Genomic DNA, 112,914 nt, shown 5'->3' with positions numbered 1-112,914 from the left:
GCCGGCCTCTTCGAGCAGCTCGGTGACGAGCGGTCCGGTGTTGTCCTCGTGCTCGCCGTGGGCGACCCGGTCGTCCACGATCACCACGAGGGCCCGGCCCAGCCGCTGTGCGCTCCGTTCCATGCCGACACCGTATCCGGTGACGGCACCCGCCCGCCGCCGTGGGCGGGTGATTCCTGACGATTCGGTGACGTGGTCCGGCGGGAACGGGCGTGGTCCGGTCCGCGCGCCCTAGCGTCGGCGGTGTGCGAGTACTGATCACCGGTGGAGCCGGGTTCATCGGGTCCCACGTCGCGGACCAACTGGCCGACGAGGGCGACGAGGTCGTGGTGCTGGACACCCTCCTGCCCACTGCCCACGGCACGGCGACACCGCCGAAGTACACGGGCCGCCACCGGTTCGTGCGCGGCGACGTCACGGACCCGGACGAGGTCGCCGAGCTGCTCCAGGGCGTCGACGCGGTTTGCCACCAAGCGGCCGTCGTAGGGCACGGCGTCGATCCGTCGGACGCGCCGTCGTACGCGCTGAACAACGACTACGGCACAGCTGTGCTACTGGCCGGGATGCACGCGGCCGGGGTCCGCAAGCTCGCGCTCGCGTCGTCGATGGTGGTCTACGGCGAGGGCCGCTACTCGTGCCCGCGCCACGGGATCGTGCCGCCTTCGCCACGGCGGCAGTCCGATGTGGACGCCGGACGGTTCGAGCCCACGTGCGGCGACTGTGGCGTGGAGCTGCATTGGCAACTTGTGCCCGAAGGTGCACCGCTTCTACCCAGAAGTACTTACGCCGCAACGAAACTGGCGCAGGAGCACCTCGCCGGCGCGTGGGCGCGGCAGACGGGCGGCACGGTGTGGGCGCTGCGCTACCACAACGTGTACGGCCCGCGCATGCCGCAGAACACGCCGTATGCCGGTGTGGCCTCGTTGTTCCGTTCGTCGCTCGAGCGCGGTGAGGCGCCGACCGTGCTGGAGGACGGGCGGCAGCAGCGGGATTTCGTCCACGTGCACGACGTCGCGCGCATCAACGCCCTGGCGCTGCACGCCGAAGGGCCGAGCGGCAACATCACGCCGCTCAACGTCTGCTCGGGTGACCCGCACACGGTGGGCGACCTCGCAAGGGAGTTGGCGCGCGCGTACGGCGGACCGGAGCCGCGGATCGTCGGCGGCGCGCGGCCCGCGGACGTCCGACATGTGGTCGCCGACCCCGCTCTGGCCAGGAAATTGCTGGGGTTCACGGCGGAAACCACGTTCGAGGAGGGCATCACCTCGTTCGCCACGGCGGAGTTGCGCGCCCCAGTCGGCGCCTGAGGCTCCGCTTGAGACGAAGGTCACTTCCCGGAGTTATTTCCGGGAAGCGTGATCTTGGTCGTGTGCATGCGGTCCATCGAGGTGGGGAACATCGAGATCCATGCGCTGGCCGACGGCCGGCGCCGGCGGCCGGCGCCGTTCTTCCCGGGACTCGACGCCGGAAGACATCCCGACGCGTTCGCTGAAGACGGCACCGTCCACGTGCCCACGGGTGCGTTCCTCCTCCGCGGCAACGGCCGGACGATCCTCGTCGATGCGGGCCTCGGCCCGCGCGAGATCGAGTTCCGGAAGGCCTGCGGCCCGACGACGGCGACATGGGCGCGGGTGGCGGCCTGCCCATCGCTCTCGCCGAGGCCGGGTGCTCACCGGCCGACGTCGACACGGTTCTGCTGACGCACCTGCACTCCGATCACGTCGGCTGGCCGGCGCCGCAGGGGAAGCCGTACTTCCCGAACGCCACGGTGCTCTACGGCGCGCAGGACTGGGCCGCACTCGTGGAGCCGGTCGGACGCCACGACTGGACGCGGATCGGGCTGGAAACCGTGCGCAGCCACGGACACCTGCGTGCACTGAACGGCGACGTGGAGATCGCGCCGGGCGTCATCGAGCGGCACGCGCCCGGGCACACACCGGGTCACTACGTCGTGGACATCACCGCGGACGACCGTCGTGTCGTGCTGCTCGGCGACGTGCTCCACACGCCGGCGCAGCTGGTCGACTCGAACATCCGGTTCATCAGCGACAGCGATCCGTCGCTCGCGATGCTGACCCGGCAGCAGTGGCTGCGCCAGGTCGCGGGCACCGACACGATCGTCGCGCCCGCGCACTTCCCGGGGATGCAGTTCTTCCGCGTGACCGCGGAACGGGCGGCGGAGCCGGTGGAGGCCGTCACCGCCGGCTGACCGGTCCGTCCACTGTGGTCGCCCGGTCAGACGCCCGCGGCGACCTTGGCCAGCGGCAGCCGGACCTCGAAGCGGCAGCCTGGGCCGTGGTTGTGCACGCCGATGTGACCGCGGTGGGCTTCGACGAGGCCCTTGGCGATCGCCAGGCCGAGGCCACCGCCGGAGGTCGTGCCGCTGCGGTCGGGGGTGCGGGCCTGGGTGCCGCGGAAGGCGACGTCGAAGACGCGGCCGATCTCGTCGTCCGGGATGCCGCCGCAGGAGTCGTCGACGGCGAGGATGGCCTGGTCGCCGTCGATGTCGAGCTGCACGGCGACCGTGCCGTCGGGCGGGGTGTGGCGGATGGCGTTGGAGACGAGGTTGCGCACGATTCGGGCGAGCTCCGGGTCGCTGCCGGACACGACCGGCCACGCGTCAGCGTTCTCCAGCACGCGCACGCGTTTGCGCTCGGCCACGGGTGACTGCGCGGCGACCGCGTCGCTCACGACGTCGCGCAACGGCACGGCGGACATCGTGAGTTCCAGCGCGCCCGCGGTGATGCGGGAGAGCTCGAACAGGTCGCCCACCATGCCCGAGAGCCGGGTGGTCTCACCGCCGATGCGCTGAGCGTAGTCGGCGACCTCGTGGCGCTCGGAAACCACGCCGTCGGCCAGCGCCTCGGCCATGGCCTGGATACCGGCAAGCGGACTGCGCAGGTCGTGACTGATCCAGGCGACGAGCTCGCGCCGGGACGCTTCGGCGGCGCGTTCGCGTTCGCGCGCCTCGCGTTCCCACACGCTGCGGCGCGCGATCACGCGGCCGAGCACGATCGCGGCGGGCACGGTGACGAGGGCGACGAGCAGGCAGACCAGCAGCTCCGTCATCAGGGCCTCGGTGAACATGAAGCCACTGATGCCGAGCACGCCGACGAGCAGGGCGACCACGGGGATGAGCACGAGCACCGTCATCGTGGTGGCCAGCGAGCCGTGGCGGAGCTTGTAGAGCACCAGCCCGCCGACCGCGGCCACCGGCAGCGCGAACAGCAGCGCGAACGGCAGGATGTGCAGGACGTGGCTGAACATCTCCAGGGCGGATTCACCGGCGTTGATCATGACTGCTCCCGGTCGTAGCGGTAGCCGACGCCCCAGACGGTGGCGACCCGCGTCGGCTTGGCCGGGTCGCGTTCGATCTTTTCGCGCAGCCGTCGCACGTGGACGGTCACCGTGGACTGGTCGCCGAAATCCCAGCCCCACACCTTCTCGAGCAGGTCGGCGCGGGAGAAGGCCACGCCCGGATGGCCGAGGAAGAACGCGAGCAGGTCGAACTCGCGCGTGGTCAGCGGCAGCTCCGCACCGGCGAGGGTGGCCTGGCGGGCGGTCATCTGCAGACGCAGGTCGCCGTCGACGAGCTCAGGCGCGGGTGGGGCGGCACGCGGCATGCGGGCGCGGCGCAGCACCGAGGCCACCCGCAACGCCAGCTCCTTGGGGCTGAACGGTTTGGTGACGTAGTCGTCGGCACCCAGCTGGAGGCCGGCGATGCGGTTCTCCTCCTCGCCGAGGGCGGTGAGCATCACGATGGGCACGTGACTCACCTGGCGCAGGCGCCGGCAGACCTCGAGGCCGTTGATGCCCGGCATCATCACGTCGAGCACCACGAGGTCGGGGTCGCGTTCGGCGAACAGCGCGAGGCCCGCGGCGCCGTCGCCCGCGACGTCGACCGTGAAGCCGGCGACCTCGAGGTAGCGGCGGACGACGTCGCGCACCGTCTCGTCGTCGTCGACCACGAGCACGCGTCCGGCCTGGTCCTCCATGCCTCACCTCACCAGCTCGTCAGAAGAAGATGGTTGACCGCCAATGCGGTCACCGCCTGCCCGGCCAGCCACCAGCGGCGGCCGGGTGCGGGCAACAAGGCCGTCATCGGCAGTAGCCACGCGCCGAACGGTAGCCAGATGCGTTCCACCTCCGCCTTCGACAGGCCGGACACGTCGGCGAACACGATCGTGACCACGGCGGCGATGCCGAGCAGCAGGACCGGATCGCGCAGCAGGCAGCGACGCGACTCGGGCAGGAACGCCCCGGTGACCCCGCGGCGAGCAGCGGCGACCACCGCCGGGCCGGCAGCGACGGCGACGGCGGCCAGGTCGGCCCACACCCAGTACGAGTATGGCCGAAGCATGGCGATGCCCTGGTAGTAGCGCTCGACGACGAGGTGATAGCCGTCGAGCCACCAGAAGCCGGCCAGCGCGAAGGCGGCCACCACGACCAGCGCGCCGACCACCGCGAGGGCGGCGGCGCGCCACTGGCGGCCGAGCACGGCGACGGCGATCGCAACGAGGCCGAGCAGCACGAGGCCGTAGGAGAGGAAGGCGCCGTAGCCGAGGAGCACGCCCGCCGCCAGCGCGGTGGGCACGGCGTAGCGGCGGCCGTGGGTGAAGCCGACCGCGGCCAGGGCGAGCAGTGCGATGCCGGTGGCCATGACGCCGGCGAAGAGGCCGTCGGCGGAGACGCCCAGCCACACCGCACCCGGGGAGAGCACGGCGAAGGGCAGCACGGCGCGGGCGGCGCTCCGGCGGCCGAGCAGCGACACCGTGGCCGGCACGGCGACGGCCACGAGGGCGGCGACCAGGACCACGGCGGTGGAGGCCCAGGCGCCGCCGCGCAGGCCCAGGTGGTCGAGCCAGACGAACACCAACGTCGCGCCCGGCGGGTGGCCGGAGACGTGCGTGGTCCACGAGTTCGGCTGGAAGTCGAGGATGCGGGAGCTGAACTCGCGCAGGAAACGCGGGATGTCCGTGATGCCGGGCACCTCGTGGAGGTACTCCTGCGGGGTGGTCAGGCGGCCGGTGAAGCCGCGCGACCAGCCGTCGATCATCGCGAGGGAGAAGATCCAGGCGAGTGACGTCGCGTACCCGGCGGCGAGGGCCCGTCGCCAGGACAGCCGGGACGCGACCGCGGGGCCCCACAGGACCACGGCGGCCGCGACCAACACGGCGAACACCGAGCCCGGGCCCACGTGGGGCAGCCAGTGGGCGAAGATCGGCGCGGCGGGCGCGTAGATCACCACGCCGGAGTTCGGACGGTTGAAGTAGGCCCCGACGGCGGCCAAGGCGGCGACCAGCGCGAGGGCGGCGCCGACCGCGATCAGGTCGCCACGCGCGCCGGCGCGGCGGGGCTCGGGTGGTGGCGCGGGCGGCTCGGCGAGCCGGGCAGCCGAAGTCGACTCGCTCATCGACCGCACGATAACCCCGGTCGAGGCCTCTCACGGGCCCGGAAGAGGCAGCCGTGAGAACTCGGTAAGAACTGGGTACGCGTCATGATTCGGTAAGCACCGCAAGGCTTCCCGACCGTCCACTACGGACCTAGCGTACGCCCGGTGAGCGATCTTCAGGTAGACGTCGTGCTCCCGTGCCTCGACGAGGCGGGCGCGCTGCCCGCTGTGCTGGCCGCGCTGCCGGCGGGATTCCGCGCGATCGTGGTGGACAACGGCTCGTCGGACGGCTCGCCCGACGTGGCGGCCGCGCTCGGCGCGAAGGTGGTGGACGAGCCTCGCCGCGGGTACGGCGCGGCCGTGCACACGGGGCTCGAGGCCGCGACGGCGGAGATCGTGTGCTTCGCCGACGCCGACGGCTCCCTCGACCTCGGTGACCTGCCGCGCCTGGTGGCCGCGGTGGAAGGCGGCGCGGATCTCGCCGTGGGGCGCCGGGTGCCGACGCACGCGGGTGTGTGGCCGTGGCACGCGCGGGCGGGCAACGCCGTGCTGTCCCTGTTGCTGCGCAGCCGGGGGCTTCCCGTGCGGGACATCGCGCCGCTGCGCGCGGCGCGGCGGGACGCGTTGCTGGCGCTGGGCGTCACCGATCGCGCCTTCGGTTACCCATTGGAGCTGCTGATCCGTGCGCAACGCGCGGGCTGGCGGGTGCGGGAGTTCGACGTGACCTACGGGGAGCGCGCGAAGGGCACGAAGTCGAAGGTGTCCGGGTCGGTGCGGGGCACGCTGCGCGCGGTCCGCGACTTCGGGCGGGTGCTGGCCCGATGACCTCCCGGTTCTGCGTGCTGGTGGTCGCCAAGGCGCCCGTGCCCGGCTTCGCGAAGACCCGCCTGTGCCCGCCGGCGACAGCGCGGCAGGCCGCGGAGATCGCCGCGGCGGCGTTGCTGGACACGCTCGACGCCGTGTGCGCGACTCCGGGTGCGCTGCCCGTGGTCGCGATGACCGGTGACCTGGGCTCGGCCGCGCGCGGGAGCGAGATCGGCCGGTCGCTGCGGCGGGCGACGGTGATCGCCCAGCGCGGCTGGGACTTCGGGGCGCGGCTGGCCAACGCGCACGCCGACACGGCGTCGGTGCACGCCGGGCTGCCGGTGCTGCAGATCGGGATGGACACCCCGCAGGTGACGCCGGAGCTGCTGAGCGCGTCGATCGAGCCCGTGCTGCGCGGCGTGCACGACGCGGTGCTGGGGCCGGCGGAAGACGGCGGCTGGTGGGGGCTCGGGCTCAGGGACCCGCACCACGCGCAGGTGCTGGCGGGCGTGCCGATGTCGCAAGCGGACACGGGCGTTCGCACGATTCGGGCGCTGGCGGCGGTCGGCCTGTCGGCCGGCCCGCTGCCGGGACTGTCCGATGTGGACACGATGGGTGACGCCGTGCGCGTGGCCGCGGAGGCGCCGAGCGGGCGGTTCGCGGCGGCCGTGCGCGCGGTCGAGGGACGGGAAGTGGCGTGAGGAAACTGAGTACCGGCACGGAGTTCGACCGCGGGCTGCTGGGGCAGCACTGCTGGCTGGAGCTCGCCAACGGCGACCGGGTCGACCTGCCCGTCGACCGCTGGACCGACGGCTGTGACCTGGGCGACACCGTGCTGCTCGACGCGTGCGACGGCCCGACGCTCGACATCGGCTGCGGCCCGGGCCGGCTCACGGCGGCGTTGGCGAAGCGCGGTGTGGTGGCGCTGGGTGTGGACACCTCGCCCACGGCTGTGCGGCTGACGCAGGAGCGGGGCGCGGTGGCGTTGCGGCGGGACGTCTTCATGCCGCTGCCCGGGGAGGGGCGCTGGCAGCACGCGTTGCTGGCCGACGGGAACATCGGCATCGGGGGCGACCCGGTCGTGCTGCTGGACCGGATGCGGGAGCTGATCGCGCCCGACGGGGACGTGCTGGTGGAGCTGGAGCCGCTGGGGCAGGGTGTGCGGCGGGAGGCCGTGCGGCTGCTGCCGGGTTCGGCGGGGCCGTGGTTCGGCTGGGCGTGGGTCGGGGCCGACGCGATCGCGGCTGTGGCCATGCGCGCGGGGTTCCGCGTGGACTGGACCACGAGCCGGGACCACCGTTGGTTCGCGAGGCTGGAGCAGGCATGACCGACGAGCAGCACATCGACGACACTCGGCCGGACGGCGACTGGGCCGAGAGCTCCGTGGACACCGAAGAGCCCGAGGCACCACGGGAACACCGGCTCGGTGCGGCGTGGAAGCGCTTCGACGCGCGCGTGTCCGAGGCGCAGGTCCGGTTCGGTGAGCGGGCCGCGCAGGCGCGAGCGGGTGCCGTGCGCGCGAAAGTCCGGGCGGAGCAGGCGAAAGCACGGGTCGACGAGCGGATCGAGAAACTGCCGATCCCGCGTGAGGAGCAGTTCAAGGGCGGGGCGCACGGCGAGCGCGTGACGGCGCGGATCGGCTCGCTGCTGGGGCTGGCGTTCCTCATCTGCTTCGTCACGGGCCTGCTCAGCCACCTGATCCAGCACCCGCCGGGGTGGTTCTTCTGGCCGAGCCGTCCGGTGTGGCTGTACCGCCTGACGCAGGGAGCGCACGTGATCTCGGGCATCGCGGCGATCCCGTTGCTGCTGGCGAAGCTGTGGAGCGTCTTCCCGAAGCTGTTCGAGCGGCCGTTGGTGAAGTCGTTGCCGCACGCGCTCGAGCGGGTGTCGATCCTGGTGCTGTCGGGGTCGGCGTTCTTCGAGCTGAGCTCGGGGTTGCTGAACGTCGCGCAGAACTACCCGTGGAACTTCTACTTCCCGGAAGTGCACTACGCGGTGGCGTGGGTGGCGATCGGGTCGGTGGTGGTGCACGTGGCGGTGAAACTGCCGATCGTGCGGCGGGCCCTGACCCGCGAGACGGTGCCGGCAGAACAGCCCGAGACGGCGCCGCAAGCTCAGCCCGAAGAACAACCGGCGACGAAGGCCGCGAAGAAGCCGGTCTACGGGTTCACCCGACGCGGTTTCCTGAGGACCACGTGGATCGCGACGGGGGTGGCGGTGCTGTCGACCGCGGGCGCGACGGTGCCGTGGCTGAAGGACGTCTCCGGCCTGTCGTGGAAGACCGACAAGGGCCTGCAGAAGCTGCCGGTGAACCGCACGGCCGTCGCGGCGCGCGTGACGCGGACGGCGGTCGACCCGAACTGGCGGCTGTCGGTGGTGACGCGGGGCCGGACCAAGCAGTTCACGCTGGCCGACCTGCGGGCGCTGCCGCAGGTGAGCGCTGAGCTGCCGATCGCGTGCGTCGAGGGCTGGAGCCAGATGGCGAGCTGGCGTGGGATCTCCTTCCCGACGCTGCTGCGCGCGGTCGGGGCCGAGCCGGGCGCGGAGGTGCGCGTGTCGTCGCTCGACAAGACCGGCCTGTACGGCGCCAGCACGCTCCCGGGTGTGCACACGGCAGACGACCTGACCCTGCTGGCGCTGGAGCTCAACGGCGAGGTGCTCGACGTCGACCACGGCTACCCGTGCCGGGTGATCGCGCCGAGCCGTCCCGGCGTGCTCCAGACGAAGTGGGTCGAAAAGCTGGAGGTGCTGTGAAGGTCATCCGGATCCTGCTCGCGCTGGCGGGCCTGGCGGCGCTGGGCTTCGGCGCGTCGCTGTTCGTCGACTACGCCGCGCCCGCGTGGCCGGAGAGCTTCAAGACCGTGCTGTGGATTGGCGGCGGGCCGATCGTCAACGACGCCGTGTTCGCGCCGGTGGCGGGTGTGCTCGGTCTGCTGCTCTCGCGCGTGCTGCCCGTGGCGTGGCGCGCGCCGGTTCAGGTGGGGGCGGTGCTGACGGCCGTGCTCGGGTTCATCGCGTTCCCGTTGCTGTGGCGCACCTACGGCGTCATCCCCAAACCGGGCCTGCACGACGGCAACACGTGGGCGGGGCTGCTGCTAACGCTGGCGGTGGTGTGGGCCGTCGTGATCCTCACCGGGTTGGCCCGCATGGTGCTCGCTCGCCGGAAGCCGCGCCGTCCCGCGCCGAAGAGCGTCGCCGCTCAGTAAGCCGGGCAACGGCCCGAAGACCTCCCCGTACCGCCTCCGACTCGGTACGGAGAGGTCTCCGTGCGGGTTGTGGGATGCCCACGAGTTTCGCGGCCTAAACATCAATTCCCCACGAATTTTCCTTGACAGGCAAAGAGCCTGGTCACAGTGCCGAAGACGATCGGCCACGCCTGGTGCGGGGCGAGCCGAGTGCCCTTTGCGGCTCACCGACGACCGGGCAGCGCACGAGCCGCCGCTGTCGCCGAGAGCCCTGGCAACGCAGACGGCCACGCGCGACCGGCATCGAGTGTCCGGTCGCGCGTGGCCTTCAAGGGTCCGGCCCCTTGCCCAGGGGGTCGAGCCGTGGTTGGTCTCGGCCGCGCACGGCGGCCGAGCGATCAGTTCGCCGGTACGGGCTGGCCGCCGAGGGTCACCTGCACGGTGCGGCCGTCGGAGAGGGTGAACGTCGCCTTCTCGTCGGGGGCGCGGGTGCGGATGGCCGCGATGAGCGTGTCGGCGCTGTCGATGGTGCGGTCGTCGATCTTCGTGACGATGTCGCCCGACTTGAGGCCGGCCTTCTCGGCGGGGCTGCCCGGTGTGATGTCACCGAGTTGGGCGCCGCCCTGCGGGGCGTCGGCGACCTTGGCGCCGATGAACGTCTGCGTGGCGTGGCCGGTCTTGATGATGTCGTTGGCCGTACGGCGCGCCTGGTCGATCGGGATGGCGAAACCGATGCCGACGTTGCCGCCCTGAGCCTCGCCACCCTGGCCGCCCTGCCCGCTGTTGGGGCTGTAAATGGCGGAGTTGATGCCGATGACCTGGCCGTTCATGTTCGCGAGCGGGCCACCGGAGTTGCCCGGGTTGATCGCGGCGTCGGTCTGGATGGCGTCCATGACCGTGGTCTGGTCGGTCTCGTCGCCGCCGGCCTGCACCGGCCGGTGCAGGGAGCTGACGATGCCGGAGGTGACCGTGCCGCTGAGCTCGAACGGCGAGCCGATGGCGACCACCGGCTGGCCCACGCGCAGGTCGTCGGACCGGCCGAGCTCGACCGGGGTCAGCCCGTTGACGTTGTTGACCTTCACCACGGCGATGTCGGTCGTCGGGTCGCGCCCGACGACGCTCGCGGCGGCCTTCTTCCCGTCCTGGAAAACGGCCTGGATCTGGCCGCCGTTGGCGGCGACCTCGACCACGTGGTTGTTGGTGAGGATGTAGCCGTCGGTGCTGAGCACGAACCCGGAGCCCTCACCCGCGGCCGTGCGGCCGGAGACCTGTAGCTCGACGACGCTCGGTGACAGCTTCTGCGCCACGGACTCGACGGAGCCGGACGGCGCGTTGCCCGTCTGCTGCGCGGGCTTCGGCTGGTCGAGCGCGTTGACCGACGGACCGGACGAGCCGCCCGTGAGGTAGCCGACGGTGCCGCCCGCCACGCCGCCGATGACGAGCGCGATCGCGGCGACGCCCGCCAGGAGCTTGCCCGGGCCGGACTTCTTGGGCGCAGGGGCCGAGGGGACGCTGTAGGTACCCGGAGCGGCGTACTGCTGCTGCGTCGTCCCGCCGGTGGGCGGGTACGGGTTGTGGTAGCCCATCGGACCGGTCTGCGCGCCCTGCGCGGACCACGGGTTCGCCGTGCCGTACCCGGGGTTCTGCTGCTGCGCCTGCTCGCCGTACGTGGGCTGCTCACCGGAGGCGGACCCGGGCGCGGGTGACGCGCCGGGGGCGGTGGGCTGACTCCAGGCCGCCTGACCCTCGGTGCCCGGCTGGGCACCCGGGTTCTGGCGACCCGCCGCGGAGTCGTGCGCGTGGGGGTCGTTCTCGGTCATGTCCTCACCTAAGCGGCCGGGCCTGAGAGGTTCCTGAGCCGAACCTGTGTTTCGGAGATGAGTATGCCGCGCCCGGTACTCAGCCCGCGGCGCGAAGGCGCTCCGCGATCTGCTCGGGCGTCGCGTCGTTGATCCACACCGCCATGCCGGACTCGGAACCCGCGAGGTACTTGAGCTTGTCCTTGGCCCGCAACACGGAGAACAGCTCGAGGTGCAGCCACGCCAGGTCGCGGTCGCGGCGCACGGGTGCCTGGTGCCAGGCGGCGATGTAGGGCAACGGACGGTCGTACAGCGCGTCGCAGCGGCGCAGCACGTCGAGGTAGACGCGGGCGAAGTCGTCGCGCTCGGCGCCGGTGAGCGCGGGGATGTCGGGCACCTGGCGGTGCGGCACGACCTGGATGTGCACCGGCCAGCGCGCGGCCGGCGGCACGAACGCCGTCCAGTGCTCGCCTTCCACGAGCACGCGCGCGCCGGACTTCCGCTCGGCCGCCAGCACGTCGCCCATCACCGCGCGGCCGTGTTCCTCGCGGTACGCGCGCGCGACGTCGAGCATGCGCTCGGTTTTGGGCGTGACGAAGGGGTAGCCGTAGATCTGTCCGTGGGGGTGCGAGAGCGTCACGCCGATCTCTTCGCCGCGGTTTTCGAACGGGTAGACCTGCTCCACGCCCGGAGTCTCGCCCAGTGCGAGCGTGCGGTCGGCCCACGCGTCCACGACGAGGCGCACCCGTTCGGGGCTCAGCTGGGAGAACGAGCCGCCGTGATCGCTGGAGAAGCACACGACCTCGCAGCGCGCGCGGCCCGGCGCCGTCGGCACGAGGCCGAGCTCGTCCACAGTGGACGGACCGCCGTGCGCGTTCTGCGAGAACGACGGGAACCGGTTCTCGAACACGACCACGTCGTAGTCGGGCTCCGGAATCTCGGTGGGCCGCCCCGGCGTCGTCGGGTCGAGCGGGCACAGGTCGGCCGGCGGCTTGTACGTGCGCGTCTGCCGGTGCGCGGCCATGGCGACCCACTCGCGGGTCAGCGGGTCCAGGCGGATCTCCGACGCGGCGGCCACCGGCGGGAGATCGCGGGTGTCCTCGGCGGTGCGCTCGTGCTCGCCGTCGTGGTCGAAGTAGATGATCTCCCGGCCGTCCGCCAGGTGTCGCAAGGTGCGTTTCACGCGTCTTCTGCCTCGAGGTTCTCCGCCGTTTCGGCGATCATCAGTTCTCCGACCCGCTCGGTGAGGCTCTCCCTCGCCGAGTCGGGAAGTCCGTCGTCGGTCACCACCACGTGGGCCTCTTCGAGATCGGCGATCGTGGAGATGCCGACGGTGCCCCACTTCGTGTGGTCGGCGAGCACCACCAGTCGCCGGCCGGCCTCCACGAGCGCGCGGTCCGTCTCGCTCTCGGTGAGGTTCGGCGTGGTGAAACCAGCGCCCTCGGCCATGCCGTGCACGCCGAGGAAAACGAGGTCCAGGTGCAGGGAGCGCAGGCTGTGCACGGCTACCGGGCCGACGAGCGCGTCGGACGGCGTGCGCACGCCGCCGGTGAGCACGACCGTGCGGTCGGGCTGCGTGGACGCGCGCAGCACGTCGGCGACCTGGATGGAGTTGGTGACGATGGTGAGCCCCGGGATGGGGTCGAGCGCGCGGGCCAGCGTCCACGTGGTGGTGCCCGCGGACAGGCCGATCGCGGTGCCGGGCTTGACCAGGCCGGCGGCAAGGTCGGCGATGGCCTCCTTCTGCGCGCGCTGGCGCACGGACTTCGCCTCGAAGCCGGGCTCGTCGGTGCTCTTGCCGACCACCGAGGTCGCGCCGCCGTAGACCTTCTCGACCAGGCCACGGCCGGCGAGCACGTCGAGGTCGCGGCGCACCGTCATGTCGGACACGCCGAGGCGCGCCACGAGGTCACTGACCCGGACCGCACCGGTCCGGCGTGCCTCCTCGAGGATCACCGCCTGTCGCTGACGTGCGAGCACCCACCACTCCTCAAGCACGAACCATCAACCACACAAAATCCTACACGATCAAACATGCGGTGTGCGGAACGTGCCGTCCGGGACGTCACCCGGACGGGCGAGGATCAGCCGGGAGCGCCCGGCAGCCGGATCGTGAGGAGCGCACCACCTTCCGGGGCGTGCATGGCGTAGACCGCGCCGCCGTGGCGTTCGGCGGCCTGCTTCACGATCGACAGGCCGAGTCCGGAACCCGGCAGCGTTCGGGCTTCCGAGGAGCGGTAGAAGCGGTCGAACACCTTGGGCAGGTCCTCCTCGGCGATGCCCGGGCCGGAGTCGGCGACCTCGACCACAGCCGTGCCGTCGCCGAGGGGCCGCAATGTCACCCGCACGCGCGAACCGGACGGCGAGAATTTGACGGCGTTGTCCAGCAGGTTGAGCACGGCCCGTTCAAGGGAGCTGTTGTCCCCGGTCAGGACCCACGGCTGCAGGTCCACTTCGAACTCGATGTCCCCGGCACGGCGGCGGGCGCGGTCGAGCGCACGCTCGACGACCTCGACCAGTTCCACGCGTTCGGTCTGCTCACGCGGCTCGTCCTGGCGGGCGAGCTCCACGAGGTCGCCGATGAGCTGGGTGAGCTCGTCGAGCTGCCCGCGGATGTCGGCCTCGATGTCGGCGCGGTCCTCCTCCGGCAGCGAGCGGGCGCCTGGCCGGCTGGCCGAGAGCAGCAGCTCCAGGTTGGTGCGCAAGGAAGTCAGCGGGGTGCGCAGCTCGTGGCCGGCGTCGGCGACGAGCTGGCGCTGCCGTTCCTGGGAGTCGGCGACCGTACCGAGCATCGTGTTGAAGCTCTGGGTGAGGCGGGCGAGCTCGTCGTCACCGCTCACGGGGATCGGCCGCAGGTCGCCAGTGGCGGCGACGCGCTCGGCGGCCGACGTCAGCCGGTCGACCGGCCGCAGCCCGGTGCGCGCGACGGCCGTGCCGGCACCCGCGGCGACCACGATCCCGGCGCCGCCCACGAGGAAGAGGACGACCGCCAGCTCGTTGAGCGTGCGCTTCGTCGGCTCCATCGACTGCGCGAGCACCATGGCCTCGCCGTGCCCGGACGGCAGTGCGACCACGCGCGTGTCCGTGGCCACGTCGGTGCGCAGCGACTGCGGCGACTCCCCCGTGGCGACCGCCAGCTCCGACGGACCGTACGGCGGCGGCGAGCCGGCCTGCGGGTAGATGAGCTTGTTGCTGTACGCGTTGAGCTGGCCGATCTGCAGGTCGGCGCTCGCCAGGAACGCGCCGGGCACCTGTTCGAGCTGCGTCTGCACCGGTGGCGAGTTCACGGCCGCCTGGGCGCGGGCGAGCAGGTTGTCGTCGAGCTGCTGGTACAGGTTGCTCGACACGATCATGTACGCGCCCAGCGACACGAGAGCCACGGCACCGGCCACGCAGGCGGCGGCCAGCAGCGTCACCCGGCCGCGCAGTGAAAAGCGGCGCGTGCCCCAGCGGTCGCCGCGCGGGTCGGTGACGTCGACGGTCGGAACAGCGGTGCTCATGGGGGCGTCGGTCACGGTGGGGTTTCGCGCAGGACGTAGCCCACTCCCCGCACCGTGTGGATCAACCTCGGTTCGTTGCCGGCTTCCGTCTTGCGACGCAAATAGCCGACGTAGACCTCCAGCGCGTTGCCCGACGTCGGGAAGTCGTAACCCCATACTTCCTCCAGAATCCTTCCGCGGGTCAGCACGTGCTTGGGGTACGAGAGGAACAACTCGAGCAGCGCGAACTCGGTACGGGTGAGGCTGATCTCTCGGCCGCCGCGGCGGACCTCGCGAGTGCCCGGGTCCAGCGTGAGGTCGGCGAACGACAGCACCTCACTCGTCTCGCCCTGCTGGTTGTCCGGCACGGCGCGGCGCAGCAGCGCGCGCAGGCGGGCGAGCAGCTCTTCCAGGGCGAACGGTTTGGGCAGGTAGTCGTCGGCGCCGGCGTCGAGGCCGGAGACCCGGTCGGAGACGGTGTCGCGCGCGGTCAGGACAAGGATGGGCAGGTCGTCGCCGGTGCTGCGCAGGCGGCGCGCCACCTCGAGCCCGTCGAGGCGCGGCATCATCACGTCCAGCACCATCGCGTCCGGCCGGTTGGCGATGATCGTCTCCAGAGCCTGCGCACCGTCGCTGGCGAGCTCGACGGTGTACCCGTTGAACTCCAGGGACCGCCTGAGCGACTCACGGACGGCTCGATCGTCGTCCACCACAAGGATGCGCATGACGTCAGTCTTACGCAGAGTGCTGAGACCCGCCTAAGAACACACGCAGAACTCACAAAGAGTCGGTATCACCAGGCCGGGCCACGGGCGCGTTCCAGTGCCGCCACAGAGCCACCAGCCGAATCGTTACCACCACGGCCGCCGCGACGACCGTGACCGCGCTCGACGGCAGTGGCAGAGCGTGACCGATCGCGACGAGCACGGCCCCGGCGAGTGCGGCGACGGCGTAGATCTCCTTGCGGAGGACGAGCGGAATTTCGCGCAGCAGCAGGTCACGCAGTGCGCCACCGCCGATGCCGCTGGTCATGCCGATCAGGCACGCGGCGTAGGCGGTTGCGCCGGCGTTGAGCGCGATCGTCGTGCCGGCCGTCGCGAAGACGCCCAGGCCCAGCGCGTCGGCGAGCAGCACGGCGCGCCGCAGCCGCGCGACCTGGGGGTGGAACGCGAACACGACCAGCGCCGTCGCCGCACAGACGGCGAGGTACGGCCAGTTCCGCAACGTCGTCGGCGGGTGGATGCCGAGCAGGACGTCGCGGATGATGCCACCGCCCAGCGCCGTGGTGAGGCCGACGACGATCACGCCGAACACGTCGAGGCGCGCCCGGACCGCGGCCAGCGCCCCGGACGCCGCGAACGCCACCAGCCCGAGCAGCTCGAGCGCGGTGAGGACCATCCGCTATTGGTCGAGCAGCCCGCCGCGGTAGGCCAGCAGCGCGGCCTGCACGCGGTTGGCGGCGCCGATCTTGGAGAGCACCGCGGACACGTAGCCCTTGACCGTGGCCTCCGACAGGTGCAGCCGCCCGCCGATCTCCGCGTTCGACAGCCCCTGCCCGATCAGCGCGACGACCTCACGCTCGCGTTCGGACAGGCTCGCGAGGAGCTTGCGGGCCGGCTGCGCGGCCCGCTGCTCGTCGCGATGGGACTGGACCATGCGCGCCGCGACGCCCGGATCCAGCACGGCACCGCCTTTGGCCAGATCACGGATGGCGCGCAGGAGAGCCGAGGGGTCGATGTCCTTCAGCAGGAAGCCGTTGGCTCCGAGCCGCAGCGCAAGGCTGACGTACTCGTCGATGTCGAACGTCGTCAGCATCGCGACCATCGGCGGGTCCGGCAGCGCGAGGATGGCCCGCAGCGCGCGGATCCCGTCGTCGGGCGCCCGCATCTTGATGTCGAGCAACGCCACGTCGGGGTGGTAGCGCCGCGCCACCTCCACCGCGGATCTGCCGTCGCTCGCCTCGCCCACGATCTCGATGTCCGCGGCCCCGGACATCATGGCGCGCAGGCCCGAACGAACCAGTTCCTCGTCGTCCGCGAACATGAGCTTGATCAACGAAGCCCTCCGGCAGCCGGTGGTCGAAGCGGCTTCCCGCTTCCCGTTAACGAAGATTACCTACTGTTGTTCAAGGTTTCGAAACCAGACACGACCAGGTGACGCCACTGGTCTGGCCGGGTCCCTGATCGTGCTGGTCCTCGCTTGCCGGGGCCCCCCACACGGGTGGGCCCGGTCGTCGGTTGACCCGCGGCCGCGAGCTTCAGGGGTGAGTGTCCAGACCGGACGGATGCGGCGGAAAAGCAAGTACTCCTCCTGCCACTTCCAACCTATAGCGCACCCCCGCTCTTGTGGCAAGACCCCGGTCGTCCTTCACAATCGTGCGCCTCGGCCGGAATTCTCCGGCCATGGAAAACGGGGGACGAAGAGTGGGTGGAACCGAGCTCGTGCTGGATTTCCGGGACATCGACCGGAGCCAGGTCGACCTAGTCGGGGGCAAGGGCGCGCACCTGGGGGAGCTTTCGCGCATCGAGGGCGTGCTGGTGCCGCCCGGGTATTGCGTGACGACACGTGCTTTTCGGCGGGTGCTGGCGGAGGTGCCGGCGTTCGAGAGCGCGCTGGACCGCCTGGCACGGCTGGATCCCGGCGACCGGGACCCGATCGCCGAGCTGAGCGCACGGATCCGTGAGGTCGTTTCGGCGGCGGCCGTTCCGGACGACGTGGCGGCAGCGCTGATCGCGCCGGTGGAGCCGGGCGCCGCGTACGCCGTGCGTTCCAGCGCGACGGCCGAAGACCTGCCGACGGCCTCGTTCGCCGGCCAGCAGGACACGTACCTCAACGTCGTCGGGCCGGCGGCGATCCTCGAGCGCATCCGGCTCTGCTGGGCCTCGCTGTTCACCGACCGGGCCGTGACCTACCGCCTGCGCAACGGTTTCGACCACCGCAGGGTGCACATGGCCGTGGTGGTTCAGCGGATGGTGCTGTCGGAGGCGTCCGGGATCCTGTTCACGGCCGACCCCGTCACGTCGAACCGGAAGGTCACGACCATCGACGCCGGGTTCGGCCTCGGCGAGGCGCTCGTTTCCGGGCTGGTGAACGCCGACACCTACCGGGTGCGCGAGGGGGAAATCGTCGAGAAGACGGTGTCGGCCAAGAAGCTCGCCATCCACGCGGTGCCGGGCGGCGGCACCCGGGAGGACGCGATCGCGCCGCGAGAGCAGGAGCGCCCGGCGCTGACCGACGAGCAGGTGCTGCGACTGGCGGGACTGGGCCGCCGGATCGAGGCGCACTTCGGCCGGCCCCAGGACATCGAGTGGTGCTTGGCCGACGGCGAGTTCCAGATCGTGCAGAGCCGGCCGATCACCACGCTGTTCCCGATCCCACCCGCCGCCGACGAGGGCAACCACGTCTACCTCTCGGTCGGGCACCAGCAGATGATGACCGACGCGATGCGGCCGCTCGGCCTGTCCGTGTGGCAGCTGACCACACCGCGGCCCATGGCGGAAGCGGGCAGCCGGCTGTTCGTCGACGTCACCCCGGGCCTCGCGACGAAGGCCGGGCGCGCCGGGTACCTGGAGCTGATGGGGGCGTCGGACCCGCTGATGCGCGACGCGCTGCAGACCGTGCTCGACCGCGGTTTCCTGCCGGAGCCGACGGAGGGCGGCGCCGCCCCGCTGCCGTTCGGCGTCGCACCCGAGCCGATCGAGACGGACCCGGCGATCGTCCACGGGCTGGTCGAGGAGAGCAAGGCGTCGCTGGCCGCGCTCGAGCGTGACATCCGGGAGAAACGCGGTGCGGAGTTGTTCGACTTCATCCTCGCGGATCTGCAGGAACTGCGGCGGCTGTTGTTCAATCCGCGCAGCCACCAGGCGATCATGGCCGGAATGGACGCGGCGACGTGGCTGAACAAGCAGCTGCGCGAATGGCTGGGCGAGGAGAACGCCGCCGACACGCTTTCGCAGTCCGCGCCCGACAACGTCTCGTCGGAAATGGGCCTCGCGCTGCTGGACGTCGCCGACGTCCTTCGCCCGCACGCGGAAGTGGTGGCGTTCCTCCGGACCGTGCGGGGCGAGGGCTTCCTCGACGAACTTCCCGCGCTGCCGGGCGGAAGTGAAGCACGGGAGAAGATCCAGGCGTATCTCGACACGTACGGCATGCGGTGCGTCGGCGAAATCGACATCACGAGGCCGCGGTGGAGCGAACGTCCCAGCACGCTGCTGCCCGTGCTGCTCGGCAACGTCGACAACTTCGAACCCGGCGCCGCCCGCCGGCGCTTCGACCAGGGGCTGCGGGAAGCCGGGCAGAAAGAACAGGAACTGCTGGAGCGTTTGCGGATTCTGCCCGGCGGCGCGCGAAAAGCCGAAGAGACGAAGGCCATGATCGACCGGCTGCGCACGTTTGTCGGCTACCGCGAATACCCCAAGTACGGGATGATCAGCCGCTATTTCCAGTACAAGAAGGCGCTGCTGGCCGAGGCCGAGCGGCTCGTGGCGGCCGGCGTCCTCGAGTCGGCGGAGGACAGCTTTTCGCTGCGGTTCCAGGAACTGCACGAGGCCGCCCGCACCGGCACCGCCGACGGCGACCTCATCCGCAGGCGCAAGGAACAGTTCGCGGCGGACCAGGCACTCACCCCGCAACGGGTGCTGACCTCCGAGGGCGAGACCGTCTCCGGGAGCTACCGCCGTTCGGATGCGCCGGCCGGCGCACTTCCCGGTCTGCCGGTGTCCACCGGAACCGTCGAGGGCCGCGCCCGCGTCGTCCTGGACCTCGCCGAGGCCGACCTCGAGGCGGGCGACATCCTCGTGACCGCCTACACCGACCCCAGCTGGTCACCGGCGTTCGTGACGATCGCCGGCCTGGTCACGCAGGTGGGCGGCCTGATGACCCACGGCGCCGTGGTTGCCCGCGAATACGGCCTGCCCGCCGTCGTCGGCGTCAACCAGGCCACGCGGCTGATCCGCGACGGTCAGCGGGTCCGCGTGAACGGCACCCACGGCTACGTCGAATTCCTCGACTGACGCCCGGCCGTCGGGGATGCCCCGATCCCCGACGGCACTACGGCTTGGTCAGCGGTTCTGCACGTTGTCGCTGAACTGCTGCTGGCAGCTCTGGATCTGCGACTGGTCAGTGCCGGCCTTCTGCAAGCAGTCCTGCAGGTCGCCGAGCTGGCTCCCGAACGTCGCGAAGATCGAGCCGACCAGGATGGCGAGCAGCACCCCGATGACCAGGCCGATGCTGCCGGTCACGATGCCGGAGATAGAGGCACCCTTGTTGGTCGCCTGGCCACGATTGACGCGCTTCACGCCGAGGATGCCGAAGACCAGTGCGAGGACGCCCAGGATGATGCCGCCCCACACCGTCCAGCACAGGACGAGGGCGATGATGCCCAGCACGAGGGCCGTAACGCCGAACCCGTTGCGCGGCGCGCCCACGGGCTGCTGCTGCCCGTAACCGGCACTGACCGGCGGAGCGGCGAACGGGGCGCTCTGGCCGGCCGGGTACTGCTGGTACTGCTCAGGGTTGTCGGGCGTGCTCACGTACTTCACCTTTCCACGGATCGGAACCGGAACTTTACGGCCCGGCGCACGCCTTATCGGGTGGATTGCCTGATCGTTACCAATCATGTCGAGGTGGGTTGAAATGATCTTCAAAACGCCGCGCACAGGAGCCCTCGCGCGGGTGAGGCCGCCGGTTGGGCAGGTAGGTGCTTGTCAGGGTGTCCGGGACCGGTAAGCTGCTGGTTGGCTACACATGCCCTCGTAGCTCAGGGGATAGAGCACCGCTCTCCTAAAGCGGGTGTCGCAGGTTCGAATCCTGCCGGGGGCACCCCACGAGTCCAGCGAACATCGCCCATCTACCAGTGGAAACACTGGTGATGGGCGATCTCGCGTTATGCGGCCATATCCGTCCTGATACACCTGGATGCGGCCATCCGTCAGACCGCTGTCAGCGGTGCCCGAGCGCGCGCTGGATCTTCTGGAGAGCTTCTTGGCGGCGGCAGTCGACCACGGTGGCGTAGATCCGCGGCAACACCTCCACTGACTGACCAGCCACTCCGCGACCTGGCTGGGGTCAACGCCGGACGCGAGCCACGTCGACACGCACGCATCGCGGAGGTCGTACGGGCGGCGGGCCAGCGGCGATCGTGCCAGTGGTCCAGTGAACGTCGCCGTACGAGCGACCGTCCACACGCGCCGCCACGTGACGAGCGGCACCGGTCCACCGCGCACACCGTGGAAGAAAGAGCCGTCTTCGGCCACCCCGAGGTCCTCGACATGGTCGAAAAGGACCGCGGTCAGTTCTGGCGGGCGGGCCACGAAAGGCCCGTCTCCGGCTTCGCGGTGCTTGAGCTGGAGACGATCCGTGGGTTTTGCCGGTGTCTGTCCACTGTGCACCCGCGTGTTGGCGTGGCTTCCTCCACGTACAGCTCGCCCCAGTCGTAGACCTTCTCACCGGTCTCTTTGGCGGTCGTCGGGCTTGGCAGTGTGCAGAGGTCCCGGTTGAGGTTCACGGCTTCTTCCGGACGCAGCCCTGAGAAGTAGCAGTTCGCCCGCGGCCCGGGCTACACCTGGTCCACCACGCCGTTCGACGTCGACGAGGTCGAACTGAAAGGGTTCCGCGCGAAGCAAGACCTGCCGGATAACGTGCAGGTCAGCGGGCCGTTCTACTGCGCACAGCGCTGGGCGAGTGGGGCTGACGGGTCAGCGCCGGTCCAGCCCGTGCAGGCATCCCTGATCTAGCCCGCACACGGGGGCCGTTGCAACACGACACACGACACGCCTACCAGCCCTGGACAGCGCAAAGCCTTCGCAGTAGTTCAAGTGAGCTACTGCGACGGCGCTATTGCAATACAGCGGTCAATGTCAACGTTCCCTGGTGGTGCAATGGCCACGTCTATTCGATGAGGCTTTACAAGTCGTATCAGCACTTGTGCAACTGCAGTGAAGTGCACACCGACACAAACTACGCCAGCATCTGCGGCCGCTGCAGCTTCACCTGGGAAACGGTTGAGCTGACCGATGGTCAATGGAGCGGAGAATCGGCCCCATATTTTTCGCCACGAGTCTTATGGAATTTCAGATCGTCTGGCAAAATGCCCACACCGACGGTGACCAGGTAGGCATCGCTCAGCTCATCAGCGAGCGCCAGCCAGGTTCCCGCGAAGTGCAGAACCGCCGCCTGCACGCGGACGCCGTCCACCGTCCACGTCGAGCGTGGCCAGCTGGACAGGGCGGCGACGCGCTCGGCCAGTTGCGCCTGAACCGCCCTGCCGAGAGTGACGCGATCCGTACCGGGCTCGGTCGGCTCGACAGCGTTCATCAGGTGGCCGAGTGCCATACCGGGCGCACGCCAGTCCAACGGCGCCATACCTGACGCGAACGCGCCGCGTGGCAGTGTGCCCACCAGCGCCGCCTGGTCCCCGGAGTCGGTCCGATGTCCGAGCCACACCGGCGTCGTGGGCGAGTTCTCGATCGCCGCGACCCACTGTTTGTGCGGGCCCGGGAAGTCTAGATCGTACACGTCTACGGCGGGTGCGGCCTGGTCGTTTGCGTTCATCCGTTCGGCTACCACGGCAAAAGATCCCCTCGTGGGCCTGCCCGTAGTAGATCACATTCACGCCCTGAACAGGACGAACAGCGCAAACTGACCGCCGGCCGGCCGGGTCAGCGAGTTGATGACCGCCGCCGAGTCGGTCGCCGTGGCGAACGACGCCGGAACCGCGGCTGCATCTCGTCGGGGTTTCTGGCGCCGGTAGCTCCACGACTCGACACTTGCCGTCGCGATGCCAGTGACAGCGGCGTTGAGGGATTCCAGGACTTCTTCCACCAAACGGATTTAATAGCCACTGGAGGAATGGCGCCTGCAAGTCTCAGTGGAACAAGTTCAGCTTTATATTCCGAAATGCCCAGACACGAATATCTGGCTTATCGTCAAGAGTCCCGTGGTCTGCAATTTCGATGGCGATCCGCTGTGCCGCTTCCACACCGCACAACCCGATGATTCACCTGGCACACCTCTGTCGGGCGACTGATCAGTTCCACTTTCACCCCGGACGGGCGCGGCTCGCGGGCAGTAGGATGCAGCGGTGAACAGTCGCGAAGCGCCTCGTCAGCGGTTCTTCCGAGAAGAGCAGCGGGGTGGTGGCTACACACCACTGAGTCCCAGTGCGGCACGCGCCGGCATGCCACCAGATGGTCCTGCCCGTCGGGCCCGTGTGGCTGGGTACGTCATTATCCTGCCGCCAGGCAGGCGTAGGCCGTGGACCGCAGCTTGGTCCGAGCAGCCCGATGGTGAATTTCTGGACATGTTCGATGCCGCCACGCTCGACGAGGCGTTGGCATGGTCGTTCGGTCAAACAGCTGAGGTGTTCATTCGGCAAGCGACGGGTGAACTCGTCCGCGCAGAACGACCTGACGCTACCGAACAGTAAGAAGGAGCGCGCGGCGAGACGCGGACGTCACCCAGGCCAACATCCGCAGCACTCGTCGACGAGCCCTCACCCGTGCGAACCTCACCCGCGCCGACCTCACCGAGGCGAACTTCACCGAGGCGAACTTCACCGACGCAATCCTGCCCGAGTGCTTCGCGGTCGAGCGCAGGGCCGAGGCCAGCCAAGAGCGGGTGTCGCAGGTTCGGATCCTGCCGGGGCAGTCCTCCCGGGCGCACGGCGTGCGTAAGCCGAACCACCCGGGATACTCTGCCCGGGTGCTCAGCTTGGACGACTTCAACCTCGAAGGGATCGCAACAGCACTGCAGGACCAGTCCGCTGACGATCACCGCCACCTGATCAACCCGCACACGGGCGAGATCGAATTCTGGACATCGGACGGTGGGATCGACGGCGACCAACCGATCGGCCTCGACGAACTGGACCTGATCGCCATCGGTCCTTTGCCGTCGCGTGTCTGGTATGAGGACATGGCATATTTCGCGGAACGCATCAGTGACGAGCGGGCCGGGCAACGGCTGGCACGAGCCATTCATGGAAAAGGCGCCTTCCGTCGGTTCAAGAACAAATTGTACGCGGAGTATCCGGGACTCCTCTCCCGTTGGCACGAGTTCAGCGACATTCGCGGGCAACGCCGTGCTGTGGAGTGGCTGGCCGACAATGCACTCGTCACCCGTGACACCGCCGACCGGTTCATCGCCGAGCACCCCGATCCGGACCTGCCATGAGCAGGTTCACCGAATCTGCGACCGACGAAGGACCCGTGAGGCTGCGATGCACACCTACTTCGAGCCGGAGGACGTCGAGGCGTTCGAAGCGGCCAAAGACCTGCTGATCCGTCGGTCCACGGGCTGGGCCGAACGCCAGGGACAACGGGTCGATCCGCTCACACTGTCCGCGGCGCTGGATTTCCGGCACCACAGCATCGACGGACGATGGGGCTACTGGACCACCGGCCTGGTCGAGGAATTCCTGCTGTCACATCTACCGCGAACTCTCTCGGCCACCGCGCACGAGGCAGCCGGTATGCCGGAGGACCTGCGCGTGTTCGTCCGGTACTTGCACGCAACCGGGCTGGCCGATGCCACCGGCAGCACGCTGACCGAGCTCGACGCGGCGATCACGAAGGCCGCTGCCGAATTCGCGGCGGCGATGACCGACGAACGCAACTTCGGTTTGGCCAAGTTCTGGGTGATGGCCGCGATCAACCATGGGGTCGATCCCGCCGACCACGTCGCCATGAACCGGTTCGCCGAACAAGCCCGCGCCGGCGAGATCGGCTACGACGACGACGTGCTCACCCACATCGCCGCGCGGCACGCCGAGGATGGCGGTGGCCGGCCCGAACGCGCGGTCGCGCAGCTCCCGGTGTCGCTTCCGGCGGAGACCGAGCTCGCGGCGGTGGCCGGGCAGGCCCCGGTCGTCGCCCGGTTGCGTGCGCTCGTCGACTGGATTGGTGACGGACGAGCGCTGACCACGACCGGCAACATCAAGCTCGCTGATGCCCGGGAACTGGTGCGGCTGCTGGACACGGGCGACACCATCGACCCGCAGATCGGCGACCAGGTATTTCGTACCCAAAGCAGCGCCGAGCTGCCCGCTCTCACCACGCTGGTCGAGCTGGCCAAGAAAATCCGGCTCGTCCGAGTCGTCAAGAACCGGTTGGTACGTATCGCGAAAAGCGCGCCGCTGCTGCGCGACAGCCTCGCGCTGTGGACGGACGGGTTCGACGCCCTGCCCGAGCTAGGGCTTCTCCCGCGACCAGGAGCGCGGGAGGCCGGTCACACCGTGTTGCTGGACGAAATGATCGATCTCGTACTGCCCGACATCCTCCACACCATCTACGGGCTGCCCGAGCCCGTGCCGGTGGTCCGGCTTGCGGAGACCGTTTGGTTGGCGTGCACCGAAGTCGCCTACCTCGACGAGCTGGATCCCGACGCCACGGCCGTGTGGCGCGAGGGGGTCGGCGAGGATGTGCGGCGATTGTTCGCCGAGCTGGCCGAATTCGGGGCACTGGAGCTGACCGTCGCCGAGCCCGACCCGTTGTTCCAGAGGGACCTGGACGCACCCGAGATGTTCCCTCCGGACACCGCGGCGAGGCTGCGCGCCGCGCTCAGTTCGGGCCCCGTTGAACTGGTCTCGCTCACACCACTGGCCACGCGCGCGGTTCGCGGCCGCATGGTCAAAGCGGGTCGCTACGCGCCACTGGTCGGTGAGCTGTCGGACGCCGGCCCCACCCCGCTGCTGGGCATGATCGTCGACCACTACACCCCGGAGGCGGCCGAGGCTGAAATCGCCGCATGGCTGGAGAACCACGGAGGCCAGCCCGATGGCCTGCCACAGCTGCTGGAAGGAGTTCGGGCCTGCCCGTTCCGCGCCCGCGCCGCCATGATGCTCGACGTACTGGCCCGCACCATGCCCGACCGGCCCGCGTTCTTGCGTGGACTGCGTGCGGACCAGCAGCTGGGTCCGATCGTGGCGCAGCTACTGCTCGAGGACGGCGAGGTCTCCATGGACGAGCTCGGCCCCGACGAAGGGTTGCGCGCCATGGCCGAGCAGTTCATCCACCTCCTGGAAGTCGCCGGTCCCGACGCCGTCGTCGACGCGCTCGCCGAGATGTCGGCGGACGAGGCCCGCGAGCTGATGGTGGCGCTGCTGGCCTCCGGTCATCCCGACCACGTCGGCCTGGACGAACTCCGCCAGCTGTTCACCACGCGCCGGCCCGGCCGCGCCACCGTGCATCCGTTGGCGGGTGTGTCCCGCTCGAGGCGCGGACCTGGCAAAGGCCGAAAGCGCCGCAGCTGAGTGCCACTCGGAAGTCAGCAGCAGAACAATTCCGATGCGACGAATATCTCGGGAGGGAGGATCGGGTGCACCACCAAGAACCGCGCCACTGACTGCGAACAGGTGGAAAGGTGCAGGGCAGCGGCGACACTACTCCGCTCGGCGGCGAACCACTTCGACTCGTCGGCATCGACTTCACGTGGGTGACCTTGGCCTCCTCCTTGGACGGTACGACGCAACGTCGAGGTGATGGTGCACGCGAGCCGCCAGTGGCGCCGGACCACGTCGATGCATGCCATCGAGGTCGGCGGGCAGCCCCGCTCGTGTGGCACCGACCGGGCCGCGTCCACACCGTCGACACTGTGCAGCTCACAGACGGCCTGAGCACCGTCCACCGCATGGTCGTCGACCCGCGCGAACTTGATCGCGTCTGAGGTGTCACACCTCGATGGGCTATCTCGTCTCCCCGCTGAGAACGCAAGCGAGAAGAGGAGGGCATGCTCGGGATCAGGTCCGGTCGACCGATCCTTCCAGTAAAGCTGTCACGCAAGCCGTCGCTGTCGAGGCCGAGAGGCCTGAGAGATCGCAACCATGGTCATTTCGCCTGGTTCGTAGTGCGTGCTCCACCGCTGAGACCTCTGATCCGGAGTTCGGGAACCCGCGAAGTCCCGGCGAAGGCACAAGGGACATTCAGCCCAGAGAGGATAAAAATGCCTGTTATCACCAACATGCGGCAGAAGGATCTGCTGGAAGTTGTGCCGCCGTCCATCGCGCCGGGTTCCTCCGCGATGATCCGCATACTCGAGCTGCCGCCGGGGGACCCTGGGATCGCTCCCCATCGTCACTCGGGCCCCGTTTTCGGCTACATGCTCGAGGGCGAGATGCTGTTCGAGCTCGAGGGTGAGGCGCCGTATCCGGTCAAAGCGGGAGAAGCCTTCTGGGAACCGGGGGGTGACGTCATCCACTACACGATCGCCAACCTGCTCACCGACCAGACGACCCGCCTCGTCGTGGTCGCGATGATGACCCCTGGGGTCCCGATGCTCACCATGGTCAGTGATGAGGAACTCGCGGCCAAGGCCGGCGAGCGGATTCCTGCACCGAAGCGGTAGTCACCCGACCCTGACCGGTCGGCAGGCGCCGCCCGGGCTCGGCCAGCGCGGGTCGAGCCGGGGTGGCTTCCGACTGTTCCCACTACGGCTTCCCTGTTGCCTGAACCGGTCGTCGAGTGCTGACCAAGCGGCTGATCCGGGCAAGACGCAATCGCTCATCCTTCGCCGCGCGGCCACCATTGCAGAATCGGGCACCCAAACCGAGAACCAGCTCAGGCGCCCGATTCCACAACGGGCTCAGCCGTCCTGCGCTCCCGCCAACGCCGATGGGTGCTGAGCCAACGGCGTCACGGTCATGCTCATGTACTTGAACAGCGGCAGGTTCCACAGCAGTTCGTGCAGCTCCGCGTTGTCCGCCACGTCGAACACACTCAGGTTCGAGTACTCACCGACGACCCGCCACAGGTGGACCCACTTCCCCTCCCGCTGCAACTTCTGGCTGTACGCCTTCTCCGTCGCCAGCAGCTCGTCCCGGAACCGGGAGTCGAGGTCCAGCGGCAGAGAGACGTCCATGCGCACCGCGAACAACATGCCGGCCTCAGGCGGGGTCGAGCACGAAGTCGTAGCGGACCTCTTCGCCGTCGCCGACAGAGGTCGGCGACAGGATCAGCGCGTCCTTCACGGCCGTGGCGATGTCGTCGCCGACGTGCTCGCCACCGTCGAAGTACAGCTGCGTCGTGATCAGCTGGTGCCCCGGCGCCGAAACCTTGATGTGCAGGTGCGCCGGACGCCACGCGTGCCAGCCGGCGGCGGCGATGAGCGCGCCCGTCGCGCCGTCGGTCGGGATCTGGTACGGCGCCGGGTGGATCGTGTGGATCGAGAAATTGCCGTCGGCTTCGGTCGTGAAGCGGCCGCGCAGATTCCACTCGGGAATGCCCGGCGCGAACTGCGAGTACAGCCCGTTGTCGTCGGCCTGCCAGAAGTCCACCACGGCGCCGGGAAGCGGTTCACCCGACACCGAACGGATCTGGCCGAAGAAGCGCAACGGCACGCCAGGCTCGCCGTCGCGCATCGGCAGGGTGCCTTCCGCGCCGAACTCGGGCGCACCCTCCACGTAGTACGGACCTTCGATGCTCCCGACAGTGCCCTCGCGGCTGGCGTTCGCGACCTTCTCGACCTCGTGCTCGAGGAACACGTCGAGGAACAGCGGCCACTCACCGTCTTCGCCGACCCGGATCAGCCAGGCCTTGAAGGCGTTGTACTCGTCGTAGGTCAGCTGGTGCTTGCGGACGACCTCGTGCAGCGCGGCCAGTGCGTCCGTCGCGATCGCGTCCACGCGGGCCGCGTCCGCCGCGGCAGAACCCTTGGCGCGCTCCTGGAAACGCTCGGTCGCCGACGCGCCCGAAGCTGCGGCTGTGGGCGAAACGACTTCAGTCATGGCAAATACCTCTCTTCGTGGTGGGAATCAGTCCTGGCGGTAACGCGCGAGCTTGTCGGCGTCGAGCTGGATGCCGAGGCCGTGGCCTTGCGGCACGCGCAGCTCGCCGTGCTCGATGCGCAGGGGTTCGGCGAGCAGGTCGTCGGTCATGTCGAGGAAGTTCGACAGCTCACCGGCCCGCCGCGAGGTGAGCTCGAACGCGGCCCCGAAGGTCGCCGCGCACAGTGAGCCGATCTGCCCGTCGATCTGGTTGCCGAGCACGACCTCGACACCGAGCCCGGAACACTGGCTGAGGACCCGCTGCGAGTACGTGAAGCCGGTGCGCGCCGTTTTGATGCTCACGCCGTGGGCCGCGCCGGCCAGCAGCTCGCGCGTGACCTCGCCCGGCCGGGTGGCGCTTTCGTCGGCGTAGAGCGGGATCCGGCTCTGCGTGGCGAGCCACCGGCGACCGAGCACGTCGTCGGCGGGGCACAGCTCCTCGGCGAACAGCAGCCCGACGTCTTCCAGCGCCCGCAACGCGGCGGCCGACTCCGAGGCCGTCCAGCCGCGGTTTCCGTCGATGTAGAGCTCGACGTCCTCACCGAGCCCGGCCCGCAGCGCGCGGCAGACGTCCACGTCGAGGCGGATCGGCCTGCGGCCCACCTTCACCTTGAACGTCGTGATGCCGTAGAGGTCGCGCACCCGCTCGGCCTCGTCCACCATCTCGCCCGGCTGGGCGAACCCGACCATGTGGCACACGCGCATGCGGTCGGTGTAGCCACCGAGCAGCTCGGTCACGGACACGCCGAGGCTCTGTCCGATGAGGTCCCACAGCGCCATGTCGATCGCGCTCTTCGCGGCCGGGTTCCCCACCGTGCGGTCGAGCTTGGCGTGCACGGCCTCGCGGGCCAGCGGCGACATCCCCAGCAGCTGGGGAGCGAAAACCGAGTCGATGACGGCCTTGATCGAGCCCTGGGTCTCCCCGTAGGTGAACGGCCGGGGCGGGGCTTCGGCGGTCCCCACCAGTCCTTCGTCGGTGTGCACCCGCACGAGGATGTGCGCGGCCGTGTCCACCTCGCCGCTCGCGAACCGCAACGGTTTGCGGTATGGGATGGCGAACGGGATCGCCTCGATTTCGGTGACTTTCATCGCGGTCCTTTCACAGGGGCCGGATCAGCGCCTGATCAGCGGACTGCGCACCACGTGGGTGCCCGCGGCGCGGTCGGCGGAGTCGAAGAAGTCCTCGCGGTAGATGTCCCGGGGGAACAGGCGCGCCTTCATCAGCGCCTTCATGGTGTCCGAGACCATGTCCGGGCTGCCGCAGATGTAGGCGACGTTCCCGCCGGCCCGGGGGTAGTCCTCGGCCAGCAGTGCCGGAACCCGCCCCGAGCGGCCGTTCCAGTCGTCGCGGGAGAGCGCCGGCCGGTAGGTGAACCAGTCCGTGCGCGCCTCGAGCTCTTCGAAGTACTCCCGGTCGTAGAGATCGTCCTTGGTGGCCACTCCGTGGTACAGCGTGACCTGATACTCGCCGCCGCCGTCCTCGTCGATGTGGCGGATCATCGCCTTCAACGGCGCCAGTCCCGTGCCCGAGCCCAGCAGCAGAATAGGCTGCGTCCGAAGTGGACGGAACGAGAACCGCCCGTACGGACCGGACAACGTCACCTCGTCTCCGGCCTGCAGGCCGGCGAAGACCCAGCCGTCGGTCGCGACGCCGTTTTTCGAGCGCTTCAGGTGCAGCTCGATCAGCGATCCGTTCGACGGCGAGCTGGCGATCGAGTACGGCCGCTGGTGGCCGCCCGGCACGTCGAGCAGCACGTACTGCCCGGGGTTGAACTGCATCGGTTCCTCGAGCGCGAGCACCAGCCGGCGGACGTCGGGCGCGATCTCTTCGAGGCTGTCCACCCGGGCGCGGAAGTCGCGCACCGGGTGGACCCCGACGCCCTCGTCCATGTCGACTTCACCCTCGAGCACCACGTCGCCGCGCGGCTGCGCCACGCAGATCAACGCGGCGCCCTCGTCGCGCTCGCTCTCCAGCAACGCGTACGGCGACGCGTCGCCCAGGTCGACCTCACCGTCGAGGATCTGGGCCTTGCAGGTGCCACACGTGCCGTGGGTGCACGCGTGCGGCAGCCAGATGCCCTCGCGCAGGCACGCGTCGAGCACGGTCTGGTCCTCCCGGCACTGGATTTCGGCGCCGATCGGTTCCACGCGGATGGTGTGCGTCGTCAAGACGAATTCTCCGTTCAGGCGGTGAACTGCAGCAGCGCCTTGTGGCCGATGCCGAGTTCGGTGAGCGGGGCTTCGGCGGAGCCGTCGAGTGGCCGGCCGTTCACCCGCCAGTCGCGCACCGCCGTCGGGTCGAATTCCGGGTCGGAGGCGGCCCAGGGACCGACGACCGTCTCCACGAACTCGCCGAAGCCCAATGCCTTCGGCACGCGGAAGCAGGCGGCCGAGCAGAACAGCGGGTTGCCTTCCCAGTGCACGTACACGAGCTGGTCGTCGCCGAAGAGCTCGGCGCGGTCGGCCGACGGGAAGTCGTAGTCGTAAAGAGCTTTCACCGCCATGTCAGACTCCCTGCTCCACGTCGCCGTTGTGCCACCCGATCCACGACTTGTGGTCGAGCGAGCCCTTGTACTCGCCGTTGTCGCCTTCCTGGATCCCGTACCACTCCAGGACTTCCGGCACCGACGGGCCACCGCAGTTGCCCTGGTAGATCTGGTGCACGGGCAGCCACGCCTGCACGAACTTCTCCGGCTCACGCTCGAAGATCCACTGGCACCCGTCGCTGCAGGTGTGGAACCGCTCGCCGCGGAACTCGCTGGCGCGGAAGGATGTCTTGGCCGGGTCGTCCTTTTCCGTGAACACCATGGGGATCTGGCAGACCTGGCACAGCTGCGGCAGGCCCTGGAAGAACATCCGGCCGCCGTCGGCCTCGATGCGGTGGTGCTTCTCCCACACGGGCCGGTAGTGCTGGTCGAACGTCGCCGGGTACTGCTCGGCCAGCCACTTCATGTGCTGCTCGTTCGGCGCCTGCGTGGTGAATGACGCGGCGAAGGAGAAGTTGTGCAGCACCTTGTAAACCTCGTGCGACAGCTTGTCCTTCTCCGCGATCGCGTCCTGCACGTGCCGCGGCGGGCGGATGCCGTAGAACTCCAGGTCCGGGAAGAGGCCGCCGAGCATCTGGTCCTCGAAGTAGAGCTCGAACGCCTCCTTCCAGCTCATCACCGGCTTCGGCAGCATGTAGTCCATCATCCCGGCGACCAGCGCGGACATCCGGTACGCGCGCCAGAACCACTTGTCGATCCAGTCCTGGATGATCGGCACGTTGCCCTCGTCCTGCTCCAGCAGGAACTTGATGGCCTCCAGGCCGAGCGTCATGTGCCGGCTTTCGTCCGACTGGGCCGAGAAACCGAAGGACATCGTCGGCATGTCACCGTTGAAGCTCGCGCCACTCATGAACGGCACGAACAACAGGTTGGTGAGCAGGTACTCGAAGCTGAACGAGATCGAGATCAGGAACTCGAACGGCCCGGCCGTCATGGCGTCGTCGAACAGCGACTTCGGCACGGACAGGTACCACACGCGGTCGTGCATCTTGGACCAGCTGTGGAAGCCGCCGTAGTACTTGTTGTAGTTGCTGATCGTGTGGATCTGCGTCTGGCAGTGGCGCAGCTCGTCCACGCTCTGGCACAGCGCGGCGAACCGCGGCGCCGGGCCTTCGAGGTAACGTCCGAGGTAGGCGAAGTGCCGGTGCGCGGCGTACTCCAGCGGCGTCACGCCCTGGATGAACAGCTTGATCGCGTTGAGGTAGCTGGCGTCCGCGAGGCCGAGGTGGCCCTGGCTCTGGGCGAACCCATCGAGCACGGCGTAGAGCCGCTTGTCCTTTTCGGCCTGGTACTTGTAGTACGCGTCCACGGTGAGGCGGAACGGGTCTTCCCAGCCGTCCCAGTCGTGGACCTTGATGCCCTCGTAGCCGGTGTACGGGAACAGCTGTTCCTTGGTGACGTAGCTGGGTTCCCAGTCGAGGTCACGGGTGAGCAGCGCGTAGCGCTCCTTGAGCGGCAGCTTGCGGCGCGGTGCGGTCTGAGTCATGTCCTAGTGCTCCCACTTCACGATGATCCGGTCGTCGTCCCACTCGGAGAGGTTCCCGGCGAATGAGACGATGGCCAGCTGGAATTCGCCGGTCTCCCACTCCCGCCCGAGCTCGCGCTCCACCGACTCCCGGTTGATCACGATCTGGCCCGCGGCCTGGATCTTCACCAGGCCCGGCAGGTGGCGGACGGTCAGCTCCGGGTTGTCGGCCCGGATGGCGGCGACGAGACCGCGGTTCTCTTCGGACTCCTGGATGTCGATACCGACTTGGCGCAGGGTGTCGCTCACGCCGCACCCCCGGTGACCTCGGCCCAGCGCCGCTCGGCGGCGGCCGTGGTGCGCGCGAGCGCGGCGACCGTGCCGGCGTCGGGCAGCTGTTGGTCGACGACGCGCGCCAGCTCCGTGGCGGCCTCGTGCGCCAGCGGGTTCCACGTCGCGACGATGCGGGACAGGTGCTCGCGGTTCTCCGTGCCGTGCTCCTCGTCGCCGGCCCACGCCTTGATCAGCGCGTCGAGCCACTTGCGCTGGTCCTTGAACCAGGTGTGCAGGTACTGCGTGAACAGGCTGTACGCGCCGGCCCCGGTGGTGAGCGCGATCTCGTCGAGCTCGCGGTAGAGCACCGGGTAGACCAGCGAGTCCACGAGGTCGACCGCGATCAGGCCCTCGGCCCAGTCGGGCGTGACCATGGCTTCTTCGGTGAACCGGCGCAGCGGCTGCAGGTGCTCGCTGTCCAGCCATTCGCGCTTGGCGACCTGCAGCAGGTCACCGGTGCCCGCGCCCAACGCGATACCGACACGGGAGAGCATCTGTGCGTTGCCGATGCGGTCGAACGCCGCGTAGGTGCAGCACTGCTCCAGCGAGGTGCCGTACGCGAACCGGGCGCCGCCGACGCTCACCATCTGCGCGCCGGATTCGTAGTGGCGCAAGGGAAGGATGGCCGTGGTGAGCACCGTGCGCCACGCCGCGGGCAGCTTCGCGAGCAGCTCGCGCTCTTCGAGGTAGGCCATCTGCTTGGTGAACTCGTCGTGCAGGTTCGCGCGGTTGGTGACGTACGGCGTGTAGTAGAACTGGCGTGGATCCGTGTAGCTGTACGGATCCTTGAGCTTCAGCGCGGTGTAGTCCGCGTCGTAGAGCTCACGGTGCTGGTCCCACGTGGGCCGGTAGTGGAAGTTCTCGCGCGGTTCGACGTCGAGCGTCGCCTCGAGGTAGCGGCTGGCCGGCTGGTCGCCGAACCGGTCGATCACGTTCTGGTAGGTCTGCCTCTTCGGCTCGATGACCTGATACCGCAGTTCGTATTGCATCAGTCCTCTTCCAGGTCAGTGGTGGGCGGGGAGGGGGGCCGGCCTCAGCAGGCTCAGCAGCAGCGCCCGGAGCTCCTCGTCGCCGGCCAGGCGCCGCGGGACCTCGTCGGTTTCCCCGGCGATCACGAGCTGCACGGTCGCTTCCCGACCGGACATCGCGGTGCGGACGCGCGCCCTGCGGTCGGAAAAGCCCACGGTGAAGGCGAGTTCGCCGTCGATGCTGTCGTCGACGAGGCTGAAGACCGGCCCGTGCTCGCGGAGGATCGCGTTGGCTTCGCACACCAGCTGCTCGGCGAGGGAACGGATGATCACCTGCTCGTCGGTGGCCACGGCCACCGATCTCGGGGTGGCCGGTTCGGTGGCCGGCACGGGGGCTTCCTCCCCGTCCAGCAACGACTGGACAGCCAGCATGAACGGGGTCACGGCTCCTCCTTGAGTCCGGGCAAACCTCGACCAGGGAATACCTGGCATTTCACGATTGTTTCCGACGGATTCGGAAATGAGAAATACTTACAACTTCACGATCGATAGATGTGGCTTATCAATCGGGCCGGTTCAGCGCGGACCGCCGAGCAGCGAGTGAGCGCGCGAAAGCACCTTGGCGACGTGCGGTGAGAGGTCGTCCGCGCGCGTCGCGGCGGCCAGCTGGACCTCACGGGTCGTGCCCGCCAGCGGGCGGTACTGCGAGCCGGTGATCTGCAGGTGCCGCACGGACGCGGGCACCAGCGCGACGCCCAGCCCACCCGCGACGAACGAGACCAGAGTGGACGTCTCGCCGACTTCCTGCACCACGGACGGTACGAAACCGGCCTGCTGGCACGCGTCGAACACGGCGTCGTACACCACCGAACGGTGGCGGGAGGGGTAGCAGATGAACGGCTCGTCGCGCAGGTCCGCGAGTCGCACGGTGTCCCGGTCGGTGAGCGGGTGGCTGGCGGGCAGCACCGCGATCAGCGGCTCGCGGCGCAGCACCTGCACCACGAGCCCCGGCTCGCGGACGGGCGGGCGGAGGAAACCGATGTCGAGGGTCTCCTCCACCAGCGCCGTCACCTGGTCGGGGGTGAGCATCTCGCCCTTGAGGTCCAGCTCGATGCCCGGGAAGTCGCGGCGCAGCACCCGCGCGAGCGAGGGCAGCAGCTCGTAGGTGGCCGAGCCGGTGAAGCCGATGGCCACCCGGCCGACGTCACCCCGGGCGACGCGGCCGGCCTCGACGCTCGCGGCGTCCACCGAGGTCAGCACGGCTCGAGCCCGATCGAGGTAGCGCTGACCCGCGGGCGTGAGCTGCACCTTGCGCGTGGTCCGCGTCAGCAGCTCGACGCCGAGCTCGGCCTCGAGCTGCTTGATCTGGTGCGACAGCGCGGGCTGGGCGATGTGCAGCCGGTCGGCCGCGCGGCCGAAGTGGCACTCCTCGGCGACGGCGACGAAGTACCGCAGGTGCCGCAGCTCCATCCGGACCTCACCTCCGACCGACCTCGGCTCACACCGCGAGCGACTCCACTGTTCCAGCCGGCTCGTACTCCGGCCAGGCGGCGTACGGACAGCCTGGTTCAGCAATTCTGCCGGGTCGTCGACCGGGGGGTAGATCCACTGCTCGTTGATCGTGTGCTTGAGATCCTTCGCGATACGCTCGGTCAGCTGCACCTCGCGGTCCCAGCCCGAGGTGACGACCGCGCCCGCCGGCCCCAGCGAGAGGCAGGTGACGTAGGGCGCCGGCTCGAACCGGACCAGGGCCTCGTCCAGCAGGTCCGCGGCGACGTTGTGCCCCGCGAACTTGCCCTGGGGAAGGGCGTGCTGGCAGCTCTGCATCACCACGCGGCCCTCGGCGGGCGACAGCGCGGCCGCGGTGTCCCCGCGGCAAACACGTCGGGGACACCTCGAACGCGCAGGTACTCGTCCACGTCCAGGCGGCCGAGATGGTCCTTCTCCGCCGCGATGAACGACGTGAGCCGGCTGGCCGTCATGCCGGCCGTCCACACGACCGTCGACGCCGGGATCACCGTGCCGTCGGACAGCCGCACCTTGTCGTGGGCGAGCTCCTCCACGCTGACGCCGAGTCGCACCTCGACGCCGAGGTCGGCGAGGGCCTTCTCGATCGCCGGCCGCGGCCCCGCGCCCAGCTCCGGCCCGACGGCGTCGAGCCGCTCCACGAGCGCCACGCGGACGTCGTCGGCCAGCTCCTTCAGCCGTCCGACGAGCTCGGTTGCGATCTCCAACCCGGTGAACCCGGCGCCGACGACCACGGCGGTGAACCTGTCCGGCCCGGCTTCACGGTCCGGCAGCCGGCGCAGGTGCGTATCGAGAGCGGCCGCGCCGGCGAGGGTGTTGATGTCGAAGAGGTGCTCGGCGCCGGGCAGGGCGGGCCGCACGACCTGGCTGCCCGAAGCGAGCACGAGGCGGTCGTAGCCCAGCGTGGCGGTGGTCCCGTCGCGGCGGACCGTGGAGACCGTGCGCGTGTCGGTGTCGATGCCGACCCCGGTGCCGGCGACACGGTGCACGCCGATCGGGCCGAGCACCCGGTCGAGCGGCACGCGCATGCGGTCGGGATCCGCCGCGTAGAGCCGCGGCCGGATCACCATGTCGTCACCGGCGTTCACCACGGCGACCTGAAGGTCCTTTCGGACAGTCCGCGTTGCTGGCAAAGCTTCGCCGCACTCGCAGCACTCCATACCCCCGCGAAGCCACCGCCTACGATCAGGATCCTTGCCAGCCGGATTCTCCTCCTGCTACGACACCGTATCGGCCACAGTCGGTCAGCGGTCGGTGCCGTCGAACGATACGAATCTGGATATATAATGTCAAGGTTCCGCGAGTCCGAGCACTGACCGATAACCGGGAACGACGAATCCATACCTTCGCCGTCCGAATTTCTCCGGGCCACCCCGGTGTCCTACTGACCCGGACGTCACCCGCTTGAACCTTCCAGGAGGCCCGGCATGAAACTGACCACGATCCGCACCAGCGGCGGCACTCGCGCGGCGCGGACCGAGGGCGACGGCACGCTCGTCGAGCTGCCGTACCCGGATGTCGGCGCACTGCTGCTTGATCCACAATGGCCACTCGCCACCGGACGACAGACGCACGAGGCGATGTTCTGCGACCGGGCACCGTTGCTGGCTCACCCGGGCAAGGTGGTCCGGGTGGACCTGGACCGGCGATCTTTCCACGTAACCCGGCCGCAGTCGCTGGCCGGGCCGCGAGACGCGATCGTGCTGCCGCAGGGATCCGTGGCCGTCAGATGGAAGGTCGAGCCGGCAGCGGTCATCGGGCGGCGCGGCACCATCGCGGGATTCTCGATCTTGAACGAGGTCACCGTGCCGTGGCTGGCACTCGGTCCCGCCCTGGTGACTCCCGACGAGCTGCCAGGAGGTCTACGGCCCCGACTCGCCCTGCACAGCTTCGTCGACGGCCGTCCGGTGCAGAAGACCGACACGGGCGACCTGGACTTCGCCGCGTTGGTCCACCGCGTTTCGCAGCGCGTGCGGCTCGAGCCGGGTGACGTCGTCGCGGCCGGACACGAGGAGGTTCCGCTGTGGCTCTGCGAAGGTTCCGTCCTCGAAACGGAGATCGACGAGATCGGTTTCCACGAGAACGTGCTGCAACGGGCTACGTGAGCGTCGCCGTCGCCCGGAAAGTGCCGAGCCGGTCGGCGATGCGGTGGCTGATGGCCAGGCGGCTTCGGTGAGGCCGCGACCGAGTGGTGCCGCGCTGGAACGAGTGGCTGACAACGAAGCCCTCGGGCCTCGCCGTCGTAGGACTCTGCCTGACCGCCCGCGACGACACCGTGGTCAGAGCCGAGCCGCCGGCCGGTGTTCGACGCCTCGCGCGGACACCGGCCGCGCCAGTGGCACCGCGGCACCCACGACGACGCCGGCGAGCGTGCCAGACCGTGGAACGCAGCCGTGGTACGAGCGGCGCGAGGAGGACCAGCAGACCGAGGACGGTCTTGCCCATGGCACTCCTTGGTTCAGCGTGGGCAGCCGTCGAAAAGAGCTGCCGAAGGGTGCGAGCCGTGGAGCAGAGGGAAATCATTGCCCGAGAACATCGGCGTGGTCCGTGGGTTTGCCGGGATTCGTGCCTCAGGAACCAGCGACGAAAACGGCCCTCCCCCGCCGAAAACAGCGAGGAAGGGCCGCGGAAACCGACCTCAGCCGCCGTACTTACTGGTGCACGTGGCAACAGTCGGCGACGTGAACCCGTCGCGGAAGGCCTCCACCCGGGCGAAACCCGAGGGCACCGTCGTGCCGGAAGGGTCGGAAGCGATGACGCTCTTGGGCGACAACAGCTCCGCGATGGCCTCATCCAGGTCACCCGGCGAAAGCTCCAGTGAAGCCTTCTTGTCGGGCGTCAACGTCCCCGCCCACATGCCCGTCAGGCAGGCCGTGAGCTGGCCGGTGGAAGCCGTGTCCAGGCGCAGGCCGTAGGCCTTTTCGACCGACAACGCGTACCGGGAAGCCACCTCGGCGAACGCGGCGAAGTCGCCGAAGCCGCCTGAGGTGCCGCGGGACGGTGGGGTGCCGACGCGGCGGAGGGAGTTCAGGTCGACCGACACGGTGTCCGTCGACGGGCAGTACGCGGAGGGGGTGGTCACGCGAGCGTCCGCGCAGGACTCGGGGTCGGAGGTGAGCTTGGGGGCGCCCTTGGGGAACGCGGCGCGCAGGCTCGACTCGAGGTCCTGCAGGTTCGCCGGGTCCACGACGTCCAGGTTGCCCTTGCCGTCGCCCGTGGCGAGGTCCTTCGCCGAGAACGGCAACTGGCTGGTACGGCTGACGACCTCGGCGTTGTCGATGGCGGCGCAGCGCTTCGGGCCGTCGGTGAAGCCGAACTGGAAGGCGGACACGCGGTCGAACGCGCTGCCGTGGGCGCCTGCGGTGTCGAAGCTGGAGCCGGCGGAGTCGCGGATGAAAAAGAGCGTCGCCATGATCTGGTTGAGGCCCGCGCCGGTGGACACCTGGAAGTGCGGGGAATTGCCTTCGGCGACCCAGCGGAAGAAGGTGCCTGCGTAGCAGTCGGCTTGCTGTTCCTTCACGATCGACGGGGTGTCGGGGCTCAGGCCCAGGCGCGTCTGGACGGCGTGGCCCAGTTCGTGCGCCAGCACGGCGACCACGGACATCGGGCCGAAGGAGTCGTTCAGCATGGGCAGGAGCTCGCCGCGGTCCCACGCGACCAGGTCTCCGGAGGGGCAGTAGAACGCGTTCACGAGGCCGGCGGTGCTGGAGCCGCAGAGGTTCAGGCCCTGGCCGCGCGAGTCGTAGGAAATGAGCTGCCCGACGGGCTTGTAGTCCTTGCCGAAGTTCTCCGGCAGCTCCTCGGTCCAGTACTGCTGCACGTCGGCGACCGCGTTGGCGGCGAGCTTGTCGATCGCGCCGCCGTCGGTGTTGGCGACGGGCAGGTCGGTGTCCGCGACGCCGGCCTTCGGGCCGCTCGGACCGTCGGTGATGGCGAGGCCGGCGACCTTGGCCGGGTCGGGCCGGTCGACGCGCGCGCTGCCCTGGACGGCCGTGGTGCACCCGGCCAACAGCACGGCGCCCACGACCAGCGTCGCCACCCACGTGAACCGCGAAGTCATAGCTCCTCCAAGGAAAATGAGCCGGTGCGACCGAGGGGCCGCACCGGCTCGAAGCAGATCAGGCGCCGAAGTGGACAGACTGGATGGCGTCGTCGAAGCCGATCGTGGAGAGGTCCTTCACGTCGCTGTCGACGACCGTGGACTTGCCCGTGCAGTTCGGGCCGGTCCACAGCTTGAGCTTGCCGTCGGTGGTCAGCGAAGAGGTGACACCGGGGCGGGCCAGGTTCTGGCAGGCGTTGTCACCGGAACCGAAGGACAGGCCCTGCGAAGCACCGTTGTCGCTGAAGAACGCGTCGTCGAACAGAATCGTGCTGGTGGCGGCCTTCGAGTCACCCGACGGGGTCGGGTTGCCCGACGGCGGGGTGGTGGTGCCGGAGCCCGAGCCGTCGAGCACCTTGCCCCCGGTGGGGCTCATGCCGAACCACGTGCCGCCGACGCCCTCGCCATTGGTGTCGCCCGGGTTCTTGTCGCCGGAGAACGTGTACGCGGGCCAGTTGCCGACCGTCAGCTGCAGCGAGCCGTCGTCGCGCTTCACGACGCCGATCGCGGACTTCTTGATGCCGGCGATGAAGACCTTGGTGCCCTTGGTGACCTTGACCGGCGGCCACTTCTTCTCGCAGTCGGCGTTGCAAGTGGACTTCGGTGGCTTCGGGGAGTCGTTGTCGAAGCGGTAGATCGTCATCCCTGCGCCGTTGATCACGACCGGGTTCAGGTTGCCCGCCTTGCCGGCGCGCAGCGACACCCACTTGGTGCGCACCTCCGCGGGCGCGCCGGCCGGGGCGAGGTCGCCGGTGTCACGAGCGGCGTTGTTGCTGCGGGCGGTGCCGCTCAGCAGGTCGAGGCCACCGGTGTCGCCGGCGTCCACCGCGGCGCCGGCCGGGGCCGCGCTCGGGGTGCCGTCCGTCTGGCCGCCGCAGGCCGACAGCAGGGCCGCGCCCGCCGTCACGAAGGCAGCGAAAAACAGGGCGTGCTTGCGAAACATGGGGGGAACTCCAGGGGGTTCGACCGGGCTCCTGGACCGTCCGGAGCCGCTCTTGCCCGTGACACGGGGCGGGGGTCGTGTTCGGTTCACGTGAGATCGAAAGTTTTTGAGGAATCGCCGAACCCGCAGGTCACGCGGGATTCCCGGTCGCACGCCGCGGCCCGGTTGCGGTAAGCATGGGCCATGACCAAGGTCCGGTTCGGCTTGCTCGGCCCCGTGGAGGCGCACGTCGCCGGCAAGCCCGTGGACCTCGGGCACGCGCGACAGCGCTGGGTGCTGGCCGCGCTGCTCGCCGACGCCAACCGGCCCGTGTCCACGGAACGGCTCGTCGAGCGCGTGTGGGCGGCCGAGCGGCCGTACCGCGCGCACCGGCTGCTCGCCAGCTACCTGTCCCGGCTGCGCCGCACGCTCGCCGCGGCCGAGGGCGTCGAGATCAAGCACGGCCCGAGCGGCTACGTACTGACCACCCCACCCGGGAGCGTCGACGTGCTGCGGTTCCGCGCGCTTGTCGCGCAGGCGCGCGCGCAGCGGCGGACGGAGCTGTTCGACGAGGCCCTCGTCCTGTGGCGTGACGACGCTTTCGCCGGCCTCGACACCCCGTGGGCCGAAGCCGCCCGCGAAACGCTCGCCACCGAACGCCTGTCCGCCCAGCTCGACCGCACGGACCTCGCGCTGCGGCTCGGTGAGCACAACGCCGTACTCGCCGACGCGGCCCAGCGCGCCGTGGCCTTCCCGCTCGACGAGCGGATCTCCGGCCAGCTGATGCTCGCCCGCTACCGCGCCGGGCGGCAGGCGGGCGCGCTCGAGGAGTACGACCGGATCCGACGCCGGCTCGCCGACGAGTTCGGCGCCTACCCCGGACCCGCGCTGCGCGAGCTGCACCAGCGCATCCTCACCACCGACCCGGAGCTCAGCCCACCGCGCGAGACGCCCGTGCCGCGCCAGCTGCCCGCGCCGCCGCGGTGGTTCGTCGGGCGCGACGCGGAGCTGGCCGAGCTCGACGCCGCGATGGCCGGCGGCTCGGGCACGGTCGCGATCTCCGCGATCGGCGGCGCCGGCGGAATCGGCAAGACGTCGCTCGCCCTGCGGTGGGCGCACCGGAATGTCGCCCGGTTCCCCGACGGCCAGCTGTACGTGAACCTCCGCGGCTTCGACCCGGCCGGTGCGCCGCTGCGGCCCGAGGCCGTGGTGCGCCAGTTCCTCGACGCGTTCGGCGTCGCACCCGCGGCCGTGCCCGCCGGCCCCGAAGGCGGCTTCGCGCTGTACCGCAGCCTCGCCGCGGGCCGGCGCCTGCTCGTGGTGCTCGACAACGCGCGTGACGCGGCGCAGGTCGAACCGCTGCTGCCGGGCAGCGAGACGTGCACCGTGATGATCACCAGCCGCCACCGGCTCGGCGGCCTCGGCGTGCGCGGCGCGCAGCTGCTCGACCTGGGTGAGCTCGCCGAACGTGAGGCACGCGAGCTGCTCACGCGCCACCTCGGCGACCGGCGGGTGGCCGCGGAACCGGCGGCCGTCGACGACCTCGTGCGCTGGTGCGGGGGCCTGCCGCTGGCGATCAGCGTCGTCGCGAGCCGGGCCGGGGCGAACCCGCGCTTCCGCCTGGAGGTGCTGGCGCGCGAGCTCGAGGACGCGTCGGCGCGGCTCGACGCGCTGGACGCCGGCGACCTGGCCACCAACGTCCGCGCGGTGTTCTCGTGGTCCTACGAAGCCCTCGACGCGGGAGCCCAGCGCGTGTTCCGGCTGCTCGGCGCCGCGACGGGGCCGGACGTGAGCCTCGCGGGCGCGGGCGCACTGGCCGGTCTGGAGCGGCCCCGGGCGGTGCTGCGCCGGCTCGTCGACGCGCACCTGCTGCAGGAGCACCTGCCCGGCCGCTACCGGATGCACGACCTGCTGCGCCTGTACGCGGACGAGCTGGTCACCCCGCCTGAACGCGCCGAAGCACTCAGGCGCTTCACCGACTTCCTGCTGCATACGGCCGGCGTCGCGAACCGGTTGCTGCGGCCGGAACGCCAGTCGATCGATCTTCCGGAAGCCAGCGCGCCCCCGCTGGCCGACCGCCGAGCCGCGACGCGCTGGTTCGACGACGAACAGCACAGCCTGCGCGCGACGCTGGATTACGCCGTGCGGCGCGGCGCGCACGAAGACGTGTGGCGGCTGGCGTGGTGCGTCAGCGGTTACCACGTGATCCACGGACAGCTCGGCGAAGACCTCACGGCGTGGCTGGCCGGGTTCGCCGCCGCCCGCGCCCTCGGCGATCCCGAGCCGCAGGCCATCGCGGCGATGTACCTCGGCACGGCCTACACGCGCACCGGGTCCCACGATCACGCCATCCGACACCTGCGCGAAGCGCTTGTCCTTGCGCAGCACGCGGATCTCGCCGCCGACGCCTCCCGTGCGCTCGGCTGGGCGCTCGGCCAGAGCGGCGACTTCGACGGCGCCCTGCACCACACCACCGTCGCGCTGAGGCACTACCGCGCCACCGACAACGGCCTGCGCCAGGCCGACGCGTTGAACACCCTCGGCTGGTACTCCGCGCAGCTCGGCTTCCTGGCCGAAGCCCGCGAACACTGCGAACAGGCGCTCGTGCTGTGCCGCAAACACGACCACCACCGAGGGGAGACCGTGACGCTCGACAGCCTCGGCTATATCGCGTCGGCAATGGGCGAACGCGAGGAGGCGCTGGCCGACTACACCGCCGCCCTCGCGCTCGCCCGCGACACCGAAGACGCCTACGACGAGCCCGTGATCCTCGCCAACCTCGGCGACACCCACGCCGCCCTCGGTGACCTGGCCGCCGCCCGCGACGTCTGGGCCCGGGCGCGTGAGCTGTTTCGGGCCCACGGCCGCACCGGTGACGCCGAGCGGATGACCGCCAGGCTCGCGTCAGCCGACCAGTGACGCGCATGTCGGCGGAGAACTCCATCGGCTCGTCGAACGCGACGGGACCGGTTGCGATGGTCACGCGGCGCGTGTCGAGGAGACCCGGCGCCGGTTCGCTGAACTTCGGAGGGACACCGCCGACCTGTCCCGGAGGGGGTACCCGCAAGGCCCTGTGTCGAGGGAAAACCGGGCAACCCGGACGCGTGATCCCCGTCTCTTCGGCTACAGGTTGCGAGTCGCCAGGTGGTGCCGGCGACGCAGGGTCGAGCGGGGCCGGACGACGCAGGTCGGATGGCTGACGCGGGCTTCCGGGCGAGCGGCGGCGCGGTGGGCGCGATGCGCGCGGTGCAGCCAGAGGACGTCGCGGCCGAAGGACCACACGAGCGTGGCCAGGGCGGCCACCGTGACGGCCAGGCCCGTGACGTGCGGCAGCAGGCCCGAGCCTGCGGCCACCAGCAGCACACCCTGCAGCGCGGCGACGACCTTGCGCACCCGGCTGGGCGGCAGCGCGCCGTTGAGCCATGGCAGGGCCCGGGACGCCGCGACGAACGCGTAGCGCATCAGGCCGATCGCGAGGACCCAGTAGCCGAACGTCTCCGCGGCCAGCACGCTGAGCACCAGGATGAGGAACGCGTCGGACTCCATGTCGAACCGAGCGCCGAGCGCCGAGGCTGTGCCGGTGCGGCGCGCGACCTGCCCGTCGACGGCGTCCAGCGCCAGTGCGACGGACGCCAGCGGCACGAGCACGGCGAGCGGCGCTCCCCCGTTCAGGTGGTCTGCGACCAGCGCCGTCACGCCGCCGATGAGGATCGCGCGGGTGAGCGTGACGTGGTCGGCGGGTCCGAGGGACCGGGCTCCGGCTTTACGCGCGGCGCCCGCGAGCAGAGCCCACAGGCCGACGGTGTACGCCAGGCCCGCGGCCCAGCCGGCGGCGCCGAGGCCGACGGTCAGGGCGAGCACGCCCAGCAGCGCCACCTGGGCTCCGGCACCCGCGGCTTGCTGCCGAACGAGTGAACCCACGGTGGAACGTGATCGTGTAGTGGTGGTGACAGCCATATCGCCTCGATCTCGCGGCAGAGGAGGACGACCATGACACGTACGGGACAGGCCTTCTGGTTCAAATCCGCCGGAACCGGTGAGATCCGGGCGGCGGAGGTGCCGGCGCCGGGACCGGACGAAGTGCTGGTCAGGACCCTGTTTTCCGGCATGAGCCGCGGCACGGAAAGTCTTGTGCTGCGCGGCGGTGTGCCCGAGAGCCAGCGCGAGGTGATGCGCGCGCCGTTCCAGGAGGGCGACTTCCCCTTCCCGGTGAAGTACGGCTACCTGAACGTCGGGCGCGTCGAGGCCGGGCCGAGTGAGCTGGTGGGGCGGACAGTGTTCAGCCTGTTCCCGCACCAGACCGAGTTCGTGGTGCCGGCCACGGCGGTCACGGTCGTGCCGGAAGACGTGCCGGCCGCGCGGGCCATCCTCGCGGGCACGGTGGAGACGGCCGTGAACGCGCTGTGGGACGCCGCGCCGCTGGTCGGCGACCGGATCGCGGTGGTGGGTGCCGGGATGGTCGGCAGCAGCGTCGCCGGGCTGCTCTCCCGCTTCCCGGGAGTGGACGTCCAGCTCGTGGACACCGATCCGGCTCGGGAGAAGGTCGCGGCGGCGTTCGGCATCCGCTACGTGCGGCCGGAGGACGCCGAGGGCGATCTCGACCTCGTGGTGCACGCCAGCGCGACCGACGCGGGGCTCGCGCGGTCGCTGGAGCTGCTGGGCCGCGAGGCGACAGTGGTGGACCTGAGCTGGTACGGCGACCGGCGTGTGAGCGTGCCGCTGGGCGAGAACTTCCACTCACGGCGGCTGACGATCCGCAGCAGCCAGGTGGGCACGGTCTCCCCCGCCCGAGCCGCGCGGCGCACCTACGGTGACCGCATGGCCACGGCGCTGCGGCTGCTGGCCGACCCGGCGTTCGACGCGCTCGTGACCGGCGAGACCGCGTTCGAAGACTTGCCGGAGCTGATCTCCCGCCTCGCCGGCGGGGACCTGCCGGGGCTCGCGCACCGGATCGTTTATCCGTGATTTCTTGTGATTCCTAAGGAGACAACCTTGTTCAGCGTCACCGTCCGCGACCACATCATGGTCGCCCACAGCTTCCGCGGCGAGGTGTTCGGCCCGGCGCAGAAGCTGCACGGCGCCACGTTCGTCGTCGACGCCACGTTCCGCCGCACCGACCTCGACGCCGACAACATCGTGGTGGACATCGGCCTCGCGACGCAGAAGCTGGGCTCGGTGCTGGCCGACCTCAACTACCGCAACCTCGACGACGACCCGGCGTTCGAGGGCATCAACACTTCCACGGAGTACCTGGCGAAGGTGATCGCCGACCGGCTGGCCGACGCCGTGCACGCGGGGGAGCTCGGCGAGGGTGCGCACGGGCTGTCGGGGATTTCGGTGACGCTGCACGAGTCGCACGTCGCTTCGGCCGGGTACGAGCGTTCGCTTTGACCGAGGTGGACGCGTCCGGCTACGCGCCGGAGTGGTTGCGGCTTCGGGAAGGTGCGGATTCCGTCGCGCGTGCCCCGTCCCTTGTGGACTCGCTCGCGTTGCCGCCGCCGGTCGTGGTCCGCGATCTGGGCTGTGGCACCGGTTCCATGAGCCGCTGGCTCACGGGCCGGTTGCCACGGCCGCAGCGGTGGATACTGCACGACCAGGATCCGGGCCTCGTGCAGCTGGCTGTCGCGGGTGTCGAGAATGCGACAGGCGAAGTTCGTGATGTCACCCGGCTGACGGCGGCGGATCTTTCGGGAACCTCATTGGTCACAGCGTCGGCGTTGCTGGACCTGTTCACGGCCGAGGAGATCCGGCGGTTGGTCGACGCTTGCGCAGGGGCACGGGTGCCGGCCTTGCTGACGTTGTCGGTGGTCGGGCGGGTCGCACTCACCCCGGCGGACCCGCGCGACGAGGCGGTGGCGGCGGCGTTCAACGCGCATCAGCGCCGGGAGGGCCGGCTGGGGCCGGAGGCGGTGGCGTTCGCGGCGGCCGAGTTCGCCGAGCGCGGGTTCACAGTGCATCGGGTGCCGACGCCGTGGCGGCTGGGTGCCGAGAATTCGGCGTTGATCGAGACGTGGTTCTCCGGCTGGGTTTCCGCGGCGTCGGAGGAGAATCCGACGTTGGATCTGTCGGGGTATCGGCGGAGGCTCGATTCGGTGGTTGTGGAGCACGAGGACTTACTGGCGCTGCCTTAGCCGCCGTGGCTGCCTCAGCCGTTTCAGCTGCCTTGGCTGCCTTGGCTGTCGGCTTCGCGGCGGGCTTTGGCCCGCCGTTTGCCCTCGTGCATCGCGGCGACGCGGGCGATCGGGATGGTGTGGCCTTCGGCGACGAGATCGTCCGGAAGTGCTTGCGGTGCGGGCATTTCCGTGGCCCACGGGTCGGTGTTGCCGAGGAGGTCGAGTGCCGTGTGGACGGTGAAGTCGCGCGGGGTCACGTCGTCGGCCGCGGACCACGGGATCGGGAACGACACGGTGAGGCCGGGCCGCACGCGCGGGCTGTAGGCGGCGACCACGGTCGCACCGCCGGCGCGGGTGGAGTCGAGGAACACCTTGCCGTGGCGGTCTTCGCGGATGAACGCGGTGGTGGCGAGCTCCGGGTCCAGACGTTCCGCGCGGGCGGCGATCGCGCGGGTCGCGGCGGCGACGTCCTCGTGGGCCTGGCCGGGCGCGAGGGGCACGAAGACGTGGACGCCCTTGGAGCCGCTGGTTTTCAACGCACCGGCGAGCCCCGCGTCGACAAGGGCTTGGCGGACCAGGCGCGCTCCGGCGACCGCGACGCCGAACGGTGCGCCCTCCGGCGGGTCGAGGTCCATGATCAGATGGGTCGGCCCCTCGGGGTGGTCGTGAAGCGTCAATGTGGGGTGGTATTCGATCGCGCGTTGGTTGCCGAACCACAGAAGGGTGGGGCGGTCGTTGCACAACGCGTAGGAAACTTCCCGCTTCGAGCTCTCGGCCCACAGCTTCACGCGCGGCACGAACCCGGGCGTGTACTTCGGCAGGTTCTTCTGCATGAACGCGTCCTGCCCGCGCAGCACACGCACCACTGACAGCGGCCGGTCGTGCAGCACCGGCAGCAGCCGCTCCGAGACACCGTCGAGGTAGTCGAGCAAGTCGCGTTTGGTCGCGCCGGCGTCGGCGAACAGCGGCTGGTCGAGATTGGTCAATTTGACACCCTCGCGTACGTCGTCGCTGCTCATCGGCCTACCTTCGCCCACCGCGCGGGCGCCGGTCAACCGCTTCACACGAGCGGACGGCCCTCGCGGCGGCGCCTGCGGAAGTCGCGCAAGTACGCGTTGTAGGGGAACCGCTGCACACTGCACGGAAATCGCCGCACGACGTGCCCGATCCCGCGCGTGAGACGTTCGAATGTTCGCTGGTCTTGTTCGCTCCACGGCAGCCGCATGTGCTCGCGGAAGCACGCGGGCAGGAACCCGGTCGTCACGAACCGGTGGAACCGCCCGAACACCAGCGCGAACGGCCACGGCAGGAACCGCAAGTCGACGAGGTCCGTGAGGTACGCGCGGGTGCGGTCGTCGATGGCGACGCGGTCGAGCCCGTCGGCCCAGTACTTCGCGAACACCTCGCGGTTCTCGGGCCACATCTCCGGCCGTACCTGCAGCGTCGTGCCGAGCACCACCGCCTCGGCGTACAGCTCCTCGGGCGCGGCGCTGCCGAAGAACGCCACGTGGACGTCCTCGAGTCCCTTGTAGAGACACGCGGCGACCCACAGCTGCAGCTCCGGATCGAAGGCGTTATAACCGACAGGGCTGTCCTTTGTAGACGTGATTTGCCGATGAGACCCGTTGACCGCCTTGCGGTACGCCTTGCGCTCCTCGTCCGTCCCGAACGTCGCGACCGCCAGGTACGTCCCCGTGGTGCGCGCGCGTTTGACCGGGTGCCTGAACAGGTTCCCGCTCTCGACGCGGCTCTCCATCACCCCGTACGCGACCGCGGGCCGCCCGAGCTGCATGATCACATTGGCACTGCCGGCCATCAAGCCGATGCCGACCATCGCCTGTTTGAGCACGTCACCCATCGCGCCTCCTCCTGGATCAAGGAAACGCGACTGTTTACGCCAGGTCAAGAGACGTCGGCGCCTTGGCTTGGCCGGCTGTTTCAGTACAGCTTGGAATTACTGGCACGGGTCGAAATGATCAACGCGCGACGGCCTGAACCTCACCGGCGACGGGCCCCGCTCCGAACGCATCCGCGCGGCCGGCGCGTCGATGTCGTGGTCGCAGAAGCTCGCGGAGGAGGCCCCGCCGCCCACGCTGGGACGGGGTGATCTCCACCGCACTCGACCGGGGAGGTTGCGACCACGCGGTTCACGCTGATCTAACGTCAAGCCCCGAGCCGCCAGTGAGGGCGGCCCGCTCCCGGCGACGGGCTGGTCGGCGCCCCCACAGTGGCCGCCGGGCTGGAGAAGCCGGGGGTGAACCCCAGGCGCGCCGGCGGCGCGTCCGAGCGAATCAGGGCGTGTTGCGTGCCGAAGGTGTTCCAGATGGCCCGGCCGGCGTGGTTGTCGCCGAAGGTGGCGCGGGTCGAGGTGCTCGGCGGGCTCGTCGTGGCACTCGCGCTGATCCCCGAGGCGATCTCGTTCTCGATCATCGCCGGCGTCGACCCGCGGGTGGGGCTGTGCGCGTCGTTCACGATGGCCGTGGTGATCTCGATCGTGGGCGGCCGCCCGGCGATGATCTCCGCCGCCACGGGGGCGATCGCACTGGTCGTGGCGCCGCTGGCGCGTGAGCACGGCTTCGGCTACCTCGTCGCGACGGTGATCCTCGGTGGTCTGATCCAGATCGTGCTCGGCACGCTCGGCGTGGCCAAGCTGATGCGGTTCGTACCGCGCAGCGTGATGGTCGGGTTCGTCAACGCACTGGCGATCCTGATCTTCCTGGCACAGCTGCCTTCGCTGGTCGACGTGCCGTGGCCGGTCTACCCGCTCTTCGCCGGCGGCCTGCTGCTCATGGTCTTCCTGCCCAAGCTGACCAAGGCCGTGCCGGCGCCGCTGATCTCGATCGTCGTCCTCACCGCGCTCACGATCGGCGCCGGCATCACCGTGCCGACCGTGGGCGACAAGGGCGCGCTGCCGTCTTCGCTGCCCGTGCCCGGCGTGCCCGACGTGCCGTTCACGATGAACACCCTCACCCTCCTCGCGCCGTACGCGATCGCATTCGCGCTGGTCGGGCTGATGGAGTCGATGATGACGGCCCAGCTCGTCGACGACATCACCGACACCCCGTCGAGCAAGACCCGCGAAGCGATCGGCCAGGGCATCGCCAACGTCGTCACCGGCATCTTCGGCGGCATGGGCGGCTGCGCGATGATCGGCCAGACCATGATCAACGTCAGGACCGCCGGCTCCCGCACACGGCTGTCGACGTTCCTTGCCGGCACGTTCCTGATCATCCTGTGCATCGTCTTCGGCCCGCTCGTCTCGCGCATCCCCATGGCCGCGCTCGTGGCCGTGATGGTGCTCGTCGCGTTCGGCACGTTCGACTGGCACAGCATCGCCCCTGCCACGCTCAAGCGGATGCCCGCCGGCGAGATCGCCGTCATGGTGATCACCGTCGCCGTCGTGATCGCCACCAGCAACCTCGCGATCGGCGTCGTCGTCGGCACGATCACCACGATGGTCATCTTCGCCCGCCGCGTCGCGCGCCTGCTCGGCGTGACCGCCGCCGTGGACCCGGACGGCAACCAGGTCGTCTACGCGGTCACCGGCGAGCTGTTCTTCGCCTCCAGCAACGACCTCGTCTCCCGCTTCGACTACGCCGGCGACCCCGCGCACGTCGTCCTCGATCTCACCGACGCCCACATCTGGGACGCCTCCACCGTCGCCGCGCTCGACGCCATCACCACGAAGTACGCCGCACGCGGCAAAACCGTCGAGATCGTCGGCCTGAACTCACCGAGCGCCCGCATGCACGACCGGCTCACCGGGGAGCTCGCGGCGCGCTAGAGCACCGAGCGGGCGAACTCGATCAACGTGCGCGCGGCGGGACCGCTCGGGCCGTCGGCGCGCCACGCCAGCGCCAGCTGGCCGCGCAGCCGCGGCCGCAGCTGCAGCGTGTGCAGCTCGGCGGCGTAGTACCGCGCGAGGGATTCCGGCACGATCGCCACGCCGAGGCCGCGCATCGCCAGCTGCGCCAACACGTTCGGGTCGCTGGCCTCGATCGTCACGCGCGGGTGGACGCCCGCCGTCGCGAAGCCGCGGTCGAGGACGCCGCGCACGCCCGTGCCCTTCGGCAGGCAGATCAGGCCGCGGTCGGCCAGGTCTGCGAACGCGACTTCGTCGCGCGAAGCCAGCGGATCACCAGGCGCAGTGACGGCGACGACGGCCTCGTCGAGCACCACCTGCGCGGTGAGGCCCGCGGGCACGCCGTCGGCCAGCCCGATCACGGCGACGTCGAGGCGGCCTTCGCGCAGCGCCTCGACCATCACGTCGGAGTTGGCCTCGCCGAGAGTGATCTCGACGCCCGGGTAGCGCTCGGCGAAGGCGGCCAGGAAATCGGGCAGCGCGACCGGTCCCGCCGACGTCACGATCCCCATCGCCACCTGCCCGCGGACGAGACCCTCGTGCTCGGCGACGGTCTCGCGCACGGCGGCCACCGCGGCGAGCGCGGCGCGGGCGTGCGGCAACGCGGCGGCGCCGACGTCGGTGAGCCGCACCGCGCGTCCCGAGCGGTCGAACAACGGCTGCCCCAGTTCGCGTTCCAGGCGCCGGATCTGCGCGCTGACGCCGGGCTGCGCGACGTGCAGCCGGGCCGCGGCGCGCGTGAAGTTGGCTTCTTCGGCGACGGCCACGAAGTACTCGAGCTGATGCAGTTCCATAAGCACTGATTCTAGCTGGAGGAAGTACTATCTCTTGTACTTCTCGACGGCGGCTCGTCAGGCTGGAGTCATGCAAACCTTCACCCCTGGCCAGGACGGCTACCGCGAGGAAATCGCCGGCTTCCAGACCGGCATCCAGTCGACACCGAAGCTGGTCGTCGCCGCCAGGACGGCCGACGACATCGCCGAGGCCGTGCGCCACGCCGCGGCCCACGACCTGCGGGTGGCGGTCCAGGCGACCGGCCACGGCCTGCGCGCCCCGGCCGACGGGGTGCTGATCTCGACGACACGCATGCAGGCTGTCGAAATCGACGCGGTCAACGCGGTCGCCCGGGTGGAGGCCGGCACCACCTGGGGCAAGGTGCTCGAAGCCGCCGCCGCGCACGGGCTCGCACCGCTCAGCGGTTCGGCACCCGGCGTCGGCGTGGTCGGCTACACGCTCGGCGGCGGCTTCAGCCTGCTCGGACGCCGCTACGGCCTCGCCGCCGGCCAAGTGCGCTCAGCCGACGTCGTGACCGCTGACGGCGCGATCGAGCGCACCACCGACCTCGGCGACGGCGTGATCGCCTCACTGGAGTTCGGCCTCGTCCGCGTGACCAGCCTGTACGGCGGCGGCCTCTCCTTCGACACCCCCAAGCTGCCCGAGGTCCTGCGCACCTGGCGCGACTGGACCGCCGATCTGCCCGACGCGCTCACCACGTCACTCGCCCTGATCCCCTACCCGGACCTGCCGATGGTGCCGGAACCGTTGCGCGGCAAGCACATCGCCCACGTCCGGATCGCCCACCTCGGCGACGACGGCCCGCGGCTCGTCGCACCCCTGCGCGCGCTGCGACCGCTCGTGGACACGCTCAAGACCATGCCGTTCACCGACTCCGGCTCCATCGCCGCCGAGCCGCCGCACCCCCACGCGTACCTCGGCGACAACCGCGTGGTCGCGCAGCTGCCCGACACCACGATCGACGCGATCCTGGAGCACGCCGGCCCCGGCGCGCCCGTGCCGACGGTCCTGATCGTCGACCTCCTCGGTGGCGCCTACGCCCGGCCGAACGGCCCGGACTTCACTGCCGATTCCACTGCCGATTTCACTGCTCAGTCGCGCTACACCATCCGCGCTCTGTCCGTTTTGGACGAGTCCGGCCCGGACACTGTGCGCAGGGCCCACGCCGAACTGTTCGTCAGGCTCACCGCGACCGGCCGGCTGCGCAGTTTCGTGTACGGGCAGCCGCTCTCCCACGTCGATCTCAAGTTTTCATCTGAGCACCCAACGCCCGCCGCGCGCTGAGTGGATTTGCGCCAGGCCACTCGAGTTCCGGGGGCGGCGGTTGCGTTGCCCGCTCCCTCCGCACGCCCGCCAACGCCTGACCGAAGCGGCCGTTTTGTGCGGTTTCCGGCGCTCGACGCGGGCGCGTGAGGCCTTCTGCCCCCAACCGTCGGCCGCCTGCCAGTGATCGCTTCGCAAGTGTTCACGCGGCGTTGGTGTCGGCTGGATTGGATCGACGGTCGACACGACCCCCGCGTGAGGAGTTTTGCCTTGTCCGCCGACCCCACCATCCCCACTCCAGAGCCCGACTCCGGCACCACCCGCCGCCGATTCCTGCAGGGCGCGGGCGTCGCCGCCGGAGCGCTGATGTTCGGCGGGATCGCCGACGCGGGCACCGCCGACGCCGCCACCCTGGGCGGCAACGGCCTGCCGCGAGGGTTCAGAGGCGACATGTCCGATCTGAGACACGTCGTGATCCTCATGCAGGAGAACCGTTCGCTGGACCACTACTTCGGCACGTTCCCCGGCGTGCGCGGCTTCAACGACAAGCAGGCGCTGAAGTTCCAGGACGGCACCACCGTCTTCCAGCAGAAGGACAAGACGGGCGCCATCGTGACGCCGAAGGTCGACGACGGCATGTGGGGCAACGACCACGGTGCCTGGGGCGACGTCGCGCACCGCAGCTGGGACCAGTGGGTGCAGCACAACGGCGCCAGCTGCATGAACTACCACAGCGACGGCTACATGAGCTTCTACCACTCGGTGGCGGCCCAGTACACGATCGCCGACCAGTACTTCTGCTCCGAGTTCGGCCCGACCGACCCGAACCGCAAGTACCTGTGGAGCGGCACGTCCAACACCGAGACCGGCAACACGGACGAGTCGAACTACAGCCGCCCGTGGATCACCGTGCCCGAGCAGTTGCAGGAGGCCGGCATCGACTGGCGCCTCTACTCCGACAACAGCGGCAACGGCCGCCAGGGCTACCTCAGCTCGTGGATCGGCGACTACGGCGACAACGAGCTCAAGTACTTCAAGGGTTTCGAACCCAAGGGCCTGAGCCCGCTGGACCCGAAGCTGCAGCCCGGCACCGGCCTGATCTGGCGCGGCAACGCCACCTACTACGCCGGCAAGACCACGCCGGACGACGACTCCGACGCCAACCTGCAGGCCGTCCTGAAGGACTTCCGCGACGCCTGCCGGCCGGGCGCCGAGCACCCGCTGCCGGCCGTCTCGTGGATCGTCGCGCCCTACGGCTGGTCCGAGCACCCGGACGCCGACACCCTGCACGGCGAGCGCTACGTCAAAGAGGTGCTCGACATCCTGCAGAGCAACCCGGATATCTGGAACCACACGCTCTTCATCCTCAACTACGACGAGAACGACGGGAAGTTCGACCACGTGCTCCCGCCGTGGCCCGAGGCCGGCACCGCGGGCGAGTACACCGGCTCGTACCCGCTCGGCTTCGGCCCGCGCGTGCCGATGCTGCTCGTCTCGCCGTGGTCGCGCGGTGGCTACGTCGCTTCGGAGGTCTTCGACCACACGTCGACGATCAAGTTCCTGGAGAAGTGGGCGGCGCACCTCGGAAAGCCGTTCACCTGCCCCAACATCAGCGACTGGCGCCGCTCGATCGCCGGTGACCTGACGAGCGCGCTCGACTTCGCCCACCCGCAGACCGGGCCGGCGACGTTCGCGGATCCGGCAGCCGAGCAGCCGGTGAAGGTCGCGGCCGGCCACATGAAGCCGCGGCCGCTGAACTTCCACCCGCACGCCACGGTCACGCAGGACCACAAGGGCCAGGTCACGGCGAAGATGACGCTGGCCGGCGGCGACAAGGGCAAGGCCGTGAGCTTCCAGGTCTTCCCGGACAAGCTCAAGCCGTTCACCAGCACGCCGTTCACGGTCACCGAGCGCAAGTCGCAGTCCTACACCTGGGACACCTCCGCCACCGGCGGCGAGTACGCGTTCTCGATCTATTCCAACGACGGCTTCGTGCGCTCGTTCGCCGGCAAGGTCACCTCGTCCGGGCACGACCCGCGCGTGGACGCCGACCTGCTGCAGCCGACGCTGCTGGTGCGCGAGCAGCACGTGCGCTTCACGCTGCACAACGACAACCTGCTCAAGCCGATGCGCTACAAGCTGGCCGCGAACGACTTCAGCGGCGGGACCAAGACCGTCACGGTGCTCGGCCTGCTGCCGGCGATCGTGAACTGGCCGACCGAGAACGGCTACTACGACGTAGTCATCACGGCCGAGGGCGACTCGACGTGGCAGCAGCGCTACGCCGGCCGGATCGGCGAGGGCTGCTAGTTCCGGCGTTCACGCAGGCGGCCGGTGGATCCTGCTCGGGTCCGCCGGCCGCTTTCCGTCAGCGCTTGTTCCGGCGGACGCGGTCGAGCCAGGAGAGGTCGCTGCTCTGGTAGCGGGCGAGCTCGGCGGCGTGGAAATCGCGGCGAGTCTCCCGGAGCGCGTCCCAGCCGTCTTCGGCGGCGCGGCGACCGCGCCGGCGCGCCCGGATGTCGAGGGCGGCGGCGACGCCGACCACCACGAGTACCGTCCCGACGAGGATCACCAGCAGCGTCACAGCCCCCACCACCCAGAGTAATTCGCAGGTCACGGGCGCGAACCCGCCGCGCGGGTGCCCGTGATCGTCCACCTATACTCCCACAGCAGCCAGGCGATTGGGGTCGATTTCTTGCGAACGATGAGCCATGACGAGTACCTCGGCATGCGCAGGTTCCCCGGCCTCGACGGCCTGCGCGCCATCGCCGCGACGATCGTCGTGTTCTTCCACTTCGCCGGGCCGAAGTTCGTGTGGCCGTCGGGCTGGGTGGGCGTCTACATCTTCTTCGTGCTCTCGGGGTTCCTGATCACGACGCTGCTGCTGCGCGAGCAGGACCGCACCGGGCGCATCTCGCTGAGCGGTTTCTACGTGCGGCGCGTGTTCCGGATCCTGCCGCCGTACCTGGTGATCCTCGGCGGGATCATCGCGTTCGTGCTGCTGCGCGGCGAGTTCCTCGCGCGCGACTTCCCCCACGCGCTGAAGTACTACCTGACCTTCCTCAACGAGTTCTTCCCCGGCTCGCACGGCAACGGCTCCGACAACTTCTTCTCCGGCTCGTGGACGCTGGGCATCGAGGAGAAGTTCTACCTGGTGTGGCCGTTCCTGCTGGTCGCGATCGGCATCGGCGCCGCGCGGCGCAAGCTCGCGCTGGTGCTCGCCGCGATGGCCGTGCTGCTGGCGCTCGTGCCGCTGACCACGGGCGGCTGGCTGCTCGACTTCTCGCCGACGGCCATCTACCGCTCGAGCATCCACTACGCCATCCTGCTCGGCGGCTGCCTGCTCGCGATCCTGCTGCACTACCGGCGCAGCTTCGCCGTGCTGCGGCCGTTCACGCACCCGCTGGCCGCGATCCCGATCGTCGCCGGGTTCCTCGTGCTGCACGCGAAGCTCGACCCGCTCTGGCGCGAGACGCGGCAGAACCTGCTGGTGCTGCTCGCGTATGCGCTGCTCACCATGCTGCTGCTGATCGTGCTGCTGTCACCGGGCCCCGCACGCTGGCTGCTCTCGACGGCGCCGATGCGCTTCGTCGGCGAGCGGTCGTATTCGCTGTACCTGCTGCAGGGCCCGGTGCACTTCGTGGTGGTGCAGGCCGTGCCGGCGCTGGGTCACAACCGGCTGGTCACGGCCGTGACGGTGTTCCTGGTCGACCTCGCGATCGCCGACCTGATCCACCGCTGGGTGGAACAGCCGATGATCGCGACCGGCAAGCGGCTGCTCACGAGCCGGCAGGCCCGCAAAGCCGCACGGGCCGCGGTTCCTGCCGACGCGGTGCCGGTGCCGGCTCGCGTTTAGCGGTTTGAGCGCTTTTCAGCGGTGCTCAGCGCTCGAGCACGAAGACCGGGATCAGGCGCGTGGTCTTCTTCTCGTAGTCGGCGAAGCCCGGCATGTGCGCGACCATGCCGGCGTAGAGGCGGTCGCGCTCGGCGCGGTCCTCGATCAGCTTGGCCGTGGCTTCGAACTTCTCGGTGCCGATCTCCAGCGTGACCTTCGGGTTGGCGACGAGGTTGTGGTACCAGTCCGGGTTGGTGTCCGCGCCGCCCTTGGACGCGGCGATCACGTAGCGGTCTCCGTCGGTGGTGTAGACCAGGGGTGCGACGCGCTGAGTCCCGCTCTTCGCGCCGGTGTGGGTGAGCAGGACCATGTTGGCGCCCTCGAACATCCCGCCGACCTTGCCCTCGTTGGCGCGGAACTCTTCGATGATCTGGTCGTTCCAGTCAGACACAGTGGTGTCCCTCCAGTTTGATTTGTGACCAAACTTACTTTGTATGCAAAACTGATGTCAACGCGAGGTATTCTCTTGCGCGACAAGGTGTTTCGCGTGGTTCTGGTCGAAGGAGCGGGATGACCACCGGGCCGAGCCTCGAGGACGGCGTGCGCGAGCTGCTGCTGCTCATGCCCCGCCTGGCCGGCCGCGGCAAGCGCACCCCGGTGCCGCCCGAGCTCGCGAACCTGTCCCTGGCACCGCGGCACCTGTGCCTGCTGTCCATTCTGCTGTTCGACGGCCCCATGACCGTCACCGAGCTCGCCGGCCGCCTCGAGGTCGCCCCCACCACCGCCAGCCTCATGATCGGCGACCTCTCGCGCCAGGGCGTGCTCGTCCGCGCCGAAGACCCCGCCGACCGCCGCCGCACGATCGTCAGCATCAGCCCCTCGCAGCGCGCCGCCGTGGACGCCTGGCTGGCGCCGGGGGCACGGGCCTGGGAGCGGGCGTTGGCGCCGTTGTCGCCTGCCGAGCGGGCATTGGTGATCGATACTTTGAAGGCTTATTCGCTGGAGTTCACGGATGGGTGCTGCTGAGGGCTCCCTCGGCGAGGGCTTTGGCGTGGGCTTCTCCCGGACAGGCGTGCGGGCCGGCACCGAAGGGGAAATCCTTGAGATCGACGGTGACTTCGGCGCCGTCGACCCAGCGGCGGGTGCTGGGGACGGGTGGGTCTTGGGTGCTGTTGATCAGGTTCTCGGTGGCCGCGGCCTGGACCAGTAGGCCGACTTTGGCGGCGGTTCGCTCGTCGGGTTGTCCCAGAGCTTCGACCAGCCGCTTGCAAGCTTCATCGGCCTCGGCGCTTTCGGGGAAGTGGGGCTGGTAGGCCCGTGCCACTTTGTCGACGTCTCCGGGGTCGACCTCGAACCCGAGCACCTCGGCGAGCGTCACGACTGGTCCTTGGTGGGGCTTCGCGGCTGCCAGCTTCCTGAGCGCTTCCGGGTCTGTCCCGGCGAGTTCCTCGACGACCAGCTTTCGCCGCCTGGCGTGGTCCTCGCCGCTGCTGAACCTGGCCACCATCGCGCGCAACCAGGCCACATTCACTTCGACCGGCGGCACGGGCGCTTCAGTGAGGAGCTCTCGGGAATCCATGCCGCGAACGGTAGGGCGGGGAAGCATCGGCGCCGGCCGAAGTGTGGTGCCGCCGACCCCGGCCGACATGGCCCCCGCCCTCCCTGAGGGGGCGTCCCCACGTCCATTTTACCGGCCACCACCGACGAAACCGGCGGAAAGCGCCGGCAGGGGTCGAGTTATCCACAACTACGGGAGGGTGCGGACAACCGCAGCACTCATCTACACCGACAACCACTGCGCCTGCGGCCCCTCACACCGATGCGGCCGTGGCGCGTCGTGCTGGTACCACCAAGCCTCGCTCACCCGTCCGTTCGGCAGGGTGTACCGGGGCGGCCCAGCGGCTCGCCACATCCCCGCGGCCTCCAGAGACCGTCCGCTGGCCACGTTCCCCACCTCGGCCCCTGCCCGGACCCGCGGCAGCCCGAGGTGCGAATGCGCCAGCACCAACCCTGCCGTGAACAGGTCCCGTCCCAGGCCGCGGCCCCGATAGGCCGGCGCGAGGTAGCCGCCGGTCTCCGGGCCGCCGTTCTCGCCGGCGTGCACGCTGACCAGCCCGGCGCACCGGTTCTCCCGCAGATCGATGGCCACGACGTCGACGGACTGCGGATCCGGATAGGTCCAAGCCGGCCCGGTGCCGGGTGTCACCCGGAGGGCTTCGGATCGCATCGGTTCCGCGATGACCGAGTCCGCGAGCCAGCCGAGCCAGCGTTGGGCGGCCGGATCGCTGCCGGAGGCCACCGCGGCGGCGTATTCCCAGGCAGTGGGGGTGCGGAAGAGGAATCGGCCGAGGACGAACGCGTGGCCCCTGCGGTCGCAGGTGCGTTTCGCCATGAGCCGGCCTCGGCGGGTCAACCGGCCGAACAGCGGTGCTTCACCCAGGTTCACCATCGCGCGCCAAATGGTACCCGCAGTCATGGCCGACGGTTGTTATGGTGACCAGGTGACGGCCGTACCGGAGTCAACCGAGCTCGACGCCGGGCGTGCCGCCCAGCCTCGACAGCTGATCGTGTCCGTATACGGCTTCTACCACCGCATCGAGGGTGGCTGGCTGTCCGTGGCGTCGCTCATCGACCTGCTCGCGGCGCTCGGCGTCGACGAGCCGGCGGTGCGCTCGTCGATCTCGCGCCTCAAGCGCCGGAGCATCCTCGAGGCCGTTCGGCGCGACGGGACCGCAGGCTACGAGCTGTCGGACACCGCGCTGGCGATCCTGCGCGAAGGCGACGACCGCATCTTCCGCCGCGACCGCGCGACGCTGGCCGACGGCTGGCTGCTCGCCGTGTTCTCCGTGCCCGAGACCGAGCGCCACAAGCGCCACGTCCTGCGCACGCAGCTGGCGCGCCTCGGCTTCGGCACCGCGTCGTCCGGCGTGTGGATCGCACCCGCGCACCTGCACCAGGTCACGGCGGAGGCGCTCACGCGGCTGGGCCTCGCGAGCTACGCCGACCTGTTCCGCGCCGAACACCTGGCGTTCGGCAACGCGCAGGACAAGGTGCGCGAGTGGTGGGACCTCGACCAGCTCGACGAGCTGTACACGGCGTTCCTCGACGAGCACGCCCCCGTGCTCGGCCGCTGGAAGCGCCGCCGCACCGTACCCGGCGACGAGGCGTTCGCCGACTACGTGCGCGTGCTCACCGGGTGGCGCCGCATGCCCTACCTCGACCCGGGCCTGCCCGTCGAGCTGCTGCCCGCCGACTGGTCGGGCATCCGCGCGGCCGAGGTGTTCTTCTCGCTCCACGAACGCCTCGAAGCCCCGGCCCGCGAGTACCTGCTGCAGGTCCTCAGCGGCTGAGCACCGCGAACCCCTGCACCTCCACCAGCGCCTCGACGTCCCACAGTCGGCTCACGCCGATGCCTGCCATCGCGGGGTACTCGGTGCCGGCGAGGCGCTTCCACACCTTGCCGATCTCGCGCGCGTGGGCCTTGTAGTCGTCCATGTCGACGATGTAGACGGTCACACTGCACAGGTCCGCCGGCTCGCCGCCGGCCGCGCGCAGAGCCGTGAGCAAGTTGCCCAGCGCCTGGGAGAACTGCTCGACCACACCGTCGCCGACGATCTTGCCCTCGGCGTCGAGCGCGGTCTGTCCGGCGAGGAACACGAGCTGTCCGGTTGCGGAGACGGCGTGGGAGAAACCGGACGGGCGGCCCAGCTCGGGCGGGTTGATGCGCTCCATGTCGCGGAAGTCTAGCTCATGTATCGCATTCTTGACGATCGTATGCCAGACGACATATCCTTGCTCTCGTGCGGATATCGGTTCTCGGCGGCGGCCCGGCGGGCCTGTACTTCGCCGCCCTCGCGAAGCAGCTCGGGCCCGACCACGAGATCACGGTCTGGGAACGCAACGCGCCGGACGACACCTTCGGGTTCGGCGTGGTGTTCTCCGACGAGACGCTCGGCGGCATCGAGCACGCCGACGCGCAGGTCCACGAGGCCATGAGCCGCGAGTTCGCGCGCTGGGACGACATCGACGTGCATTACCGCGGCGAGGTCCACACGTCCGGCGGCCACGGCTTCGCCGCGATGAGCCGCAAGCGCCTGCTCGCGATCCTGCAGGAACGCTGCCGCGAGCTGGGCGTCGACCTGCGCTTCCGCACCGAGGCCCCCGACCCGGAGCAGCTCTCGCGCGACTACGACCTCGTGATCGCCGCCGACGGCGTCAACTCGGGGGTGCGCCGGCGCTTCGCCGACTCGTTCCGCCCGACGGTCGAGACGCGGCGCTGCCGCTACATCTGGCTCGGCACCGACCTCGTCTTCGACGCCTTCAAGTTCCACGTGCTCGAGACGCCCCACGGGATCATGCAGATCCACGGCTACCCCTATGGCCGCGACGGCAGCACGTTCATCCTCGAGCTGCACGAGGACGTGTGGCAGCAGGCGTTCGCACCCATCGCCGCCACCGACCTCGGGCCGGGGGAGAACGATGAGAAGTCCATCGAGCTGATCCGCGAGCTGTGCGCCGAGGTCCTCGGCGACCACGACGTGCTCGCCAACAACTCGAAGTGGAACACCTTCGGCACCGTCCGCTGCGAAAGCTGGGTGCACGACAACGTGGTGCTGCTCGGCGACGCCGCCCATACCGCCCACTTCTCGATCGGCTCCGGCACGAAGCTGGCGATGGAGGACGCGCTGGCGCTGGTCGCGTGCCTGCACGAGCAGGACACCGTGCCCGAGGCGCTGGCGGCGTACGAGGCCGAGCGCAAGCCGGTCGTCGAGTCGACGCAGCGTGCGGCGCAGGCGAGTCTGGAGTGGTTCGAGAACCTCGCGCAGTACACGCACCAGGAGCCGGAGCAGTTCGCGTTCAACCTGCTCACGCGCAGCCGCCGCGTCACCTACGACAACCTCAAGCTGCGCGACCCGGAGTTCGCCACGGAGCTCGACGAGTGGTTCGCCCGCTCGCTGGGCACGACACCCGCGCCGCCGATGTTCCAGCCCGTGAAGATCGGCGAGCTGGAGCTGCCCAACCGCGTGATCGTGTCGCCGATGGACATGTACTCGGCCGTCGACGGTGTGCCCGGCGAGTTCCACCTCGTACACCTGGGCGGCAAGGCGCTCGGCGGCGCCGGCCTGGTGATGACGGAGATGATCTGCGTGTCTCCCGAGGCGCGGATCACGCCGGGCTGCCCTGGGCTGTACAACGACGAGCAGGAGCAGGCCTGGCAGCGCATCGTCGACTTCGTGCACGACAGCACGCCGGCGAAGATCGGCCTGCAGCTGGGCCATTCCGGGCGGAAGGGCTCGACGAAGCTCATGTGGGAAGGCATGAACGACCCGCTGCCGGAGGGCAACTGGGAGGTCTGCGGGCCGTCGCCGTTGCCGTACCGGCCCGACAGCCAGACGCCGCGTGAGCTGAGCGTCGAGGAGCTGGCGGAGATCCGCGAGCAGTTCGTGGCTTCGGCGCGGTCGGCGGCTCGCGCCGGGTTCGACCTGCTGGAGCTGCACTGTGCCCACGGGTATCTGCTGTCTTCGTTCATCTCGCCGCTCACGAACCAGCGGACGGACGCGTACGGCGGCTCGCTGGAGAACCGGCTGCGGTATCCGCTCGAGGTGTTCGACGCGGTACGCGCGGTGTGGCCGGCCGAGCGGCCGATGACGGTCCGCATCTCGGCCAGCGACTGGTACGACGGCGGGATCGAGGCCGACGACGCCGTCGCCATCGCGACGGCGTTCGCCGAGCACGGAGCCGCCGCGGTCGACGTGTCGACCGGGCAGGTCGTGAGCGAGGAGAAGCCGAAGTTCGGGCGCAGCTACCAGACTCCGTACGCCGACCGGATCCGCAACGAGGTGGGGCGCAAGTACGGCACGGCCGTGATCGCCGTCGGCGCGATCTCCTCGTACGACGACATGAACGCGCTCATCCTCGCCGGCCGCGCCGATCTGTGCGCGCTGGGCCGGACGCACCTCTACGATCCGCAGTGGACGTTGCACGCGGCGGCGGAGCAGGGCTACGCGATGCCGTGGCCGAAGCCGTGGGCGGCCGGGAAGCGCCGGCCGCAGACGGGCCGCACCGACGGGCCCGAGCCGCGGCTGGAACTCGTACGCACCGGTGGGCACCAGACCGCGCACGCCCGCTGGCGACCGGAAAGGGATCGATGAACGCCTTCGCACTGACGCCCGAACAACAGGCTTTCACTGCTTCCGTTCGTACCATGGCCGCGGAACAACTGCGGCCGCTCGCCGAGGCCGGCGAGGAAGGTGCGGTGAACCGGCCGCTGCTCAAGGCCATGGGCTCACACGGTCTGCTGGCGCGGCTGTTCCCCGGCGTCTCGGCGGGCAACCCGACCCGGCAGGCGGCGGCGTTCGACCTGTGCCTGCTGCGAGAAGCGCTGGCGTCGGTGAACACCGAGGCCGAGACGGCGCTCGCGTTGCAGGGTCTGGGAAGTTACCCGGTGCTGCAGTCCGGAAAGGACGAACAGGTCGCGCGCTGGCTGCCGGCCGTGGCGGCGGGTGACGCGGTGGCGGCGTTCGCGCTGACCGAGCCCGACGCCGGTTCCGACGCGGCCGCGTTACAGCTGGCGGCCGAGGCCGACGGCGACGGCTGGCGGCTCACGGGACAGAAGATGTGGATCTCCAACGCTCCCGAGGCCGACTTCTACACGGTTTTCGCGCGCACGACGCCGGACGCCGGCTCGCGGGGCGTGAGCGCGTTCGTCGTGCCGGGCGACCGCGCGGGCCTGACCGGCGAGCACCTCGACCTGGTCAGCCCGCACCCGATCGGCACGCTGGAGTTCGACGGCGTGCGTGTGCACCGCGACGAGCTGCTGGGCGAGGAGAACCGCGGTTTCGCCGTCGCGATGCGGACACTGGACCTGTTCCGGCCGAGCGTCGGGGCGTTCGCGGTGGGGATGGCTCAGGCCGCGCTCGACGCGACCGTGGAATACACAGGTCAGCGCATCGCTTTCGGTGGGCCGCTGGCGAAGCAGCAGACCGTGGCGCACACGTTGGCGGAGATGGCAACGCGGACGGAGGCGGCGCGGCTGCTGGTCTACGCCGCGGCGTCGGCTTACGACGCGGGCGAGACCGGCCTGGCAGGTCGGGCGGCGATGGCGAAGCTGTTCGCAACGGAGTCGGCGCAGTACGTCGTCGACTCGGCGGTGCAGCTGCACGGGGCTCGGGCGTTGCGGCGCGGGCACCTGCTGGAGCACCTGTACCGGGAGGTCCGGGCGCCGCGAATCTACGAAGGCGCGTCGGAGATCCAGCGGACGATCATCGCGCGGTCGCTGCGTTCCTGAAGTTTCCGCCTTCGGCGATATCGGTGCCGCGAGTTCGCGGTGGCCGGTAGCTTCGGTGCCATGTCGAGGATCGCGGTCACCATCACCACGCCGGACGGCCTCTGCACGGCCACGCTGCACACACCGCTGAGCGCGGGCCCCGCGGTGATCCTGTACGCCGATGCGGCCGGCGTCCGCGAGACGTTCGCCGAGATGGCAGACCGGCTCTGCGCGCTCGGCTACGTCGTCCTCCTGCCGGACGGCTACTACCGCACGCCGTACGCACCGTTCGACGTCGCCACGGTGTTCACGGTGCCGGAAGAACGCGAGCGGCTGACCGGGCTCGCGCGGAGCGTGACCGCGGAGATGGCGGTGCGCGACACGGGGGCGTACCTCGACTTCCTGGCCGGGCGCGGCGAAATCACGGGCTCGCTGGTGGGGACGACCGGGTACTGCATGGGCGGGCGGTTTTCGCTGTGGGCCGCCGCGCAGTATCCGTCGCGCGTCGCGGCCGCCGCCTCGTTCCACGGCGGCAACCTCGCCGCCGGAGATCCCGACAGTCCCCACCTGCTGGCCGACCGGATCCGCGCGTCCGTGCTGGTCGCCGCGGCGCAGGACGACAGCGCGTTCCCGCCCGAGCAGTTCGAGCGGCTGCGGGGCGCGTTCGTCGCCGCGGGCGTGCGGCACACGCTGGAGACCTACCCGGCCAAGCACGGGTTCGCGGTCCCGGACAACGACACATACGACCTCACTGCCGCAGAACGGCACTGGTCCGCGCTGGCCGGGCTGTTCGCGGAGAACCTGCCGCGCTAGGGACGGAAGAGGGGCCCGGCGCCTTCGGCGGTGGGCCGCGCGCCGACGAGCCGTGCGGCGGCCCACAAGGTGACCTGGGTGGCGGTCAGGACGGGGCAACCGGCGGCCCGTTCGAGGTCGGCCGTGAGGCGGTTGGCGTGCAGGGCGGTCTCCGGCAGGAGCACGGCCTGCGCCGCCGGGTGCGCGGCCCGCGCGACGAGATCGACGATCCGCTCGGCCGGCCACGCGGCGAGTTCGCGGTCAGAGCCGGCGGAGGCGTCGACGCGGTGGACGACTTCGGCTTCGAGACACGCGATGAACTCGTCCGACAGGCTCGGGTGGTAGACCGAGGCCAGGGAGACCGTGTCGAGGCCGAGGAAGCGGATCGCGTCCTGGAACGCGGCGGTGGTGCTGGTGGCCGGGGCGCCGGAGAGACGGTGCAGGGTCTCGAGCTGGTGCCGGGTGTCGGTCAGGAAGCTGGAGCTGGTGACGGCGAAGGCGACCGCGTCGAACGGCTCGAGGTCACGCAGGGCCGTTTCCAGGTGCGCGTCCGAGCCCAGGCGGCGGACGGCGTCGGTGACTTCCGCGAGGTCCAGCACCCCCACGTCGTCCACATCGGACGGCCACGGGAAGTACCGGACAGCCAGGCCGAGCGGGGGACTGAGCCTGCCGGCGAGGTCGAGGAAGTCGTCCTCGCCGGCGTTCCTGGTCGGGTAGAGCAGGCCGAGACGCATGGGCCGAGCCTAGGCGGCGGCGGCCTTCTTCGGCTTGCGCTCCAGCCACAGCTGGGCACCGAGCAGCGCGACCGTCCAGCTCACCCACGCGGCGATGGCCGCGACCGACTGCATGAACGCGACCTCGCTGCCGCCGAACGTGGTGGCCATCTGGGGCTCCAAGATGATGATCACGGTCGGCGAGACGATCCGGTTGAGGATGATCGACATGGTCAGTGCGAAGCTGCGGATCATCCAGCGCCGGTGGTCGCCGAAGCGGCGGTCGCGGGCGGCGCGGTAACCGGCCCAGGTGCAGCCGATCCAGATGACCGCGAGCATGACGTCGCTGGCTCGCGTGGCGGGGCCGAACGGGCTGACCGCGCCGATCGTCAGGGCCATCACGCCGGAAGGCAGCACGCCGCCGAACACGTACGCGCGGCCCGAGTAGCGGTGCAGCACCGGGAAGCGGCGGCGGACCCACGGCCAGATCTGGACGACCGCGCAGATCATCGCGATCGAGCCGAACACGACGTGGCCCACGAGGAACCAGTAGTGCGCGCCGAAGCCGGCCGGGGCCGGCACGCGCGACTGCGCCGGGTCGAGCGCGAGGTACGGCGGCAGCCCGTAGGCCAGGAAGGCCACCACGACCAGCCCCAGTACCCCGATCCACGGGCGGCGCGTGCGCCGCGGCCGCCCCGCCGGTGGGTGCTCCACTCGCGGTGGTCGCAGGTTCGTCGCCGTCATGATCGCTCTCCCTGTCGTCGTCGCGCCTGATGCGTTCGACGTTATGGCCGGCCACACGCCGCAGCGATGGTGCGGACCGGCGTCGCGGAGGTGGGGGCAGCCTTACCCTCCACGGGGTCGGGCTTGGCGATTCTCGCAGCTCAGGGCTGATTTTCGTGCGCCCACGAGTACCCGTTTCAGTGCGCCCGGCTCGGCTTCCGGTGCGGGTGCGTGGCCTGGCTGAGGTGCGCGACGGCGCGCGGGGAACGCGGCGAAACCGTGCGGAACCGCGGAGGCAGAAGGATCGATCCGCACCTGCCGCGCCGGCTTGTCGGCAGCCACCCCCACGGTCGATCGCCGACGCCTGGATCCCAGCTGGGCCGCCACGACACGAGGCGCCACCGTCCCGGCACCTCGTCCCTCTTGTTGCGACCTGTCAAGGAGGGGGTTACGGTGCGCCTATTAGCTTTCTTGAGGGAAGGAAATCCCGTGCCACTCCGGTCGGTTTGGTCGGACAAGGCGTGCCCGATCGCCCGCAGCCTCGACGTGCTCGGAGATGCGTGGACGCTGGTGATCATGCGCGAGTTGTTCACCGGCAACACCCGGTTCGAGCGCCTGCGCGTGGCGCTGGGCGTGGCCGACAAGGTCCTGTCGGCCCGGCTGACGCGCATGACCGAGGCCGGCCTGGTCACGCGCGTCCCCTACAGCGGGTCGGTCCGACCGCGCGTCGAGTACCGCCTGACGGACGCCGGGCGCGACGCCCTGCCTGTACTGCATGCCTTGGCACTGTGGGGTGCCGCGCACACCGCCGCGCCGGAATGGGCGAGGCCGATGGCGATCACCTGCACCGGGTGCGGCTGCCCGACCCGGTCCGCGGACTGGTGCACCACGTGCGAGCAATCCCTGACCGCCGAAAGAACCGAGTGGACCCGCCCCGGTGCCGACGGTCCACCCGTGCGGCTCGCCGAGGTCGCCTGACCCACTGTGTCGAACGCTGTGTCGAACGCTGTGTCGAACGCTGTGTCGAACGCTGTGTCGAACGCTGTGTCGAACGCTGTGTCGAACGCTGTGTCGACCAACCATGGTCCCCCACTGTGCCGGACAAGGAAGAAGGCCACCCGTGAAGCAGTGGACTCATTTCTCCGTGACCGCCGAGACCCCCCGTCTGTGGCGAGTCACGTTCGACAGCCCGCCGATCAACCTGGTCACCCCGGAGATGCTCACCGAACTACCGCAGCTGGTCAGCCGGATGGAGGCGGCGCGCGAGTTGCGGGTGGTGGTGTCGAGTCGGCCAACCCGGACTACTTCCTCAACCACTACGACACCTCCCGGGTCGCCGAGACACCGAAGGACCTGGGCGCGACCGGCTACCCGCTGGTCATCGACATCAGCACCCGCCTGTCACGCCTGCCCGTGGTGTCGATCGCGAAAATCCGGGGACGGGTCGGGGGTGTGGGCAGTGAGTTCTCCCTGGCGATGGACATGCGCTTCGCCAGCGAGCGGGCGCTGTTCGGACAGCCCGAGACCGCGAACGGCAACCTGCCCGGTGGCGGCGGGCTGGAGCACCTGCCGCTGCTGCTCGGGCGAGCACGGGCGCTCGAAGTCGCACTGTCCAGCGATGACTACTCGGGAGAGCTGGCCGAGCGGTACGGCTGGGTCAACCGCACCGTCCTCGACATCGAGCTCGACGGGCTGGTGGACACCCTGGCCCGGCGGATCGCCTCGTTCGACAAGGACTCGATCACCGCGGTCAAACAACAGGTCAACCGCTACACCCTGCCGTCGGCCGAGGACCTCAAATCCTCTTACGACAGCTACTTCGCATCCTTCGGCTGGCCCGGGTCCCAGCGCAGGCTGCCGGCGGCGATCGCGGCCGGACGCAACCAGGCGGGTGACTACGAAAAGCGCCTGGGCTACTACCTCGGCCGGCAACCGGGAAGCGACACGGTGTGAAACTCGTTCAGTGAGCAGTGTTTTCGCCTGTCACCCAGCGCCGAAGGGCGCCCGCGGGTAGCGCGGGCGCCCTTCTCTTCAGCCCCGGGGTGAGTCAGGAACCGCGGACCCGCCGCACCGTGTCCCGGTAGAACAGGCCGCTCTGCTTGATCGTGCGCACCTGCGTTTCGTAGTCCACGCGCACGAGGCCGAAGCGCTTGGCATAGCCGTACGCCCACTCGAAGTTGTCCAGCAGAGACCACGCGAAGTAGCCCCGGATGTCCACGCCCTCCAACCGCGCGGCAGCCACCGCCGCCAGGTGTGAGGCGAGATAAGCCGTCCGGCCCTCGTCGCGGACGAAACCGTCGGCGTCGGGCGTGTCGTCGAAGGCGGAGCCGTTTTCGGTGATGTACATGGGCAAACCGGGGTAGTCGCGGCCGAGGCGGGTGAGCAGCTCGGTGAACTTGCCCGGCAGGATCTCCCAGCCCATGGCCGTCGTCGGCTCACCGAACGGCACGGCGCGCTGCACCGGGAAGCCGTCTTCGCCGACAGTGCGGCCCTGCTCGTCGACGCCGGAGTACTGCTGCCCGAAGTAGTAGTTCACGCCCAGGAAGTCCAAGGGCGTCGAGATCACCGCCAGGTCACCGTCCTCAATGGGCAGTGAAGCACTGCGAGCAGCCATGTCCGCGACGACATCCGCCGGGTACTCGCCGCGCACCAGCGGGTCGAGGTAGACGCGCACGCCCATGCCGTCGGCGTTGCGCGCGGCCTCGCGGTCGAGTTCGCTGTCGGACGCCGCGTCGGACGTGCCCATGTTGAGCGTGATGCCGAACTGCGTGCTCTCGGGCGCGGCCTCGCGCATGCGCTGCGTGGCCAGGCCGTGGCCGAGCAGCAGGTGGTGGATGGCCTTCATGCCGGCCGCGAAGTCGCGCCGGCCGGGGGCCATCACGCCGTGCACGTAGCCGTGCATCGCGGAGCACCATGGCTCGTTGAGCGTGGTCCAGTGCCGCACCCGGTCCTTCAGCCGGTCGAACACCAGCATCGAGTAGTCGGCGAAGCGGTACGCCGTGTCGCGGGCCGGCCAGCCGCCCGCGTCTTCGAGTTCCTGCGGCAGGTCCCAGTGGTACAGCGTGAGCCACGGCGCGAGGTCCTTGGCCAGCAGCTCGTCCACGAGCCGGTCGTAGAACCCGATCCCGGCCTCGTTGACCGGGCCCTTGCCGTGCGGCTGCACCCGCGGCCACGCGACGGAGAAGCGGTAGGTGTCGGCGCCGAGCTCCTTGACGAGCCCCACGTCCTCGGGCATGCGGTGGTAGTGGTCGCACGCGACGTCGCCGTTGTCGTTGTTGTCGATCGCCCACGGGACCCGGCAGAAGGTGTCCCAGATGGACGGTGTGCGCCCGTCTTCGGCCACCGCGCCCTCGATCTGGTACGCGGCCGTCGCCACGCCCCACCGGAAGTCCGGCGGCAGCGAGTCGATCAGCGCCTGCTGCTCGCGGGTCGCAGCGTCGGTGGTCTCGGTCAAGGGGTCTCCTTATCTACGACTTGACGGCGGCGACGGGGTCGGCCGGGTGCAGCCAGCACGCCACGGTGCGCGCGGGATCGGCACGGTCGGCGGGCACACCGAGCACCGGCACCTCGGTGGTGCAGCGGTCGAACGCGTGCGGGCACCGCGGCGAGAACGCGCACCCGACCGGCAGCGACCGCGGGTCGGGTGGCGAGCCGGGAATGCCGGTGAGCTCACGACGCGGCCCGCGCAACGCGGGGAACGAGTGCAGCAGGCCATCGCTGTACGGGTGCAGCGAATCGCGGTACAGGTCCACGCCGCGGGCCTGCTCGACGATCCGACCGCCGTACATGATCGCGATGCGGTCGGAGAACTCCACCAGCAGCGACAGGTCGTGGGTGATGAACAGGACCGAGAAGCCCAGCCGCTCGCGCAGTTCCACGAGCTGCGCCAGGATCTGGCGCTGCATCACCACGTCGAGCGCCGTCGTCGGCTCGTCCATGATCACCACGCGCGGCTCCAGCGCCAGCGCCATCGCGATCATCACGCGCTGGCGCATGCCGCCGGAAAGCTGGTGCGGGTACGCGTCGAGCCGGTCGGCCGCAATGCCCACCAGGCGCAGCAGCTCGCGCGCCCGCGCGAGCCGCGCCGCCTTGGTGCTGCGCGGGTCGTGGGCCTTGATCACGTCCATCAGCTGCACCGACACCTTGTGCACCGGGTTGAGCGAGTTCATCGCGCCCTGGAACACGATGGACGTCTCGGCCCAGCGGAAGTCGCGCAGCTGCTTGGGCGTCAGCTTCAGCACGTCGTACGGCTCGCCGTCACCGGGGTGGTAGACCACGCTGCCACCGCGGATCACTCCCGGCGGCGGGAGCAACCGGGTCAGGCCGTAGGCCAAAGTCGACTTCCCGCTGCCGCTTTCGCCGGCCAGGCCGAGCACCTCGCCGCGGTGCAACGTCAGGTGCACGTCCTGCACCGCATGCACGGCGTCGGCGCCGAGGCCGTAGTCGACGTCCAGGCCCTTGATCTCGAGTACGGGTTCGTTCATTCCTTCTCCCGGCCGAGCACGGGCGTGAAGCCGACGCGCAGGCGCACTGTCTTGCCCTCGGCGTTCTTCGCCTTGGTCTTGCCGCTCGACCGCAGCCGCGGGCTCACGAACTCGTCGATACCGAAGTTCAGCAGCGACAACGCGGTGCCGAGGATCGCGATCGCGAGCCCCGCCGGCACGAACCACCACCACGCGCCCTGCGCCAGCGCCTGCTGGCTCTGAGCCCAGAACAGGATCGTGCCCCAGTTCCACTCCGAGAAGCTGGAGACGCCGACGAACGCCAGCGTGATCTCCGACATCACCGCGAACACCACCGTGCCCACGAAGCTGGACGCGATCACCGCGGTGAGGTTCGGCAGGATCTCGAAGAAGATGATCCGCCCTGTCGACTCGCCGCTCGCGCGCGAGGCCTCGACGTATTCGCGACGGCGCAACGAAAGTGTTTGCGCTCGCAGGATCCGCGCACCCCAGGCCCACGACGTGAACCCGATGATCACGGCCACCAGGTAGTCGCCGCCGCTGGGCAGCGCCGTGCCGATGATGATGATCAGCGGCAGCGCCGGGATCACGAGGAACACATTGGACAGTGCCGACAGCCCCTCACCCGGTGTCCCGCCGAGATAGCCGGACGTGACGCCGACGACCACGGCGAGGATGGTCGCCACGATGCCGGCGGTGAGCCCCACGAGCATCACGCTGCGCGTGCCCACGATGACCTGGCTGAAGATGTCCTGGCCGAGGTGCGTGGTGCCGAACCAGTGCTTGCCCGAAGGCGATTCGAGCAGGTCATTGCTGCGCGCGGACGGGTCGAACGGCGCGATCCACGGCCCGATGACCGCGATGACCACGAAGAAGGCCAGCACCACGAGGCCGGTGATCGTCTTGCCGCCGGTCAGGAACCGGAAGCGCCGGCGTTTGGCTGCGGGCCCGGCGATCGCGTCGGCCGGGAGCGGCTCGGGCGCGGCGGCCTTGAGGTCGGCTGCGGGAAGTGCCACGGCTCAGCCCTCCTTCCGGGTGCGCGGGTCGAGCACGAGGTAGGCCACGTCGGCCAGCAGGTTCGCCACCAGCACCGAGAGCGTGATGATGAGGAAGATGCCCTGCATCAGCGGGTAGTCCTGTGAACCGACGGCCTGGAACAGCTCGTAGCCGACACCGGGGTAGGAGAACACGATCTCCACCAGCAGCGTGCCGCCCACGATGAAGCCCAGCGCCAGCGCGAAACCGGACACACTCGGCAGCAGCGCGTTGCGGGCCGCGTAGCTCACCATCACGCGGCGTTCCTTGAGGCCCTTGGCGTGCGCGACGGTGATGTAGTCCTCCGACGCGACGGTGACCATCATGTTGCGCATGCCGAGGATCCAGCTGCCCATCGAGCTGATCAGGATGGTGATCGCCGGCAGCAGACTGTGCTGGATCGCGCTGCCGATGAAGTCGCCGCCCCACCCGGGCACCAGGCCCGGGTCGTAGCCGCCGGACGCCGGGAAGAAGCTGCCCGGGCCGGCCAGCAGGGTGATCGCGATCAGGCCGAGCCAGAAGTACGGGATGGACGACAGGAACGTCGTCACCGGAAGCAGACCGTCCACCCAGGACCCGCGCCGCCAGCCGGCGACCACGCCGAGGCCGGTGCCGATCAAGAAGCCCACCACCGTGGTGAACCCGACGAGGATGATCGTCCACGGCAGACTGTCGCCGATCACCTCGGACACGGGCGAGGGGAAGAAGGTGAACGACAGCCCGAGGTCGCCGCGGAACAGCTGCGCCCAGTAGTGGAAGTACTGGGTGATCAGGCTTTCGTTCTTGTCCAGTCCGAACAGGACGTACAGCGACTGGATCGCGTCCGCACTGAGCGTGCCCTGGTTCTTCGTGATGAGCGACTGCACCGGGTCACCCGGGATCAGCCGCGGGATGAAGAAGTTGATCGTGACGGCGGCCCACGCGGTGAACAGGTAGAAGCCCAGCCGTTGGAGCAGGTACCTCACGGGCGCACCGCCGAGTCGTACAGCCAGCACGCGGCCCAGTGGCCGGGGGCGTCGGCCACCTCGAACCGCGGCGGCAGGTCGGTTTTGCAGCGTTCCATCGCCACGGGGCAGCGCGGGTGGAACCGGCAGCCCGACGGCGGCGCGATCAGGCTCGGCGGCTCGCCGGAACCCTTCTCCTTCGGTGCCTCGCCCGGCTCGGCTTGCGTGCCCGGATCGAGCCGGTCGGGGTCCGGTGCGGATTCGATCAGCAGCCGCGTGTACGGGTGCGCGGGCTGCTGCGTCACGGTCTCGGAGTCGCCGCCTTCGACCATGCGCCCGGCGTACATCACCAGCGTCTCGTCGGCGAAGTAGCGGGCCGACGCGATGTCGTGCGTGATGTAGAGGATCGCCAGGTGCAGGCGTTCCTTGAGGTCTCGCAACAGGTTCAGCACACCGAGGCGGATGGAGACGTCCAACATGGACACCGGCTCGTCGGCCAGCAGTGCCTCGGGGTCCGCGCCGAGCGCCCGCGCGATCGCGACGCGCTGGCGCTGGCCGCCGGACAGCTCGTGGGGGAACTTGTCGACGTAGCGCTCCGGCGGGGTCAGCTGCACCCGCGTGAGCAGCTCGTGCAGCGCCTGCTCCAGGTCAGCGTCGGACTTGCCCGCGCGGTCGTGGATCTTCAGCGCCCGCGTGAGGTGGTAGCGCACGGTGTGCACGGGGTTCAGCGACGCGAACGGGTCCTGGAAGATCATCTGCACCCGGCGGCAATAGGCGCGGAACGCCTTGCCGCCCTTCACGGTCGTGGACTTGCCGTGCAGGCGGATGTCGCCGCTCGTGCGCGGGTACAGCTGGGCGAGCAACCGCGCGACGGTCGACTTGCCCGAGCCGGACTCGCCCACCAGTGCGGTCACGCGGCCGCGCCGCAGGACCAGGTCGACGTCGTCGACGGCTTGAACGCTGCGGCGGCCCTTCGTGAGTGCCTCGCGCCCGCGCTTGCGCACGGGGAAGTGCTTGGTCAGCCCGGAGGCCTCGAGCACGATCGTGTCCGAGGACCCGGTTTCGATCTCGCCGGCCGGGGAGGCCACCCCCGCCTCGGGCGAGGCGGTGGCGGCTTCCCGGGTGGCCACTGCGTTGTCCTCGGCCATAGATCAGGCCGCGGGCTTCAGGTGCATGACGATGTCCAGCGCGTTGCGCAGGGTCGGCTGCGCGGGGCCGTACGGGTTGGCTTCGTCGGGCCAGCCCGTCCAGTGCTTGGTGCTGTATTCGCCGCCGGAGTTGGCGGCCATGAGCGGGACCATCGGCTGCTGGTCGATCATGATCTGCTGCAGCGTGTTCATCGCGGTGGCGCGGCTCGCGTCGTCGGCGGCGTTGGCGTAGGTCTCGAGCGCCTGCGTCGCCTGGTCGTTCTTGTAGCGGCCGTAGTTGCCGTTGATGCCACCCTGGCCGGTCGGCTTGTAGCGGTTGCCGTCCATCACGTCGCGGTACAGGTCGTACGGCGTGGCACCGTCGTTGGTCCAGTGCAGCAGACCCTCGAAGTCACCGGTGTCGACGGACTTCGTCCACGCGTCCTGGTTCATCTTCTCGACGGTGGCGGTGATGCCGATCTGCGCCAGGTTGTCCTTGATGATCTCGAGGTCGGTGATGTAGTCCGACCAGCCCGAGGGCACCGTGAGCTTGAGGGTCACCGGCTTGCCGGTCGGGTCCACGAGCTGGTTGCCGTTGTACTTGAACCCCGCGCCGGTGAGCAGCGCCTTGGCGCCCGGCACGTCGACCTTCACGGTCTGGCCCTTGTACTGCGGCGCGATGAACGAGTCACCCGCCGGCGTCGGGATGCCGGTGACCTGGTCGTTCTTCGGGTAGAAGTAGCCGGCCTCACCCTGGTTGAAGATGTCGTCGCGGTTGATGACCTTGTTGATCGCCTGGCGCAGCTTCGCGTTGTTCAACGGCGCCTTTTCGGTGTTGAACCACAGTCCGTGCACGGCGAGCTGGGCCGGGAACCACAGCTTGTAGTGCTGCGGGTCCTTGTTCACGTAGACGGTCTTGTAGTTCGGGATGAAGACGAAGCTCCACTCGGCCGCACCGCTGGTGAGGGCGGCGACTTGCGCGTTGTTGTCGTTGTAGGAGGTGTAGCGGATCTCCTTGACGGCCGGCGCCTGCTGCCAGTAGCCGGTGCGCTGGCTCACGGTGATCGTCTGCGGGGTGAACGACTTCAGCGTGAACGGGCCGGTGCCCACCGGGTTCTTCACGAGGTCGGTGGACGGGTCCTTGATCTGCGACCAGATGTGCTTGGGCACCACGATCGTCTGCAGGATCTTGACCTGGTTCACGAACTGCGAGGTGTCGAAGCCCAGGGTGACCTGGTTCCCGCTCGCGGTGATGTCCTTGTAGGGCACCGAGTCGATGTTCAGCGCCTTGTTGTCGCGCAACAGCTGGAACGTGTAGGCCACGTCGTCGCCGGTCATCGGCGTGCCGTCGGAGAACTTCACTCCGTCGCGGATGGTCAGGACCAGCTTCTTGTAGTTGTCCGACCAGTCCCACTTCGTGGCCAGCCACGGCTTGCCGGCTTCCTGCGGCTTCACGCGGTTGAGCATCACGAGGGGCTCGTAGATCACGTAGCGGTACCCGAGCGACGCAGCCGCCGAGGTCTCCAGGAACGGGTTGTTGTTCTCGGCCTGCGGGCCGTTCGGCATGCCGACGTTCAGCACGGCCGCGGCGTTGCCGCCGCCACCCGCGCTGCTCGAGCTGCCGCCGCAAGCGGCGAGCACCGCGGCTGCCACCACCGCGACGAGCGCTGCGACGACGGAGCGCTTCACTCGCATTCGTCCTCCTAGGTCCTGGTGCTACGGATTCCGCCCGCGCTCTTCAGAGCTCGGTCCGGCCGCGCGACAGGAGGAGTCAACCCGGGTGACTCGGGTCACGTCAATAACACAGCGGTAACATTTTGTGTCTAAGTTTAAGTACTGAAAGAAAGGCTCACGCTCGGTGTCCGGCCGCCGAACTCCTTGCGGGGCAAGGAGATTCAGCCGGCTGAACGCCCACCCGACGCCAGCAGCGCCGCGATCGGCAACGTCGCCGCTCCCAGCGCGACAGCCTCCGGGCCCAGCTCCCCGAGCTCGACCACGGTCGCCTCGGCGAGGTAGCCGAGCGCGTGCCGGGCGGCGGCACCACGGACGTGCGGCAGGATCGCCGGGCCCATGATCGCCCCCGCCGAGCCTGCCAGCACGACCCGGTCGGGCGCCAGGAGGTTGATCAGATTGGCGATGCCGATGCCCAGGTATTCACCCGTCGCGGCGAGTGTTTCGGCCGCTGGACCAGACCTTTCGACCGAGGCTCCCGAGTCCGCCGGCCCGCGGCCCCGAGCGGCGGGGCCGGGTGCTGAGGCGGCGAGGGTTTCCACAGGTGGACCAGACCTTTCGGCAGGTCCGGAGCCGGCCAAGCCGGGGCCACGAGCGGGTGCGCGGGACGCCGAAGGGGCCGGCCCGAGGTGGCCAGTCGTCCCCTCACAGTGGTTACCGGCAGCGAAGCCGGGTGCGGTGGTTGCCGCGCCGGAGCGCCCGGCCGCCGACGCGAGATCGGCGCCAGGTGCGCCGGTGGCGCGTCCGCGAGCAGCGGCGGCGGTCTCGGCTTCGGCCAGGGCGACGAGCTCCGCGAGCCGGCTCTCGCTGTCCGCGCCGGGCAGCGGCTGGGCGCCCGGGGTCCCGGCGTAGTGGTGGAGCACAGCCTCGGTGCCGACGTACGCCTCCAGGCACCCGCGCGAGCCGCAGCGGCAGGTGGCACCCGCGGCCTGCACCACGGTGTGGCCCCACTCGCTGGTCGTGATGCCGGGAAAAGACCCACCGTCCGTGACGAAGGCGGCGCCGACGCCCACGCCGAGCAGGGCGATCACCGCGCGGTCGGCTCCCCGGCCGGCGCCGAGCCACATCTCGGCCTGGCCGAGCGTGCGGGCGCGGTTGTCGAGATGCAGCGGTGCGTCCGCGAACTGTGCGTGAGCGCGCAGCAGGTCGGCGAAGGCGACACCGGCCCAGCCGAGCGTGGGAGCGTGGACGATCCCGCCGTCACGCACCGCGCCCGGCACGCCGACGCCCATGCCGAGCACGCGAGACGCACCGGCCGAAAGCACCTCGGCGACGCCGGCCCGCGCGAGTTCCACCACTTCCGCCGGGTCGGGGTTGCTGCTCGCGAGCGGGTGCTGCACGGTCGCGAGCGTCCCCAGCGCGCAGTCGAAGAGCCCGGCGCGCACGTGGGTCTCGCCGACGTCGACGCCCACGACCTGCCCGTACTCGGGCCGGACGCGCAGCAGCGTGCGCGGCCTGCCACCATCGGACTCGACGGAACCGGCCTCGGTCACCACACCGTCGCCGATGAGCTCCGCGACCACGTTCGTCACGGTCGCGGGACTGAGCCCGGACTCGGCGACGAGTTCGAGCCGGCTGACCGGCCCTCGCAGGTAGAGCGACGACAGGAGCGCCGCTCGGTTGTGCCGCCTCAGGTCACGGGTTGTCTGCCGAAGCACCCTCGTCACCTGGGGGATTCTGCCAGACGACCATATGTTCGGGACTTAGTTCACTAGTTAATACATGGCCACAACTTACGGTGATCAGGCATCCTGGTGCCGGGAGAGTTCGAGGCCAGATGGGTGTCACATGGCGACCAAGCGCACGACCGTCCGAGATCTGCGGCGGCACAACCGTTCCCTGCTGCTGTCGAAACTGTACTTCGACGGCCCGCTGTCGCGGCACGAACTGAGCCAGCTCACCGGCCTTTCGGCGGCGACGGTCAGCAATGTGACCGCCGAGCTCGGGGAGGAACGGCTCATCACGGAGGCCGGCCTGGTCGAATCCGACGGCGGGCGCCCACGCGTTCTGCTGCGTGTGGATCCGGCGTACGGCTACGTGGCGGGCGTCGACATCGGCGAGACGGGTGTGCGCGTGGAGCTGTTCGACCTCGCGATGCAACGGCTGGCCACGGTCGAGCACGAGCTGTCGCCGGCGCGCACCGAACCGGCCGCGGTCGTCGCCGCCGTCGTCTCCGGGCTGCGCGAGGTGATCGCGTCCGCCGGGGCCGAGGAGTCGGCCGTGATCGGCGTGGGCGTCGGCGTGCCCGGCACGGTCGAGCAGGGCGAGCGCGTGCTGGTGCACGCGCCCACCATCGGCTGGGACTCCGTCGCACTCGCCGACGACCTGCGCGCGGCCGGCATCGAGCTGCCCGTGTTCGTCGACAACGGCGCCAAAACCCAGGGCCAGGCCGAGATGTGGTTCGGCGCCGGCCGCGGAGCGCGCCACGCGGTGATCGTGCTCATCGGCTCGGGTGTCGGCGCGGCCGTGATCGCCGACGGCACCACCTACCGCGGCTCCACCAGCAGCGCCGGCGAGTGGGGCCACACCACGATCGTCTACGGCGGGCAAGCCTGCCGCTGCGGTTCGCACGGCTGCCTCGAGGCGTACATCGGCGCCGAGGCCGTGCTCGCGCGTTACCGCCGCGCCCGCGGCAAACCCGTGCCCGGCGAGACCGAGCAGGACCAGTTCGCGGCTCTCCTCGCGTCGGCCGACCGGTCGAAGTCGGCCCAGAAGGTCCTCGAGGAGACGGCCGGTTACCTCGGCGCCGGCATCGCGAACCTGATCAACCTGTTCAACCCCGAGCGCATCGTCGTCGGCGGCTGGGCCGGCCTCGCCCTCGGCGAGCGTCTGCTGCCGCTGATCCGTTCCACCGCGTCGGCCCACGCGCTGAGCCACCCGTTCAGCGAGACCACGATCCAGCTCGGGTACCTCGGTCTCGACGCCGTCGCGACAGGTGCCGCCACCCTGCCCGTGGCCGACCTGCTGGAGCAGGGCGCTGATCCCCGCCTTCTGGTCAAGCCGGCCCCCACGATCCGGTCGGGCGCCGGCGCGGCGTAGGACCCCGCGGTCACCGAGCGAACGCTCCCGAGCACCCCAGGTGACCGGTCGGCGATCATCGTCGATCACCCGGGTGGCGATCGCCGCGCCTCAATTCGGGTTGAAAAATTTTTCACATCCGCCATTGCCGCAGTGGTCCGGACCATGCATACTGCTCTTACTTTGTTGCCAGGCACAACAAAGTAGTCCGATTAGTCCGACCCCTGCCGCCCGCCTGCGGTCCACCTCCGGAGTGGACACGAAGCGCTCGGCCGAGAGCCGCACGGGCCCCCTGCCGTGCTCTCCTCCGCCCCACCGCGTTTTCGTGCTGCGCGTGAAAGCGCGGTCCCCTCCGCAAGAAGAGGTGACAACGATGTCCATCTCACGTTCTCTAAGACGTTCCCGCTGGGCCGGGCTCTTCGCGGCCGCTTCGCTGCTGGCCGTCGGAGTGCAGGCGACGCCCGCCGTCTTCGCGCCCACGGAGGCCGCGGCGGCGGCCAGCTTCAGCGACGACTTCAACGGGCCCGCAGGCAGCCCGGCCGACGGTTCGAAGTGGAACTACGAAACCGGCGACAACGTCAACAACCACGAGCGCCAGTACTACACGTCCGGCACGAACAACGCCGCGCTCGACGGCCAAGGCCACCTGGTGATCACGGCCAAGCGCGAGAACCCGGGCAACTACAACTGCTGGTACGGCCGCTGCGAGTACACGTCCGCGCGCCTCAACACCTCCGGCAAGTTCAGCCAGGCCTACGGCCACTTCGAGACCCGCATGAAGCTCCCCCGCGGCCAGGGTATGTGGCCCGCGTTCTGGATGCTCGGCGGTGGCAACTGGCCGACCGACGGCGAGATCGACGTGATGGAGAACGTCGGCTTCGAGCCCAACACCGTGCACGGCACCATCCACGGCCCCGGCTACTCGGGCTCGGGCGGCATCGGCGCCGGCTACAGCGGCCCGAACTTCTCCGACGACTTCCACACCTACGCCGTGGACTGGTCGCCGAACAAGATCGTGTGGTCGGTCGACGGCAACGTCTACCAGACCCGCACACCGGCCGACCTCAACGGCAACCGCTGGGTCTACGACCACAACTTCTTCATCATCATGAACCTCGCCGTCGGCGGGTACTGGCCCGGCGACCCCAACGGCAGCACGCAGTTCCCGCAGCAGCTGGTCGTCGACTACGTGCACGTGACCACCGACACCGGCGGCGGCACCACGCCGCCGAGCGGGCGCACCGGCACGATCACCGGCATCGGCGGCAAGTGCGTGGACGTCGCGGGCGCCGACAGCGCCAACGGCACGCCCATCCAGATCACCGACTGCAACGGCAACGCCGCGCAGAACTGGACCGTCGGCAGCGACGGGACCCTGCGCGCGCTGGGCAAGTGCATGGACGTGGCGGCCGCGGGCACAGCCGACGGCACCCCCGTGCAGCTCTACGACTGCAACGGCACCGGCGCCCAGCAGTGGGTCGTCACCGCGGCCCACGACATCGTGAACCCGGCGGCGAACAAGTGCCTCGACGCCACGGGAAACAGCTCGGCCAACGGCACCCGCCTGCAGATCTGGACCTGCACGGGCACGGCCAACCAGAAGTGGACCGCACCCTGAGCCACTGACCGGCGATACGCGTTGCGCCACAACGAAATCCGACGCGAACCCCGGTGCCCCTGAAAGCCACCGCGCGGGGCTGCTCGCCTCCTCTCCCTCCTCCGGCAGCCTCGCGCGGTGTTCCGCTCCGGTCCCCACCGGTTCCCCGTTCGCGCGGGCGGCGTGATCCCGACCGGATCGCGCCACCCGGCGCCCCGGATCCCCACCGGCCCGCCTCCACCCGCGAGGCACCCGCCGGGGCGTCCGCGAACGCGCTCGATCCGCCCGTCCCCACGGGACTCTCCTCTCCCCACCGGACTGGTCCCCACCGGGCACTCCCAACCGCCCGGCTTCGGTCGAGCAAAGTTCTCCTCCCGGCAAGCCCGATCCCCGGCAGACCCTTTCCACCAAGCCCGGCCCCACCGGGGCTTTCCCCTCTCCCGCACCGAGAACTCCCCCTCCCACCGCCTCGGTCCCCAACCGAGCAATCCGCCCAACCGACCGACAGAACCCCGGTGGTTTCCAGCGGTGTCGCAAAAACTGTTGCGACACCGCAGGTTGTCGGACTCGATCAGCGATCAATATCCGCACTGCCAGAACAGAAACCGGACAGGCAACCCGACTCCCAACCCGCATCCACCAGCGCGAGCAAGCGGCCCGCTCCACCGGCGAAGCCACACTCGGCCCGAACCCGCACCAGCACGGCACGGTCCCGACGCCCTGAAAACATCAACAACCCTGATCCCTCAGGTGCTGCACCGGCTACCCACCACTCGCCTCGCCTGTGGACAACCGAATCTCCCTTCCCCCCAAGGAGAACCCCATAATGCGGCGATTCCTCGTCGCGTTGGCAGGCTGTTTCCTGCTGACGCTTTCCTTCCTGTCCGCAACCTCGGCCACGGCCGCTCCGGCCGCCCCCGCGGCACCCGCCGCCGCGCCCACCGCGGCCGAGCTGCTCGCGAAGACCAACCCGTGCCAGCAGATCTCCAACGGCAAGTACAGCTACGACGAAGGCGGCGCGGCCACCGTGCCCGTCTGCCAGGCCAGTGGCGCCGTGTTCTTCAAGGCCGACATGGACATCGACTGCGACGGCCAGCGCACGACGCAGTGCAACGAGAGCACCGACTGCTGCTTCTACCCGGACACGGCGTTCCACACGTCCACCGACCAGCCGTTGAACGCGGCGCAGCTGCCCTACATCGTGCTCCCGCAGCCGACGTCCACTTGGGACTACCGGCAGTACGGGATCGACGGCGGCTCGGTGGTCGCCGTCATCTACAACAACAAAGTCACCTACGCGGTCGTCGGTGACACCGGTCCGACGAGCATCATCGGCGAGGCGTCCTACGCCACGGCCGTGAGCCTCGGCATCGACCCCGACCCGAGCACCGGCGGCACCGAGGGCCCGGTCACCTACGTCGTGTTCCCCAACACGCACGTGAACCCGATCGAGAACCACAACACCGCGGTGAGCGTCGGCGAGTCGTCGGCGAGCAGCTGGGTCGGCGGCGGCCAGACCGACCCGCCGACGGGTGGCGCCGGCCAGATCACCGGCCTCGGCGGCAAGTGCGTGGACGTCGCGGGCGCCAATAGCGCCAACGGCACCGCCGTGCAGCTGTACGACTGCAACGGCACCAACGCGCAGCAGTGGACCGTCGGCTCCGACGGCACGATCCGCGCGCTCGGCAAGTGCCTCGACGCGGCCGGCACCACCAACGGCACCAAGACGCAGATCTGGGACTGCACCGGCGGCGCGGTCCAGCGCTGGACGCGGAATTCGACCGGCAACCTCGTGAACGCCGCTTCCGGCAAGTGCCTCGACGCCACGGACAACAGCTCCGCCAACGGCACCCGGCTGCAGATCTGGACCTGTGCCGCCACCGCCAACCAGAAGTGGACGGTGTCGTAGGCATGCGCAAACGCCACCTGCTCCCGCTGCTCGGCGCCGCGGCGCTCGCACTGTCCACACTGGCTGTTCCGGTGGCGCAAGCGGCCAACGAAACCGTGAACGTCTGGCTCACCACGACCGACGATTCCCGGGGCGTGAACGTGACCCGCGGCCTGCAGCAGCAGGCGCCGGTCTCGTTCTCGGCCGGCACGGGCAGCGGTCAGCAGACGATCAACGTCAACGAGAACACCACCTACCAGCAGTTCGAAGGCGGCGGCGCGTCGTTCACCGACACCGCGGCGTGGCTGATGAACTCCTCCGGCGCGCTGTCGGCGAGCACCCGCAGCTCGGTGATGCAGAAACTCTTCGACCCGAACAACGGGATCGGCTTGAGCTTCCTGCGCAACCCGATTGGCGCGTCGGACCTCGCCCGGTTCAGCTACACGTTCGACGACATGCCCGCCGGACAGACCGACCCGAACCTCACCCACTTCTCGATCGCACACGACCAGGCCGACGTGCTCCCGCTGACGCAGCAGGCCAAGCAGCTCAACCCGCAGATGAAGATCATGGCGTCGCCGTGGAGCGCGCCGCCCTGGATGAAGGACAACGACAGCTACAAACTCGGCTGGGTCGAGTCCCAGTACTACAACGCCTACGCCCAGTACTTCGTCAAGTACCTCCAGGCCTACCGCAGCGCCGGCGTGCCGATCGATTACCTCTCCGTGTCGAATGAACCGACCTGCTGCAACGGTTACCCGTCCACGAACTGGAACGGCTCCGGCCTGGCCTTCTTCACCAAGAACAACCTGCTGCCGGCGCTGCACACCGCGGGGCTGCCCACGAAGGTCCTCGCGCTCGACTGGAACTGGGACCAGTACCAGGCATACGCGGCACCCACCATGGACGACGCCGCGATCCGCGACGACCCGAACTTCGGCGGCATGGCGTGGCACGGATACGGCGGCAACGTCGCGCAGCAGACGACCGTGCACAACCAGTACCCGAACGTGAACGCGTACTCGACCGAGCACTCCGGCGGCACCTGGATCGCCAACCAGCAGGCCGAGGACATGAACAACATCATCGACTACACCCGCAACTGGAGCCGGTCGGTCACCAAGTGGAGCCTTGCCGTGGACCAGAACATGGGTCCGCACAACGGCGGCTGCGGCACGTGCACCGGGCTCATCACCGTCCACAACGGAGACTCGCGCAGCGGGCAGGTCGACTACACGGTCGAGTACTACACGATGGGTCACCTCACCAAGTTCGTGAAGCCCGGCGCGGTGCGGATCGACTCGAACGACGGCTCGGCCGTGCGCAACGTCGCGTGGAAGAACCCGGACGGGTCCAAGGCACTCATCGCGTACAACTCTGGCACCAGCAACCAGAGCGTGCGCGTGAACTGGGGCGGGCAGTCGTTCACCTACGCGCTGCCAGGCCACACGTCGGCCACGTTCACGTGGACCGGCACGCAGGCGGGCGGGGGCACCACCACGCCGCCGACCGGTCGCACCGGCCAGATCACCGGGCTGGACGGCAAGTGCCTCGACGTCGCGGGCGCCAACAGCGCCAACGGCACCGCGGTCGACCTCTACGACTGCAACGGCACAGGCGCGCAGCAGTGGACGATCGGTTCCGACGGCACGATCCGCGCGCTGGGCAAATGTCTCGACGTGGCCTCGGCGTCCACCGCGAACGGTGCCAAGGTGCAGCTGTACGACTGCAACGGCACCGGTGCCCAGCAGTGGACGGCCAACTCAGCGCACGACATCGTGAACACCGCCGCCGACAAGTGCCTCGACGTCACCGGAAACACCTCGGTCAACGGCACGCGCACGCAGATCTGGACGTGCACCGGCGCCGCCAACCAGAAGTGGACCGCACCGTAACCCTCCCCAGGAGTCCCCGATGAGAAGAAGAGTCCTCGCGGCGCTCGGCGGCGTGCTCGCCGCCTCCGCCGTCACCCTGATCCCGGCCAACGCGCAGGCGGCCACCGGGCAGATCACCGGCATCGGCGGCAAGTGTGTCGACGTCGCGTCTGCCAGCAGTGCCAACGGCGCCGCCGTTCAGCTCTACACGTGCAACGGCACAACGGCCCAGCAATGGAACGTCGGCTCCGACGGAACGGTCCGCGCGCTCGGCAAGTGCCTCGACGTCACAGCGGCGTCCACTGCGGACGGCGCCAAAGTCCAGCTGTACGACTGCAACGGCACCGGTGCACAGCAGTGGTCGGTCACCTCCGCCCACGACATCGTGAACACCGCCGCGAACAAGTGCCTCGACGCCACCGGCCAGAGCTCGGCCGACGGCACGCGGCTGCAGATCTGGACCTGCACCGGCACCGCCAACCAGAAGTGGACCGCGCCTTCCGGCGGCGGCGACACGACTCCGCCGCCGTCGGCCGGCGCGATGGCCGTGGCCCCGTACCTCTACAACGGCTGGGGCGCGCCGCCGAACCCGGCCACGATCATGAACGCGACGGGCGTGAAGTGGTTCACGCTGGCGTTCGTGCTGTCCAACGGGTACTGCAACCCGCAGTGGGACGGCGCGCGTGCGCTCACCGGCGGCGTGGACCAGGGCACGATCAACACCGTCCGCGGTGCGGGCGGCGATGTCATCCCGTCGTTCGGCGGCTACAGCGGCAACAAGCTGGAGTCCTCGTGCGGCAGCGCGGGTGAGCTCGCGTCGGCGTACCAGAAGGTGATCAACGCCTACGGCCTCAAGGCGATCGACATCGACATCGAGGCCGACGCCTACAGCAACCCGACGGTGCAGCAGCGCACCGTCGACGCGCTGAAGACCGTGCGCGCCGCCAACCCGGGCATCAAGATCTACGTGACGTTCGGCACCGACACCAGCGGTCCGGACTCGAGCCTGGTCAACCGCGCGGCGCAGTCCGGCTTCGCGGCCGACGGCTGGGTCATCATGCCGTTCGACTTCGGCGGTGCCGGGCAGAACATGGGCACGCTCACCATCCGTGCGGCCGAGGGCCTGAAGAACGTCGTCAAGAACGCCTTCGGCTACACCGATGACAACGCCTACCGGCACATGGGCATTTCGTCCATGAACGGCATCACGGATCAGAACGAGACGGTGACGGTGGCTGACTTCACCACCATCCTGGGTTACGCGAACCAGCACCACCTGGCGCGGCTGACGTTCTGGTCGGCCAACCGCGACCGGCCGTGCACGGGCGGTCCGGACGACAGCTGCTCGAAGGTCTCGCAGCAGCCGTGGGACTACACCAAGGTGTTCGCCCAGTACGCGGGCTGAGGATCCGAAGTGGACTGACCTGGTAGTAACGCGACGGCGATCCGTGATCTCCCCCCGGGGACCACGGTTCGCCGTCGCTCCACCATCTCCACCATCTCCTGGCCACGCACGCCGGATCGGGCACTGGGGGCGACCATCCCGATTCGACCTTCGCGAAGGCGGCAGGCCCCGTCTGGGGGTTCCGGGGCCTGCGATGCCCATCGCTTCACGCGACCTGCTGAAGACGGTAATCAGGTGTGCGCGATCTTGACACCACCCAGACTGCGGACGGCCCGAACGGCCACAATCGGGTGCCCATCCGCGCGGAAGCACGCTATGTAAGCAAGTGCTTCATCCCTTTTGCGACGGAAGTACTGCCGCTCGTGCGTCGCGGTGGCGCAACTCGTGACAACGTTTTCCATGGCGTAGCACACACTTTTCCCGCCGGGTCTCGGTGTTTTCGGGCCCCTGACATGGATCCCGCCCCGCTGCGAAACGCCGGCAGTCCGGTGTGGACCACTCCCGTGAGCTACCGGCTCATGCGTCCGCCGAACGCTCCGAGTACGCCTCGACGAGCTGCGCTTCCGCGTCGGAGAGGTAAGCCGCGAGCAGCTTTTCCGCGCGCCGGCCGTCGCCTGCTCCGAGCGGCCCGAGCAGTTCGCGGTTGCGCGGCAGGTACCGCTCGTGGAAGCGCCGCGGGTCGGCCATCACGTGGAACACCAGCCGCAACTCGGCCGTGAGCCCCTGCATCAGCTCGACCACGCGCTCGCTCCCGGTCAACGCGACGAGCTCGCCGTGGAACCGGATGTTCGCCGTGCCGAGGTCCTGCCACCGGCCGGTTTCGGCCGCTTGATCACCCTCGGCGACCGTGGCCGCGATCTTGCCGTAGGACGCCGGTCGCTCGGTGATCCCGCGGACCGCGGCGCACTCGACGAGCTTGCGGACGCGGTAGATGTCGCGCACGTCGTCGACGGTCGGCACGCGCACGAAGACGCCGCGGTTGAGCTCGTGGGTGAGCAGCCGCTCGTGGGTGAGCAGGCGGAACGACTCGCGCAGCGTGTTGCGCGAGACGCCCAGCGCGTTGCCGATGTCCTGCTCCGACAACCGCCCGCCGGGCAGGAAGAAGCCCTCGGAGATGCGCGTGCGCAACACGCCGGCGACCCGCTCCGCGGTGCTCGTCCGGCTCAGCAGGCCGCGGTCGGCTTCCAGGCCCAGCGGGCTCTCGTCGGTGGCCACGTCGCCCAGCGTAGCCACAGGGTTGAGAACAATAAAATGAGAGACTTGTGGAATTGTTGAACAATCCGTACGGTGCCTCCCATGTGACTCGTGCCACGATGAGAACTCTCCCTGCGAGCTACCCATGAACACGAAGAACGTGACAGCAGGCACCACGAGTGCGGCCCGGCCGTTCGAGTGGTTCCGCTCCCTCGGGCCCAAGGGCAAGCGCGCCTTCTTCGCCGCCTTCGGCGGATACGGGCTCGACTCCTTCGACTACCAGACCCTGCCGTTCGGCCTGGCCGCCATCACGGCCTACTTCGGCATCTCCTCCGGCGAAGCCGGGCTGCTCAGCACGACCACGCTGGTCGTCTCCGCGATCGGCGGCGTCGGCGCCGGTGTGCTGGCCGACCGCATCGGCCGCGTCCGCACGCTGCAGCTGACCATCGCGCTGTACACGGTCTTCACGGTGCTCTGCGGTTTCGCGCCGAACTTCGAGACGTTGCTGGTGTTTCGCGGTCTGCAGGGCCTGGGCTTCGGTGGCGAGTGGGCCGTCGGCGCGGCGCTGGTCGCCGAGTACTGCTCGGCGCGCTACCGCGGCCGGACCGTCGCGTTCGTGCAGAGCGCGTGGGCCGTGGGCTGGGGCCTGTTGGTGATCGTCTACACCGTGCTGTTCAGCGTGCTCGACGACGCCGTCGCGTGGCGCGTGCTGTTCTGGGTCGGCGTGCTGCCGGCGCTGCTCGTGCTGTGGGTGCGCCGGCGCGTGGCCGACGCCGAGCACGTGACCGAACGCCGCCTCGAGACTCTGAAGACGAAGTCGCGCGGTGCGCTCGCCGGTATCTTCCGCTCCGGCCTGCTGCGCACCACGCTCTTCGCGGCGCTGCTCGCGACCGGGGTGCAGGGCGGGTACTACACGCTGTTCACGTGGATGCCCCAGTACCTCAAGACCGCCCGCGGCCTGTCCGTGGTCGGCACCGGTGCGTACTTCGCGCTGCTGATCCCCGGCGCGTTCATCGGCTACGTCTGCGGTGGATACCTCACGGACCTGTTGGGACGCAAGCGAACCTTCCTGCTGTTCTCCGTGCTGTCGGCGGCGCTGATCGTGCTGTTCGTGCAGCTGCCGTACGGTGCCAACGGCCTCATGCTGCTCATCAGCTTCCCGCTGGGCTTCTCGACCTCGGCGATCTTCAGCGGCTTCGGCGCGTATCTCGCGGAGCTGTACCCGACCGAGGTGCGGGCGACGGGCCAGGGCTTCACGTACAACTTCGGGCGCGCGGTGGGCGCCGCGTTCCCCGCGGTGGTCGGGTTCATGGGCGCGGGTGGCGCGATCGCACTCGGTGCCGTCGGGTACGCCATCGCCGCGCTCGCGTTGCTGGGCCTGCCCGAAACCCGCGGGCGGGAACTGGCCGGGATCGGGTCATGACCACGTTGCGCGCCCGCGCCACGCTGACGCCCGCCGAGGCCCGCGCGCTCTTCCGCGCGGGCACCGAGCCGCCGACTGAGGGCTGGGCTCGGGGCTGCGCGCAGGCCTACCCCATCGCCGTCCCGCAGGACCGGGCCGACGACATGCTGCTGTGCTGCGCGCGCAACCCGCGCGCGTGTCCGGTGCTCGACGTCAGCCGGCCCGGCGACCCGGGCGCGCGGCTCGCGCCGGGCGCCGACTGGGGCGACCTGTGGACCGCCCCGCTACGGGGTGTGGCACAACGGGGTGCGGACCGTCGAGGTCACCGACGCGACCGGCCTGTGGCGCAGCGACATGGTGGCGTTCTCGATCGCCCGCACCTGCTCGTTCGAGGCGCCGCCGGTCGCGGGCGGGGTGCCCCTGCGGAACCTGACGCAGGGACGTGGTGTGGCGATGTCTGTGACCGACCGGCAGTGCACGCCGGCGGCCGGCCGCACGGGCCTCTGGTGGTGACGTGCGGCTGGTCCCGGCGGAGCTGCTCGACGCCGCCGTGGGGCGGATCACCTCGGCGTCGTCCTTCCTGCCCGGCGCCCCGATGCACGTCGGCGACCCGGCGGCGCCGGGCATCGCGGACCTGGCGCGGCCGGACACCCCGCAGGCGGTCGTGATGCTTCGCGGCCGCCGTTCGCCATCACGCACGCGCCGGGGTACATGTTCTTGACAGACCAGCGCGAGATGGGAGTGACATGGATCTGAACAGCGACCTCGGCGAAGGCTTCGGCGCGTGGCGGATGGGCGACGACGAGGCGATGCTCGACATCGTGACCAGCGCGAATATCGCGTGCGGCTTCCACGCGGGCGACCCCGGCGTGATGCGGCGGGTGTGCGCCCGCGCGGCCGAGCGCGGCGTGACGATCGGGGCGCACGTGGGTTACCGCGACCTCGCCGGCTTCGGGCGGCGGGCGCTGGACATCTCGCCGGCGGACCTCACGGACGACGTGCTGTACCAAATCGGTGCTTTGGACGCGTTCGCGCGCGCGGCGGGGTCTTCGGTGAAGTACGTGAAGGCGCACGGAGCGCTGTACAACACGGCGGCGGTGGATCCGGCGCAGGCGGCGGCGCTCGTGGAGGGCGTGCGGCAGTTCGGGACCGGGTTGGCGCTGTTGTGCCCGCCGGATTCGGAGATGCTGCGCGCGGCTTCGGCGGCCGGGGTGACGGGGTATGCGGAGGCGTTCGCCGATCGGGCTTACACGCCGGAGGGGCGGCTCGTGTCGCGGAAGCTGCCGGGCGCGGTGCTGCACGACGTCGACGAGGTCGCCGCGCGTGCCACGGCCATGGCAACGTCGGGCTCGGTGATCGATGTTGACGGTGGGAAGCTCGACCTGCGGGCGGTTTCCCTGTGCGTGCACGGTGATACGCCGGGAGCCGTCGACATCGCGCGGCGGATTCGCGCGTCGTTGACGGAGGCCGGGGTCACGGTGGAGTCGTTCGTGTGATTTCGGTGTTGCCTTACGGCGGGTCCGCGGTTCTCGTGGAGTCCCAGGACGTGCTCGGGTTGCAGGCGGCGCTGGAGTCGGCTCCGCCGGCCGGGGTGGTGGAGCTGGTGCCGGCGGCGCGGACGCTGTTGGTGCGGTTCGACCCTGCGGTGGTGGAGGCGGCTTCGCTGACTCGATTGTTGTCTTCGGTGTCCGCTGTGGATGTTGCCACCGGCACTTCCGATGTGGTCACCGTGCCGGTTCGCTACGACGGGGCAGATCTCGCGGACGTCGCGGAGGTTTCCGGCTTGTCGGTGCGGGAGGTCGTGTCCTTGCACAGCTCGGCTTCGTACGTGGTGTCGTTCTGCGGCTTCGCCCCGGGCTTTGCGTATCTGACGGGCCTCGACCCCGCGCTGCACCTGCCGCGCCGTTCCGTGCCGCGCACCCGCGTGCCCGCCGGTTCGGTCGCCATCGCGGGCGAGTACTCGGTCGTCTACCCCCGCCCGTCACCCGGCGGCTGGCACCTCGTGGGGACCAGTTCCCTGCCGATGTGGGATGTCGAGCGCGACCCGCCCAACCGGCTCACACCGGGCACGCGCGTGCGGTTCGAGGCGGTGTGATGACCGGGAATGTGGAAGTGCTCGCGACCGGTCCTTTCGCAGCCGTTCAGGACCTGGGCCGGCCCGGTCTCGCCGCCGTCGGCGTCGGGCGGTCCGGGGCGGCCGACCGCTCGTCGGTGCGGCTGGCGAACCGGCTGGTCGGCAATCCCGAGACGCACGCGGCCCTGGAGGTGACGCTCGGCGGATTGCGACTGCGGGTCTCCGAAGCCGCATTGGTTGCCGTCACCGGGGCGGAGGTCGACGTGCGGGCCGGGCGGCGGGCGGCCGCACCGAACGGACCCGTCGTGCTGCGGGCCGGCGAGGAGCTGGTGCTCGGAACGGCCACCCGCGGCCTGCGCTGCTACGTCGCCATCCGCGGCGGGTTCGACGTGCGGCCGGTGCTCGGCGCGCGGGCCACCGACACCATGGGCGGGCTCGGGCCGCCGCCCCTGGCTCCGGGAATGACCCTCCCGGTGGGCGACGTCGTCGCCGGGCAGCCGGTCGTCGACCTGGCTCCGCTCGCCCGGCTTTCGGAAGAGCCGGTCCTGCGCATCACCCCCGGGCCGCGCCTCGACTGGTTCACCCGCACGGCACTGTCCACTTTGGTCACCGCCGGGTACACGGTGACCGCCGACTTAGACCGCGTCGGCGTCCGGCTCGACGGGCCGCCGCTCGACCGCTCGCGCTCCGGCGAGCTGCCGCCGGAAGCCGCAGTGCCGGGTGCGTTGCAGGTGCCGCCCTCGGGTGTGCCGATCCTGTTCCTCGCCGACCACCCCGTGACCGGTGGTTATCCCGTGCCCGCCGTCGTCCGCGAACCCGACCTCGACGTCGCCGCGCAGCTGCGGCCCGGGCAGCGCGTGCGCTTCGCGCTGAGCCGCGAAGGCTGACACGAGGCAGAACACCGCCAGCGGCACCTCGATCACCGCCATCGCCGTGGACGCCGCGACGTCCGGCCCGGCCGTGGTCACGTCGAACCACGCATCGACCAGCAGGAGCGCCCCCGTGGCGGCCGCGGGAGCCGGCGCGCGGCGATTGCCACGCAGCAGCCACCAGCCCGTGAGCAGCAGGCCGACCGACTCCAGCACGTCGAGCCCCACCCACGCGAGCCGTCAGTGCTGCGCCGCATACGTGTCGGGCAGAGTCGCCACCAAGACTCCCAGCCACGGCAGCATTGCTGCTCCGGCGAGCGCCGGCACCCAACCCCTCTTCATGACTGCCCCCTTCGTCCCGCCCAGACTAGCCAATTGCAGAGATATTTTGCAAACTTTTTCTGCAATTGCTCTCCGCACTACGCTGAGTGGCATGGCGGAACCACCGGAACAGCGGGTCCTCACCGGCCCCGACCTCAAGGCTCTCCAGAAGGCACTGGCCAACCCGGTGCGCCGCGACATCCTCGGTTACCTGGGCAAACACGGCGAGGCGAATTCGACGAGCGTCGCCAAGGCGCTCGGCGAGAGCACGGGCACCACGAGCTACCACCTGCGCAAGCTCGCCGAGCAGAAACTGATCGCCGAGATCGAGGAGCGCTCATCTGGCCGCGAGCGGTGGTGGCGCTCGATGATGCCCAACATCTACACCCCGCCCGGCCTCGCGCTGACCGACGACGAGCGCACAGCCGCCACCCAGATCGGCGCGCTGAAGATGAGCCACGACCTCGACCTCGTGGTCCGCGCCTACGCCGGCTACGACAGTTCGGAAGGCTGGAACCAGATCCACCGGGCCGGACTGACGCTGACAAAAGACCAGGTGGAGGCGTTTGCGGCCGACTTCCGGGCACTGCTGTGGAAGTACACGAGCGAAGCGGAGCCCGGCGCGCGGGACATGGCTGTCCGGCTCGTCGTGCTGCCGGAGGACAACCTCACAAACCTGACACCCGCAACGTCACGTTGAGCCGCCCCGTCAGGCCCAGCGCCGGGTCGGCCGTGCCGGGCAGGGTGCGTGGTACGCCGTGGTACGCCAGCCGCGAGGGGCCACCGAAGACGAACAGGTCGCCGGAGCGCAGCTCGATGTCTGTGTAGGGGCGGTTGCGGTTCTCGGTGTTGCCGAAGCGGAACACGCAGGTGTCGCCGAGGCTCAGGGACACGACCGGCTCCAGGGAGCGCTCGTCCTTGTCCTGGTGCTGGCCCATTTTGGCCGTGGCGTCGTAGTAGTTGACGAGAGCGACGTCCGGCTCGTAGGCGGCGGGGTCGCCGTACGCCGAGGCCACCGCGCGCCGGCCGAGGTCGCCGAGCCACGACGGGAACGGTTCCACCGGAGAGCCGTCCTCGCGGGTGCGGGAGTAGCGGTACGGGAGCCAATGCCAGCCGAGGCAGACCATCCGCACCGACATAACACCGCCGCTGGGCAGGCGGGTCCGGCGGTAGCCGCGCCAGCCGCGGCAGGCTTCGACGAGCGAGCGCTGTTCGCCGAGGTCGAGCCAGTCGGGGACGTGGACCGCGCCAGGCGCGAACTCGACCCGGGGACGTGGCAGCAGTTCCATCGCGAACATTGTCGCATCGCACCGGCGGGCTTGGCAGACCGCAGGAGCCACCCGAAAGGTCCAGCCGGGTGCTCCTGCGGCGGCACCCCTCGCCGTAACCGCCGCCTCGACACTCCCACATTCGGGTGTCACAGACCAGGTGTCGATCAGCTACAAGATGGACACGTGACGCGACGGTCGAGGGCCATCACCGTGCGTCATCCCGGATTGCCGGCCCGGACTCGCCGGCCCGAACTCGCCGGCCCGAACTCGACAACGGTCACGCCGGCTCGCGCGGGCACGGGGTCGTTCATCGCGGCCAGTGCGGCCGGCACGTCGTCGAGGCCGATCCGGGTGCCGATCAGGCCCGCGAGGTCGATGCCCGACCGCTCGACCACGCTCAGCAACTCCGGGTACTCGTGCGCCTGCAGGCCATGGATGCCCACGATCTCCAACTCGCCGCCGATCACGCGGTGCATCGGGATCGGCGCGACGCCCTGCGCGGGCGGCATCAGGCCCGCCTGCACGTGGCGGCCGCGTTTGCGCAGGCTGCCGACCGACGCGGCGCACGTGGCCGGCGAGCCCAGGCAGTCGAGCGACACGTGGGTGCCACCGCCGGTCAGCGACCGGACGTGCTCGGCCAGCGCCTCCGGCCCGTCGAACGCGCCCGCATCGACGCTCAGCACTGCACCCGACCGCTCCGCGAGCGCCCGCGCGGCCGGCGAAACGTCCACCGCCACGACCTTCGCGCCCGCCGCCGCGGCCAGCAGCACCGCGGAGATACCGACGCCGCCGCAGCCGTACACGGAAACCCACTGGCCCGCACGCACCCCGCCCTGCCGCAGCACCGCGCGGAACGCCGTGCCGAAGCGGCAGCCGAGCGCCGCGGCCTCCGCCGCCGACATCGCGTCCGGCAGCGCGACGAGGTTGGCGTGCGCGTGCTCGATCGCCACGAGCTCCGCGAACGACCCCCAGTGGGTGGCGCCCGGCTGGAACTCGTCGTCGCAGAGCTGCTGGTCACCGCGCGCACACTGCGCACAGCTACCGCACGCGCACACGAACGGCACCGTCACCCGCGCGCCGACCTCCCAGCCGCGCACGCCCGCACCGACCGCCGCGATCCGCCCCGCCAACTCGTGGCCGGCGACGTGCGGCAGCTTCACGGCCTCGTCGTGGCCCTGCCACGTGTGCCAATCGCTGCGGCACACGCCCGTCGCGTCCACCGCGATCACCACCCCACCGGGCGGCGCCACCGGATCCGGCACCTCGACCACCTGGGGCAGCACCCCGAACTCCTGAATCACCACAGCACGCATGGGTTTGATCGTAAGGAGTCACGGGTTCCCGCTCGCGCCATCGGCTCGTCCCTCAGCGCGTTTGAGCCGCACGTCCGCCCTGCCCAAGCCCCTCAACCCCACCCCGGCGCGAGATCGCGCCGGTTTCCGGATGGGGCGCTGCGATCGGCCGCCAGGCCGATCCGGGCGCCCGAGCCAGGAGCCGGCTCAACGACGATCTCGCACGCCTCGGCGGAGCCGAGGCAGAAAACACCGCCTCGGCTCCAGTCAGCGGCGCGAGCGCGGCGGGCCCAACAACCGGCGCAGGGAATTCGGCGGGACACCCAAGATGTCTTCCAAATTCCTTAGTGCCTGCAACGATTCCGGCCGCTCCGGGCGGCACCGGCCCGACTGCCAGTGGCTCAATGTCGCGAGACTCAGGGAAGTTCCCCTGCCACGCAAGCGATATCTGATCCTGTCCAGTCCTAGCCCCCTCGCTCTGATTGCCGCTCGCAGGGCGTCCGCGAACGGGCCGGCCTCGAGCAGTCGCCCGAGATCCCGTTCCGCCGTTTCCGCCCTGTCCATCGTCGACGTTCGCTGACCGGTCATCGCACACGCTCCGAACCATGTCGCTTCCCGAAACCTCGGAGCGTAGGCCGGACTCCACATGATCGGAAGGGCACTCACCCGCCTGCGGAGAGAGAACGAGCGATCTCCGCCAAGGGTTCTGCGTAGGCGGAATTCACGGTGACGTAGGAAATACCCCACCGTTCGCGCCACCGGAGAAGAGTTTCCGTTGCCGCACCAGGGTTTTCCGGCAGAACCGTGACGGCGCCGCTCGCGGCGAGCTCGGGAACATCCACTCCGGTGTACTTCGCGATGCGGGGTGCCGGCGCATTTCCGACGGCTATCAGATTCACCGAAAGTTCGATCGCGTCGAATCGCGTGCCCGCCATTTCGTGAAAGTTGTCCACAATAGAGTCGGCTTCGGATTCCGTGGTCTGGGGTGCCCAGGACAGAGTGATCACATCGGCCTCGCGAGCGGCGAGCGCGAGCATCTTCGGCCCGCCGGCGGAGAGCAGCAGCCGCGGCCGCTCGGGCGTCTGCTTGAGGAACGCGATGGTGTCGGCCAGGTGCGCGATGCGCTCACCTGGCGCCGCGAACTCCCGGCCGAGGCCGCGCGCGAACGCACCGGCGCCGGGCCGGCCGACGCCCAGGCCGAGCTCGAAGCGGCCGCCCGTCACCCGGTGCAACGTGGACACCTGCCAGCCGAGCTGGCGGGCGTCGCGAAACGGGTCGGCGAGCACGAAGGTGCCCAGCGTGAGGCGGCTCGTGACGGCGGCGGCCGCGGGCACGAGCGTGAGCGGATCGGCGTCGCCGACGGGGTCGGTGGCGAGCAAGGTGTCGAGGCCGAGGTCCTCGATCTGGCGGGCCTGGTCGGTCCAGGCCTTGAGGTCGGGGGCGTACCCGGCGACGATCCCGAAGCGGAACGGTTTGGTGGTCATGGCGACCATCGTCGGCGCCGGCGGGGGTAGCCCACATCCGCCGAGGGGCGACACCGCCGCGTACGCCCGTCAGCGCACGAACGCCCCGGCTCAGCGCACGGCGACAGACAGCGCTTGCGCGATCTCCTTGCCGATCGCGTGCGTCGCGGCGTCCGGCGGCTGACCCACCTTCACGACCATCGGCCCGCCGAACGGCTGGCGCTCGACGACCTCGATGCGCTCACCCAGGCCGATGGCGTGTTCGGTGAGGTAGCGCAGCAGCTCCGGGTCCGTGTCCCACACGCGCACGATCTCGCCGACCGCGCCGGGCGGCAGGTCGTCCAGGATGCGCATCGGCACCTCCTCGACGCTGCCGTCGGGTGCCGGGATGGGGTCGCCGTGCGGGTCGCGCAGCGGGTTGCCGAGCTTCGCGGCGATGCGCTCGACCAGCCGGTCGGACACCGCGTGCTCCAGCGCGTCGGCCTCCGAGTGGACCTCGTCCCAGGTGTAGCCCAGTTCGGAGACGAGGTAGGTCTCGATCAGCCGGTGCCGGCGCAGCACCGAGCGCGCCAGCAGCCGCCCCTCGGCGGTCAGCTCGATGCCCCGGTAGGGCACGTGGGCCACCAGCCCGAGTTGCGAAAGCTTCGTGACCATGCCCGACGCCGACGACGGGCTCACCTCGAGCCGTCCCGCCAGCGTCGCGTTGGTCACGGCCTCACCGCGCTCGACGAGCCCGTAGATCACGCGCACGTAGTCCTCGACCGACGACGACCTCCGGACGGAACCATCTTCCATACCGCATACGATACGGGCTCACCCCTCACCGTCCGGACGCCGCGGGGCGCCCGAACGTGGTTCAACGCTGAACGACTCGGCCCGGACCAGCGGTGATCAGGACGGCGGGACTCACGGCCGCCAGCGGTACCGGATCCAGCCCGGCACGGGCTCCGCGCCCAGCTGCGCGTAGAACGCTTCGGCCTTCTCGTTGCCCGCCTGCATGTCCCACTCGACGCGGCCGGTGGTGCGTGACCGCAGCTCGTCGAGCAGCTCGCGGCCCAGCCCGTGTCGGCGGTGCTCGGGGCGGATGAACAGGTCGTCGAGCCAGATCCCCGGCCGCGCTTCCCACGTCGAGAAGTTCCAGCTGCAGAACGCGAAACCCGCGACCACGTCCGGGCGGTCCGGCGGCGTCGCGAGGACGACCCACGCCTTGGGCTCGGGCCCGAACAGGTACCCGCTCATCTCCGCCCGGTCGAGCTTCAGATCGTGCTTGTCCTCGTACACGGCGTGCTCTTCGATGAGCGCGCAGATCTCTTCGGCGTCTTCGAAGACGGCGTCGCGGACGGGCATGCGAGGAGCCCCAATCTTGTCGGTTCTTGTCGGTGGTGGCGGTTACCGTGCGGACATGAGCCCCGAAGACCGGTTCGAGGACCTGATCGACGAGCTGCTGGGCAGCGAAGACGCGGAGGGCGTCGAGCCGCCACGGCCCGGAAGCGGGTTCGGGTCGAGTGCCCTGCGCGTGGACAACCGCATCTTCGCCGTGCTCGTGCGCGGGCACCTCGTGGTGAAGCTGCCGAAGCCCCGTGTCGACGCACTGGTGGCCGAGGGCCACGGCGTGCAGTTCGACGCGCACAAGGGCACGCCGATGAAGGAGTGGTTCACGCTCGCCGAGGAGGCGCCGCTCGACTGGCCCGCGCTGGCGCGCGAAGCGTGTGTGTTCGTCGGCAGGCGATAGGTCACGGTGCCTCGTAGCGCAGTTCGCCGCCCACGGCCGTGGCGAGCACGCGGAGATCATCCATAGTGGACAGTGGATCACCCGAAAGAGCCACGAAGTCCGCCAGCTTGCCCGGCTCCAGCGTGCCGAGGTCGTGTTCGGCGAAAGTCGCGTACGCCGAGCCGTAGGTGTACGCGCGCAGCGCCTCCCGCGGGGTCAGCGCTTCCTCGGGCGAGAACGGCGCGCCCGACGACGTGCGCCGGCGCACCATGTCAGCCAGGCCCAGCAGCGGCGCGCCGTCGACGACCGGACGGTCGGAGCTCGCGGGCAGCACGCAGCCGGCGTCGAGGACGCTGCGCAGGCGGTAGCACCACGGCACCCGTGATTCGCCGAGCGCGGCACGCATGCCATCACCCAGCTCGTTCACGAACCGGCCCTGCGGCGACGCGATGAGCCCCAGCCGAGCCAACCGTGCGAGTTCCGCCGGCTGCAGCACCGCGCAGTGCTCGATGCGGTGCCGGTGGTCCTCACGCGGCGCAGCGGCCAACGCGGCTTCGTACGCGTCGAGCACCACGGTGATGGCGCGGTCGCCGATGGCGTGTGTCGCGATCTGCCAGCCCGCGTCGTGCGCGAGGCGGATCGTGCGGGCCAGATCCTCCTCGGGCACCTGGAAGTAGCCGCGGTTGTCCGGCTCGCCGGCGAACGGCTCGTGCATCGCGCACGTGCGCCCGACTAGGGAACCGTCGGCGAAGAGCTTCAGCGGGCCGACGCGCAGCCATTCGTCGCCGAAACCCGTGCGCAGGCCGAGGTCGAGGCCGAACCCGCCGCCGTCGGGCAGGTCGTGGAGCACGCTCGCGGCCACCATCACCGTGCTCCGCACGCGCAGCACGGCGCGTTCGCGAGCCAGCTGGTACGCGGCCAGTTCGGCGGGTGTCTCCCCGACCAGCCCGCCGCCGATGCCGGCCTCCTGCACGCTCGTGATGCCCTCGGACAGGAACTGCTCGCTCGCGCGGTCGAGGCCGCGGACCACGGACTCCAGCGGTGTCGGGTAGGTCAGCGGCCGCAGCAGCAGCTGGGCCTGCTCGCGCAACAGCCCGGTCGGCGACCCGGAAGCGTCGAGCACGACGTCGCCGCCCACCGGCACGTGCGCCAGGTCGAGCTGGTGCAGCACGGCGGAGTTGACCACGGTCATGTGCCCGGACGTGTGCTTGAGCCGCACGAGCATTCCGGGCGCGGCGCGGTCGAGTCCGTGGCGATCCGGGTGCGCGCCGCCGACCAGCTTGTTCTGGTCGTAACCGCTTCCGATGACCCAGCTGCCGGCGGGCAGCTCGGCGGCCCGGCGCGCCACAGCGTCGTAGACCTCCTCGGCGCTGCGACAGTCGCTGAGCGGCACGTCGTCGAGGCCCATGCCGAACCAAGCCATGTGGTTGTGGGCGTCGTGGAACCCGGGCACCACGTACGCGCCGCCGAGGTCGATCCGCCGGCGCGCCGAGAGCGCCTCGGCGGCCTCGCCCACCGCCACCACGCGGCCGTGCAGCACGGCGAGCGCACTGCCCCCGGCGGCGCTGTCCCCGGTGAGTAGCCGGGCGTTCTCGTACACCGCGTCGACCCGCATGACCGAGACCCTATCGATCGATCGATCGAACGTCTAGGCTCGCGCCATGAGCACCGTGGACCTCGCCGTCGAGGGCGGCATCGCGCACATCCGGCTGAACCGCCCCGAGCGGCTGAACGCCGTGGCGCGCGTGCTGGTGGACGACTTCCTCACCGCCCTGGACGGCGTCGCGCACAGCACCGCCCGCGTGGTTGTGCTGTCCGGCAACGGGCGAGCCTTCTGCGCCGGCCACGACCTCAAGGAGCCGATACCGGAAGGCGACTCACGCGCCCGGCTGGACCGGCTGCAGGACGTGACCCGCAGACTGCGCGCGCTCCCGCAGCCGGTGATCGCCGCCGTGCACGGCTACGCCCTCGGCGCCGGCGCGGAGTTCGCGCTCGGCTGCGACCTGGTACTGGCCGCCGACGACGCCGTGTTCGGCTTCCCCGAGGTCTCGCTCGGGCTGAGCGTGACGGGCGCGGCCTCGCGCCTGCTGCCGCTGCTCGTCGGGCCGATGAAGGCCAAGGAGCTGCTGCTGCTCGGCGAGCGTTTCGACGGCCTGCGCGCCCACGACCTGGGGCTGGTCAACGCCGCCGTGCCCGCCGCCGAGCTCATGACACTGACGCTGGGCTGGGCCGAGAAGATCGCGCACCACCCCGCCGAGGCCGCCACCATGGCCAAGCGGGCACTCGACTCCGGCATTGACCACGCGCTGGAATCGGCCCTGGAGCTGGAGGTCAGCCACGCGCTGATCACCGAGCACTCGGCCGCGGTGCGCGAGTCCACCGAGGCGTTCCGGAGCCGTGCGTGAAGACCGTGCAGCAGGCCGACACGCTGGTCGCGCTGGTGGACCGCGCCGCACGGCTGTGGCCGGGGCGCACCGCCTGGGTCTTCGACGCGACGGACGAGCGGTTCACCTTCGCCGACGTCGACGAGCGCAGCGGCCGGTTCGCCGCCTCGTTGCACGAGCTGGGCGTGCGGCCCGGCGACCGCGTGGCCGTGATGCTGCGCAACCAGCCGGAGTTCCCGCTGCTGTGGCTCGCGCTGGCGAAGCTCGGCGCGGTGCTGGTGCCGGTGAACACGAACTACCGCGAGTTCGACGGCGCCCACGTGCTGCGCCACTCCGGCGCGCGGTTCGCCGTGGGGGCCGACGAGTTCGTGGAGCTGTTGGAGAAGATCGCGCCGGACACCGCCGTGGAGCGGGTGCTGACGCCGGCGGACCTGCGGGCTTCGGACGCGAAGCCGGCCGCGGACGTCGCCGCCGAGCAGCCCGTGAACGTCCAGTACACCTCCGGCACCACCGGCGCCCCCAAGGGCTGCGTGCTGCCGCACCGGTACTGGACCACGCTCGCCGTCAGCCTCGCCACGGACTTCCCCGCCGTGGGCGAAGAAGACGTCCTCCTGACCGCGCAGCCCTTCCACTACATCGATCCACAGTGGAACGTCGCGTTGGGACTCGCGGGCGGCGCGACACTGGTGGTGCTCGACCGCTTCCACCCGTCCACGTTCTGGGCCAAGGTGCGCGAGCACGGTGTCACGTGGTTCTACTGCCTCGGCCTGATGCCGACGCTGCTGCTGCGCCAGCCGCCGCACGCGGACGACCGCAACCACCGCGTGCGTGCGATCTGCGCGTCGGCCATCCCGCGAGAGCTGCACGCCGAGCTGGAACAGCGGTGGGGCGCGCCGTGGTACGAGGCGTTCGGCATGACGGAGACCGGTGGCGACATCCGCGTGCCGGAGGCGGACCACGACGTCGCCGTGGGCACCGGCTGCATCGGCCGGCCCAGCCGCGACCGCGAGGTGATGATCGCCGACGAGCACGGGAAGCCCCTGCCGCGCGGCGAAACCGGCGAGCTGCTCATCCGCGGCATCGGCCTGATGCACGGCTACCACGACGACCCGGGAGCCACCGCGCGCGCGTTCGCCGGTGGCTGGTTCCACACGGGCGACCTGGCGAGCATGGACGCCGAGGGCCGCGTGTTCTTCGCGGGCCGCACCAAGGACATGATCCGGCGCAGCGGCGAGAACGTCTCGGCCGAGGAGGTGGAACGCGCGCTGCTGCTGCACCCCGCCGTGCGCCTGGCGGCCGTGCTCGCGGTGCCCGACGAGCTGCGGGGCGAAGAGGTGAAGGCCTACGTCGTCTGCGAAGGCGAGGTGACGCCCGACGAACTCGCCGAGTTCTGCGCCGAGAAGCTGGCGTACTTCAAGGTGCCGCGCTTCTGGACGTTCGCCGACGAGCTGCCGCTCACGCCGTCCGAACGCGTCGCGAAGGGCGAGCTGCGGAAGGTGGCCGACCTACGCGCCGGAGCATGGGACCGGACCACGGGGACGTGGCTGTGAGCAGCGGGATGCGCGTGCGCGCGGCGGCCGTGAAACTGTTCGCCGCCAAGGGTTTCCACGGCACCGGGATCCGCGACCTCGCGAGCGAGGCCGCGCTGTCGTCGGCGAGCCTGTACCACTACATGGGCACCAAGGAGGACCTGCTCGTCGAGATCATGACCACCGCCTTGCGGCGGCTGCTCGACGCGGCGGGCAAGGCCACCGCCGGCGCGGCCGATCCGGTGGCGCGCCTGCGTTCGCTCGTCGCGCTGCACGTGCTCGCCCACGCCGCGCGGCCCGCCGAAACCCGCGTGGTGGACAACGAAGTCGACGCGCTTTCGGATGCCGCGCGTACGCGAGTCGTCGCTCTGCGGGACGAATACGAGGGTCTGTGGGCGCGGGCGATCTCCGACGGCGTGGCGGAGGGCGTGTTCCATACCGCACACCCGGCTGTGACGCGCCTGGCGCTGCTGGAGATGTGCAGCGGAGTGGCGCGCTGGTACTCGCCTCTGGGACCGTTGCCGCTCGAAGCGCTGGCCACGCACTACGCGGAGCTGGCACTGGGCGCCCTCGGCCACCCCGTCACAGTGGCTGTTCCCGATCTTCGACAGTGCCTGGAAGTGGTCGCCCAGGTGTGGGACATGCCTGTTCAGCCGGGGTTTTAGGGACCTACGCCTTGCTGATTGGGCGAACGTGGGGGACGCTCGAAGGGTGACTGAGCAAACGATCCACCTGGAATTGGACGACTCGGGTCTCGCACCTAGCCTGCCCGCTCCAGCAAATCCCCGCGACCAGGTGCAGGATGTGCCGTACCGCCCGGTCGAGTTCCGCGACGACGATCTGCCGACCGCACTGGAGCGCTGTGCCGTGTGGCTGCGTCAAGCTCAGGAGTGGCTCGGTGAACCGCTCGACGTGCTGGCGATTCACCTCGACTACGACGACCGCCAGGGTTCTCCGTACTACGACGTGAAGGTGCTCTGCAACGAAGAGGACCTGGCCGGCGTCCCCATCGCCCTCCGCAACAGCAGCAAGTGATTCACTGAGAACACCGTTCACCCTCTGAAGGCCTCGTGGTCGGACCGCGTGTCCCGCCACGAGGCCTTCACGGCTTTCTCACACACCCGTCTCCCACCCGCTTCAGCCGAGCGCGCCGCCGACCTTCACGTGGCCCTTGAGGAGGTTGCGCGCGATGGTGCGGCGCTGGATCTCGTCGGTGCCCTCGTAGATGCGCAGCAGCCGCAGCTCGCGGTACCAGCGCTCCACCGGCAGTTCGCGCGTGTAGCCCATGCCACCGTGGATCTGCAGCACGCGGTCCACGATCTCGTTGGCCTTCTGGCCGCCGTAGAGCTTCGCCATCGACTGCGCGTGGCGCGAGTCCATCTTCTGGTCCACCTGCCACGCGGCGTGCAGCACGAGCCAGCGCAATGCCTCGAGCTCCACGCCGGAGTCGGCGATCATCCATTGGATCGCCTGGCGTTCGGCGATCTTCTGCCCGAACGTCTCGCGCGTGTTGGCGTGCTCGATGGCCATCGAGATCAGCCGCTCACACGAACCGATCGCCCGGGCGGGCAGCAGGTAACGACCCTGGCCGATCCACTGCATCGCGAGCTCGAAGCCGCGGCCCTCCTCGCCGAGGATCTGCGAGGAGGGCACGCGCACGTCCTGGAACACCAGCGCCGCCGGGCCCCACTCGCCCATGGTGTCGATGTACTCCGACTTCCAGCCCATCTCGCGGTCCACGAGGAAGCAGGTGACGCCGCCGTTGGCACCCTTCTCCGGGTCGGTAATGGCGAAGACCATCACGAAATCGGCCTCGTTGCCGCCGGTGATGAAGGTCTTCTCACCGTTGATGACCCAGTCGGAGCCGTCCTTGCGCGCGGTGGTGCGGATGGCCTTCGCGTCGGAGCCGGCGCCCGGTTCGGTGATGGCGAAGCACGACTTGCGCTCGCCGGAGATCGTCGGCAGCAGGTAGGTCTGCTTCTGCTCCTCGTTGGCGTGGAACAGGATGTTGTCCGCGGCGCCGCCGAAGCGGAACGGCACGAAGGTGCGGCCGAGCTCGGCCTCCAGCAGGGCGGCCATCACGGCCGACAGGCCCATGCCGCCGTACTCCTCGGGCGTCAGCACGCCCCAGAACCCGGATTCCTTGGCCTTGAGCTGGAGTTCCTTCAGCTCTTCGGCCGTTACCCCCGGCTGACCGGCGCGCTCGCGGCGGAGCACCTCCTGCTCACGCGGCACGAGCTCGCGCTGCACGAACGTGCGCACCCAATCGCGCACTTCGCGTTCTTCGGTGCTCAGGGTGAAATCCATCAAGTCGTCCCTTCCAAGCCGTTCGGCTAAGCGCTTGCTTAGCCGAGGGTACCGCGTCGTCCCGGGGTCCCCCAGTACCTGGCCGGTTACCGTGACAACGCGCCCCGGCGCCGGGAAGATCGAGGGTGGACGAGGAGGGTGCCAGGTGACGCAGATCGTGGTCCGGTGGTCGGAGCCGCTGGCAGCGGAGGACCGCTTCCTGCGGCTGCTCGACGAGCTCGAGCGCGGCCGCTTCGAGGCTTACCGGCTGGAGCTGGACAAGCGCCGTTTCCTGACCGGCCGCGTGCTGGCGAAGACGCTCACGGCGTCGCGCCTGGGCGTGCCGGTGGAGTCCGTGGTCTTCGACGCCACCTGCGAGGACTGCGGCAAGCCCCACGGCCGCCCCCGCGTGCCCGGCTCGGACCTGACGCTGTCCATTTCGCACTCGGGCCAGCTCATCGGCGTGGCGGCCACGGACGGCGTGCCCGTCGGGCTGGACGTCGAGACCTCTTCGCGCCGGGCCGACAAGTCGCTCATCGAGTACGCGTTGAGCCCGGCCGAGCAGCAGGCCGTGGCGGCATTGCCCGAGGCTTCGCGGTCCGCCGCCTTCTTCGTCTACTGGACCCGCAAGGAAGCCGTCATGAAGGCCACCGGCAAGGGGCTGAAGATCCCGCTGCAGAGCATCACGTTCTCGCCCTACGACGCTCCGGCCGAGCTCGTGTCCTCCGGCGACCCGGCGCTGGACCCGGCCCGCACCCGCCTGGCCGACCTCAAGGCGGCCGAGGGCCACCGCGCGGCGGTCGCCGCCCTCACCACGGAGGCGCTGGAGGTCACCGAGGAGCACTGGCTCCCCTGAGTCTCGCCGGTCAGCCCAGCCCCAATGCGGCGTTCGGTGCACCCAACGCGCCCAATGCGGCGTTCGGTGCGTTGGACAGGGCCTGGGTGGCGGGGTGAGTCAGTCCAGCCCCATCGCGCCCAGCAGCGTCCGGAACTTCGCGATCGTCTCGTCGAACTCCGCCTGCGGATCCGACGCCGGCACGATCCCACCACCCGCGTACAGCCGCATCGACGTGTCCGCCACTTCCGCGCAGCGGATCGCCACGGCCCACTCGCCGTCGCCCACCGCGTCGACCCAGCCGACGCTGCCCGCGTAGTAGCCGCGGTCGAAGGGCTCGAGCTCCTGGACCAGGTCGCGCGCGGTGGCGGTCGGCGTGCCGCAGATGGCGGGGGTCGGGTGCAGGGCCGCGGCGAGGTCGAGGGCGGTGACGGCGCGGTCGACGAGCTCGCCGGTGATGGCCGTGCGTAGGTGCCAGATGGCGGGCGTCGACGAGAGCTCCGGGGCCGACGGCACGTCGAGCTTGCGGCAGAACGGCCGCAGCGCCTCCACGACGTAGTCGATCACCACGGCGTGCTCTTCCTGGTCCTTCGCGGACGCCAGAAGGGCCTCGCCGTTGGCGCGGTCCGCGACGGGATCCGCCGAGCGCGGCATGGACCCGGCGTGCGGGGTCGTGAACACGGAGTCGCCGGCGCGGGAGAGCAGCAGCTCGGGCGTGGCGCCCACGAGCGTGCGCCCGCCGGGCAGCTCGGCGGCGTAGGTGAAGTGGCGCGGGTTGCCGCGCGCAAGGTTGCGCACGATCTTCTCGACCGGCACCGGCGAAGCGAACTCGAGCTCCAGCGCCCGGGCGAGCACGGCTTTGCGCAGGCCACGGTCGCGCAAGGCCGCCACGGCGGCCCGCACGTTGGCCTTGTGGCCCTCCTCGGACGGCACCTCACGGGTGACGCTCGGGGCGGGCAGGTCTTCGGGAGCGGCGACAGGGCCGCCTTCGCTCTCCGCCTGCGCCCGGTGGACCGTGCGCGGCAGGACGAGATGACCCGGCGTGGTCGTGTCCGGGCCGGTGTCGAAGGGCAGCACCCCGACCGCGAGTGGCACACCCGAGCCGGTCAGCTCTTCGGCCACGGTCCGAGCCAGCCGCCGTGGATCGGTGTCGGTCACGGCGGCGACCGAACCCTGGGCGAGGAGCGCTCGCCGGGCCGTCGCGAACAGGAAGTCGCCGCGCTGGTAGCGGACGGTTGTCTCGACCGGGGTCGCCGGTGCGGTACTGGTCGTCACCGCTCCAGCGTCCCAGGATCCGGGAGCTCCGCGGGGAAAGTGTTGCCAGAAGAACACCTTCGGCGCACTCGGCGCGCACCTTCCCCGCGGTCGTCCCGGAGTGCTACTTCAGCGCGTCGATCAGAGCCTCGCGCTGGCGCTCGCCGAGGCCCGCGGCCCGGCGGTCGGGGTCGATCCCCGCCTGCTCGAGCAGCGCGGCGACCTTGACCGCGCCCAGGCCGGGGACGGCCTTGAGCAACTGGGTGACCTTCGTCTTCCCGATGGTCTTGTTCTCCTTGGCCTGCTTGAGCACCTTCTCGATGCTCGTGGTGCCGGACTTGATCGACGCGAGCAGCTCCGAACGCGCCTTACGAGCCTCTGCCGCCTTGGCGAGGGCCTCGGCGCGCTGCTCCGGAGTCAACGTGGGCAGAGCCAACGTAGTGTCCTTTCCTCTCAGGTCTCCGCTTGCGCGGCCGACGGCTTTTTTCCGATGCTTGCAAGCGCAAGCGCTGGCCAGCCGTCTCTTACCACGGCCCCAGTAAACGCCACACCTTCGAAGAGCGCGCAACCGACACGCACTTATCACCCTCCGGCCACCCGGTGGACAAGTCACAAGGGACCCCTCGCAGCCTGCGGAAACGTCGGATGTTCCTCGTTTTCGACGCCATTACCTCACCCGAATGAGGCTCTATTTCAACATGGTTACGACACCATTTTTTGTTGCCCTGCAAGGAAAATTCCAGTATTCAGTTGATCATGGACGCAGGAGGCCGCCACCCGATACGGGGATGGCCGTGACCGAACGGTTGCCCGAGTTGACCATGCCCCGGCACCCTGTCCGCCGTTAGAGTCGGCGGCACCCCAGTTCACCGGCGAACGAGCACCACGGGAGTCACCCATGTTGAGCACGATGCAGGACGGGCAGCTTTCGCTGGCGAAGTTGCTGCGCCACGGCACGAAGGTCCACGCGCGGAGCGAAGTCATCACCTGGACCGGTTCCGAAGCCCGCCGGGAGACCTACGCCGAGCTCGGGCAGCACGCCGCCCGCCTGGCCAACGCCCTGCGCACCCTCGGCGTGACGAGCGACCAGCGCGTCGGCACGTTCATGTGGAACAACGCGGAGCACCTGGCCGCCTACCTCGCGGTGCCGGCCATGGGCGCGGTGCTGCACACCCTGAACATCCGCCTGTTCCCCGAGCAGCTCACCTTCGTCGCGAATCACGCCGAGGACCACGTGGTGATCGTCGACGGCACGCTGGTGCCGCTGCTGGCCAAGCAGCTGCCGCACTTCACCACGGTCAAGCACGTGATCGTGGCCAACGGCGACGCCTCGACGCTGGAGGCGCCCGAGGGCATCACCGTGCACGCCTACGACGAGCTGCTCGCCACCCAGCCGAGCGAGTTCGACTGGCCCGAGATCGACGAGCGGTCGGCCGCCGCGATGTGCTACACGTCCGGCACGACGGGCGACCCGAAGGGCGTCGTCTACTCGCACCGCTCGATCTGGCTGCACTCGATGCAGGTCTGCATGACCGACAGCATGCGGCTGGCCCAGGAGGACACCGCGCTGGCGATCGTGCCGATGTTCCACGCGATGTCGTGGGGCCTGCCGTACGCCGCGATGATGGTCGGCGCATCGCTGCTCATGCCCGACCGCTTCCTGCAGCCGGCCCCGATCTCGGCGATGCTGGCGGCCGAGAAGCCGACCTTCGCAGCGGCCGTGCCCACGATCTGGCAGGGCCTGCTCGCCCACCTCGACGCGAACCCGCAGGACATCTCCCACGTGCGTGAGGTCGTGGTCGGCGGTTCGGCCGCGCCGCCTTCGCTGATGCACGCGTTCGAAGAGCGCTACGACGTGCCGATCCTGCACGCGTGGGGCATGACCGAGACGTCGCCGCTGGGCAGCGTCGCGCGTCCGCCGGGCAGCGCGACCGGCGAGGAGCGCTGGGCCTACCGCTACACGCAGGGCCGGTTCCCGGCTTCGGTGGCCGCGCGCCTGATCGGCGACAACGGCGAGGAACTGCCGTGGGACAACGAGGCCGTGGGCGAGCTCGAGGTGCAGGGCCCGTGGATCGCCGGCGCCTACTACGGCGGCGACGCCATCGACCCGGACAAATTCCACGACGGCTGGCTGCGCACGGGCGACGTCGGCAAGATCAGCCCGGACGGCTACCTCACGCTCACCGACCGCGCCAAGGACGTGATCAAGTCCGGCGGCGAGTGGATCTCGTCGGTCGACCTGGAGAACCAGGTCATGGGGCACCCCGCCGTCGCCGAGGCGGCCGTGGTCGGCATCCCCGACGAGAAGTGGGACGAGCGCCCGCTGGTGGCCGTCGTGGTGAAGGAAGGCCAGAAGGTGACGGCGGAGGAGCTGCGCGACTACCTGGCCGACAAGGTCGCGAAGTGGCAGCTGCCGGAGAACTGGACCTTCGTGGACGAAGTGCCCAAGACCAGTGTCGGCAAGTTCGACAAGAAGCGGATCCGCGCGTCCTACTCAGAGGGAACGCTCGACGTCTCACAGCTCTAACGGGTAATTCTCCGGCGAGTCGCAGATCCTCCGACGCCTGTCTTGAGGGAGTCTGACGCTCTCAAGACAGGCGTCGGAGGAAGTACGGGGATGCAGTCACGCAGCAGGAGGTCGTTCCTGACCCTCGCGGGAACGGCGGCAGTGGGCGCGGTCGCGGCCGCGTGCGGTTCGAACACCGGGCGCCCGGGCGACCCGCCGCCGTCCACGGCGATGTCGGCCGGACCGCCGCCCTCACAAGCGCCCGCGAAGGTCACGCTGCAGCAGTGGTACCACGCGTACGGCGAAGACGGCGTTCAGGACGCCGTGCGCGGCTACGCGGCGTCGTACCCGGGCGCGACCGTGAAGGTGCAGTGGAACCCGGGTGACTACGACTCGAAGATCGTGACCGCACTGCAGAACAGCACCGTGCCCGACGTGTTCGAGGCGCAGGTGAAGATCGACTGGGTGCGCCAGAACCAGGTCGTGGCGCTCGACGACCTCATCGGCCCGGTGAAGAACGACTTCAGCCCCGCCGTGCTGGCCGCGCAGACGGTGGAGGGCAAGGTCTACGGGATCCCGCAGGCCACCGACACGCAGGTGCTCTTCTACCGCCCGAGCCTGCTGCAGGCCGCGGGCGTGCAGCCGCCGCAGACCGTGGACGAGCTGGTGGACGCCGCCGGCAAGCTCTCCCGCGACGGGGTGAAGGGCCTGTTCGCGGGCAACGACGGTGGCGTCGGCACACTGACCGGCCCGCTGCTGTGGTCGGCCGGGCTCGACTACCTCAAGCCCGGCGGCCGGGAGGTCGGCTTCGACGACCCGCGCGCGGCCACCGCGTTGAGCAAGCTGCGCACGCTGAACGCCAACAGCTCCCTGCTGCTCGGCGCGCCCACCGACTGGTCCGACCCGGGCGCGTTCATCGACGGGCTGTGCGCGATGCAGTGGACCGGGCTGTGGAACATGCCGAAGATCCGCGACGCGTTCAACGACGACTTCGCCGTGCTCCCCTTCCCCAAGCTGGACAACAGCGGCGCGCCGTCCGTGCCGGTGGGCGCGTACGGCGCGATGGTCAACGCGAAGAGCAAGCACGTGGCCGAGGCCAAGGCGTTCGTGAAGTGGCTGTGGATCGACCAGACGGCCGACCAGCTGGAGTTCGCCACGCGCTTCGGCTTCCACGTGCCGGCGCGCCAGAGCCTCATCGACAAGGCCGACACGCTGCGCTCGGGCCCGGCCGCCGACGTCGCGCGGTTCGTGAAGGAGAACAGCCATCTCGTCGGCGGTCCCGTGTGGACCCAGCAGGCGAACACCGCGCTGTCCGACGCCGTCGCGAAGATCGCCAAGGAAGGCGCCGATCCGGTGGCGCAGACCAAGGCGGCGGTGACGGTCGCGCAGTCCGAGCTGAAGCGCCTGTTCGGATGAGGGTGTCCCGGAAGGCCCGGGACACCCTGGCGTTCTGGGGGTTCGTCGGCCCGTTCCTGATCGGGCTGGCCGTGTTCGCGTACCTGCCGATCGGCTGGAGTGTGTACCTGTCGTTCTTCGACGCGCGCAACACGGTCACACCGAGCGTGTTCGTGGGACTGGACAACTACGCGCACATGCTCACCGACGGCCCGTTCCTCGCGAGCCTCGGCACGTTCAGCGTGTTCGCGCTCGCGATCGTGCCGCTCACGTTCGTGCTGTCGCTGGCGCTCGCGCTCGGCGTGCACCAGCTGAGGTTCGCGCGCGCGTTCTTCCGCTCGGTGTTCTTCCTGCCGTTCGCTTGCTCGTACGTGGTGGCTTCGCTGGTCTGGAAGACGTCGCTGTTCTCGGGCGTGCGCTACGGCCTGGCCAACACCGTGCTGGACCTGTTCGGCGCCGACCCCGTGGCGTGGACGGGCACGGTCGACCCACCGCTGTACTGGATCGTGCTGGTGACCGCGCGGTTGTGGCTGCAGCTCGGGTTCTACATGATCCTGTTCCTCGCGGCGCTGCAACGGATTCCGGGCCAGCTCTACGAAGCCGCGTGGCTCGACGGGGCGAAGCCGGGCTGGCAGGTGTTCCGCCACATCACGCTGCCGCAGCTGCGCGCGACGTCCGTGGCCGTGCTGTTGCTGAACCTGATCAACGCGTACCAGGCGTTCGACGAGTTCTACAACATCATGGGCGACTCCCGGGGTTATCCGCCGTTCGCGCGGCCGCCGCTGGTGTACCTCTACTACACGTCGCTGGGTTCGGGCGGCCAGGACCTGGGCCGCGGCAGCGCGGGCGCGGTGCTGCTGGCGTTGCTCATCGCGCTCGTGACGTTGATGCAGGGCAGGCTGTTCCGCTTCGACCGCGGTGCCCTCTCGTGAACCGCGCTGCCGGGAAGGCCGCGCTGCGCTGGACGGCGCTGATCGTCGCCGCGGTGCTGTTCTTGCTGCCGTTCTACCTGCTGCTGCGCAACGGGCTCGCCTCGCGCGCGGAGATCACGGCTCCTGACTGGACACTGTGGCCTCGGCAGGTGCACTGGGAGAACTTCGCGCGGTTGTTCTCCTCCGACGACGTGCCGTTCGCGCGCAGCCTGCTGAACTCCGCGGTCGTGGCGACGCTGCAGACGCTGGGGCTGCTGGTGATCTGCTCGCTCGCCGGCTACGGGTTCGCACGGATCCCTTACCGCCACTCGAGGACCGTGTTCTACGCGGTGCTCGCGACACTGATGATCCCGACCTCGGTCACGTTCGTGCCGAGCTTCGTCGTGGTGTCCTCACTGGGCTGGCTCTCGGACCTGCGCGGCCTGGTGATCCCGGGCTTGTTCAGCGCGTTCAGCGTGTTCCTGTTCCGCCAGTACTTCCTGGACTTCCCGCGTGAGCTGGAGGAAGCCGGCCGCGTCGACGGGCTCACGCGCTGGGGTGTGTTCCGGCGGATCGTGGTGCCCAACTCGCGCGGCTTCTTCGCCGCCATGGCCGTGATCTCGGTGATCGGCAGCTGGAACGCGTTCCTGTGGCCCCTGATCATCGCGCAGTCGCCGGACTCGTGGACGGTGCAGGTGGCGCTGTCCGGCCTGTTGACCTCGCAGAACCCACAGCTGAACCTGCTCTTCCTCGCCGCGGCGGTCTCGATCCTGCCGATCGTGCTGCTGTTCGCGTTCCTGCAGCGTTACCTCGTGCGCGGGGTTACGGAGTCGGGGCTGAAGGGCTGAGCCGCGGCGGGTCCCAGCGGCCCACACTCGTCGACGCCCTCGCCGTGACGGCCGAGGGCAAGCCTCTTCCAGGGCCAGGCACGCCCTGCCCGAGGTTCGACGGGGTGGGCGGCATCACCAGGAGCACGAGCGGCGTGGCGTCGAGCAGCCGGCCGACGACCGGGTGCCAGCCGGCCGGCAGTTCGCGGACTTCCGCGACACCGGCGCAGCGTGCTGGACACCCCGTCGGCGGCCACGACCAGGTCGGCTTGCAGCGTGGTGCCGTTCTCGCGCCACACGGTGCCGGTCTCAGGGGTTGCCGAGACGGCGAGCCGACGTCGAGCACACCGTCCGGGAGCGCGTTGAGCAGCAGTTCGCGCAGGTCACGGCGGCTCACGCCGGTCATCGCGAACCCGACCTCGCGTTCGAGCTTGTGACCGTCGAGGCGCTGCGGCCAGCGGCCGTCCCGCGTGCCGCCGCTGTACTGCGTGAGGCTCACGGCCGTCATCGCGTCGCGTCGCCGAGCCCCAGCTCGGTGAGCACCCGCATGCCGTTGGTGCGAGCGAGATCCCCGCTCCGTCGTCGCTCCAGCGGGCCGCGCTGTCGAGCACCGTGACGCGCCACCCGATCCGGTGCAACCCGATCGCGGTGGTCAATCCGCCGATTCCGCCCCCGACGACCGAGGCATCCCCCATAAGCTCTTCGTACCCGACGTCCGGAACCTGGAGCACTCGATGACCGATCCGTACCAGCACCAGCCCCGCCAAGTGGACCAGTTCTACGGGGCCGACGGTTATCCGACGCCCCAGCAGCCCCCGCAGCAGTCCTCGGCGCCGCTGCCCGTGCCGTACTCCGCGCCGTATTCGGGGCCTTACCAGACGCCGTACTCGGGACCGCAGCCCATGCCGTACGGGCCGTTCCCGGGCTACGTGCCGCTGCGGACGAGCGGCATGGCGATCGCGGGGATGATCATCGGGATCCTCGCGCTGATCACGTTCTGGGTGCCGTTCTGGGATGTCGTGGCGGCGTTCACGGCGATCGGGCTGTCGTGGGCGGGCATGGTGCAGGCGCAGAAGCCCGGCTACACGGGCCAGGGCATGGGCATCGCCGGGCTCGTCTGCGGGATCATCGCCGCGATCCCGGCCGTGATCTTCCTGGTGCTGTTCTTCGTGGCGATCGCGGCGACGAGTACGTCGTGCGCGTTCTATTGCTGAACCTCGCTTCCGAACCGACCTTCGTCGGGTAGCCGGACCCCAGTGCCTGTGACAGATTCAGCCACACTGTCATGCATAATGTGAGTGAGATTCATATTTTGCTCACCGGACTGCTGCCCACCAACCCGCTCAGTTGATTACCTCGCGGGTAATCGACGCTGCGCACCCGACTGCGGTTGACTGCGTCGCATGACCGACACCGCCGAGCTGTTCGAGACCATGCCGTTCGCTCAGCGCCTGGGCATCGAGGCGCTTTCGCACGCGCCCGAGCTCGTGCGCAGCCGTCTCGCGTGGGACGCCTCGCTGTGCACCCTGGGCGGCGTCCTGCACGGCGGCGTCCTCATGTCCCTGGCCGACGCCACGGGTGCGGTGTGCGCGTTCCTCAACCTGCCGTCGGGCGCCACGGGCACCACGACCTTGGAGTCGAAGACCAACTTCCTGCGCGGCGTCCGTTCGGGGCACGCGGTCGCGTCGTCCCGGCCGCTGCACGCGGGCCGCCGCGTGGTCGTCGTGGAGACCGAAATCCACGACGACGAGGGGAAGCTGGTCGCGAAGGTGACCCAGACGCAGGCGGTGCTCTAGGTGTCCCAGGGGAGCCGGACGGCTTCGATCTCGGCGTCGTCGAGCAGCGCTTCGATCAGGTCCGGCGAACCGTCGATCTTGGTGCCCTACAGGTCGTAGTCGGTGCACCGGCACCACGAGCGGTCGTCGGCCCGGAGGTTGGGCGGGCTGTAGCCGGTCTCGGGATCCTCGTAGAGGGTCGCGGCGTCGCCGAGCCGTCCGATCTGCACTCGGACGTTCCCGTGGTCCTCGAACCCGCGTGTCGCCGGGCCGAAGTAGGCCAGGCAGGCAGTGTCGGGAGTGCCGTGTTCAGCGAGGAGGCCGATCAGCGGCGGGGTCCACAGCTCGGTGAACGGTTTCAGCACGCCCTCATCGTCCCCAGCGACCGCCACCGATTCGCAGCCTTGCTCTGGTCGGCCCTTTACGAACCCGCTCCGACAGGCGAAAATCTCTCGCTATCACTGGGGTCTCGGGGACGGAGCACGGTATGCGGATACGGAGCTTGATCACGCTATTGTCGATCGCCATGGTGACAGCAGGAGCGACGCAGGTCGCCGACGCGGCGCCGGCGCACCCGGCGAACGACGAGGCGATCAACTACCACGAGTGGTCCGGCGGGGCGTTCCACGCGGGCCACCTCGACGGGCTGGCGCTGGGCCGCGACGGGCTGCGCATCACGCGGCCCGCGGGCACCGTCGAGCACACCGAGCCGGGGCTGGGCACGACGAAGACGTACGAGTACGGCTCGTGGACGTCGCCGCTGTTCCGGCAGGGGTTCGACGCGACGCAGCTCATCGCGTCGTGGAACGCGCTGACTCCGGCGAAGACTTGGCTGGAGGTCGAGGCGAAGGGCCGCACGTCGGCGGGCGTGGAGACGACCTGGTACGTCATGGGC

111 protein-coding genes, 1 tRNA gene and 1 pseudogene (2 of these 113 only partly in view) are annotated in these 112,914 nt (G+C 69.9%); 55 read left to right on the top strand and 58 right to left on the bottom strand.

From position 1 onward, the window contains the following. A protein-coding gene (locus AB0F91_RS01700; protein WP_220244409.1) for a MogA/MoaB family molybdenum cofactor biosynthesis protein crosses the window boundary here: on the bottom strand, positions 1-123 show its beginning. It extends 378 nt beyond the left edge of the window; only the first 123 of its 501 coding nucleotides appear in the window; its start codon is at positions 121-123; its stop codon lies beyond the left edge, outside the window. A 122-nt stretch (positions 124-245) separates the two neighbouring features. Between AB0F91_RS01700 and AB0F91_RS01695 the strand changes: the two genes are divergently transcribed. From AB0F91_RS01695 to AB0F91_RS01685, 3 genes are all read left to right on the top strand, one after another. Next, positions 246-1,307: an SDR family NAD(P)-dependent oxidoreductase gene (locus tag AB0F91_RS01695; protein ID WP_360593840.1), complete on the top strand. Its 1,062-nt coding sequence runs from the start codon at positions 246-248 to the stop codon at positions 1,305-1,307. Positions 1,308-1,373: 66 nt separating this feature from the next. Then, positions 1,374-1,700 (top strand): hypothetical protein, encoded by a 327-nt coding sequence (locus tag AB0F91_RS01690; RefSeq protein WP_360593839.1) that lies wholly within the window; start codon positions 1,374-1,376, stop codon positions 1,698-1,700. Beyond that, complete coding sequence (locus AB0F91_RS01685; protein ID WP_360593837.1) at positions 1,622-2,209, top strand: MBL fold metallo-hydrolase; 588 nt, start codon at positions 1,622-1,624, stop codon at positions 2,207-2,209. Before AB0F91_RS01690 ends, AB0F91_RS01685 begins: the two co-directional genes overlap by 79 nt. Before the next feature lie 26 nt (positions 2,210-2,235). Here AB0F91_RS01685 and AB0F91_RS01680 read toward each other — a convergent pair whose 3' ends face one another. Genes AB0F91_RS01680 through AB0F91_RS01670 form a run of 3 tightly spaced genes read right to left on the bottom strand, consistent with a single transcriptional unit; the run spans position 2,236 to position 5,413 of the window. Further along, on the bottom strand, positions 2,236-3,297 hold the full coding sequence (locus AB0F91_RS01680; RefSeq protein ID WP_360593836.1) for a HAMP domain-containing sensor histidine kinase: 1,062 nt from the start codon (positions 3,295-3,297) through the stop codon (positions 2,236-2,238). Next, the gene (locus AB0F91_RS01675) at positions 3,294-3,995 is read right to left on the bottom strand and encodes a response regulator transcription factor (protein ID WP_360593834.1); all 702 of its coding nucleotides are present in this window, start codon (positions 3,993-3,995) and stop codon (positions 3,294-3,296) included. The genes AB0F91_RS01680 and AB0F91_RS01675 overlap by 4 nt, the downstream gene beginning before the upstream one ends. An 8-nt stretch (positions 3,996-4,003) precedes the next feature. Beyond that, the gene (locus AB0F91_RS01670) at positions 4,004-5,413 is read right to left on the bottom strand and encodes a hypothetical protein (protein WP_360593832.1); all 1,410 of its coding nucleotides are present in this window, start codon (positions 5,411-5,413) and stop codon (positions 4,004-4,006) included. Between the two features lie 144 nt (positions 5,414-5,557). Here AB0F91_RS01670 and AB0F91_RS01665 point away from each other — a divergent pair, with 144 nt between their 5' ends. From AB0F91_RS01665 to AB0F91_RS01645, 5 genes are read left to right on the top strand one after another with little or no spacing between them, the layout of a single operon-like run. Beyond that, positions 5,558-6,217 carry a glycosyltransferase family 2 protein gene (locus tag AB0F91_RS01665; protein WP_360593831.1) on the top strand — a complete coding sequence of 220 codons (660 nt, stop codon included), beginning with the start codon at positions 5,558-5,560 and terminating at the stop codon, positions 6,215-6,217. Then, positions 6,214-6,897 (top strand): DUF2064 domain-containing protein, encoded by a 684-nt coding sequence (locus AB0F91_RS01660; protein WP_360593829.1) that lies wholly within the window; start codon positions 6,214-6,216, stop codon positions 6,895-6,897. Before AB0F91_RS01665 ends, AB0F91_RS01660 begins: the two co-directional genes overlap by 4 nt. Next, the gene (locus AB0F91_RS01655; RefSeq protein WP_360593828.1) at positions 6,894-7,523 is read left to right on the top strand and encodes a class I SAM-dependent methyltransferase; all 630 of its coding nucleotides are present in this window, start codon (positions 6,894-6,896) and stop codon (positions 7,521-7,523) included. Before AB0F91_RS01660 ends, AB0F91_RS01655 begins: the two co-directional genes overlap by 4 nt. Next, positions 7,520-8,950: a molybdopterin-dependent oxidoreductase gene (locus AB0F91_RS01650; RefSeq protein ID WP_360593827.1), complete on the top strand. Its 1,431-nt coding sequence runs from the start codon at positions 7,520-7,522 to the stop codon at positions 8,948-8,950. The genes AB0F91_RS01655 and AB0F91_RS01650 overlap by 4 nt, the downstream gene beginning before the upstream one ends. Continuing rightward, complete coding sequence (locus tag AB0F91_RS01645) at positions 8,947-9,402, top strand: hypothetical protein (protein WP_360593826.1); 456 nt, start codon at positions 8,947-8,949, stop codon at positions 9,400-9,402. Before AB0F91_RS01650 ends, AB0F91_RS01645 begins: the two co-directional genes overlap by 4 nt. Positions 9,403-9,779: 377 nt before the next feature. Here the strand turns inward: AB0F91_RS01645 and AB0F91_RS01640 are convergent, their stop codons facing one another. From AB0F91_RS01640 to AB0F91_RS01610, 7 genes are all read right to left on the bottom strand, one after another. Next, positions 9,780-11,201, bottom strand: coding sequence for a trypsin-like peptidase domain-containing protein (locus tag AB0F91_RS01640; protein WP_360593825.1), 1,422 nt, complete (start codon positions 11,199-11,201; stop codon positions 9,780-9,782). Positions 11,202-11,280: 79 nt separating this feature from the next. Beyond that, positions 11,281-12,363, bottom strand: a complete 1,083-nt coding sequence (galT, locus tag AB0F91_RS01635; RefSeq protein WP_360593823.1) for a galactose-1-phosphate uridylyltransferase — start codon at positions 12,361-12,363, stop codon at positions 11,281-11,283. Beyond that, positions 12,360-13,160, bottom strand: coding sequence for a DeoR/GlpR family DNA-binding transcription regulator (locus AB0F91_RS01630; protein WP_360593821.1), 801 nt, complete (start codon positions 13,158-13,160; stop codon positions 12,360-12,362). Before AB0F91_RS01630 ends, galT begins: the two co-directional genes overlap by 4 nt. Positions 13,161-13,264: 104 nt before the next feature. Beyond that, on the bottom strand, positions 13,265-14,680 hold the full coding sequence (locus tag AB0F91_RS01625) for a HAMP domain-containing sensor histidine kinase (protein WP_360593819.1): 1,416 nt from the start codon (positions 14,678-14,680) through the stop codon (positions 13,265-13,267). 11 nt (positions 14,681-14,691) lie between these two features. After that, complete coding sequence (locus AB0F91_RS01620) at positions 14,692-15,384, bottom strand: response regulator transcription factor (RefSeq protein WP_360593817.1); 693 nt, start codon at positions 15,382-15,384, stop codon at positions 14,692-14,694. A 52-nt stretch (positions 15,385-15,436) separates the two neighbouring features. Then, entirely contained in the window at positions 15,437-16,057 is a 621-nt protein-coding gene (locus AB0F91_RS01615; protein ID WP_360593816.1) for a trimeric intracellular cation channel family protein, read from the bottom strand. A 3-nt stretch (positions 16,058-16,060) separates the two neighbouring features. Next, complete coding sequence (locus AB0F91_RS01610; protein ID WP_220244425.1) at positions 16,061-16,714, bottom strand: response regulator transcription factor; 654 nt, start codon at positions 16,712-16,714, stop codon at positions 16,061-16,063. A 368-nt stretch (positions 16,715-17,082) separates the two neighbouring features. Between AB0F91_RS01610 and rph the strand changes: the two genes are divergently transcribed. Next, a complete protein-coding gene (gene rph / locus AB0F91_RS01605; RefSeq protein ID WP_360593814.1) occupies positions 17,083-19,671 on the top strand; it encodes a rifamycin-inactivating phosphotransferase in 2,589 nt (862 codons plus the stop codon). Positions 19,672-19,719: 48 nt separating this feature from the next. On the opposite strand, the gene AB0F91_RS01600 is transcribed toward rph, so the two are convergent. After that, on the bottom strand, positions 19,720-20,190 hold the full coding sequence (locus tag AB0F91_RS01600) for a DUF4190 domain-containing protein (RefSeq protein WP_360593812.1): 471 nt from the start codon (positions 20,188-20,190) through the stop codon (positions 19,720-19,722). A gap of 216 nt (positions 20,191-20,406) precedes the next feature. On the opposite strand from AB0F91_RS01600, the gene AB0F91_RS01595 reads away from it, so the two are divergent. Then, positions 20,407-20,479: transfer RNA gene (locus AB0F91_RS01595), tRNA-Arg, on the top strand. A 1,197-nt stretch (positions 20,480-21,676) separates the two neighbouring features. Here the strand turns inward: AB0F91_RS01595 and AB0F91_RS01590 are convergent. Both AB0F91_RS01590 and AB0F91_RS01585 read right to left on the bottom strand, forming a co-directional pair. Beyond that, a complete protein-coding gene (locus tag AB0F91_RS01590) occupies positions 21,677-22,210 on the bottom strand; it encodes a hypothetical protein (protein WP_360593810.1) in 534 nt (177 codons plus the stop codon). 57 nt (positions 22,211-22,267) lie between these two features. Continuing rightward, positions 22,268-22,480 (bottom strand): hypothetical protein, encoded by a 213-nt coding sequence (locus AB0F91_RS01585; protein WP_360593808.1) that lies wholly within the window; start codon positions 22,478-22,480, stop codon positions 22,268-22,270. Between the two features lie 645 nt (positions 22,481-23,125). On the opposite strand from AB0F91_RS01585, the pseudogene AB0F91_RS01580 reads away from it, so the two are divergent. From AB0F91_RS01580 to AB0F91_RS01565, 4 genes and pseudogenes are all read left to right on the top strand, one after another. Continuing rightward, a pseudogene (locus AB0F91_RS01580) lies at positions 23,126-23,215 on the top strand (pentapeptide repeat-containing protein); the annotation flags it as partial. A 144-nt stretch (positions 23,216-23,359) separates the two neighbouring features. Beyond that, entirely contained in the window at positions 23,360-23,830 is a 471-nt protein-coding gene (locus tag AB0F91_RS01575; RefSeq protein WP_360593807.1) for a UPF0158 family protein, read from the top strand. Continuing rightward, entirely contained in the window at positions 23,763-25,907 is a 2,145-nt protein-coding gene (locus AB0F91_RS01570; protein ID WP_360595104.1) for a hypothetical protein, read from the top strand. Before AB0F91_RS01575 ends, AB0F91_RS01570 begins: the two co-directional genes overlap by 68 nt. Positions 25,908-26,596: 689 nt before the next feature. After that, positions 26,597-26,998 (top strand): cupin domain-containing protein, encoded by a 402-nt coding sequence (locus AB0F91_RS01565; protein ID WP_360593805.1) that lies wholly within the window; start codon positions 26,597-26,599, stop codon positions 26,996-26,998. A gap of 237 nt (positions 26,999-27,235) precedes the next feature. On the opposite strand, the gene catC is transcribed toward AB0F91_RS01565, so the two are convergent. From catC to AB0F91_RS01510, 11 genes are all read right to left on the bottom strand, one after another. After that, on the bottom strand, positions 27,236-27,529 hold the full coding sequence (catC, locus tag AB0F91_RS01560; protein ID WP_360593803.1) for a muconolactone Delta-isomerase: 294 nt from the start codon (positions 27,527-27,529) through the stop codon (positions 27,236-27,238). A 7-nt stretch (positions 27,530-27,536) separates the two neighbouring features. Next, entirely contained in the window at positions 27,537-28,376 is an 840-nt protein-coding gene (catA, locus tag AB0F91_RS01555; RefSeq protein ID WP_360593802.1) for a catechol 1,2-dioxygenase, read from the bottom strand. A gap of 27 nt (positions 28,377-28,403) precedes the next feature. Beyond that, positions 28,404-29,504 (bottom strand): enolase C-terminal domain-like protein, encoded by a 1,101-nt coding sequence (locus AB0F91_RS01550; RefSeq protein WP_360593800.1) that lies wholly within the window; start codon positions 29,502-29,504, stop codon positions 28,404-28,406. 24 nt (positions 29,505-29,528) lie between these two features. Beyond that, on the bottom strand, positions 29,529-30,584 hold the full coding sequence (locus AB0F91_RS01545; protein WP_360593798.1) for a 2Fe-2S iron-sulfur cluster-binding protein: 1,056 nt from the start codon (positions 30,582-30,584) through the stop codon (positions 29,529-29,531). 14 nt (positions 30,585-30,598) lie between these two features. Continuing rightward, a complete protein-coding gene (locus AB0F91_RS01540) occupies positions 30,599-30,919 on the bottom strand; it encodes a phenol hydroxylase subunit P4 (RefSeq protein ID WP_360593796.1) in 321 nt (106 codons plus the stop codon). Position 30,920: 1 nt separating this feature from the next. Beyond that, positions 30,921-32,447, bottom strand: coding sequence for a YHS domain-containing protein (locus tag AB0F91_RS01535; RefSeq protein WP_360593794.1), 1,527 nt, complete (start codon positions 32,445-32,447; stop codon positions 30,921-30,923). A gap of 3 nt (positions 32,448-32,450) precedes the next feature. Next, positions 32,451-32,735 carry an MmoB/DmpM family protein gene (locus tag AB0F91_RS01530; RefSeq protein ID WP_220244472.1) on the bottom strand — a complete coding sequence of 95 codons (285 nt, stop codon included), beginning with the start codon at positions 32,733-32,735 and terminating at the stop codon, positions 32,451-32,453. After that, positions 32,732-33,748 (bottom strand): phenol 2-monooxygenase, encoded by a 1,017-nt coding sequence (locus tag AB0F91_RS01525; protein WP_360593792.1) that lies wholly within the window; start codon positions 33,746-33,748, stop codon positions 32,732-32,734. The genes AB0F91_RS01530 and AB0F91_RS01525 overlap by 4 nt, the downstream gene beginning before the upstream one ends. Positions 33,749-33,763: 15 nt before the next feature. After that, positions 33,764-34,171 (bottom strand): hypothetical protein, encoded by a 408-nt coding sequence (locus AB0F91_RS01520; RefSeq protein WP_360593790.1) that lies wholly within the window; start codon positions 34,169-34,171, stop codon positions 33,764-33,766. 132 nt (positions 34,172-34,303) lie between these two features. Continuing rightward, positions 34,304-35,554, bottom strand: a complete 1,251-nt coding sequence (locus tag AB0F91_RS01515; RefSeq protein ID WP_360595102.1) for a LysR substrate-binding domain-containing protein — start codon at positions 35,552-35,554, stop codon at positions 34,304-34,306. After that, positions 35,554-36,342 (bottom strand): FAD-dependent oxidoreductase, encoded by a 789-nt coding sequence (locus AB0F91_RS01510; protein ID WP_360593788.1) that lies wholly within the window; start codon positions 36,340-36,342, stop codon positions 35,554-35,556. Before AB0F91_RS01510 ends, AB0F91_RS01515 begins: the two co-directional genes overlap by 1 nt. Positions 36,343-36,681: 339 nt before the next feature. Here AB0F91_RS01510 and AB0F91_RS01505 point away from each other — a divergent pair, with 339 nt between their 5' ends. Next, positions 36,682-37,359 carry a fumarylacetoacetate hydrolase family protein gene (locus tag AB0F91_RS01505; protein WP_360593787.1) on the top strand — a complete coding sequence of 226 codons (678 nt, stop codon included), beginning with the start codon at positions 36,682-36,684 and terminating at the stop codon, positions 37,357-37,359. Positions 37,360-37,892: 533 nt separating this feature from the next. Here AB0F91_RS01505 and AB0F91_RS01500 read toward each other — a convergent pair. Together AB0F91_RS01500 and AB0F91_RS01495 are read right to left on the bottom strand one after the other, a co-directional pair. After that, positions 37,893-39,314 (bottom strand): neutral zinc metallopeptidase, encoded by a 1,422-nt coding sequence (locus AB0F91_RS01500; RefSeq protein WP_360593785.1) that lies wholly within the window; start codon positions 39,312-39,314, stop codon positions 37,893-37,895. A 58-nt stretch (positions 39,315-39,372) separates the two neighbouring features. Continuing rightward, positions 39,373-40,296 (bottom strand): hypothetical protein, encoded by a 924-nt coding sequence (locus tag AB0F91_RS01495; RefSeq protein WP_360593783.1) that lies wholly within the window; start codon positions 40,294-40,296, stop codon positions 39,373-39,375. Positions 40,297-40,479: 183 nt separating this feature from the next. On the opposite strand from AB0F91_RS01495, the gene AB0F91_RS01490 reads away from it, so the two are divergent. Next, the gene (locus AB0F91_RS01490; protein ID WP_360593781.1) at positions 40,480-43,194 is read left to right on the top strand and encodes a BTAD domain-containing putative transcriptional regulator; all 2,715 of its coding nucleotides are present in this window, start codon (positions 40,480-40,482) and stop codon (positions 43,192-43,194) included. 204 nt (positions 43,195-43,398) lie between these two features. Here the strand turns inward: AB0F91_RS01490 and AB0F91_RS01485 are convergent, their stop codons facing one another. After that, positions 43,399-44,196 (bottom strand): CDP-alcohol phosphatidyltransferase family protein, encoded by a 798-nt coding sequence (locus AB0F91_RS01485; protein ID WP_360593779.1) that lies wholly within the window; start codon positions 44,194-44,196, stop codon positions 43,399-43,401. A 69-nt stretch (positions 44,197-44,265) separates the two neighbouring features. Between AB0F91_RS01485 and AB0F91_RS01480 the strand changes: the two genes are divergently transcribed. From AB0F91_RS01480 to AB0F91_RS01470, 3 genes are read left to right on the top strand one after another with little or no spacing between them, the layout of a single operon-like run. Beyond that, complete coding sequence (locus AB0F91_RS01480) at positions 44,266-45,240, top strand: zinc-binding alcohol dehydrogenase (RefSeq protein WP_360593777.1); 975 nt, start codon at positions 44,266-44,268, stop codon at positions 45,238-45,240. A gap of 27 nt (positions 45,241-45,267) precedes the next feature. Further along, positions 45,268-45,666 (top strand): 6-carboxytetrahydropterin synthase, encoded by a 399-nt coding sequence (locus AB0F91_RS01475; RefSeq protein ID WP_354874893.1) that lies wholly within the window; start codon positions 45,268-45,270, stop codon positions 45,664-45,666. A 5-nt stretch (positions 45,667-45,671) separates the two neighbouring features. Further along, a complete protein-coding gene (locus tag AB0F91_RS01470; RefSeq protein WP_360595100.1) occupies positions 45,672-46,406 on the top strand; it encodes a class I SAM-dependent methyltransferase in 735 nt (244 codons plus the stop codon). Positions 46,407-46,429: 23 nt separating this feature from the next. On the opposite strand, the gene AB0F91_RS01465 is transcribed toward AB0F91_RS01470, so the two are convergent. After that, the gene (locus tag AB0F91_RS01465; protein ID WP_360593775.1) at positions 46,430-47,407 is read right to left on the bottom strand and encodes an ATP-dependent DNA ligase; all 978 of its coding nucleotides are present in this window, start codon (positions 47,405-47,407) and stop codon (positions 46,430-46,432) included. Between the two features lie 41 nt (positions 47,408-47,448). Further along, a complete protein-coding gene (locus AB0F91_RS01460) occupies positions 47,449-48,246 on the bottom strand; it encodes an oxygenase MpaB family protein (protein WP_360593773.1) in 798 nt (265 codons plus the stop codon). Positions 48,247-48,711: 465 nt separating this feature from the next. On the opposite strand from AB0F91_RS01460, the gene AB0F91_RS01455 reads away from it, so the two are divergent. Next, the gene (locus tag AB0F91_RS01455) at positions 48,712-50,172 is read left to right on the top strand and encodes a SulP family inorganic anion transporter (RefSeq protein WP_360593772.1); all 1,461 of its coding nucleotides are present in this window, start codon (positions 48,712-48,714) and stop codon (positions 50,170-50,172) included. Here the strand turns inward: AB0F91_RS01455 and AB0F91_RS01450 are convergent. Continuing rightward, complete coding sequence (locus AB0F91_RS01450; protein ID WP_360593770.1) at positions 50,169-51,044, bottom strand: LysR family transcriptional regulator; 876 nt, start codon at positions 51,042-51,044, stop codon at positions 50,169-50,171. The genes AB0F91_RS01455 and AB0F91_RS01450 overlap by 4 nt on opposite strands. A 70-nt stretch (positions 51,045-51,114) precedes the next feature. Here AB0F91_RS01450 and AB0F91_RS01445 point away from each other — a divergent pair, with 70 nt between their 5' ends. Together AB0F91_RS01445 and AB0F91_RS01440 are read left to right on the top strand one after the other, a co-directional pair. After that, the gene (locus AB0F91_RS01445; protein WP_360593769.1) at positions 51,115-52,329 is read left to right on the top strand and encodes an FAD-dependent oxidoreductase; all 1,215 of its coding nucleotides are present in this window, start codon (positions 51,115-51,117) and stop codon (positions 52,327-52,329) included. Positions 52,330-52,578: 249 nt separating this feature from the next. Further along, the gene (locus tag AB0F91_RS01440; RefSeq protein WP_360593767.1) at positions 52,579-54,618 is read left to right on the top strand and encodes an alkaline phosphatase family protein; all 2,040 of its coding nucleotides are present in this window, start codon (positions 52,579-52,581) and stop codon (positions 54,616-54,618) included. 58 nt (positions 54,619-54,676) lie between these two features. Here the strand turns inward: AB0F91_RS01440 and AB0F91_RS01435 are convergent, their stop codons facing one another. Next, positions 54,677-54,964 carry a hypothetical protein gene (locus AB0F91_RS01435; protein ID WP_360593766.1) on the bottom strand — a complete coding sequence of 96 codons (288 nt, stop codon included), beginning with the start codon at positions 54,962-54,964 and terminating at the stop codon, positions 54,677-54,679. Positions 54,965-55,012: 48 nt separating this feature from the next. Between AB0F91_RS01435 and AB0F91_RS01430 the strand changes: the two genes are divergently transcribed. Next, a complete protein-coding gene (locus AB0F91_RS01430; RefSeq protein WP_360593764.1) occupies positions 55,013-56,164 on the top strand; it encodes an acyltransferase in 1,152 nt (383 codons plus the stop codon). A gap of 25 nt (positions 56,165-56,189) precedes the next feature. Here AB0F91_RS01430 and AB0F91_RS01425 read toward each other — a convergent pair whose 3' ends face one another. Next, positions 56,190-56,594, bottom strand: a complete 405-nt coding sequence (locus AB0F91_RS01425; RefSeq protein ID WP_360593762.1) for a nitroreductase family deazaflavin-dependent oxidoreductase — start codon at positions 56,592-56,594, stop codon at positions 56,190-56,192. 119 nt (positions 56,595-56,713) lie between these two features. Here AB0F91_RS01425 and AB0F91_RS01420 point away from each other — a divergent pair, with 119 nt between their 5' ends. Continuing rightward, a complete protein-coding gene (locus tag AB0F91_RS01420) occupies positions 56,714-57,169 on the top strand; it encodes a MarR family winged helix-turn-helix transcriptional regulator (protein ID WP_360593760.1) in 456 nt (151 codons plus the stop codon). On the opposite strand, the gene AB0F91_RS01415 is transcribed toward AB0F91_RS01420, so the two are convergent. After that, positions 57,150-57,791 (bottom strand): oxidoreductase, encoded by a 642-nt coding sequence (locus tag AB0F91_RS01415; protein ID WP_360593758.1) that lies wholly within the window; start codon positions 57,789-57,791, stop codon positions 57,150-57,152. The two genes, AB0F91_RS01420 and AB0F91_RS01415, sit on opposite strands and share 20 nt — an antisense overlap. A 132-nt stretch (positions 57,792-57,923) precedes the next feature. Then, positions 57,924-58,619 carry a GNAT family N-acetyltransferase gene (locus AB0F91_RS01410; protein WP_360593757.1) on the bottom strand — a complete coding sequence of 232 codons (696 nt, stop codon included), beginning with the start codon at positions 58,617-58,619 and terminating at the stop codon, positions 57,924-57,926. A gap of 25 nt (positions 58,620-58,644) precedes the next feature. Between AB0F91_RS01410 and AB0F91_RS01405 the strand changes: the two genes are divergently transcribed. After that, complete coding sequence (locus AB0F91_RS01405; RefSeq protein WP_360593755.1) at positions 58,645-59,493, top strand: PaaX family transcriptional regulator C-terminal domain-containing protein; 849 nt, start codon at positions 58,645-58,647, stop codon at positions 59,491-59,493. Here the strand turns inward: AB0F91_RS01405 and AB0F91_RS01400 are convergent. After that, on the bottom strand, positions 59,483-59,875 hold the full coding sequence (locus tag AB0F91_RS01400; protein ID WP_360593754.1) for a RidA family protein: 393 nt from the start codon (positions 59,873-59,875) through the stop codon (positions 59,483-59,485). The two genes, AB0F91_RS01405 and AB0F91_RS01400, sit on opposite strands and share 11 nt — an antisense overlap. Positions 59,876-59,943: 68 nt before the next feature. Between AB0F91_RS01400 and AB0F91_RS01395 the strand changes: the two genes are divergently transcribed. From AB0F91_RS01395 to AB0F91_RS01385, 3 genes are read left to right on the top strand one after another with little or no spacing between them, the layout of a single operon-like run. After that, complete coding sequence (locus AB0F91_RS01395) at positions 59,944-62,295, top strand: bifunctional salicylyl-CoA 5-hydroxylase/oxidoreductase (RefSeq protein WP_360593753.1); 2,352 nt, start codon at positions 59,944-59,946, stop codon at positions 62,293-62,295. Beyond that, complete coding sequence (locus AB0F91_RS01390; RefSeq protein ID WP_360593751.1) at positions 62,292-63,431, top strand: acyl-CoA dehydrogenase family protein; 1,140 nt, start codon at positions 62,292-62,294, stop codon at positions 63,429-63,431. Before AB0F91_RS01395 ends, AB0F91_RS01390 begins: the two co-directional genes overlap by 4 nt. Before the next feature lie 60 nt (positions 63,432-63,491). Continuing rightward, a complete protein-coding gene (locus tag AB0F91_RS01385; RefSeq protein ID WP_360593749.1) occupies positions 63,492-64,223 on the top strand; it encodes a dienelactone hydrolase family protein in 732 nt (243 codons plus the stop codon). On the opposite strand, the gene AB0F91_RS01380 is transcribed toward AB0F91_RS01385, so the two are convergent. Beyond that, complete coding sequence (locus tag AB0F91_RS01380) at positions 64,220-64,936, bottom strand: decarboxylase (protein ID WP_360593748.1); 717 nt, start codon at positions 64,934-64,936, stop codon at positions 64,220-64,222. The two genes, AB0F91_RS01385 and AB0F91_RS01380, sit on opposite strands and share 4 nt — an antisense overlap. Before the next feature lie 9 nt (positions 64,937-64,945). Continuing rightward, entirely contained in the window at positions 64,946-65,659 is a 714-nt protein-coding gene (locus AB0F91_RS01375; protein ID WP_360593746.1) for a DUF2306 domain-containing protein, read from the bottom strand. Positions 65,660-66,127: 468 nt separating this feature from the next. Between AB0F91_RS01375 and AB0F91_RS01370 the strand changes: the two genes are divergently transcribed. Together AB0F91_RS01370 and AB0F91_RS01365 are read left to right on the top strand one after the other, a co-directional pair. Continuing rightward, a complete protein-coding gene (locus AB0F91_RS01370) occupies positions 66,128-66,616 on the top strand; it encodes a helix-turn-helix domain-containing protein (RefSeq protein WP_360593745.1) in 489 nt (162 codons plus the stop codon). Between the two features lie 189 nt (positions 66,617-66,805). Next, positions 66,806-67,591: an enoyl-CoA hydratase/isomerase family protein gene (locus AB0F91_RS01365; protein ID WP_360593744.1), complete on the top strand. Its 786-nt coding sequence runs from the start codon at positions 66,806-66,808 to the stop codon at positions 67,589-67,591. A gap of 94 nt (positions 67,592-67,685) precedes the next feature. Here AB0F91_RS01365 and AB0F91_RS01360 read toward each other — a convergent pair whose 3' ends face one another. From AB0F91_RS01360 to AB0F91_RS01330, 7 genes are all read right to left on the bottom strand, one after another. Next, positions 67,686-69,092, bottom strand: coding sequence for a GH1 family beta-glucosidase (locus AB0F91_RS01360; protein WP_360593742.1), 1,407 nt, complete (start codon positions 69,090-69,092; stop codon positions 67,686-67,688). Positions 69,093-69,105: 13 nt separating this feature from the next. Then, positions 69,106-70,122 carry an ABC transporter ATP-binding protein gene (locus AB0F91_RS01355; protein ID WP_360593741.1) on the bottom strand — a complete coding sequence of 339 codons (1,017 nt, stop codon included), beginning with the start codon at positions 70,120-70,122 and terminating at the stop codon, positions 69,106-69,108. Further along, positions 70,119-71,117: an ABC transporter permease gene (locus AB0F91_RS01350; protein WP_360593740.1), complete on the bottom strand. Its 999-nt coding sequence runs from the start codon at positions 71,115-71,117 to the stop codon at positions 70,119-70,121. Before AB0F91_RS01350 ends, AB0F91_RS01355 begins: the two co-directional genes overlap by 4 nt. 3 nt (positions 71,118-71,120) lie before the next feature. After that, complete coding sequence (locus AB0F91_RS01345; protein WP_220244519.1) at positions 71,121-72,101, bottom strand: ABC transporter permease; 981 nt, start codon at positions 72,099-72,101, stop codon at positions 71,121-71,123. Next, positions 72,098-73,210, bottom strand: a complete 1,113-nt coding sequence (locus AB0F91_RS01340) for an ABC transporter ATP-binding protein (protein WP_360593739.1) — start codon at positions 73,208-73,210, stop codon at positions 72,098-72,100. The genes AB0F91_RS01345 and AB0F91_RS01340 overlap by 4 nt, the downstream gene beginning before the upstream one ends. Positions 73,211-73,231: 21 nt before the next feature. Next, positions 73,232-74,902: an ABC transporter substrate-binding protein gene (locus AB0F91_RS01335; protein ID WP_360593738.1), complete on the bottom strand. Its 1,671-nt coding sequence runs from the start codon at positions 74,900-74,902 to the stop codon at positions 73,232-73,234. 200 nt (positions 74,903-75,102) lie between these two features. Beyond that, entirely contained in the window at positions 75,103-76,605 is a 1,503-nt protein-coding gene (locus AB0F91_RS01330) for an ROK family transcriptional regulator (RefSeq protein ID WP_360593736.1), read from the bottom strand. A gap of 121 nt (positions 76,606-76,726) precedes the next feature. On the opposite strand from AB0F91_RS01330, the gene AB0F91_RS01325 reads away from it, so the two are divergent. The 5 genes from AB0F91_RS01325 (at position 76,727) to AB0F91_RS01305 (ending at position 84,720) form a co-directional block, all read left to right on the top strand. Continuing rightward, positions 76,727-77,977: an ROK family transcriptional regulator gene (locus AB0F91_RS01325; RefSeq protein ID WP_360593734.1), complete on the top strand. Its 1,251-nt coding sequence runs from the start codon at positions 76,727-76,729 to the stop codon at positions 77,975-77,977. 352 nt (positions 77,978-78,329) lie between these two features. Next, positions 78,330-79,574, top strand: coding sequence for a family 16 glycosylhydrolase (locus AB0F91_RS01320; RefSeq protein ID WP_360593732.1), 1,245 nt, complete (start codon positions 78,330-78,332; stop codon positions 79,572-79,574). An 805-nt stretch (positions 79,575-80,379) separates the two neighbouring features. Beyond that, positions 80,380-81,462, top strand: coding sequence for a ricin-type beta-trefoil lectin domain protein (locus tag AB0F91_RS01315; RefSeq protein WP_360593731.1), 1,083 nt, complete (start codon positions 80,380-80,382; stop codon positions 81,460-81,462). A 2-nt stretch (positions 81,463-81,464) separates the two neighbouring features. Continuing rightward, positions 81,465-83,336 carry a ricin-type beta-trefoil lectin domain protein gene (locus AB0F91_RS01310; protein ID WP_360593729.1) on the top strand — a complete coding sequence of 624 codons (1,872 nt, stop codon included), beginning with the start codon at positions 81,465-81,467 and terminating at the stop codon, positions 83,334-83,336. Positions 83,337-83,355: 19 nt separating this feature from the next. Beyond that, positions 83,356-84,720 carry a ricin-type beta-trefoil lectin domain protein gene (locus tag AB0F91_RS01305; protein ID WP_360593728.1) on the top strand — a complete coding sequence of 455 codons (1,365 nt, stop codon included), beginning with the start codon at positions 83,356-83,358 and terminating at the stop codon, positions 84,718-84,720. A 516-nt stretch (positions 84,721-85,236) separates the two neighbouring features. On the opposite strand, the gene AB0F91_RS01300 is transcribed toward AB0F91_RS01305, so the two are convergent. Beyond that, positions 85,237-85,935, bottom strand: a complete 699-nt coding sequence (locus tag AB0F91_RS01300; protein WP_360593726.1) for a GntR family transcriptional regulator — start codon at positions 85,933-85,935, stop codon at positions 85,237-85,239. 124 nt (positions 85,936-86,059) lie between these two features. On the opposite strand from AB0F91_RS01300, the gene AB0F91_RS01295 reads away from it, so the two are divergent. The 7 genes from AB0F91_RS01295 (at position 86,060) to AB0F91_RS01265 (ending at position 91,280) form a co-directional block, all read left to right on the top strand. Then, on the top strand, positions 86,060-87,337 hold the full coding sequence (locus tag AB0F91_RS01295; RefSeq protein WP_360593724.1) for an MFS transporter: 1,278 nt from the start codon (positions 86,060-86,062) through the stop codon (positions 87,335-87,337). Between the two features lie 285 nt (positions 87,338-87,622). Continuing rightward, the gene (locus AB0F91_RS01290) at positions 87,623-87,829 is read left to right on the top strand and encodes a hypothetical protein (protein ID WP_360593723.1); all 207 of its coding nucleotides are present in this window, start codon (positions 87,623-87,625) and stop codon (positions 87,827-87,829) included. A gap of 1 nt (position 87,830) precedes the next feature. Next, the gene (locus AB0F91_RS01285; RefSeq protein WP_360593721.1) at positions 87,831-88,037 is read left to right on the top strand and encodes a DUF1445 domain-containing protein; all 207 of its coding nucleotides are present in this window, start codon (positions 87,831-87,833) and stop codon (positions 88,035-88,037) included. Positions 88,038-88,062: 25 nt separating this feature from the next. Further along, positions 88,063-88,812, top strand: a complete 750-nt coding sequence (locus AB0F91_RS01280) for a 5-oxoprolinase subunit PxpA (protein WP_360593719.1) — start codon at positions 88,063-88,065, stop codon at positions 88,810-88,812. After that, the gene (gene pxpB, locus AB0F91_RS01275; protein WP_360595099.1) at positions 88,812-89,411 is read left to right on the top strand and encodes a 5-oxoprolinase subunit PxpB; all 600 of its coding nucleotides are present in this window, start codon (positions 88,812-88,814) and stop codon (positions 89,409-89,411) included. Before AB0F91_RS01280 ends, pxpB begins: the two co-directional genes overlap by 1 nt. Beyond that, positions 89,411-90,277: a biotin-dependent carboxyltransferase family protein gene (locus AB0F91_RS01270; RefSeq protein WP_360593718.1), complete on the top strand. Its 867-nt coding sequence runs from the start codon at positions 89,411-89,413 to the stop codon at positions 90,275-90,277. The genes pxpB and AB0F91_RS01270 overlap by 1 nt, the downstream gene beginning before the upstream one ends. Positions 90,278-90,692: 415 nt before the next feature. After that, positions 90,693-91,280 (top strand): helix-turn-helix domain-containing protein, encoded by a 588-nt coding sequence (locus tag AB0F91_RS01265; RefSeq protein WP_360593716.1) that lies wholly within the window; start codon positions 90,693-90,695, stop codon positions 91,278-91,280. On the opposite strand, the gene AB0F91_RS01260 is transcribed toward AB0F91_RS01265, so the two are convergent. The 6 genes from AB0F91_RS01260 to AB0F91_RS01235 form a co-directional block, all read right to left on the bottom strand. Further along, the gene (locus AB0F91_RS01260; RefSeq protein WP_360593714.1) at positions 91,249-91,869 is read right to left on the bottom strand and encodes an alpha-ketoglutarate-dependent dioxygenase AlkB; all 621 of its coding nucleotides are present in this window, start codon (positions 91,867-91,869) and stop codon (positions 91,249-91,251) included. The two genes, AB0F91_RS01265 and AB0F91_RS01260, sit on opposite strands and share 32 nt — an antisense overlap. A 197-nt stretch (positions 91,870-92,066) precedes the next feature. Continuing rightward, entirely contained in the window at positions 92,067-93,164 is a 1,098-nt protein-coding gene (locus AB0F91_RS01255; RefSeq protein ID WP_360593712.1) for an alcohol dehydrogenase catalytic domain-containing protein, read from the bottom strand. A gap of 246 nt (positions 93,165-93,410) precedes the next feature. Then, positions 93,411-93,731: a transcriptional regulator gene (locus AB0F91_RS01250; RefSeq protein ID WP_360593710.1), complete on the bottom strand. Its 321-nt coding sequence runs from the start codon at positions 93,729-93,731 to the stop codon at positions 93,411-93,413. A gap of 74 nt (positions 93,732-93,805) precedes the next feature. Continuing rightward, a complete protein-coding gene (locus AB0F91_RS01245; protein WP_360593708.1) occupies positions 93,806-94,627 on the bottom strand; it encodes an LLM class flavin-dependent oxidoreductase in 822 nt (273 codons plus the stop codon). A 90-nt stretch (positions 94,628-94,717) separates the two neighbouring features. Then, on the bottom strand, positions 94,718-95,401 hold the full coding sequence (locus tag AB0F91_RS01240) for a metal-dependent transcriptional regulator (protein WP_354874811.1): 684 nt from the start codon (positions 95,399-95,401) through the stop codon (positions 94,718-94,720). Positions 95,402-95,512: 111 nt separating this feature from the next. After that, the gene (locus AB0F91_RS01235; protein WP_360593706.1) at positions 95,513-95,953 is read right to left on the bottom strand and encodes a GNAT family N-acetyltransferase; all 441 of its coding nucleotides are present in this window, start codon (positions 95,951-95,953) and stop codon (positions 95,513-95,515) included. Between the two features lie 55 nt (positions 95,954-96,008). Here AB0F91_RS01235 and AB0F91_RS01230 point away from each other — a divergent pair, with 55 nt between their 5' ends. After that, a complete protein-coding gene (locus AB0F91_RS01230) occupies positions 96,009-96,338 on the top strand; it encodes a hypothetical protein (RefSeq protein ID WP_360593704.1) in 330 nt (109 codons plus the stop codon). A gap of 1 nt (position 96,339) precedes the next feature. On the opposite strand, the gene AB0F91_RS01225 is transcribed toward AB0F91_RS01230, so the two are convergent. After that, positions 96,340-97,932, bottom strand: coding sequence for an amidohydrolase (locus AB0F91_RS01225; RefSeq protein WP_360593702.1), 1,593 nt, complete (start codon positions 97,930-97,932; stop codon positions 96,340-96,342). 46 nt (positions 97,933-97,978) lie between these two features. Between AB0F91_RS01225 and AB0F91_RS01220 the strand changes: the two genes are divergently transcribed. The 4 genes from AB0F91_RS01220 to AB0F91_RS01205 are packed head-to-tail and all read left to right on the top strand — an operon-like array spanning position 97,979 to position 101,265. Further along, positions 97,979-98,722: an enoyl-CoA hydratase/isomerase family protein gene (locus tag AB0F91_RS01220; RefSeq protein WP_360593701.1), complete on the top strand. Its 744-nt coding sequence runs from the start codon at positions 97,979-97,981 to the stop codon at positions 98,720-98,722. Continuing rightward, positions 98,719-100,251: an ATP-dependent acyl-CoA ligase gene (locus tag AB0F91_RS01215; protein WP_360593699.1), complete on the top strand. Its 1,533-nt coding sequence runs from the start codon at positions 98,719-98,721 to the stop codon at positions 100,249-100,251. The genes AB0F91_RS01220 and AB0F91_RS01215 overlap by 4 nt, the downstream gene beginning before the upstream one ends. After that, positions 100,248-100,895 carry a TetR/AcrR family transcriptional regulator gene (locus AB0F91_RS01210; protein WP_360595098.1) on the top strand — a complete coding sequence of 216 codons (648 nt, stop codon included), beginning with the start codon at positions 100,248-100,250 and terminating at the stop codon, positions 100,893-100,895. Before AB0F91_RS01215 ends, AB0F91_RS01210 begins: the two co-directional genes overlap by 4 nt. A gap of 46 nt (positions 100,896-100,941) precedes the next feature. Then, a complete protein-coding gene (locus AB0F91_RS01205; RefSeq protein WP_285972176.1) occupies positions 100,942-101,265 on the top strand; it encodes a hypothetical protein in 324 nt (107 codons plus the stop codon). Between the two features lie 102 nt (positions 101,266-101,367). Here AB0F91_RS01205 and AB0F91_RS01200 read toward each other — a convergent pair whose 3' ends face one another. Then, positions 101,368-102,537, bottom strand: coding sequence for an acyl-CoA dehydrogenase family protein (locus tag AB0F91_RS01200; RefSeq protein ID WP_360593697.1), 1,170 nt, complete (start codon positions 102,535-102,537; stop codon positions 101,368-101,370). 145 nt (positions 102,538-102,682) lie between these two features. On the opposite strand from AB0F91_RS01200, the gene AB0F91_RS01195 reads away from it, so the two are divergent. Next, positions 102,683-103,372 (top strand): 4'-phosphopantetheinyl transferase superfamily protein, encoded by a 690-nt coding sequence (locus AB0F91_RS01195; RefSeq protein ID WP_360593696.1) that lies wholly within the window; start codon positions 102,683-102,685, stop codon positions 103,370-103,372. A gap of 99 nt (positions 103,373-103,471) precedes the next feature. Here AB0F91_RS01195 and AB0F91_RS01190 read toward each other — a convergent pair whose 3' ends face one another. Continuing rightward, entirely contained in the window at positions 103,472-104,626 is a 1,155-nt protein-coding gene (locus AB0F91_RS01190) for an isochorismate synthase (RefSeq protein ID WP_360593694.1), read from the bottom strand. A 103-nt stretch (positions 104,627-104,729) separates the two neighbouring features. Next, entirely contained in the window at positions 104,730-105,041 is a 312-nt protein-coding gene (mihF, locus tag AB0F91_RS01185; RefSeq protein ID WP_204093133.1) for an integration host factor, actinobacterial type, read from the bottom strand. Positions 105,042-105,503: 462 nt separating this feature from the next. Here mihF and AB0F91_RS01180 point away from each other — a divergent pair, with 462 nt between their 5' ends. The 4 genes from AB0F91_RS01180 to AB0F91_RS01165 all read left to right on the top strand — a co-directional run bounded on the left by AB0F91_RS01180 (position 105,504) and on the right by AB0F91_RS01165 (position 110,265). Further along, positions 105,504-107,132, top strand: a complete 1,629-nt coding sequence (locus AB0F91_RS01180; RefSeq protein ID WP_360593693.1) for a long-chain fatty acid--CoA ligase — start codon at positions 105,504-105,506, stop codon at positions 107,130-107,132. Between the two features lie 90 nt (positions 107,133-107,222). After that, entirely contained in the window at positions 107,223-108,527 is a 1,305-nt protein-coding gene (locus tag AB0F91_RS01175) for an extracellular solute-binding protein (protein WP_360593692.1), read from the top strand. Further along, on the top strand, positions 108,524-109,438 hold the full coding sequence (locus tag AB0F91_RS01170) for a sugar ABC transporter permease (RefSeq protein ID WP_360593691.1): 915 nt from the start codon (positions 108,524-108,526) through the stop codon (positions 109,436-109,438). Before AB0F91_RS01175 ends, AB0F91_RS01170 begins: the two co-directional genes overlap by 4 nt. After that, the gene (locus tag AB0F91_RS01165) at positions 109,435-110,265 is read left to right on the top strand and encodes a carbohydrate ABC transporter permease (RefSeq protein ID WP_360593690.1); all 831 of its coding nucleotides are present in this window, start codon (positions 109,435-109,437) and stop codon (positions 110,263-110,265) included. The genes AB0F91_RS01170 and AB0F91_RS01165 overlap by 4 nt, the downstream gene beginning before the upstream one ends. On the opposite strand, the gene AB0F91_RS01160 is transcribed toward AB0F91_RS01165, so the two are convergent. After that, positions 110,240-110,743: a hypothetical protein gene (locus AB0F91_RS01160; protein ID WP_360593688.1), complete on the bottom strand. Its 504-nt coding sequence runs from the start codon at positions 110,741-110,743 to the stop codon at positions 110,240-110,242. The genes AB0F91_RS01165 and AB0F91_RS01160 overlap by 26 nt on opposite strands. Positions 110,744-110,978: 235 nt before the next feature. Here AB0F91_RS01160 and AB0F91_RS01155 point away from each other — a divergent pair, with 235 nt between their 5' ends. Both AB0F91_RS01155 and AB0F91_RS01150 read left to right on the top strand, forming a co-directional pair. After that, on the top strand, positions 110,979-111,458 hold the full coding sequence (locus AB0F91_RS01155; RefSeq protein WP_360593686.1) for a DUF4190 domain-containing protein: 480 nt from the start codon (positions 110,979-110,981) through the stop codon (positions 111,456-111,458). Between the two features lie 189 nt (positions 111,459-111,647). Further along, positions 111,648-112,040 carry a PaaI family thioesterase gene (locus AB0F91_RS01150; protein ID WP_360593685.1) on the top strand — a complete coding sequence of 131 codons (393 nt, stop codon included), beginning with the start codon at positions 111,648-111,650 and terminating at the stop codon, positions 112,038-112,040. 86 nt (positions 112,041-112,126) lie between these two features. Here the strand turns inward: AB0F91_RS01150 and AB0F91_RS01145 are convergent, their stop codons facing one another. Beyond that, the gene (locus tag AB0F91_RS01145; protein WP_360593684.1) at positions 112,127-112,384 is read right to left on the bottom strand and encodes a hypothetical protein; all 258 of its coding nucleotides are present in this window, start codon (positions 112,382-112,384) and stop codon (positions 112,127-112,129) included. 122 nt (positions 112,385-112,506) lie between these two features. Between AB0F91_RS01145 and AB0F91_RS01140 the strand changes: the two genes are divergently transcribed. Beyond that, positions 112,507-112,914, top strand: partial view of a peptidase C39 family protein gene (locus AB0F91_RS01140; protein ID WP_360593682.1) — the 5' portion only. Its footprint extends 855 nt past the window's final position; only the first 408 of its 1,263 coding nucleotides appear in the window; it begins with the start codon at positions 112,507-112,509; its stop codon lies off the right edge, out of view.

The organism is Amycolatopsis sp. NPDC023774 (assembly GCF_040639695.1).
GTDB lineage: Bacteria > Actinomycetota > Actinomycetes > Mycobacteriales > Pseudonocardiaceae > Amycolatopsis.
Note: the sequence above shows the minus strand (reverse complement) of the source record. Positions and strands in the feature narration are given on the sequence as shown.

Bases quoted from the DNA above. Each gene is read 5' to 3' on its own strand.
- AB0F91_RS01175 (WP_360593692.1), top strand. From the start codon at position 107,223: ATGCAGTCACGCAGCAGGAGGTCGTTCCTGACCCTCGCGGGAACGGCG.
- AB0F91_RS01660 (WP_360593829.1), top strand. From the start codon at position 6,214: ATGACCTCCCGGTTCTGCGTGCTGGTGGTCGCCAAGGCGCCCGTGCCC.
- AB0F91_RS01690 (WP_360593839.1), top strand. From the start codon at position 1,374: ATGCGGTCCATCGAGGTGGGGAACATCGAGATCCATGCGCTGGCCGAC.
- AB0F91_RS01390 (WP_360593751.1), top strand. From the start codon at position 62,292: ATGAACGCCTTCGCACTGACGCCCGAACAACAGGCTTTCACTGCTTCC.
- AB0F91_RS01615 (WP_360593816.1), bottom strand. From the start codon at position 16,057: ATGGTCCTCACCGCGCTCGAGCTGCTCGGGCTGGTGGCGTTCGCGGCG.
- AB0F91_RS01620 (WP_360593817.1), bottom strand. From the start codon at position 15,384: ATGCGCATCCTTGTGGTGGACGACGATCGAGCCGTCCGTGAGTCGCTC.
- AB0F91_RS01310 (WP_360593729.1), top strand. From the start codon at position 81,465: ATGCGCAAACGCCACCTGCTCCCGCTGCTCGGCGCCGCGGCGCTCGCA.
- AB0F91_RS01650 (WP_360593827.1), top strand. From the start codon at position 7,520: ATGACCGACGAGCAGCACATCGACGACACTCGGCCGGACGGCGACTGG.
- AB0F91_RS01590 (WP_360593810.1), bottom strand. From the start codon at position 22,210: ATGAACGCAAACGACCAGGCCGCACCCGCCGTAGACGTGTACGATCTA.
- AB0F91_RS01550 (WP_360593800.1), bottom strand. From the start codon at position 29,504: ATGAAAGTCACCGAAATCGAGGCGATCCCGTTCGCCATCCCATACCGC.
- AB0F91_RS01420 (WP_360593760.1), top strand. From the start codon at position 56,714: ATGACCACCGGGCCGAGCCTCGAGGACGGCGTGCGCGAGCTGCTGCTG.
- AB0F91_RS01260 (WP_360593714.1), bottom strand. From the start codon at position 91,869: ATGGAACTGCTGCCACGTCCCCGGGTCGAGTTCGCGCCTGGCGCGGTC.
- AB0F91_RS01500 (WP_360593785.1), bottom strand. From the start codon at position 39,314: ATGACTTCGCGGTTCACGTGGGTGGCGACGCTGGTCGTGGGCGCCGTG.
- AB0F91_RS01150 (WP_360593685.1), top strand. From the start codon at position 111,648: ATGACCGACACCGCCGAGCTGTTCGAGACCATGCCGTTCGCTCAGCGC.
- AB0F91_RS01415 (WP_360593758.1), bottom strand. From the start codon at position 57,791: ATGTCGGCCGGGGTCGGCGGCACCACACTTCGGCCGGCGCCGATGCTT.
- AB0F91_RS01170 (WP_360593691.1), top strand. From the start codon at position 108,524: ATGAGGGTGTCCCGGAAGGCCCGGGACACCCTGGCGTTCTGGGGGTTC.
- AB0F91_RS01355 (WP_360593741.1), bottom strand. From the start codon at position 70,122: ATGAACGAACCCGTACTCGAGATCAAGGGCCTGGACGTCGACTACGGC.
- AB0F91_RS01465 (WP_360593775.1), bottom strand. From the start codon at position 47,407: ATGAGCAGCGACGACGTACGCGAGGGTGTCAAATTGACCAATCTCGAC.
- AB0F91_RS01400 (WP_360593754.1), bottom strand. From the start codon at position 59,875: ATGGAGCGCATCAACCCGCCCGAGCTGGGCCGCCCGTCCGGTTTCTCC.
- AB0F91_RS01430 (WP_360593764.1), top strand. From the start codon at position 55,013: ATGAGCCATGACGAGTACCTCGGCATGCGCAGGTTCCCCGGCCTCGAC.
- AB0F91_RS01685 (WP_360593837.1), top strand. From the start codon at position 1,622: ATGGGCGCGGGTGGCGGCCTGCCCATCGCTCTCGCCGAGGCCGGGTGC.
- AB0F91_RS01200 (WP_360593697.1), bottom strand. From the start codon at position 102,537: ATGGATTTCACCCTGAGCACCGAAGAACGCGAAGTGCGCGATTGGGTG.
- AB0F91_RS01385 (WP_360593749.1), top strand. From the start codon at position 63,492: ATGTCGAGGATCGCGGTCACCATCACCACGCCGGACGGCCTCTGCACG.
- AB0F91_RS01280 (WP_360593719.1), top strand. From the start codon at position 88,063: ATGGATCTGAACAGCGACCTCGGCGAAGGCTTCGGCGCGTGGCGGATG.
- AB0F91_RS01565 (WP_360593805.1), top strand. From the start codon at position 26,597: ATGCCTGTTATCACCAACATGCGGCAGAAGGATCTGCTGGAAGTTGTG.
- AB0F91_RS01455 (WP_360593772.1), top strand. From the start codon at position 48,712: ATGGCCCGGCCGGCGTGGTTGTCGCCGAAGGTGGCGCGGGTCGAGGTG.
- AB0F91_RS01155 (WP_360593686.1), top strand. From the start codon at position 110,979: ATGACCGATCCGTACCAGCACCAGCCCCGCCAAGTGGACCAGTTCTAC.
- AB0F91_RS01450 (WP_360593770.1), bottom strand. From the start codon at position 51,044: ATGGAACTGCATCAGCTCGAGTACTTCGTGGCCGTCGCCGAAGAAGCC.
- AB0F91_RS01680 (WP_360593836.1), bottom strand. From the start codon at position 3,297: ATGATCAACGCCGGTGAATCCGCCCTGGAGATGTTCAGCCACGTCCTG.
- AB0F91_RS01265 (WP_360593716.1), top strand. From the start codon at position 90,693: ATGGCGGAACCACCGGAACAGCGGGTCCTCACCGGCCCCGACCTCAAG.
- AB0F91_RS01675 (WP_360593834.1), bottom strand. From the start codon at position 3,995: ATGGAGGACCAGGCCGGACGCGTGCTCGTGGTCGACGACGACGAGACG.
- AB0F91_RS01230 (WP_360593704.1), top strand. From the start codon at position 96,009: ATGAGCCCCGAAGACCGGTTCGAGGACCTGATCGACGAGCTGCTGGGC.
- AB0F91_RS01315 (WP_360593731.1), top strand. From the start codon at position 80,380: ATGCGGCGATTCCTCGTCGCGTTGGCAGGCTGTTTCCTGCTGACGCTT.
- AB0F91_RS01335 (WP_360593738.1), bottom strand. From the start codon at position 74,902: ATGCGAGTGAAGCGCTCCGTCGTCGCAGCGCTCGTCGCGGTGGTGGCA.
- AB0F91_RS01505 (WP_360593787.1), top strand. From the start codon at position 36,682: ATGAAACTGACCACGATCCGCACCAGCGGCGGCACTCGCGCGGCGCGG.
- AB0F91_RS01375 (WP_360593746.1), bottom strand. From the start codon at position 65,659: ATGACGGCGACGAACCTGCGACCACCGCGAGTGGAGCACCCACCGGCG.
- AB0F91_RS01320 (WP_360593732.1), top strand. From the start codon at position 78,330: ATGTCCATCTCACGTTCTCTAAGACGTTCCCGCTGGGCCGGGCTCTTC.
- AB0F91_RS01625 (WP_360593819.1), bottom strand. From the start codon at position 14,680: ATGAGCACCGCTGTTCCGACCGTCGACGTCACCGACCCGCGCGGCGAC.
- AB0F91_RS01305 (WP_360593728.1), top strand. From the start codon at position 83,356: ATGAGAAGAAGAGTCCTCGCGGCGCTCGGCGGCGTGCTCGCCGCCTCC.
- AB0F91_RS01535 (WP_360593794.1), bottom strand. From the start codon at position 32,447: ATGACTCAGACCGCACCGCGCCGCAAGCTGCCGCTCAAGGAGCGCTAC.
- AB0F91_RS01225 (WP_360593702.1), bottom strand. From the start codon at position 97,932: ATGCGGGTCGACGCGGTGTACGAGAACGCCCGGCTACTCACCGGGGAC.
- AB0F91_RS01525 (WP_360593792.1), bottom strand. From the start codon at position 33,748: ATGCAATACGAACTGCGGTATCAGGTCATCGAGCCGAAGAGGCAGACC.
- AB0F91_RS01240 (WP_354874811.1), bottom strand. From the start codon at position 95,401: ATGGAAGATGGTTCCGTCCGGAGGTCGTCGTCGGTCGAGGACTACGTG.
- AB0F91_RS01495 (WP_360593783.1), bottom strand. From the start codon at position 40,296: ATGTTTCGCAAGCACGCCCTGTTTTTCGCTGCCTTCGTGACGGCGGGC.
- AB0F91_RS01270 (WP_360593718.1), top strand. From the start codon at position 89,411: ATGACCGGGAATGTGGAAGTGCTCGCGACCGGTCCTTTCGCAGCCGTT.
- catC (WP_360593803.1), bottom strand. From the start codon at position 27,529: ATGTTGTTCGCGGTGCGCATGGACGTCTCTCTGCCGCTGGACCTCGAC.
- AB0F91_RS01250 (WP_360593710.1), bottom strand. From the start codon at position 93,731: ATGACCGGTCAGCGAACGTCGACGATGGACAGGGCGGAAACGGCGGAA.
- AB0F91_RS01180 (WP_360593693.1), top strand. From the start codon at position 105,504: ATGTTGAGCACGATGCAGGACGGGCAGCTTTCGCTGGCGAAGTTGCTG.
- AB0F91_RS01570 (WP_360595104.1), top strand. From the start codon at position 23,763: ATGCACTCGTCACCCGTGACACCGCCGACCGGTTCATCGCCGAGCACC.
- AB0F91_RS01255 (WP_360593712.1), bottom strand. From the start codon at position 93,164: ATGCGTGCTGTGGTGATTCAGGAGTTCGGGGTGCTGCCCCAGGTGGTC.
- AB0F91_RS01235 (WP_360593706.1), bottom strand. From the start codon at position 95,953: ATGCCCGTCCGCGACGCCGTCTTCGAAGACGCCGAAGAGATCTGCGCG.
- AB0F91_RS01460 (WP_360593773.1), bottom strand. From the start codon at position 48,246: ATGGGTGACGTGCTCAAACAGGCGATGGTCGGCATCGGCTTGATGGCC.
- AB0F91_RS01480 (WP_360593777.1), top strand. From the start codon at position 44,266: ATGACACGTACGGGACAGGCCTTCTGGTTCAAATCCGCCGGAACCGGT.
- catA (WP_360593802.1), bottom strand. From the start codon at position 28,376: ATGACTGAAGTCGTTTCGCCCACAGCCGCAGCTTCGGGCGCGTCGGCG.
- AB0F91_RS01540 (WP_360593796.1), bottom strand. From the start codon at position 30,919: ATGGCGGTGAAAGCTCTTTACGACTACGACTTCCCGTCGGCCGACCGC.
- AB0F91_RS01640 (WP_360593825.1), bottom strand. From the start codon at position 11,201: ATGACCGAGAACGACCCCCACGCGCACGACTCCGCGGCGGGTCGCCAG.
- AB0F91_RS01245 (WP_360593708.1), bottom strand. From the start codon at position 94,627: ATGACCACCAAACCGTTCCGCTTCGGGATCGTCGCCGGGTACGCCCCC.
- AB0F91_RS01410 (WP_360593757.1), bottom strand. From the start codon at position 58,619: ATGACTGCGGGTACCATTTGGCGCGCGATGGTGAACCTGGGTGAAGCA.
- AB0F91_RS01515 (WP_360595102.1), bottom strand. From the start codon at position 35,554: ATGCAGAGCTGCCAGCACGCCCTTCCCCAGGGCAAGTTCGCGGGGCAC.
- AB0F91_RS01670 (WP_360593832.1), bottom strand. From the start codon at position 5,413: ATGAGCGAGTCGACTTCGGCTGCCCGGCTCGCCGAGCCGCCCGCGCCA.
- AB0F91_RS01490 (WP_360593781.1), top strand. From the start codon at position 40,480: ATGACCAAGGTCCGGTTCGGCTTGCTCGGCCCCGTGGAGGCGCACGTC.
- AB0F91_RS01325 (WP_360593734.1), top strand. From the start codon at position 76,727: ATGGCGACCAAGCGCACGACCGTCCGAGATCTGCGGCGGCACAACCGT.
- AB0F91_RS01445 (WP_360593769.1), top strand. From the start codon at position 51,115: ATGCAAACCTTCACCCCTGGCCAGGACGGCTACCGCGAGGAAATCGCC.
- AB0F91_RS01295 (WP_360593724.1), top strand. From the start codon at position 86,060: ATGAACACGAAGAACGTGACAGCAGGCACCACGAGTGCGGCCCGGCCG.
- AB0F91_RS01220 (WP_360593701.1), top strand. From the start codon at position 97,979: ATGAGCACCGTGGACCTCGCCGTCGAGGGCGGCATCGCGCACATCCGG.
- AB0F91_RS01380 (WP_360593748.1), bottom strand. From the start codon at position 64,936: ATGCGTCTCGGCCTGCTCTACCCGACCAGGAACGCCGGCGAGGACGAC.